The sequence below is a fragment of the Syntrophomonas sp. DTU019 genome (assembly GCA_913757435.1).
Classification (GTDB): Bacteria; Bacillota; Syntrophomonadia; order Syntrophomonadales; family Syntrophomonadaceae; genus DTU019.
Map to the genome: position 1 here is coordinate 519,044 of CAJYDM010000001.1, position 115,343 is coordinate 634,386.

Here is a 115,343-nt window from a genome sequence, read left to right on the forward strand (position 1 = left end):
GACTCAAATGAGCCCCGCCATGTTTGTGTGCAGGGACATAATGCCTTTCTCCTGAACCTGTTCGACCATTTGCACCCGTTTCCCGGCCGGGGTTGCTTCGAGGCGGGGGCACCGGATTGGCTTGTTTGATAGATAATCCGATCTTTTTGCCCGCGATGTTGAGCACCTTGACCTTGACCTTATCGCCTTCCTGGATGAAGTCTTTGACATTCTTAACATAGGTGTTGGCAATTTCAGAGATATGAACCAATCCGACCATGCCTCCGGGTAACTCAATGAAGGCTCCAAAATTGGTTATCCCCTGAACTCTTCCTTCCAAGATGGCTCCGGGCACCATATTCGTTTGTTCTGTCGGCATATGACTAAATGTCCCCCTCGAAAATCTATAAGTTTCACTAGGTTCATTGTATTATGCGCCGGGGATGTAGTCAACCTCATTAGTGCCATTGTGGGCTTCACGGGCTGTCTGTCTGAACTTCCATCAAAACCTTCTCCCCCTTTTTGACCATGCCCAGTTTTTCCCGTGCTATCCTCTCCACTGCTGCGGGGCTGTTCAGCTTGTCCTTCTCTGCGCTAAGCTGTTGATTACTCTGGGTAATCTCTATCTTTTTCATCTCTAAAGCTTGTTTCTGTGCGTTGAGTTTCCAGATGGTGCAGCATCGAGGTACAAGTGTTACCGCAAAGAATCCCAGGAGTAAGGCCAGCATAATGAGCCTAGGTTTCGGCTGTCTAATCAGGGTCATCCTCATTCTCCTCCTCTCCGGCCAGACCTAGTATTTCCCCAGGAATAACTATGACCACTTCATATCCCTTGGAACGGGCACGGTTGTACAAAGTGGCCACCGTACTGGTGCCAATCCGCAATGTCTTGGCTATCTCCGCTGTGGATTTGCCCATCTCTTTTAAAGCAACAACCTGTTTTTCCCTGAAACTAAGCTTTTCAGCGCCTCTAATTTCAATTTTCATGCTATCTTATTATCCACATCTTTTCCACAACCTGTGGACAAATATATTACGATTTTATGCTTTTACTAGTTCTTGCCGACAGACGGTTATTCCTGCCTGAAGGCAATATTTTTATTGTTCCTCATCTTCGGGCTGTCGAGATTGTTTCAGGGCCTCTAACCAGGCCAGGGCTTTTCTTTCCCCCCAGCGCCAGGGTGTACCCACCCGATAGACGATGGCGGCAATGAAATCCACATTGACGCGGGCGGCCTTGCGCATTACAGGCCGGGTTTTGGGAGCGATGGTCTGAAAATAGATGAAAATACCAGTAAACAGTGCCAGAATGATATAAACCCTGATTTCACCCTGATTGATGATCAACAACAGAGTGAATACCAGCAAAAGAATCAAGACCCATACCATGAAATCCAGAATATATAATATCCACCTCCTGATAGAGGATAAGGCCATGCTGTATTGATAAAACTGGAAAACCATGCCTGCCAAGAGACCCACCAGGAAGGTGCAAAAGAACGGTTCAAGCTGAGATAAAAGCCAGGGCAATGCCAGCCCTCCCTCTCTTTGTTAGCCTGCCCGGCTGCAACTATTTGAGCAGCCGCTGAATTATATTCTTGCTGCGGGATTTCAGATCAGCGGATTGGGCTTTATATTCAATGCTGGTTATGTTGCCGTCCACCGAGACCTTGCCATCATCCAGGTTCAAATTGCTGACATGCATATTGTCTCCGGTGATGTATAAATACCCCAACCTGCTTTCGATGATGATTTCTTTCTCATCAAAGGTGTTGACATTGGTGACTCCGCTGATGTCCATGTGCTCGCGGTTGATCAACATAAGACTGTGCTCCGCCATTTTTTCCCTCCTTGCATTATCGGGACAGTGAGGCTTATGTCCCGTCGTTACCTATACCATAACAATATGCGTTAGGGTAGGGCTTTTATGCCAGCCAGGCCTGGGCAGAAAATACCCATCGCTCCGATGCCGGGGCGATGGGCCTTACTCGATTATTCTGTACAAAGTCTTGGCGTCGTTGACTTTGACGTTTTCTTTGATATCCAGTACCTCTAAACGGGTCTGTTTGTTGCCTATCGAAAGGGTGATGATGTCACCTTTTTTCACCTCTGTAGCCGGTTTGGCCACACGGCCATTAACCAGCACCCGTTCGCTTTCAGCACAATCCTTGGCAACGCTGCGCCGTTTTATCAGTCGCGATACCTTAAGATATTTGTCTAAGCGCATCTTATAAAATAGCTTCTTTAAACCCTTTGCCGACTTTAAAAGCCGGCACTTTGGTGGCAGCAATATTGATTTCTTTGCCGGTCTGCGGATTTCTGCCTTTGCGAGCCTGGCGGTCGCGCACTTCAAAGGTGCCGAAGCCGATCAGCTGAACCTTGTCGCCTGCCTTCAAGGCTTCCTGCACACTGCTGATAAAGGCGTTGACCGTTTTTTCCACGTCCTTTTTAGTCATCCCTGTCGCTGCTGCTACATCCCCAATTAAATCGGTTTTGTTCAAAACTATTCCTCCCCATGCAAGTTTTGGTAATTCTTATTACGCATATTCGCTGTATATAGGCGAACTCCTGCAAAAGAAATACAAAATTTTCTAATTAAAGCCTGAATTATAGGCCTTGCTTTTTGGCCTCCTCCCACAGCAGGTCCATTTCCTCCAGGCTCATCTCTTTAAGCACCCGCCCCTGGCGTTTGACCTCGGCTTCGATGTAGTTGAAACGGCGTACAAACTTATCATTGCTGGCCTGCAGGGCCTCTTCAGGCTCGATATTCTTTATTCGCGCCACATTGACCAGGGCAAAAAAAACATCTCCCATCTCCTCCACCAATTCCTCAGTGCTGGCTGCCCGGCCAAGTTCCTCGATCTCTTCTTTAAACTTGTCCACCGCACCATCCACCCCAGGCCAGTCAAATCCTACCCGGGCAGCTTTCTCCTGAACCTTGAAAGCCCTTAAGAGCGCCGGAAGCATCACCGGGATGCCTTCTAAAATGGTCTTTTTCCCCTCGTCTTTTTTAAAACCCTCCCAGATCTCCAGGACTTCACCACTGGTTTGCAGGGACAGGTCCGAAAACACGTGGGGATGGCGATGGATCATCTTTTGCGAGACCGTCTCTGCCACCTGAGAGAGATCGAAATGTCCCTCCCGCCTGGCCAGTGCGGCATGGAAAACCACCTGCAGCAAAACATCTCCAAGTTCTTCACGGAGCTGGCGCATATCCCCAGATTTAATGGCTTCTACTACTTCGTAACACTCTTCGATCAGATAGCGGGACAGCGATTGATGGGTCTGTTCCCGGTCCCAGGGGCAGCCCGCAGGGCTCAATAACTTGTCCATTATCCTGGCTAATTCTTCGGTTTTATCACCAATCTGGCCCACAGCGCTTTTCCTCCTTTATCTACCTGTAATGCGTCTGACCATGTCCCAATCCATTTCTCTGGTGATCAGCAAAAGCACCAGATACACTGCCATCCCGCATAATATGGCCCCGGCTGTAGCCAGATGAGAACTGATGTCATAACCCAACAGCCAGGAATAGAATGAACTGGTACTGAGCGCCATTATAATCGTTATCAGTATAAGTTTTAGCATACGCCCGGCTTCGTATTTAATGCCGGTGGCTTTTTTCAGAGAGAGGATATTCAACAGTGAGCCCACGGTAAATGCGGCTACAGTGCCAATGGCAGCCCCGCGGATATTCAATGCCGGCACACTGGTCAATGAATAATTGAACAATACCTTGAGCATCCCGGTGATGATTAAATGGCGCATGGCGATCTCTGGTCTGCCGATACCTTGCAGACCAGCACTGGATATCTGAAAAGCCGCCAGCACTATGGCCGAAAAGGCCAATGGTTCCAAAGGTATGCCGGCTTCGGCCTGCCCATAGAGCAGGTCGCAGATAGGAAAGGCCAGTATAAACAGTCCGGCCGCAGCCGGAAAGGATATTATCATGCCAGCCCTGAAGGCATAATTGAGGCGTTCATTCAACAACCCCCGGTCCTTCCTGGTCAAAGCCTCAGATACAGCCGGCACCAGGCTAGTGGCTATGGATATGGTGAAAATGGTGGGCAGACTGATCAAAACGGCTGCCATTCCTGCCAGGTGGCCGTATAGTGCGGTAGCCTGTGAGGTGCTGAAGTTTAACGCTAAAAGCCGGCCCGGCACTATGACCGCATCCAGCATCTGCACCAAAGGCAGCACCACAGCTCCAAACGAGACCGGGACGGCCAGACGTATCATCTCCACGGCCAGGTCCCAGGAGGATGTATTAGTGTGTAAGAGACGCAGCCCGGTCTGTCTCTGCTGATGACAGTGCCAATAATAGAACAGGATCAACACTAAAAGGCCGCCCACTCCGCCCACGACCGCGCCAAAGGTAGCGCCGGCAGCGGCGTATTCCAATCCCCGCGGATACAACAAATAGGCCAGGAACAGGACTGCGCTCACCCTGAAGATCTGTTCTACAACCTGTGAAGCCGCAGTGGGCAACATGGTCTGCTGGCCTTGAAAATAGCCACGAAATACCGACATCAGGGCAGCCAGGAAGATGGCTGGTGCTACTGCCATAATGGCATAGTAAGCCCGACCGTCTTTTAAAACGTACCAGGCCAGGGTCTTTGAGGAGGCTATCACCAAGAGGGTCAGCAAAAGCCCCAAAACCGTTAACATGACCAGGGAGGCCCTTAGTATGCGGCGGCTTTCCCCCGGAAAACCCTGGGTCTCTTTGCGAGCGATAAGTATGGAAATAGCGACCGGAACCCCGGCAGTAGCCAGAGCCAGTATAGTGGTGTAAATAGGATAGGCCATCTGATAAAGGCCGATACCTTCGGCACCAATCAGTCTGGCCAAAGGAATCCGATATATTGCCCCCAGAATTTTGCTAATAGCCCCAGCAATGCTTAGAATTACAGCGCCTTTAAGGAAACTCTGGCGATGATTCATAAGTCCCTCCCCAATATCATAGGGTTTATTATATCACAGTTAAGACTTGCTGCAGGCAAAAACACCCATGTTGAATGATGCGGTAAATCGGGTGGTTTTGGAGGCTGTAAACGCAAAGAAGCGATCCTCGCTCGCGCGGAAAAAGATCGCTTCTTGAGAACTGATGCCCTACTGTTCCATTTGTTTGGCCAGAAATCCAGCAGCAGTCTCCGCTAGTTTTACTTCCATATCACCCAGTTTTACGCCCAGTTCTTTGGTGACTATTATAACTGCTCCAATAGGATCACCCTGTGTTATGATCGGTGCAATGACCTGTGATTTCACTGTGTATTCACGATCTTCATTCATGATGACATGAACATTTTCATCATCGCTGATTTCGATCTCATTCATCATCAAGGTAGTTCTCTCTTCCAGAGCCCGTTCTACCGCCTTGCCGATGGATTTGCCCAAAAATTCCCTTTTGTTGGCCCCAGCCAGGGCGATTATTACATCCCGGTCTGCGATCATCGAGATATGACCAATGGTTTCATGCAGGGAATCGGCATACTCCTTGGCAAAATCACCCAGTTCCCCTATGGGAGAATATTTCTTCAGAATAACTTCACCTTCGCGATCAACGAATATTTCCAAAGGATCACCCTCACGAATACGTAAGGTCCGGCGTATTTCCTTGGGTATAACAACCCTTCCCAGGTCGTCTATGCGTCGTACAATTCCTGTTGCTTTCAATTTACATTTATCCCTCCTTTTTAAAAAAACTTGAAAATGTTGTTTTCTTTCTCAGTGATAGTATATAGCTGATAAACGGCTTTTATTCACTTTTCGCCCCGGCGGTGAAAAATTATTGAAGATATTATGCCAGGCACATAATACTATTACAGCTTGATACTGGCCGCATTGGTGCATAAAGGCGCTATTCATGGCTCATACTGAGGATGATTGGAAGGACATGTTATAAAGGTAGGATATCATCTATGCGCTATATTAACCGCAAACCGGTTAGAGACCAGAATAATGCATCCCAGCCTGCAAAGAATGATCCTGTGCAGGCTAAGACCGACCTTCGGCTAGAAGGACTTTCCGAGCAATTGGATGAGAATCTGCAGAAACTGCAGCTGTTGCTGGAGAATTGCTCTGATGCGGTCACCCGGGAACTGAGCTTTGGTTCCGAAGGTTCCAATAAGGCGGCCATTTTATATTTTGACGGTCTGATTGACCGGGTTGAATTGGAGGAGCACCTCTTGCGGCCACTGCTCCACAACAACTATGAACCCGGTGACATCAGCGCAGACAAACAGAATCAGATTGTAACCGCATTAATCCGAGAACTCCTGCCCATGGGGGAAATAAAGACCCTGGACACTCTAGAAGCAGTTTGCGACCACATCACTGCCGGCGACACGGTCTTGCTGGTAGATGGGCAGAAGCAGGGTATAGTAGTAGGGACCCGTTCCTGGCAAAGCCGCTCCATTGATACTCCGCAGAACGAATCTACCATCTGGGGACCCAAAGACGGATTTGTTGAGACCCTGCGCTTTAACACTGCTCAGCTCAGGCGCCGACTGAAATCCACCGATTTGAAGATGGAGGCCATGTCCATCGGTCGGATAAGCAAGAGCAGTGTAGTCATATGTTATATGAAAGACATAGCCCCAGACAAACTTGTATCCGAGGTAAAGAGCCGCCTGGAAGTGATCGATATCGATGCCATCCTTGATACAGCTTACCTGGAGGAATATATCAGCGACGAGAAATATTCAATTTTAGCCCAGGTGGAATATACCGAGAAACCGGACCGTATCTGCGGGCACCTCTTGGAAGGCAGAATAGCTATTCTAGTTGATGGTTCACCTATGGCTATGGTTGTTCCCGCCAGTTTTCCCCAATTCCTAAATGCCGGGGAGGATTATTATCAGAATTTCATTGCTTCTACTTTATTAAGGCTGGGGCGTCTGGCCGCTTTCTTCATTGCCTTATTGCTGCCCTCAGTTTATGTGGCGGTGGTAAGCTACCACCAGGAGATGATTCCCCTGTCCTTATACTTGACCCTGGTCGCGGCCCGTCAAGGAGTGCCATTCCCAGCTGCGATCGAAGCCTTGATACTGGAACTTGCTTTCGAATTGCTACGTGAAGCTGGGCTCAGGTTGCCTCGGGCCATCGGGCCGGCAGTCAGCATCGTAGGTGCCTTGATAATCGGCGATGCTGCCGTTCAGGCGGGCCTGGTCAGCACTCCTATGGTGGTGGTAGTTGCCTTTACCGGGATAGCCTCTTTTGTCACCCCTTCTTACAACGCTGGCCTGATGGTGCGTATCCTGCGCTTTGGAATGCTATTTCTCGCTGCTACTCTAGGCTTCTTCGGCATAATCATGGGCCTGCTCCTGCTAGCGGTACGCATGGCCTCAATGTCCTCGCTGGGACAGCCTTATCTCTCACCAGTGGCGCCTTTTAACCTGTCTCATGTCAGTGATGTTCTGGTGCGGCGTCCATGGAGTGTTGATACCACGCGCCCTTACCGGGAGGGCATGAAAAATCAAACCCGCCAAAAGCTGCCCCCGAAAAGGGAGGAGTCCTAAGATGCGGCGCGGTATACTGCTGGGTATGATTATGCTGCTGGTGTTATCCAGCCTGGGAGGGTGTTACAACCGGGTGGAATTGGATGAGACCGTTGCTGTCACCGGCTTCGGACTTGATGTAGACAAAGGTCAGAAGGTAATCAGTGTTCAAATAGCAAGTCCCTCGGGCAAGCCCGAGGGAGGCAGCAATGCCGAGGTGGAGACTATGGTTTTAACGGAATCAGCTTCTGGTTATGCCCAGGCGGCCCGGCAGATCACCCTGCATTTTCCACGCACCCCCGTCTGGTCGCTGTCCACCAGCATCATACTGAGTGAAGCACTGGCCCGCGATGACTTGCGGTTGATGATGGATTTCGTATCCCGCAACCGCTTTATCCGGCCTAATATGATGATGTTTCTTACCTTGGGAACCAGCCCTGAAGAGGTAATGCAGGTCAAGACCCCGCCTGAAGAATACTCCTCCCTGGCCTTGGTTAAAATGATGCAAGGCCAGGAATCACAATCCGGCATCTATATGCCCGTATCACTCCGGGAGTTCCGTTCCAAGTATGTCACCCCTGGTGTGGAGCCGGTCATTCCCCAGGTGCAGATTGTCGAGATGGATGGCGAAAAGGTCTTACAATTACAGGGGGTAGCAGTTTTCCTCGGTCATAACATGGTGGGATCGCTAACAGAAAAAGAAAGCTACGGCTTGCGTCTATTGGTACCAGAAGAAAACCGAGGCGGATTGATAACGGTCAACCTGTCCGGAGACAGGGAGTCCGGGCCTTTAGGAGAGATGGTGACCATGGAGATCATCCGTTCCCGAGCCCGCTCTACACCACGGCTCAATGCCGATGGCTCAATGGTTATATCCGTTGATATTGAGGCCGATGGCAATCTTTATGAGCAGACCACCTCAGAGAACCTCCAAACTACCGCTAATCTTGTCAGGCTGGAGGATTTGACCTCTCAGGCCATCAAAGAGGATGCTCTGGCCTGCATTCACAAAGCGCAGCTTTTAAAAAGCGATATATTCGGCTGGGGGTCCATGATCAGCCGCCAGCATCCTGACTTGTGGCAGCGATTGGAAGCGGATTGGCCGTCTTTTTTTGCCTCTTTGCAAGTGGAGGTTGAGGCCAAATACAGTATTCGCCGTACTTACCTGATAGAAGAGGCCATGCAGATAAGAAACTAAAAGAAAGGTTGGTTTATATGTTCACCGCCCTATTCTTTTTACTGGTAGCGCTCCTGGTTGCCATAGATGTTCCCGATCTGCGGCGCCAAAAGCTGAATAAAGATTTGGCTGTCTATACTATATTCATGCTTGCCGCTATTTACTTGGCTATGGTGCAGTTTTATCACTGGCCCTTTTTCAACCCGTTGTTGATGGCCGCCATGCGCATGCAGAGCCCATAGCGGAAAGGCCATACCATTGAGAAAGGGTGATATACTTTGGCACGGCTTACCAATATACAACTATTCTGCATTTTGCTTGTTACTCTGGCGGTAACGCCCTACCAGGTCATGGCCAAAATGCTTGCCATGATTCTCGCCCAACACGGCTGGATGGCGATTCTGGGCTCGGTTCTGCCCGGGCTCTTGCTGGTATGGATCTATTATTATCTGCTCACCAACAGCAGCCGCCCTTTCCCGGGCATGCTTGAGGAGCACCTGGGCCCAGTCCTCGGTAAAATCATCGGCTTCGTTTATATTTGGGCTTTCTTTCTGGTGGTGGTGATGAGCCTGGTACTATTTGCAAACTTTTTTTTGAGCAATGTGCTCCCCGGTATGCCCATCAGCATACTGTTGATATTTATTATCTTGCCGGCTTTTTATGCTCTGCGCACCGGTTTGGAGGCCACTGCCCGGGTGGTGGAATTAATCGTACTGACCGCATACCCGCTGGCTATGCTTTTGCTGTTGTTCGGCCTGGGCCCCGAGACTGACTGGTCACGCTTGCTGCCACTGGGCCACTTCGATATGGCTGCTTTGGGCAACGGGGTCTGGTTGGTCAGCAGTTATATCAGCTTAATGGTCGTGGTATTGACCCTGGGGCCATTCTGTCATCAGCCCCGGCTATTATGGAGATGGATGCTGGCTGTTTTTGGGATGTTCCTTTTTAGCACCCTGGCGGCGGTAATAATTCCCATCGTTGCCTATGGTCCAGTTCTGACTTCCATACAGACCTTTCCCATCTTCAACATAGCCCGTGCTACCGATGTGGCCAACTTCATCCACAACATAGAGATAATAATGGTATCAGTGGTCATGCCGGGTGTCTTCTCCATCCTGGCCATCTTCTGGTTTGTTACCTGTTACAGCGCCCAGCAGGTATTCGGCCTGCAGGACTATCGCATTCTGGTCGGACCCACCGCCATCATGGCAGGCGTTTCAGCGGTTCTTCTGGTTCCCAACATTCATTTTTTGTACATAATGCTGCAGCAGATCTTCCCTTGGATTTTCATAATCCTGTTTGCCATTTTGCCGGCCTTTATGGTGCCTGTGATATGGCTAAAACTACGGCGCCGCCAAGACTCTGACTCCAAAAAAAAGGCAGCTCCCCCAAAATAGCGGCTATGCAGATTATTTAGAATGATCTGAGGTATCGATTGTGAAAGCAAATTTATCCCTGAGTATAATAACCATAATATTTTTAATCAGCCTGTCATGCTGCAATGGCTGCTATAATCGGACCGAATTGGAGGACACTATGGCTGCGGTAGCGCATGGTCTGGATCTGAGTGCGGACGGGACTCAGGTGGTTTCCACAGCCCAATTTGCCCTGCCCAAATCGGGCGGCAGCCAAGATGATGCCCCCAAATTCCTGCTGCGCAGTGCTGCAGGGCCTACCTTCTCTGCCGCTGAACAGATCATGAGCACTGCTTTGCCCCGCAAATCATTGTGGGGCATGACAACTACCTTTATCATCGGAGAGAATATTGCCCGCCGTGATATAGGGCTGTTTTTAGACCATCTAGCCCGAACCAGCACGGTCAGAGAAGCCTCCCTGCTCTTCCTGGCTTACGGCTCTACTCCGCACCAGGTCTTGGCAGTCAAAATCCCGCTTGAAGATACTGCTGGGGTCGCCTTGTCCAAAGCAATCCGTACCCAGGAATCTCAAACCGGACTGTACAGCCCGGTCTCCATCAATGAATTCCTCTATAAAGTTGATAGCCTGGGAGTAGAACCGGTACTGCCGCAAGTAAAAATAGAAACGGTTGATGGTCGAGAACGCCTGACCCTGAGTGGTCTGGCAGTTTTTCGCGGCCGCCATATGGTAGGTTCGCTGGATGAACAGGAAAGCCGGGGATACCATCTGATGAAGGCCTCGACCCGAGGCGGGCTTTTTGAAATAACCCTGCCTGACCAAGACGGGTTTGGTGTTGAAAGACAACAATTACTTGAAATAATCACTTCGCAAGCCGAGGTTGAAGCGCGGCTCGATGAGGGCAAGGTCAGCATGAAAATAACCGTCTCTGCTGAGGGGAACCTTTACGAACTGGACATGCCCGAAAACCTGGCCAGTCTAGAAATGCTGGGGCAGTATGAACAACTGGCCAACGAATCTATCCAGAGAGATGTAAGCGCTTGCATCGACCGGGCGCAAGCCTATCAAAGCGACATACTGAGCTGGGGGCAGCTACTGGAACGTCAGCGGCCTGAGATTTGGGAGGCTTTAAAAGCAGACTGGCCGACTCAATTTGCCAGAATACCTTATGAAATAAATGTCGATTTTAAATTGCGCCGCACCTATCTGCAAGGCCAAAGTACCATAGAACAATAATCCCTTGGGTCAGATCATCTGCAGGACTCTGTGCAGGGTCTGCAAAGCATCCCCTTCCGGCCTAACCGCCAGGGTATGGGCATTTAATTTGCGGATTTGAAAGCCCCCCATATTTGTCTGCAGGTTATTTGGCAAAGCTTTTTCCAATTGAATCTCTATCTGCTTGCCTTTGCGGCGCAGCACTTTGATCTCTTTATCCCGGGCCATCAAACGCAAGAGGGTGATCTGCAAAAAGTTCTCCACTGGACGGGGCAGCTTACCGAAACGATCCTCCAGTTCGGCCCTGATCTCTCCAATGTCCTCCTCGCTGTTTGACAGCAATAAACGTCGGTAAATCCGGATTTTAACTCCGGGATCGGGTATATAGGTATCAGGGATGTAATAATCGATATCCACATCTACCATGGGAGCCTTGCGCTGCGCCAGGGGTTGCCCCCGCAGGCGTGAGGTTTCTTGTTCCAGCAGACGACAGTACATATCAAAACCGACTGCCTGAATATAGCCGTGCTGTTCAGGGCCCAGGATGTTGCCGGCCCCCCTGATTTCCAGGTCGCGCAGGGCTATTTTCATTCCCGCCCCCAGTTCATTGAACTCCCGAATGGCATTGAGGCGTTTTTGTGCATTCTCATTGAGAACTTGCTCAGGATGATAAGTCAGGTAGGCAAAAGCAATGCGGTTAGAGCGACCCACCCGGCCGCGCAGTTGGTAAAGTTGCGCCAACCCCATTTTATCAGCATTATCGACTATTATGGTGTTGACATTGGGCATATCCAGTCCCGATTCTATAATGGTGGTGCATAACAATACCTGGTATTGGCCTTTTACAAAAGCATCCATGACCATCGACAATTCCGCCTCGGGCATCTGGCCATGGCCTACCGCGATGCTTATATCGGGGAGCATCTCCTGCAGGTGCTGCTGCACCCGATATATGCTCTCAATACGATTGTGGACGAAAAACACCTGCCCGTCGCGCTCCAGTTCGCTGCGGATAGCCTCGCAAATGATATCGTCGCGGTATTCCATTACATAGGTGGTTATAGGGTAGCGCCCCGACGGCGGGGTCTCAATGATGCTGAGATCGCGAAGCCCGGTCAGGGACATGTGCAGACTGCGGGGTATGGGGGTGGCAGACAAGCTCAAGACATCTACCATCTCCTTGAACAGCTTGATTTTCTCTTTCTGCGCCACTCCGAAGCGGTGTTCTTCATCTACTATCAACAGGCCTAAGTCTTTGTAACTGATGTCTTTGGACAGCAAACGATGGGTTCCAATGACAATATCCACCAGGCCCTTCTTGATATCTGCAATAATCCGCTTCTGTTCAGCCGGGGATTTGAATCGGCTCAATACCTCGATCTCAGCCGGAAAGCTGCTAAAGCGCTCTACAAAAGTGGTGTAGTGCTGCTCAGCCAGAACCGTAGTCGGTACCAGGACCGCCACCTGCTTGCCATCCATTACCGCCTTGAAGGCGGCCCGCATGGCTACCTCAGTTTTACCATAGCCCACATCGCCGCAGATCAGTCGGTCCATCGGCCGGGGGCTTTCCATGTCACGCTTGACGTCCTGTATGGCTCGAAGCTGGTCGGGGGTCTCCTGATAGGCGAAATCATCCTCAAATTGCTGCTGCCAGGGGGAGTCTTTGGAAAATGCGTAGCCTTCTCGGGCCTGGCGGCTTGCGTACAAGGCCAGCAGTTTTTCTGCCATGTCCTGAATGGATTGAGAAATCTTGGCTTTGGTACGCTCCCATTCAGAGCCGCCTAATTTGCTGAGGCGGGGATTTTTATCCTCAGGGGCACTGTATTTGTATAATACATCTAGTTTCTCCACAGGCAGGTACAGACGATCTGTACCTGCATATTGAAGCAGAATATACTCTTTAGTCACGCCGTGTTGCTCTACCTGAGTGATGCCTCTGAATATCCCGATCCCATAGTGTTCGTGAACAATGTAATCCCCCGTGGTCAACTCTTCCAGTAGGATTCTCTCCCGGTTGTCCTGGGCTTTGCGGGAAGTCTTGCGGGCTTTTACCCGGCCCCAAATATCCTTCTCGGTTAACAGCACCATTTTAAAATCTGGAGAGATGAATCCCTTAGCAGAAGGGTTGTCAACGAATTCCGGTGCGGCAAGATTGTTTTCCTGCAACCAGGCCTGTAGTTTTTCCCTGGTGGTGCGCCGCTTGACCGCTATCTGGATCACATAGCCCTTCTGCTGCCACTCCCGCAGACGGGAGAGCAGTTTGGCCTCATCCCCGTAAAAAGGCTCCATATCCTGTTGGGTAAAATGATGCAAGATAGCGGCCTTGACCTGAGGAATGTTACCGGGGAAAAAGGAATGATAGGCCACCGCCCGGGCTGCCAAAAGCCCTTGCAGGGTTTCGACACCTAAGAGTGGCAAGTTGCGAACCGCCTTGGTCGCTTTATGGGCTTCCTTGATGGTCTCGCGGTAAGCTCGCAGAACCTTTTGATAGGCCTTGACAAAGTCCCTGGGTTCGTCGGCAAAGATAACCACCGGTTCAGGCAGGTAGTCAAACAGGGTGGCTTCCAGGGAGCCGCTCAATTCATCAGCCGGGGGTATGAAGATCTGCTTTTCATGACCTGCCGAACGCTGGCTGTCAGTGCTAAAGCGGCGGATCGATTCAACCGTATCCCCGAAGTACTCCAGCCGATAGGGGCTGGCTGCTCCCAATGGGTAAATGTCGACTATGCCCCCTTTGACAGTAAAGTCGCCGGGCTGACCCACTGCTCCTACCCGCCGGTAACCACTATCTATCAGGCCACCCAGCAGATGATCGCGGGAATATTCTCGGCCTTGATCAATTCTCATAGTGCTGGCGGCCATCTGCTGAGGTGACATCATGTAATGCAAGCAGGCTGCCGGGGTGCTGATGATAAAGCCGCTTCGACGCGGGTGATTGAGGCATTCCTGCAAAGTGGCCACCCGACTGCCTTCCACCTGGGAATAGTTTTCCTTCAGGAAGACGAAGTCTCGTCCCAAAAAGAGCTGTATATGCTGATCGTCAGTGGAACGCCGCAGTTGAGCCTGCAGATCATAGGCCTTCTCTTCCCCCGGCACCAGACACAGAAATTTACCCGGAGTGTGTTTAGCCAACTGCTGTAGGAAAAAAGCCTTACCACTGCCGCTCAGTCCGCTTAGTACTGCGTTTTCCCCAGCTTTTAGGTGCTGGCTGACCTCCATTATCAACCTGTCATCCAATCTCCGTTCCCCCATACATAAAGGTGGACGCCCAATATAGCCTCCACTGTAAATTTGCTTACTATACAGATATCTTATTTGTATCTCCCGGTTACAAGAACTTCAGCACCGGAGAAAAATCCGCCGGCTTCAGTTGTAAAAATGCTGACCGCTATTCTGATTCTGGACCCCGCCGATCTCCTCGGCGCACTCCTGACAAATACCCTGCAGTTCGACTACTCCGGCCTGCCCCTCAATTTCAGATGTCTTATAAATACGCCCACAGCATTCACAGGTATGGTAAATCTTCACTGCAGCCGCCCCCCGCAATTGTTCTTAACCTTATTGTCCCCTAGCCAGAGCGAAGATTATACAGGGCTAGTTGAATTGGTTCATCGTTTTGATCAAGCCCTCTTTTACCCATGATTCCACGGCATCCGCGGCCCTAGAAACCGCGCTGTCCAATTCCAGCCTCTCCTCTCCCAGCGGGGCAGACAATACCCAGTCCACCGCACCATGCGGCGGACGGCCGATCCCAATGCGCAGGCGCGCAAAGTCCTGAGTACCCAGCAGCTGTGAAATAGAGGCGATGCCTTTATGTCCCCCGCTGCCGCCAGTGGCCCGAATGCGCAGCTCGGCCACCGGTAAATCCATATCATCGTAAATGACCAGCAAATCCTCCAGAGGCATTTTATAAAAGCGCAGCATGGGCTGCACCGACTTGCCACTCAGGTTCATGTAGGTCAACGGCTTCATCAAAAAGACCTTTTCCGGCCCGATCCGACAATGGCCAATAACAGCGTCAAAACGGCTTTCTTCTCTCTCCACGCGGTGGCGCCTGGCCAGCTCATTAACTACCTTAAAGCCCAGATTGTGTCTGGTCTCACTATATCTTTTGCCCGGATTGCCCAGGCCCACAACCAGCTTCATCGCTTGGATTACCCCACGTTCATTGATCTATTTACTCTATTATAGCTTATTTATAGCAGCAAAAACTCCGGCCTCCGGGCCGGAGTCTTTGCTGCTAACCCTACATTTCAAAAAGTTTGCTTACTGAGAGATCCTCATGAATCCTTAAAATAGCCTCTCCGACCAGGGGCGCAATGGATAACACGGTCATGTTAGGGAGCAGTTTGCCCTGCGCCAAAGGAATGGTGTTGGTGACTACTATCTCTTTGACCGGAGCGGCAGCCAAACGCTCGATAGCCGGTCCTGAAAAGACCGGATGGGTACAGCAGCAGTATACTTCGCGAGCGCCTTTTTCCACCATCGCCCGGGCGGCTTCGCAGATGGTACCGGCGGTATCTATTATATCGTCAACGATGATGACATGTTTGCCGTGGACCTCACCGATGACGTTCATGATTTCCAGCTGATTGGGGGCTGGCCGGCGTTTATCCACAATTGCCAGCGGAGCCCCGAGTTTGGCTGCCAGGTCACGAGCCCGGGTCACCCCTCCCACATCAGGAGAGACGACAACCGCCTGGTCGCCAAATTGCTTACGCTTTAAATATTCAGCTATGGTGGGAACCCCGGGGAGATGGTCCACCGGGATATCAAAGAAGCCCTGAATCTGGTTGGCATGTAGGTCAACCGCTACCACCCGCTGAGCGCCAGCTTCCACGATCAAATTGGAAACCAGTTTGGCAGTAATGGGATCGCGAGCCCGGCTTTTACGGTCCTGCCGGGCATATCCGTAATAGGGAATGACCGCGTTGATACGCGATGCTGATGCCCTGCGGAAGGCGTCGATCATTATCAACAGTTCCATCAGGTTATCATTGACTGGCCAACAAGTAGGCTGGACCACGAAAACATCCACCCCACGAACACTCTCGGAGATTTCGCAGCCGATCTCACCATCGCAAAATCTTGTTACCTTGGCATCCCCTACCGGGATGCCCAGATATTTGGCGATGGCCTGTGCCAGTGCCGTGTTGGCATTGCCAGTGAACAATTTCATTCGCCACCGGGATGCTTTCATTGATCTGTTACCTCCTGATCATGTTTGGTTTTCTTGGGCCACCCAGCAATGTTTCTCTGCCGGGCGCGTTCCACTGCCAGGCTTTCATCGGGGACATCCCGGGTTATAGTCGAACCCGCTCCGGTGACGGAATTTCTGCCGATCCTCACCGGGGCTACCAGGTTGGTATTACTGCCGATAAAAACCCCGTCCTCGAGAAAGGTCGGATATTTATTGTACCCATCATAATTGCAGGTTATGGTTCCGGCGCCGATATTAACACCCCGGCCCACCTGTGCATCACCTACGTAACTCAGATGGGGGATCTTACTACCCTCGCCTACGGTAGAATTCTTTATTTCCACGAAGTCCCCCACCTTGACCCCGTTGCCCAATCTGGTTCCAGGACGAAGGTAGGCAAACGGCCCAATAGTGGATTGGTCGCCGATATGGGCATCAATAATCCTTGATGACTCGATTACCACCTTGCGGCCGATAACCGAGTTGCTGATCCGGGCCGACGGCCCTATATCGCATTCCGGTCCGATCACGGTATGGCCTTCGATGATGGTATGGGGTCGGATGATGGTATCTTCCCCGATAGTCACAGTTTTGTCAATGTAAACGGTTTCCGGTGCGATCATAGTAACCCCCGACTGCATCAGGGACATATTCTTGCGCTGATACAATACCGCCTCACAGTGGGCCATCTGTACCCGATCGTTGATGCCCAGCACATCACTGCTGTTCTCACTGACTGCCACCTCTACGGGCCGACCATCAGCTATCATCATAGCCAGCACATCAGTTAGATAATATTCCCCCTGAGCGTTGGCAGTGGTCAACCCGGCTAAACGGGGAAACACCTCACAGCTCTGGAAACAATATATGCCCGAGTTGATCTCGCTGACTCGCTTTTGATCCTGGCTGGCATCCTTTTCCTCGACTATTCTCTGCAGCGACTGGTCCTGGTTGCGAATGATGCGGCCATAACCAGAGGGATCTTCGACTAGGGCGGAGAGAACCGTGGCAGCGGCATTGTTTTCCTGGTGCCAGCGGAGCAATTTTGCCAGGGTAAGGCCTTGAATCAGCGGGATATCCCCCGACAGAACCAAAATATTATCTGCCCCTTTGGCCCGGGCTTCGGCCTGTCTTAATGCATGCCCCGTACCCAATTGCTGTTCTTGGACAACGAAATCGACGTCCAGTTCGGCCAGGGCCTCTTGCACATATTCCCTGCCATGGCCCACCACCACTACTATGTCCTTGATGCCGGCTTCTTGTACCGCCTGTACCACATGTTGTATCATGGGCAAGCCAGCTACCTTATGAATTACCTTGGGATAGGCAGAGCGCATGCGCACTCCCTTGCCCGCGGCTAATATTACTGCAGTATTCAACAATGTATATCGCTCCCCTATAAAACTGCTTTTGATCGCACCATTTCCTATTGGTACAAGCTAACCAACTTGCAGCAATAGTTATTGGGTTTACCAGAATTAACAAATTCTATACGAACCCAGAAATCTCCTCTATGGGAATAAGATATCAAGGCCCCGAGCAAGCCCTGCACCGCTGCCAGACTGGATTAACCAGTCATTTATATCTGAACCGGATCGATCAGGTAAGCCTGAGCCAGGTGCAGATCACTCGGTTTGTCTACATCCACGCCCACTTCGGCATACCCTGAGATCAGGGCCTTTCCGGTAACACCCGTTACTGCTCCAAACCGTTTTTCCACTGCCGGGATGGAAAGACGCTTGAAAATATAGCGTAAAACCAACCCTAATCCAAAAAGCTGCGCCATAGCCAGGGGGCTTTTGCGCCGCCTGACCAATTCTTGGGCAATATCCATGACCTGATCCACGACCCGGCTGCGGATGATAAACAGGTTGCCCCCGGTGAAGGTGCCCTCTTGCAGGGTCACATAAGTGCGGGATACGCCAGGGAACTTATGCTCATTAACATCTTTGCTGGTAATCGGATAAAAGAAGTCAGCTTGATATTGCTCGGATTGAGCTATGAAATCGTCAATGGCGGCGGTTGTGATAAAAGGGATATCGGTGGGTAATATGAGCAGGCTCTCGCTGATCTGCTCTCCTTTGAGCAATTCAACCGCATTGGCGAAACTTGCCATGGCGTTGTCCCCGCCTTCAACGAACATCAGGTCGGGATCTTTGCCCAGAACCGGGCGCAGTTCGCTCACCGGCCCGCTGACCACTATGCGGCCAACGTTTTGGGAGGCGCGCAAGGCTCTGTATACATAGCTTATCATTGGGCTGCTGCCGATTATGATCAAGGCTTCATTGTCGTAAGGCGCTATCTTTTTCAACTCGGAGGCGCTTTGTCCCCCGGCCAGAATGATAGCATCATATTGCATCACATTTCCTCACTATCTGGGCAATCCATCCCGTTTAATAGATTCCATTATGACATTTTCAGCATTTTCTATATGGTCCTGAGCCACCTGCCTGGCTAGACTGACATCTCGGGATTGCAGCGCCTCTACAATGGTGCGGTGTTCCTTTAAAGACTGATACATGCGACCCGGGACAGACAGAGAGGTAGTGCGCAGGCGCTGGATCTGCTCGCGCAGGTTGTTGACTATGGTAACCAGTCTTTCATTGCGGCTGGCTTTATAAATGGCTTCATGAAATTTTGTATCTATATCCACCAGCTTGTCAAAATCTGAGCTGGCTATGGCCTCAGCCTTGATCACCAAGCAGCGTTCCATAAATTCCAATTCTTCCTCAGTCACCCGTTCTGCTGCCAAAGCTGCAGCCAATCCCTCCAATGAAGCCCTGATCTCGAATACATCGGCGATATCCTTGGTGGATATGTCAGCCACATAAGCCCCTTTACGCGGAACCATTACAATAAAGCCTTCTAATTCCAATTTGCGCAGGGCTTCACGTATGGGGGTGCGCGAAACTCCAAGTTCCTCGGCCATCTGTATCTCCATCAACCGCTCCCGGGGTTTTAGGCTGCCATTGATAATGGCTTCCCTAATTGCCTCTAACACCAATTCCCGGAGCGGTTTATAAGAATCCAAGTTAACCGGCAGTAATCTGCGTTCCTGCACTAAGACCACCTCCACCATAAGATGATACCAGAAATACTTCAGAGAAGTCTCGGGAGAATTTGTCCCGGGCTGTTTCAGCTCTGCTCTGCTCCGCAAAGATGCCGAAAACAGTTGGCCCACTGCCGGACATCAATGCCCGCAGGGCGCCATACTCAACCATTTTCGCCTTTAGTTCGGCTATTTGCGGATGCATCGCCACACTTACCGGTTCTAACACATTAACCAGATTTTTGGCTATATTCATAATATCACAATCTTGCCAGGCTGCAAGAAAAGCCGGGGTATCCGGCCTAACTGTTATATTATCTGGCTTCAGATTATGGTAGACCTCGCGGGTAGAAATCTGAAAATCCGGCTTGACCAGCAGAATCCAAGGCAAAAAGCAACCTGGCAGCGATTCCAGATCCTCTCCGCGCCCTCGGGCCAGAGCCGTAGCTCCTGAACCAGCCACAACAGTACCCGGCTCCCCCATACCAAACTTTCCCAGCAGGCAGAAGGGGACATCCGAACCTAATCGGGAAGCCAGGTCACTTAAATCTGACCACCCCAGCTCATATTTGAACATCAGATTCATGCCCCATAGAGTAGCAGCGGCGTCAGAACTGCCTCCGGCTAGGCCTGCGCCCAGCGGTATGTTTTTTTCTATGCTTATTTCGACCCCCGCCCCCTTGCCATATCTGCTCAAAAGAAGTTGCGCCGCTTGATAGGCCAGGTTGCTGCGGTCATCAGGTAAGGCAGGATTATCAGAGCGTAATCGTATGCTCCCCGGCGGGCCAGGGCGAATGGTAACCCGGTCGGTTAGCCCGATTTGGTGCATCACCGATTCTAATTCATGATAGCCATCCTGGCGCTTATATTTGACATCTAAGGTCAAATTCACTTTGGCTGGGGCTTCAACAACGATGACTGGCATATTATCCCCCATTTTTTCTACATTATATATCCTCCCAAAGGAAAAGGGAACGACCAGGCCGTTCCCTCAATATAGGGGGGTTGAGGAGTATTGATAATAGAATTTATCCTTCGTAGTCCTGGCCTTTGAGGGTAATCTGCAGCCCTTTGGGCAGGAATTTCAGAAATTTTAGGCTCACCTCGGCCTTTTCAGGGCTGTCCAGGCTCAAACCCTGGTCTGAAGATGAAACCATGCACAAGGGTGGAAACAGTACGCACCACCAGTTTTTACCCTGACCCTCCCCGATAATAACCCGTACGGCCTGATACTGACCAGCTGGAAACACTAGATTGCCGTAGCTCTTGGTGGGGAAGTCGTGTCGGCCGATTTCTACATTGACCGTATAATCATATCCCCTGGCCGCGATGGTTTCTTCGGCACACTGTTTTATGGCGGGTATCTCCCGAATAGCTATTTCTTGAGCCTCTGTTGCACTGACCGCATCGACCAGCGCTGCTCTCATCTGAGCCACCACCTGATCCTTGACTTCTAATTTGAGCTGCTGGTCGCTGGGGTTGTCACTGTGGGCGATAACATGTAAACGGAGCACATCCTCACTCAGGGATATACCGCGAATATCTTCATAAATATACCCCAGGGCGAATAGCAGAATGATACCGAATGCAGAGAATAAAGCCTTTCTCATCTTACAAACCTCCCTTCTAAATTGGAGTATCTCCTAAATGGTCACATATAAAACCGCGCCAACTGTGAAAACCGGATTTATTTTTGATCCATTACTTTATTCATGATATAAAATGCCATTTATCCATAGGCTTTATACTGGACAAGTTTAATTTTTGTGGATTAAAAAGCCATACAAAAAAGACAGCTTAAATGCTGTCTTTCATAAATCGCTAACCCTGGCCCGCGGCATGAACTCTTCTTTATTTAGGAGGATCGGTCTTGCCCTTCTTGGTTGCGGGATAGGTATTCGCGTATTATCATGCGAACCAATGCACTCCGAGATATCTGGTTTTTTCTAGCCAATTCCTTGATATCGTTAACCTGACTCCTGGTCAGGAACCAACCGCAAAACTTAATTAAAATTATTCATACATACTCTATCCATAGGTTATCTCGAGGGAGGAATGGTTGTCAATATACCGTCATTTCAAGTTCTCTTTCTTGATGGCGGATGCGATTATTTTAGCAACCTCTTTTAGAATCTTTTTATCCCTCTCTATGTCTGGCTCCGCGTAAACGGATATAACATTAATCTTTTTCATCCCGCTCCCCCTGGTTAGGTGTTTGTTAATCTTATGCGTATCAGCCAAGTCATCACTCCTTAAAACTTTTCCTATATAAACAGGAAAAGCCAGGCTTAGAGCCTGGCTTTGGAGTTTTAACTTCCCTAAATGAGTGTTTGAGTGATGGAAAGTGTTAAAAGATAGCAGCATATCGAAACAGCGACACTAAGAATTATCGTTATCAGCATCTTGCTAACCATATTAATAGAAGTGAATATTTGGCCTCCATCAGATGGAAGGCCAACCTTGGGCTGGTAAGGTATAAGGTTAGTGAAGCCAGCCATGAGTCCAACCAAGCCAAACATCGGCGACCAATATAGTGTAGCCAGCCCAGCAATTAGGTTTGTGAAGGGGCCAGCGGCTATGACTAACTTCTGTTTATAGCTTGGTAATGTTGCCCATTCTTTATCAGCGTGGTTTAATCTCCCTGATATTGGGATAGCAGCGATTTCGACAATCCCTTTCTTAAAAACCACCGGGCCAACCGTACCTATCTTTAGAAGCGTTGGTTTGTTTCTTAATATCCGAGACATCGAATAATGCCCGGCTTCGTGGATTATCGTGTGTAATGCAAGACAGACTAGAAAATATATCAAGCAGCTCTACCTCCCGTCTGGATTTTGATATTGTTTATCCCGAATGCTAAAAAAGATTGTTTAATTCTATGGGTTATTAATATCCCAGCGCGGGCGAGAAGTAGTCCATTTTTGTGAATGTCTTCACCCAAGATGTCTTTGTCGGCGAGAACACAACTTGTATCAATTTTCATTTTTCTCTCCTTTCACCCGGCTACGCCGGGTTTTTATTTCCCGGCATAGCCGAATGTAGGGAGTTTGGGGCTACTAATTACGCATTATCAACACAATATACAGCTCCGCGCCCTTGTGAGGCGCGGAGCTGCTTAACTATAACTATATTTGGATTAGACACGACTAATCTCAAAGATTCTGAGGTTTTCCTCAAAGCCTTCTCTGGCTTTTTCGATTTTCGCCAAGGCATCACCCAGAGCGGCTTTATGTCCACGGATAAGCCCCATAATCCGGGCGGCTTCTTTATTGAAGCGTTCTGCGGCTTTTTTCTTTGTTTCTTCCGGATCAGTAGATTCTTCGATCCTCTCTTGTTCTTTGAGCAGTAACGACTCGAATTCCTGGGTGGCGAAGACGATGGCATCTTCCATCAGTTCCTCTTTTAATTCGATGTCGTCCACTATTGGCAGAAGGTCGATTCTGATGGCTTTGTCGCCAATACTTCTATTGATTTCTAGTGCCATATCTTTGACTCCCCGGCCTACATATTCCTTTTCTTTGGGGATTGTCCAGGCAGCTTTTATGTCTTCAACTGGAATCCCTACTGAGGCTATGATCCGGTTGAAAACCCCTCTAATTTGACCCGGAGAGGCAAGCTTCGCTTCCTCCTCTATCTCGGCAGGAACCTTCTTCAGGAGTTCTCTAAGGAATTCCGGGCAGGGCTTGAGGTCTTTTTGAGCATCAGCCATATCCCATGAAAGGGGTGAATCGCTCAGTATGAATTGGTATTCGTCGGTGGTGCGGTTGTAAAATAACCGGGCGACTTTATCCCCATCGGTGACCCGCTGCTGCCTCCTGTTGACTGCCGCCGCCAAAATCACCCGCTCAATGATGTCACCTCCGTTTGCAGAAGCATCAATCATCACGACTTTGTAAAGAGCGTCTTCGGTTTTGTGATCGCCTTTAAGGCGGGCGGTGACAGTTTCAAAGACTTCGCACATGGTACGCTTGCGGGGGATGAAAGCCTCAAAGCCTTTCTCTCTTAGTAGTTCGCAAAAACTGTCATAGTTGTAAGTGAAGTTTTTCAGTGCGTATGACAGCCTAATTGCGATGTAGTCTGTGGCTAAAAGTGAACCAAACATAATATTGCTCCTTTCTTGTTGGCCCGGACACAGCCGGGCTTTGTCCGACTGCTCCGGGACGGAGCTTATGCCTTGATTTTTTCGAGGGCGGCTTTCCGCGTTTACCAGTTTAACAATAGGCGCAACGTATGGGCGCGACACGATTATACTTTTGCTGTTGTCAAAAGGCCGAACAAGCCGTTTTTGGGGTATCTAAGTGACAATCTTCGGAACCCGTTTTAAACAGCGATTTCCAACCAGTCTATGTTGGCAATATTGGCAGAATTCAATGTTCCGCTTCTTACATAGTGCAGGTTGAACCACCTCTTGTTGGATCTCGTGGCGATCACTTGATTGCCACTATGCCAGGCCAGCCGAGTTTCACCGATTTCCCACAGGCCGCCCTGTCTCAGGTATTGTCCGATAGTTATTTTGGCGCAGCTGTCCGGTATCAGAACCAGTTTGTTCATGGGGACTATTTTTGTCCCAACCTCGTTGGGGGTTGGGTTTAGCTGCCCCCTGATGGTGTTCCCGGTAACAAATTCCACAAGTGCGTGATCCTTTTTAATCAAGAGGATTTTTCCAGAAGAATACCCTCCCCCAGTCCTGGGGACCATTACTGAATCGCTGATTTGCATAATTTTCTCCCTATAGTGACCGTAGTTCGACTTGATGGGTTCCGAAATTATACAGTCCCAGCAAGTCGTGTGCGGGGTCTAAGGTGCAAACCTCGCAGCTTCTTCGGTCGAGCAATACCGCGTCTATGAAACAGTTGTTTCGCCCAGAACAGACTATGATTTCAGCTTCGTAGCCGTCGTCAAAACGGGCCGTGAAAATCTGAAGTATTGTGTCAGTCGGTATGATGCCTTCGTCCCAAGAGTCGATTGTTTCTCCATCAAGAAGCCTTTGCAGTTCTTGTGCGTATTCTTTCTCGACAAAGATGACTGCTTGCCTGGTTGTGTCGATCCAGGCACATTTGCCAACAGGCAGGTCGTGTGCGGTATGGGTGTACCTAGAAGCTAGTTCTGTCGTATCCACCCAACCGATGGTGTTGTTCCAATAGCCTTCTTCACCAACAATGATATACATAGTTCCTCCTTTCCTCCCGGAGTGTTCCAGGGTAAGATGTTTTATTCCCGGTGGATACCGAGTCAAGGGATCATGCGATCCCGTCTGCGCCCTGAATAGGGAGCAGACAGGAGGCATGGTCAGGCAATTTTCTTTGGTAGCTTATTGGCCCGATAGGCAAATAATTTAAAGCTGTCTTCTTCGAGTTTGGCTTTGCCTTGGAACATATAGGCTTGTCCGATATCTATTTGCTTATCGAATACTAAGACTCCTATTTGTCCCGAGTAGTCCTCGACAGTTGCGTAGCACCAGGTCTTGCCATTTTTGCAGCCGTATTTTGTCTGGGTTACAAGCCCGGTTATTTTGACATTGCCTTCATTAATATTGAAGATGTCTTTACTCGCCGGGAGGTTGTAAGCATCCAAAGGGTGGCTGGAGACATAGAAGCCTAATGATTCTTTTTCAAGGGAGAGCAGTGTATCTAATGCAAATTCCCCTGTGTCGAGGATGTCGGGAAGCAGGGTTTCCCCCGCGCCGAAAAGGGTTTGTTCATCCTTTTGGACCATTGAGGTTGCTTTTATAATAATAGGAAGGAATTCTAAAAGACTTTTTCGTTTTCCGAATGCAGATAAGGTACCTGAATTAATAAGGGTTTCTAAAACCCCCTTATTAAGGCGGGTCTTATAGATCAAATCATAAATATCAGAGTAGGGCTGATTATTGATGATTCGCTCCAGGGCTGATTCGCCAAGGTTCTTGACTGCGCCAAGGCCGAACCGTATGCCTCCTGAGTCTATCGAGAACTCAACTGCGGATTTATTGATGTCCGGCGGGAGGATTTTAATACCCATCCTGCGGCATTCGTTCAACATCCCCGCGATTTTGTCCAGATCGCTGGTGTTGGTCAAGAGCGCAGCCATGAATTCAGTGGGGTGGTGCGCCTTGAGGTAAGCGGTTTGGTAAGCAATCAGAGCATACGCGGCTGAATGACTTTTATTAAAACCATAGCCGGAGAAGTAGTCGATAAGATTAAAGACCTCTTTGGCAATATGTTCGGGTATGCCGTTGTTTACTGAGCCGTCAATGAATTCCTTGCGGAGGTTCTCAATAACTTCGGGGATTTTTTTCCCTATGCCTTTACGCAGAGTATCGGCGGCGGGGAGGGAGAGGCCGGCCATGTCGGTTGCTATCTTCATGGTCTGCTCTTGGTATAATATGACCCCGTAGGTTTCCTTCAAGATGGGTTCTAATATAGGATGGAGGTATTTTATCTCTTTTGTGCCGTGTTTGCAGTCGATAAAGTCGTCCACCATGCCTGAGCCTAGCGGTCCGGGCCGATATAAGGCTACCATCGCGATAAGCTCCTCGAACCGGTGGGGCTTTAGCTTTCTTAAGATTCGCTGCATACCTTCGGATTCGACCTGGAATACCCCAATGGTGTGTCCTTGAGATAGGAGGTTGAACACTACCGGGTCGTCAAGGGGAATTTTATTAATATCAATGTCTTTGATTAGTTTAACTGCGTCATCTATGATGGTGAGGGTTTTTAACCCCAATATGTCCATCTTTAGAAGGCCAATCTCTTCACAGGTAGACATTTCGTACTGGGTGGTGGTTTGATTGTCGATTACCTGTGTCGGGATGATGTTATTTAATGGCTCCGAGCCGATTATCACCCCGGCAGCATGGACCCCGGTGTGTCGCGGCATTCCCTCGATTTTTTTAGCAGTGTCGATGATGTGTTGGAGATCGGGGTCTGTTGCGTCATCCAGGGAATCGGTTTTCTTGGCAAGCCGGTCGATTTCATACAACGGCTCCTCCAAGACCCTGCCAACATCTCTGATGGCTGCTCGGGCTGCCATAGTCCCAAAGGTGATGATTTGGGCAACATATTCTTTGCCGTAGCGGTGGGTAATGTAGTTGACGATTTCCTGCCTTCGGCGGTAGCAAACATCCTGGTCTACATCGGGCATCGAAACCCTGCTAGGGTTGAGGAAACGCTCAAATATCAATCCCCAATCCAGAGGATTTAGTTCAGTAATACCTAAAAGATAAGACACCAAGCTGCCTGCTGCTGATCCCCTGCCTGGGCCTACCGGGATACCCTGAGATTTGGCCCAGTTCACGATGTCCTGGACTATCAAAAAGTAGTCTGCGAAGCCCATGTTGGATATTATTTCTAGTTCATAGTTCAGCCTACTGACGACTTGAGGACTGGGGGTTTTGGGGAATCTTTTTGGGAGTCCTAAAAAGGCTTTTTCTCTAAGGGTTTTTACTGTGTCCTCTACAGGGAATTTCGGAAGCAGTATTCTGCCGAATTCTAATTCTAAGTTGCATTTTTCGGCGATTACTGCGGTGTTGGATATTGCTTCGGGGGTTTCTCTGAAAAGACTTTTCATTTCTTCGGGCGACTTAAAATAAAACTGGTCGTTGAAGAATCTGAATCGTTCAGGATTGGACAATACGTTCTTGGTGCCGATGCACAATAATATATCCTGGGTTTCTGCGTCTTCCTGATTAATGTAGTGAGTGTCGTTGGTGGCGACTAGCTGGATATTGTGGTTTTGGGCTAACCTGATTAACTCCGGGTTTACTGCTTTTTCTTCGGGTAAGCCGTGGTCCATAAGCTCCAAATAGTAGTCATCGCCGAACAGCTCTTTGAATTCGGTGAGACGCGCGTCCACTTCTTTTCTATCCTGAATCAGTCTCGGGATTTCGCCTCCGATACAACCTGATAGCGCGATCAGCCCTTCGTGGTGCTGAGTCAAAAGCTCCCAGTCTATTCGAGGCTTATAATAAAATCCTTCCGAGTAGGCGCGGGAAACAAGCTGGATAAGATTCTGGTATCCTGTTTTGTTTTTACATAACAGCACTAGATGGTAGTTGGTTCTGTCTTTGCTGAACCAGTCGGGGACATAGTAGGTTTCACAGCCTATTATGGGGTTCAATCCAGCCTTTTTGCAGGCTTTATAAAAATCAATGGCCCCGTAAAGGTTCCCATGGTCGGTTATAGCAACTGCTGGCATATTAAAAGACCTGGCTTTAGCAACCAAGTCTTTAACGCGGGAGGCCCCGTCTAGGAGGCTGTATTCACTGTGGTTATGCAGATGTATCAAAATATCATCTCCTTTTCACGAAAGCAAAAAAGCTCCGCAACCTGCGAGCTTTCTAGTTCTTCTTAATACAAAAGCCGAAACAGCCAGGTTTTACTAGCTGTTTCGGGGTTTTGCACATTTTTCTACCTCATGGGTAATAAAGATGGTGTGGTGTTATGTTTATTATATAACATATAACTTATAAAGTAAATAATCTGGTGATTTTACTTTATAGGTTACTTACTTTTGCAAAGGATTGCTTATTTGCACAATTTATTGTATAATATGTATAGATTATACAATATATACATGGAGGCACTTCAATGAAAGATATTATGACAAACATAACATTGCCTGCCGATGAGGACCGGGCCTTGAAAATCAAGGCAGCCGAGGCTGGCCTGTCAAAGCGCAGCCTGGCTACCCAGATTACAAGGGATTGGCTTAAAGAGCAGGGCGCAAAATCCCGCATATCCGATATAATCGCCCAAGTAGGAAGAATGCCGGATAACGAGAAGTTTTTTCAAGCAGTTGAGTCTTTGGTTGAAGGCAGCGCAGCACTTGTCCGTTGCCGAGTACAAAAGGGTGTCGCAGATGATTTTGGCAACGAATACAAACTGGCTTCTGAAGAAGCATCGGCGCGGAAACAGATTTTGGATTCTTTGGAAATACTGAGGCAAGTAGTTGACATCCCAGAAATTGACGCGGATGTTTTCAGTGCGCTTTTGGTCGAGGATTATTTTAAGAAGCGGATTCGTTGAGGAGTTTTTTGATACTGTCGTATTCTCTTTGCAGTAAGAATGCGCAATCCCCGATAGATGCGCGATCATCAGGACCTAGATAGAGCACTTTTCCGTGTGCGGCAAATATCCTATTGGTTGCTTTTAGTCTGCTGATAAACGCATCGTGGGCGGTTCTGCGGTTTCTATCCAGACGCATGATTTCCTCCCTTAATTCTTCTTCAGAGCAGCGATAAGGTAGGATTTCCAGTTGCGCGTCCATAGTTGTGACGGCCATCGCGTAGCGCACGGCATTGTTAATCATTTCTCCTACAAGCCTAACTTCGTTAGGATTAAGGCTCGGAAGAATATCCAAAATTCTCTCTCGGTACATATTTCCCTCCTCCCGGTATATCCGGGATTTTGCTCCAAAATTTTGAAATACGTCTTAGCTAGGCTGTGCGGTTAAGGTGACTTCGATATGTTTTGTCGACCGCATACTCGCAATGTGGTCAACTAATGAATGGAGAAAATCGTTTACAAGCCGCCGCCCTTCGGGGTTGTCATTAATATAGACTGTCTTGTTCCATACGGGCGGTTTCTCTAACGATTGACCCGGCGAATAATACTGTACGTTGAAATATATCCGTTTTCCGTCTATCCACGGGAAAGACCTTACTTTGTATGAGTCAATCCATATATCTAACTCCATTTAGTACCCTCCTTTGCATTCGTAGAATTCTGCTCAACATTCTTCTGCACCTATAATTCCAAGGGGTTTTCTTCCTACAGGAAGAAAACCTTAATGAACGACATATACCGGGGATTCCGCGATTTTTAGCCAGTCCATGAAAAAAGCATTGGCTAAAACACTCATATTTTCTAATTGAATCTGAAACCACTGGTAGCTGGTTCTTGTTGCAACGACTTGTTTACTGCCGTGCCAGACGCATCGGCTCTCGCCAATATTCCAAACACCGCCTCGTTTAAGATACTGTGATATTCCCATGATTCTCCTTTCTCCCGGCGTGTGCCGGGCTAAAATTTCTGTACCCGATGAGTACCGGGGCAATGGATCATGCGATCCCGCCTGCGCCCAAATAGGGCGCAGGCAGCAGACACGATCAGACGTTTGTGTAGATAGCGTATTTTTTTCTGCTCTTGGCTTCTAATTGCTTGCCCTTGTTGAATTGCTTGATGGGCCGGAGATACCCTACTACGCGGGAATAGACTTCGGTTTCTTCGCCGCAATCCGGGCAAGTGAACTGTTCGCCTTTTAAATACCCGTGGATTTGACACACTGAGAAACTCGGGGTTATCGAATAGTACGGGATTCTGAAGTGGACCATCTTTTGCAGAAGGCGCTTGATTGCCTCTGCAGAGGGAGATTCACCTAAGAACACATGGAACACCGTACCACCAGTGTAGAGTTCCTGTAAGTCCTGTTGGTGTGACAGGGCTTCAAATAGGTCATCAGTATAATTGACCGGGAGTTGGGTGGAGTTGCTGTAGTAAGGGTGCGGGCTTCCGTGGCGTTCTTTATCCTTCAGTAAAAGGCTGTACGAACAACCTTCGGCTGGAGTGGCTTCAAGATTGTAAAGATTTCCTGTTTTTTGCTGGTAGCACCTGATTCTTTCGCGCATGAAGTTTAAGGTTTCGACTGCGAATTCATGACCAACAGGATCAGCAATATTGACTCCTAAAAGATTCAAGCAGGCTTCGTTCATACCCACTAAACCAATAGTGGAAAAGTGATTGTTCCAATATCGTCCTGTGGCCTGTTTTACGCCTTTAAGATAGTGTTTGGTGTAGGGGTATAACCCCTGGTCGGTGAAGTTTTCTAAGACTTTGCGCTTGATCTCTAAAGACTGAGAAGCAATATCCATTAGTAAGCCTAACCGGGAGAAGAAGTCTTCTTTGTTTTGAGATAAGTGCCCCAACCTGGGTATGTTGATGGTTACTACACCGATACTGCCCGTAAGAGGATTGGATCCAAATAGACCGCCCCCGCGCTTCTGGAGTTCGCGGTTGTCTAACCGTAAGCGGCAGCACATACTCCGCGCGTCTTCGGGAGACATATCAGAACCCACGAAGTTCGAGAAGTAAGGTATGCCGTACTTTGCGGTCATTTCCCAAACGTGATTGAAATTTTCGTCTTCCCAGTTAAAATCCTCAGTGATGTTGTAAGTGGGGATGGGAAAAGTAAAGACTCTACCGTCGGCATCGCCATCGATCATCACCTCAGTAAAGGCGCGGTTGAGCATATCCATTTCTTCTTGGAATTCTCCGTAGGTCAGGTCTAGCATTTCGCCGCCGACTACCACCGGAGAGTAGCTCATATGATTTGGGCAAACAATGTCCATTGTAAGATTGGAAAAAGGGGTTTGGAAACCAACTCGTGTCGGCACGTTAAGGTTGTAGATAAACTCTTGCATCGCTTGTTTTACTTGTTGAAAATCGAGAGCATCATAAAATATAAACGGAGCCAATAGAGTATCAAAGTTTGAAAACGCCTGTGCGCCTGCTGCTTCGCCCTGCAAGGTGTAAAGGTAGTTAACTATCTGTCCCAACGCAGTCCTGAAGTGTTTAGGCGGCTTTGAGGCGATTTTGCCTTTAACTCCCCTGAAGCCCTGCGCCAACAAGTCTTCTAAAGACCACCCCACGCAGTACGGTCCTAAAACGGAGGTGTCATGGATATGAATATCGCCGGATTCGTGGGCCTGGCGGATGGGGTCGGAATATAGCCGGTGGAGCCAATAATCCTCAACCAATCTGCCGGAGATGTGAAAGTTCATCCCCTGTAAGCTGAAGCACATATTGGAATTTTCGTTGATGCGCCAGTCATTTTGACTGACATATTTTTCGATCACATCATTGTTTATTTGCTTGATAGCCTGGGTTTCCCGGTTGTCCTGGTGCTGTTTGCGGTAGATGATATAAGCTTTAGCTGTCTTATAGTGGCCCGACTTGACCAGAGTCTTTTCTACCTGATCCTGGACTTGTTCCACAGATGCTATTTTATCAGGATATTTGTTGATTAGAGCAGTCTCAACCACACGGGTTAAATATACTGCCCGGTTAAAGTCTGCGCCGCCGCTGGCTTTGGCGGCGGCCCAGATTGCGTTAGTGATTTTGATGGGGTCGTATTCCACGACTCTTCCATCGCGTTTGATGATTTGCTTCATGTTTTCCTCCTAAAAGAGTTTTTAATTTTAAAGGAGTCCGATAATTCGGACTCCTTTTCAGATTCATATTGGGCCTTCCCAATAATACATACATCTGGAACATTCGATGAAATAATAATACTGCCCTAGTTCTTCGTCCCATTTCTTGGTGATGATTGCCTTTCCGCAGGCACAGCCTACAATCATTTGAATTCCCCCTTTAAGGATGGATTTTAACAATGATGACTTTTTCCCAGGCGTAGCCGTCAACGATTTTGCGGGCTTCTTCTTCGGTGATTTCGTCAGCTATGTCTTCATCCCATATTTCCTCCATTAGTTCGTCATAATCAAGAGATTTAACGTATATTCTCTCTCTGCAGGGAGCTTCCCAGACTTCTTCTATCTCGGCGGTTCCCCATTGGGCCACCCAAGAATTGAAGTCGTCCGAGGGGACACAATCGGTATCCACCAGCGGGAGTATTCTCAGCTTGGGGTTGGCCTGTATGATGTCGAACAACTGTTTGGTTTCCTCTTGTTGGCTCATAGATAAGTCTCCTTTTAAGTTTTGTAAACTTCTAGTGCTTTTTTGTCGCAGACGATACCCATAGGATTGAAGGGGTATTGGCTCATTAGTTCTTCCGCTTTTTTATCCTTTCCGCGTTAGTAAGAGATACACAAACTATCATTTTTGCAAGAGGGACACTTAGTTATGTTTCCTTCACATCGGTCAGAGATGTAATATCCGCCCAACATTGAAACAATGAACACTGCCTTATAGAATTCCATGGTGTCTACTTCAAAGCTGCAGCGTTCACAATATAACCCCATATCTTCCTGTCCCAATGTCAGTATGTTATTGAATATTTTTAGTTAATCTCCAATGCCTTTTCTCCTTTCTTTTTGTGCATGGCGCAAGTTTTATTAAGTTCGGGCAGGTTATTCTGCCCGAAAGGGTTATTCGCTTGAGGGCTGCCTGAGAGGATTGATCACTACTAATCCGCTCGGCCCTTTAAGGATTAAGGGTGCTGTTCCCTTCCGATAATAAAGGGTGATTTCGCCCTGGAGTATCTCTTTTGCTAACTGCAATTTATCGCTGCCCACGGCTGCTGTTGAGTTATCTAATCGTAGATTAGTTACCCCAGATAATTCTGTCACTTCTACCTGGTCCAGCGGTATGCTTTCATGCCCGGCTGTATCCAGGAAAAACTCATAGTCTGGAAATTTTCCATTGTTTAGACCGGCCTTCCCCATCCTCAAGGGTGACTACTATGCGACCTTTCAATGGCTCCGGGATGGTGTCGCATCTTACTTTGCTCAACATATACGAATCCGAAGATACCATATGACCATCCTGGGTCATTAAAACTCCCATGAAGTATGTCTTGTAGTGAACCTGCGCAGCCACCTTTTTGGCGTTGTCGAAGGCTTTTTTGAAGTCTTCAGATATAGCCACCATGACATACTCTGAAATCGCGTTTTTAATTGCGTTTTCAAGTTCGGTCTTCTCTTTTTTAGCTACTTCTTCTGGCGTCCCAATGGTCATAGTATTCATGCTCATAATGCTCGCAGTCCTCGCAATAAGAAGTGCCATCGTGTTTGCAGTATTCGCAATCCCCGTAATGATCTTTGCTCATGGTTTTATGCCTCCATTCAGTGAAGTCTTTTTCTAAGGGTTTTTAACTCCTATTTAACCAGTTTGCAGTGCCCATAAACCACGAGATACAGAATAAAATTCAGGTTTACTCTGCAATGTCTCGCGGATTTTGGCTTTTGGATCAGAGTGCTTTTTAGTGGTAACGAATCCTCTCAGTTCGGAATACAGTTCCGGCAGTCCGGCTTCGCCGCCAAGTTTTCTTAATGCTTGCCTTACGGCTTGTCTCCAGGAAAGGTTGTATCGCCTAGAATCAAAGACTTTGTGAGATACAGCTATTATTTTGGTTTCATAACAAGAACTGTCTTTTCGCATGATTACGGCATATTCGTGGACTATCGGGATAAACCGCCCTGAATATTGCCTAGAATTACTAAGGCAGTTGTGTTGCGTTTTTATAACGATCTGTTCAAGGGTGCCGAAAAAGGCCATGTCTTTAACCATGCTATATAACTGACCGTTCTTCTTAGCATCGCCGACCAATGTAATCAATCTGCCCCCTTTAGGAAGGGATAGAAAAGAATTGTAGTGCATCCGGTTGATGGCTTTAATAAAATCATGGTAATTACTGAAGTGTGAAGGGTCATCAGGATGAGGGGTTTTGCCCCACTGGTGTCCAGAATATAAAACCATCTTTTGCGGATATGGGGGGTGTAGGATTATTAATGTGGGCATTTTGCTATAGCCCCCCATATTGACAGGGGGTAAATCATCTCTTAGAAGATTAACCCCGCCAAAGGCCGGGTTTAAATCTGTGCCGATGCAAGGGATGTTTTTTTCCCGGCAGACATCCAACGTTGTGCCGGAGCCTACGGTATAGTCCCCTACCGAATCCGGTCTGAAAAAATCAATTATGTCTTCAACAAACTTGGGAGAAAAATTCCCCCGATAGGTATTTTTCCCCCCAGTGCCTCGTTCCGGGTAGGATACCACGCTCTGCATACTATCCCTCCTAAACAACTTTTTTTAGCGTCCTGTTTTCTTTACGCAGGTCTTTCAAATCCTGTTCGAGTTCCTGCTTTTCAGCTTTGAGTTTTTCTATTGTGTCTTGCAGCAGGTATCTCTCTTGATAGAGGTTGGTATTCTCGGCTACGAGATTAAGAAAACCCCCAGCGAATTCACTGAATTGAATCTCGGAGGCTTTTTGAGAAATGACTTCTTGGACATATTCGGTGGGATTAGAGCTTTTTGCTGCGGCCACAAGGTCGTTTACGTCTACTAGCGGGTTGTTTAACAATGAATCAGGGATAGCCCCTACCCGTGTGTAGACAAGCGCATCGTGGATGTCGATTACCATTGTATCGGCGATTTCCAGCACATTGAGAACCTTTTTCATATTTGCTGCTTTCCGGCATTTCGTTAAGAAGGGTTCTTTTTTGTCTCTCCTTCTCAGGGTTCTTCTGGTTTTGATGGGAACACCATGTCTAAGTCTTATGCTTGTTTTGGATTCTACTTTGTCGGGCGGGATGTTTTTTACTAGGTTGATGTTCCATTTGATAGATTCGGGACTTTTCCCAGTTATTCCAGCTAATTCTTCGATAGACATACCCTCGTCATGTTTGAACATTAACCGGCAGCAATAAATATATGCCGCGAAGGTATCTGTGATCGGAAGTGGGAAGGACATAAAAAATTCTCTTGTTTCTTTTACTGAACTGTCTGTGGCAAGGGCTGCCATTTCAATGCCTTCTTGGATAGAAGAACACTTAAAAAACATCTCTTTTAAAACATCTTCTTTTTTAAACAACATAAAACCAGCTCCTTTTCTCCCGGAGTGTTCCGGGGTATGATATTTATTCCCGGCGGATGCCGGGGTAATGGATCATGCGATCCAGCCAATTTGCTATTTTAAGTAAACAGGTGGATAGTATGAGCAGGAACTTGCCCGCGCAGGAGGTCTTTTTTAAAACCTGCTGCGCCGGGAAATCCCGGCTTAATTACTCCAATACTAGCGTTGAAGCCCTTCGTTTTGATTCGAGCTTACTCGCGTTAGCGTAAGGGTTGGTTTTCCCTTCTGCGGGGGTTTTTTCGGACTTCTTGGTGAAGTGAGAATAATAATAGCCGGCCGCTACTCCTAATACAGCTACAAGCAATACCGGGGCATACACAAGCCCTAGTATTACCAAGAGGGCTTTTGCGGGCCAAGACCCCAAAATGGCCTTAATGGGCTTTGGAACTTCTGTGGGATACTTGATTTCAATAGTTTTCATCAAAAACTCCTTTCTGTGGCGCGTGCCAACTTAAAAACTCATTGCAACTCGCGTAATTTGGCGGTCGTTATTTCGGCGTGTTTAGGCCCGGAGTGTTCCAGGGTAATATTTCTGTACCTGGCGAGTACCAAGGCAAGGGATCATGCGATCCCGTCTGCGCCCTGAATAGGGAGCAGACAGGAGACATGAGCTTTATTCCCATGAATTGATAACAGGGAGTCTTTTTCGAGTGAGATTTAAGCTACTATGCCGGGCAGGAAAAACTCTGGCGTAGGTGTCGTTCCTGATTTTAGGAGCGTCAAGCATACGTCATCTATGCCCTTTCCTAAGCTTTTATTCCACCCGGCGATGACCGGTTCAAAACCTTGTTGTTTTAAGTGTGCGGCCAGTTTGTCTCTAGCTTCTATGGTGTGAGGGTTATCCTCCATATCGTAGGCGATTACGATTCTCCCCCCCCGGATGATGTCCAGGGGGATGGTTTTCCAAGTATTTGTACCTGGAATTCCTATGCAGGGTACCTGTAAGAAGTGTTTGACCATATAGGTTTTCAGTATCCCTTCGATGATCCAGGGGGTTCCCTGGCCGGGAATTATGATAGCTGATGCTTTAGTTTGCCCTGGATAAGAGAACCAGGTATATTTCGGTTCGGTCTGGTTACGAACCTGAAGGCCGGAGATTTTCCCGTATGCATCTACTACCGGGATGAGCATTCCTGAAGGTATGCAGTCCCAGTAGGGTTTGCCTTTGCGCGAAGTTCTCTCCCTAAAGCCGGGAACGTCTGCCAGGCCGTATTTTTTATTCAACATACGACAGATGTTCCACCGGACCTTAGCTTCAGGCAATGATTTGAAATAATGGTGTTTCGATTCGGGTAATCCCCGGCGTATCAGGTCTTGACGGTGCTCGGGGTTTAAGGTCAAGTGGGCTAGAAACTCTCTGTAGACTGCGTTTAGTTTCTCTGTGTTCCTAACAAACACTGGTTCGTCTCGGATGATGTTATTACTGAAAGGCACTAAATCAAGCATTTGTTTGTAGGCCGTCTTGGTGTCTACACCACACCGAATAGCCCAAAGGTCGGTTATGCTGCCTTCAAGATGGCAATGATGGCAGCAGAACACGCCTTTGCTGATGTTTACATAAAGTTTTGGATAAGCTTTTCGTTCGGTGGCGCAGAATGGACAAATAAAAATAACCTCTTTGCCTGCGGTGGATATTTGTTGTAAGTCCAGGCTTTGGGCTATTTTTTCTAAGTCGAACATTGCACCACCACCTATATCTTAGAAATACTGAGTCGAGCGGTTTTGCCTATCGTGGCCCCCAGATCTAAAAAGTCTTTTTCTTTCCAGCCGTGTTTGTTAATTAAGTCTTTCTGGGCATCGGACCCGATTTTTAGGATGCTGCCGATGTCGAGTTTTTGTCTCTGCATCTTTTCTACTACAGCCCTGCGGGCTTTTAGGTCAAAGCGGAAGTATTCTGAGGTATTGACTTCAGCCTTAATCTGCGGAGTCTCGACCGAGCCTTGTGTAGTGATGTACTTTTTTAGCCGGTCTTCATGGAGCTTGATTTTTTCCTTGGTGAGCATTATCCCGTGGGCGACTTTTTTCGCATCTTCATGAGTTAGAATGGCTTCTGGGATTTCTGTTTTTGGTGCCAGACAAAAGTTTTTATAGTCGCACCATACGCAGTTGCCGGGGCTTTTGGGAAAGACTTCTGAAGGGTCTTGTCCCATTTCCACCCGTTGTTTGCGGGCCTCGCATTCGTATGCGGTGTCTCTGGCCCATTCCAAGGCTTCGTTTATTTCGGTTTCGGTATATTCGTGTTCGATTACCTGGTTGAACCTCAAGAAGGCCAGTCGGCCAATCACGGGGAGGCCGTGTTTCTTTTTCATCGCGGCGGCGTACAATCCCAACTGGTAAGTATCAGTGGGGTGATAAGTGCTCCGGTTGGTTTTCCAGTCGGTGATTATCATTGCTTTGCCATTCTTCTGATTGAGGTCGATAAAGCCCCTTAAAGAAGGCGCGAAGGGTGAATCGTCCAGAGGAAACTGGAAGTATTCCTCAACTTCTCCTCCGTCTTCTATGGCTGCATGAACAGCATTTGCGCACACACATTTGTTTAGGGTTTCTTTTTCATCGTCAAGGTCGTTGGAACCGGCGGCCACATCGACTAACATGGGGATGATTTCGGCGTCTTTGGCTTTGATGGCGGTTTCTATTACCGAGTGGCAAGCCTTGCCGAATATTAAGGGCAATCCGGGACTGCTGGGAAGTTTGAGAACGTATCTGCAATAGAATTTATGCCAGCACCCGTATTTGTCGGGCAGGGTGGTGGATAAGCCTGAAAATGAGTACATGATGTTCCTCCTTTGATTAAGGGTCCTGTTAATTTAACAGGACCCTTTTAAATACTTCTCCCAACCTGATCGGGAGCATATTGAGGTCGTCTACATACGCCGGGTTTTCATACATATACATGAACTCTGGCAGTTCGCTGCTGCTACCGAAGAAAAGAGAAATCAGATTGATTCCTCTCTTTTTGGCTTCGAGGGCGGCCTGTTTGGTGTCGTTCTCGCCGAGGCTACCCATATAACCGGTTCCTCCGTGGCGGGGCGAACCATCTGATAATACGAACAGGACTTTTTTAGGCTCTGAGCGCATCGAAAGCTCGTTAGTGGCGAAATAGGGATAGGTAAGGCTTTTGAAGTTATCTTCTATTTTCCCCCACACCGTGACTTTCACCTCAGCGTTCCATCGGCATTCAAGTCAATTTCTATGGATTATACTTGGTGATCAATCTTGGGTTCAACTGAATTTTGTTCGATTTGTTGCCTTCGCAATCTGTTTTTCGTCTAGCATAAGGCACTCTATCAATGGTGCAGGTATCGTTGCATGGATTAGTTGATGGACTGTTTATTGATCATCGGGTTTTGATATTTATCGGCTCCACCTACTTTGGCGGATGATGACAGTGAATGTCATCGTAGTCCATGTTCTCCTTGTTATGGCGCACCTGCCTTTTACGAATAAAATACGATTGTCGCATTCTAATGATTGTTCCATTACAGGGTTTAACATCAGATATTGTAGTACTTGGTCTAATTGCAAGATTTTGTGAATTTCCTTTCGCCTTCTGTGTATTGATAGATCGCTTCTTTGCATAGATTTTGGTTTGAACATAGCTTACAACCGCCATTGGATGTCCATCAGGTATCGCATCTGTTTGGATTTCCCGTAAAGGTCTTGTTATTGCGTTGTTCAAATCTTTTATTTCTTTTTGTAACCTACTTCTTAAACGGTTTTGGTGGTTATGGCAACTCTGCCTATTATGCTCAGATTAATGTTAGTGGCTATGCGATAATGTTAATCCTAAGACCATTTGAACTCTTTGCAGTTCTGGTATTCGCTTTATCATCTTTGGGTCTTCGCATTTTTGACTTGTTGCTTTAATTTTAAGGTAGCGTTTTCTTGCTTTATCACTAAGTGCGTGATTTAACTTGTTTGCTGCCTTTGTTTTGAACTTTAATTTTGAAAACCAATTCATATTGTCGTTTCAGATTGACAACTCTAGTTTTTCGGGCGATATTTCCAGCTTCACCTTTTCTAACCATTTCGTGGCTACGTTTTGATTCTTGTTCGACAGAAGTTCTAAAGTCGTCTATCTTACTATATACATTTCTTTCAGATTGGTTTTCTTCATGGCTGTGTATCCATTGGTAATTGATTGTTCCGTTTTACTGGGATGCTATGAGTCTTACTGGATTGGTCCATTATTTTATCATTTATCAGTTCATTTAGAACTTGTTATAGCAATGGCGATAGGATTTGGGGTTCCCTTAGGCCTGATAACGTTATCTGGCATTTGGATGGTGCGAAGAATTTTTCGATTATATATAGCAAGGTTTATCCTTATACCCAATGACCACATTATTCATTTCGATGGTTTACATTGTCGAACTTTGATATCGAATCTATAGCGTAATTAACCCTTGTCGTATATATGATAGTTTGAGCAATAGCCGTTTCACTACTTCTATTGGGTCTGGAACGACCTATCGCTGAATTTTTGTTTCGAGATTGGTTCAAGGACTTTTACATTGCTGTATAACCTGTCCATATACACGGAATTCCTGCGAGTTTTTCTTTCGTTGGGCTTGGGGATATCTTTACGACGGACTGCTCTATGGTAGTTTTTAGTATTCTCGGACTTATCAACCATTCGGACGGCATTTGCCGACTGATTTATGGTTAATTGTCAGTTCCAGGGGTGTTGCTCCTGGTGCTTTTGATATTCCTATATGCCAAAGTATGTTTTCATGGCTGGTGATGACTTCCATAAGGTTGTCAAAATTTTACCTTCACATTTCTTTATATAGGTTGTCAAAAGTATCCTGGAGTCCATACCGTTGTGCCTAAGATTGTTTATTTTCATAGTATTAAGGATCTACCTCTTTCCTTGTTTTAGAGTGATCCTTTGGTCTTACTGTAACCCTTTGTTCATCCATAGTTTTGGTTTGAATGCTAGAGGCTGTTCTTCATCTTCATTACAAGACTTCTTCGGTCGTGCTCCGCTTTCACTCGCCGATCAACTCATTTTTCTTCGTCAGTTTATTGTTTTCAACTCGGCAGCTTCCTCGTTCCGATAACTTATCTATGCATATCCGGGTTCTGCTTTGAGCCTGTTAGCATAGTGCCTGTAACACTATGGTGTTCATAACTCAAATTACCCACCACACTAACACAACAGGGTATCATTTCTACACATTTGGCTTTTAGACCACATTCGCAGATTCGTCATGTTTTACCAATTCTAACATAGATATTTTGTAGACCCCGGCCTATAGGTAAACCATCCACTCCTGACGCTTTCGTATTGATTACTCAATTCAGTTACTTCAGCCGACTTCTCCGGGCTTCATTTGCCGCTGGAGTATTTCAGGTAGCGTTTCAGGGTCCCCGTCATTCCACCTTTGGGTTATCAGTTCTCCATCTTGCTATCATGCCTAAACTTTTCATTAGGAACGAGTCGCACTCGAATAGCCATCGCGGTTTCTCATCGCATCAAAATGGGCTATCGGAGACGAATCTTCGCTGCAATCGATTTGGCTTTTGAGATAGACACTGAGGAGGCGTGGTGCTGCGAAAAACCCGCTGATTTTGTGGGTGATCTTTAACGCCCGGCAGGTTTCTGATAATACGCAGGTGGCGTTTTTTGCTGATTCCATTCTTGTTCCGGCACCCATTGACCCGGATAAATCTACTAATACAAAGACTGCCAGTTCGGGGATGTCCCCTGGGATAGTCCGTTTAGTAAATACTGTGGGGTCAGGTATGGCTAGTTTATAAAGCGATCCGGCGTGTAGTCTGCCCCGGTGAAGTCCTCGGATATCGTAGGATTTCTTGGTTTCATTCTGATTTCAATAAGTTTTGCAATTATTTCGTTGCTTTTTTAATGTGGAGTTATCTGAGGAAAATAATTCGTGTATATTACTTTTGTGTGGATACCCGTGATGTTTTTCTCTTTGGCAGGGTCAACTTCGCGCTCGGATTCTTTAAGTTCTTTTATGTCGCTAGAGATGATGTCTAATTCTTCTCTAGCTTTCGTGAGGTCCTCAAAGTCGTCTTTAGGACTTCTGCAGAAAATATTCATCTTCCTTGTTCATCAGATTCTTTCGCTGGGCATTCAATGTTTTCACCAGGTTCTTTGTCAGATTCTTCTTGGTTCTTCTTCAGATTCTTCGCCAGGTTCTTCTGCGAGAAAGGGTTTCTTCAGGTTCTTCGTTCTTCTGCAGATTCGGTTAAGTTTCGCCTGGATATCTTCGTACCAGATTCACTGCTTGAATCACTAAGTGAATTCCTTGCCTGTCTGATCTTCCGATCTTCTGGAAAAGGCTTTTTCGATTCTTTGATTTTGCTTGGTTGTTCTGGTTCTTCTGAGAAGATTCATCGGATGGAGTTTATCGAAGATGTTTTACTAGAATAAGTCTCGTTTCGTCTGTTGTATGACTTCTCGATGATTTACCGCCACTTTCCCCGATTTTATCGAGTTCTCCGACCGTATCTTCAGATTCTTTGCCGGATTCTCCCACCGGTTTATCGGGTTTCTTGTCGGATTTTCTTTTTGATATGATTGTCAAAGCTTTTTCGGCGCGGGATTTGGTTTTTACTGATGGGGTTGATTTCTCTGGGTTGAGTGTGCCTTTATCTCCTTCTACCGGTTCTGGCGGCATTGACTCCAGAAGCTCTTTGATTTCAGGAATCGTTAGGATTTCCTCTACCACATCAAGAACTTCCTCGGTTGAGGCTGCTGCCTTGCCGATATCGACATAGGGCGCGGCCAGTTTGATCAATCTGGTGATCTTGGGGTCTACCTTGGGGATTTGGCCCACTACTGAGTAAGCGACCAATCCTCCCAAGAATGCCTGGCTTCCAGTCCCGTAGTCTTTACGGTGATTAAAGATGTAGTTATTGTTGAATTTCAACCACCTTCCAGCTCCGGGAAGGACTTCTGATATGGCAGCTTCGATTCTGCCGTCTTCTATGATGTTTGTTAAATGCTGAAAGATGGGTCCTTTCTTGCAAGCTTTTTTCCAGGCTGTAAGGGATGTGTAGCGAATGTGCGAGCCTTCGTGTGCTGTGCAAGCCTTATAAAAAAGATAAAGTTCAGCGAGGCTGGCCTTCACTCCCGGAATAATACTGTCCCGAGGATTTAAGGTCACGGTGTTTTTGATATCAGTGGCGATTCTATCGCCAAAGATAATGTATGCTTTCCTGTTCCCGGAAAGCGCGCGGAGAATGTTCTCCATGCGCGTCCTGAGAATCTCAAAAAAGTGGCGGTCTAGCTTCATGACTACCTCCTATAATCTCATTTCAATCAAATCCTTAACCTGGGTGCGCTCAGATGCGCTCTCTAAAGATTCAGTCAAACATGAGATGATGATTTCTTTTTGAGAGGCAATCCCCATAGAGATTTCCTCCGCTGCTCTAAGAAGTGATCTTAAAGATATACAGTTCTCGGACAGGGTGGCTCCTGTGGGGCTGTATACTGATTCGTATAATGCCTCGTATATATCAGCCAGTTTTCTCGCGGTATCTTCGGCAACTCTTTCTTGCAGCAATTCCATAAGGGTTTCGCGGGAAACACCTTGTACCTGGATGCCACGGAAACGGTCCCTGAAGGCGTTGTTTAAAGGTCTGGTTCCCATGTAGCCTACGTTCATAGCTGCAACCAGTCTAAAGTCTGGGTGGGCTTTTACTTCGCCCAGACCTGATACAGTGATGGTGCGCTGCCAATCTAATAAGGTGTGGAGAATGGAAGTTACTTCGGGAATTAAGACATTGATTTCATCTATGAGTATCAATTCACCGTTAGTAATGGCTTCTAATAGGACACCCGGTTCGTGGGCTACCCTCATGGTGGCGTTTCCGCCAGAGAGTTGCCTTAGTTCTTCGACAGTCAGGGGTTCGCCAACTTTGGCGCAGTTTACCCCGATCTTGGCGATAAGTTTTGCGGGGGCGGTTTCTTCTGGAATCAATGTCTTGCAGCCTAACAAATAATCTGCATTAATATCTATACCGCCGGAGATTCTGCAAATAGGGAGATGTAGAATCTCAGCTAAGGCTTCTACCAGAGTGGATTTTCCCGAGCCTTTGGGTCCCATCAAGAGGGGCGGCGACCAAGTATCGTACAACAAGGCTGATACTGCATAGGTGACTTCCGCGTTTTGAGGGATGTAGTTTACGTTTTGGGGAATGCGGAGCTTTTGTTCACCAGTAAGTCTTTGTTCCTGCCGTTCCCGAAATGCGATGACTTTATCTAAAAGTGTTTTCGGCAACCGGAAGCGGCGCAACGATTTATGTTTTTCGGGGATATCTATTTCTGTCGGGATTGGGTCGGGGCCTTCGATTGAAAGCTCTACGGTTTGAAACTTACCAGGACGGGGCATGAATTCCTGAGTGAGGTCTTTAGTGGCCCAGAACTGGTCTGGTTCCCCAATAAGGTCGATTTGGCAGGGGCCACTATTATAAAGGATGTCTGATATTGCCAAGTGCCAACAGGCGTTGGCGTAATTGCTTTTTGCGGCTTGGCAGTTGTGCCAGGCCAAGATTTTGTCTTCTGTGTGCTGGAATATTATCACTTCGGGCTTGCCGTTTGAACGGGAGAGATATTCCACTAGTATTCTATCTCCGTTAGCACCGATGGTTAGAATCTGGTCCTCGGCCATTTTGTAATTCGCCAGGGTGATGTTGGCTTTGGTTATACTGACTAACAATATTTTCACCTCCGATATTAAGCCGCCCCCCGGAGGAGGCGGCTGCAAAATTAACTAACTTTTCTGGCTTCGCTGACGAATATCATCAGCTTGTCGTCTTTCTCGATTTGATCGGCGATGGTTATGTCGAGGACATCGTGCGGTTTGTGGGCTTTTAAAGCGTTTCCCACAACCAGGGCTTCCCTATCTTTGTATTTGCAGCAAGCCCAAGGGCGGACGACAACTTCGCCGTTATAGGGGATTTTGCCGTCTTTGGGAGCAGAAGTTAACACCACGACATTACCTATTTCGCCGTCGTTGGTATCGCCAGCTTCGGTTTCGCTGGTTTCGTCATCATGGACTTTTACTGAAGTGGCAACTAAGATGTTGTCTTTCAACTTACCTGTGACTTCTAAGGCCATCCCTTCGGTAGTGGTGAGTATTTCACCGATTTTTTGGGAGGCTTTTAAAGTAACAGGGGCATCGCTTTCTGGATAATATAAAACCGCCTGGGCGGTATACTGTTTGCTTTTTAACACGGGTTTTTCAGTTAGAAGTAAGATGAATTTTTCTTCTTTTGCTGGTGGGGATTCTGGAGAGGCATCTGTTGGCGGTTCCGGGGTCTCCACCGGGGGTTCCGGGGGTTCCGCCGGTTTTGGGACCTCTGCTGAAGGATTTTCCACCGGTTTCGGGACTTCTGTTGGCGGCTTCGGAGCTTCTGGTGGGGTTTCTACCGTTTCGATTTCTTCGGCCCCTACCATGCCAGTGATGTTGAATTGGCGTTTAATCGCGCCAATTTCAGCAACTTTCTGTATCATGGCACTGGGATAATCTTTCCATACATAACTGGAGCTGTTAGCCTCCATATATTCGTCAAAATCCGCTATAAACATGATTGGATCACGGTTCTTGGCCTTGGCTACAGCCCATCCTGCTGTGATCTTGCCGCGCTTTGCCCCAAAAGTGTGCTTGAGGGTTCCTTCGGTGGGGTTAATCTCGAATATGTCGCCCTCTTTGACTACTCCGCCGTTAACTCCGTTGTAGCTGGGGTCTTTCATGGCGGCCTTCAAATAGCCATCGCGGGTAGTAATGATAAGGGGCTTTAGACCGGTTTTAGAAGACCTGATTTCAAGGACGATTTCTTTAGTAAGAGGGTCTAAGCCGTATTTTTCGGCGTGATAGAGGAATAGTTTGATGTGCGCCTCAGTTGCGCCTTTAGGGATAACGGTTTTTTTGATAAGTTCGATTGTTGCCGGTGTAAACATGATAATCCTCCTTTAGTCAGAAACACAAAAAGAGGCCGATAAAAACATCTGGCCTCTGTTGTGTAATCTAAAAATGTTTTTTGTTAGGACAAATCTAAACTGAGTTTTATTGCTTGGTTAACTTCTCTCATACGTTCGTTTTCTAGCTTACCTAGCTTTTGAGTCAAGCGGCTTTTGTCAATAGTTAATATCTGCGCCAAGTTTACTGAACTAGATTTAGGTAGACCGCCCTCGCCAGCGTTTAGATTAACCATGAAGGGGAACGACCTATGTGTAGTGGTTATTGTAGCGATAATGGTAGTTGGACTAAATTTATTACCAGTATTGTTTTGAATAACAAGGGCGGGGCTTAAACCCGCCTGCTCGCTACCTCTTGCTGGACTAAAGTCCACAATATAAATCTCCCCGCGATTAATCACGCAGGACCACCTCCGCCTGGGCAGGGAAAGCAAGGTTTGCTTCTTCTTGGTTAAGAAGTGACATTTCCTTGTATCCCTCGACCATTAGCTGTTCCTGAATCTTTTTCTGATGTTTTTCTAAGATTTTTAACACAGCTCCGCTACGGGTTGTATCCCATTGTTTGGCTAATTGATTAAGGTATAAAAGTTGTTCTTCAGGCAAACTTACCGTGATTCTCGGCATCGTTATCGCCTCCCGAACCAATCTTATCATACCCGATGTATGATTATCAATCATACTAAATTCCCCCAAATTAAAACGGTATTTCTTCCAATTCTTCTGTTTTTGGCTTGTTGCCGAACTGTACCTTATCTGCAGCTACATAGGCTTTGCTTCTCCACTTATCGTCCCTGTCTTTCCAGGAATCTACCCGCATGGAGCCGGTAACAGCAACCTCTTGTCCTTTAACAAGGTATCTGCCTACATTCTCGGCCTGGACTCCCCAAACTTCGACTAGGATGAAGTCAGTTTTGTCCTTCTGGCCGATACGGTTTACGGCAACGGTCATAACTGCCTTGGCGGTGTTCTTTTCCCCGACATAGGATACCTCGGGGTCATTGGTCAGACGACCTACTAGATTGATACTGTTGACATTCATGTCTTGATTCCTCCTATTATTGATTTTAATGATTTTACTGTGGACGCGTGTCCCATTGAGACTTAATTAATCTCCTTTCTCCCGGATTGTTCCAGGGTACGAATATTTATTCCCAGTGTGTACTGAGACAATGGATCATGCGATCCAATTTATATACTGCGCCCAATAAATAAACGGGACGCATGATTAGATTCGCCCGCGCAGGAGGTCTTAGTGAAACCTTCTGCGCCGGGGAACCCGGCTTATTCTCGGACGAACGACCAGACTGTGAAATACGGCTTAAAGACATCAAGAAACAAAACTTTTTGCCCCGGCTTTAATTCAGGGAACTTATTCATAGCTGGGACCGCGCCTAAGTCTTCGACTAAGTTTTTTGTTCCAGGATGGATAATATAATGACTACTTCCGGCGATATTAGGGATGGATTTGCTGTAGCCAGTGGTTTTGTACCGGCCTCCCATTATTAGGGAAAGGTCGTCAATTACTGCGGCGTACTTGGTTTGAACTTTCATAAAAAAGCTCCTTTCTAATAACAAAAGCCCGCGTTGCGGACTTTTAAGAATACTCCATTGCGACCAGGGGTGTCCGTAGATGCGAATATGGCCACCTTCCACAAATTGGTTTTGCACATTATTTTAAAGATTTGGAACAAAAAAGAACCTCTGCTGTTACACAAAGGTTCTCTTAAAGCATTATGCACATTATCTTTTGAAAATTTACCGATTAGTTCCGCTCATCGGTTATTTCTAAGTCCGGCGTGTGCCAGAGTAAGTGATTTTGGGGTGCATTTGAGCACTAATATATTCTGCATATAGGATACCACTATTTAAAGGTTATCGCAAGCAAAATATTCTCGATTCCCGCCGGGGAGAATGAAGTGAAAACGGTCTGATAGTAAGTTTTCGTCTAAGGCTATCCTTACCGGTATGGTGATTTTATCAAACTCGGGGTGGTACTGCTCGGATATGATTATCAGCCTTTCATAGTTACAGGCCATGAACGGCAGCAATGACACCGGGTCCCCGTGTCTTAACACGATCACCGGATAGGCGTTGGTATTGATGTATATTACTGAATGGATAATTCCCTCGCCGGGTCTTACCTCTAGAGGGATATTGAACTGTTTGACAAGCTGGGTAACAATAAGCGACTTGAGGATGTCTTTGACGCTGTTATGGTGTTTGGCTGCTGATACGTTGATTTTCTTTTCACCCTGAAGCTGATATTTGAAGCATAAACCGGCCCGGTGCAGCGCGTCTAATTTCTGCCGGTCGCGGCCTATAGGCGCGATCTGGAAGTAGGCGGCGGCCCCCACCTGGGATAAGAAAGCTAAAGTTTTTTTGTCCCATGCGGTGAGGTGACCTGGGGGTCTTATGTTGGTGGGATAGGCTTTAAGTTTGTAGTCTTGCAGTATAGAAAACTGGGACATTACGCACCTTTGCGAACCAGCCTGGTGATGGCTCCAAATATTTTTTGTTCTTCAGGATTAATACTGATGATGGCAATGGCGACTAAATCGCCCTTGTTTACCCGACCAGACTTCATATGGCGGCAGAGCGCGTTCACACCTGGTTCTAAATCAACGAAGATTCCATAATCGACCATGCCAGTGACGGTTCCCACATAGACAGAGTTTTTGATGTATCTATCCGCGCATGAGGGCCAGGGGTTTTCATGGAGTTCTTTTAGGGATAAAAAGACTTTTTGTTTCTCTTGGTCTGTCTCTTGAACATAAGTGTCTATGGTATCGCCGGGTTGAGCGATAGAGCTGATATCTTCCACCCAGCCGTGGGAGAGTTCATTTACGGGTATGAAGGTTTCGATGCCGTCAAGCTCTACGACGATGCCGATTTCAACCAGATTTCCTTTGTTGTTTCTTCTGCGGATGATTCTTCTGACTATTGCTGAACGGGTTTGTCCGGGCTTTAGATTGAGCCAGGTTTTGGCGGCCTGTTTTTCCATTGCAAGGGCGCGGTCGCCTGTGAAAAGATTATTCTCTTTGTCGATCTGAGTGACGATGAAGGTCACCGGCTGACCCACTAAAGCCATGATTCGGCCTTTAATGGTCCGGTCATCGCCAATCAGGTTGATGCCAGATTGCTCTAATGGAATGATGCCTTTGGTGCGGTCCTGGGATACTACCAGGCATAGAGAGTCGTTGTGTTCTTCTACTCCGGTTACAGTCCAAGTCAAGGGGTTTCTGGTTTGCCGAGATGCGTAAACCTCCGGCCAAATTTCAGTTGTTAGCATTTAACTTCTCCTTTTCGTAGATTTTAATGTCTGAAAGCGCGATGATTTTCGCCTGGGGATAGTGCTTAGAAAAAAGTTCTTGTTGTGATTCCAGGCAGATTATAGTCACTGGCTTTTGCTGGCCTAGATAATAGTAAGCATCCAGCGCACTTCTTTTAGCCAGGTCGTTAAGGATAAGGATAGTGTAGTAACTCGCCACGGTTTCGTAATGGGCGTGGGGGTGGGTTGATATTACTGCACCATTAGGGATGAATGATTTTACGTATTCTTGTATCAGCGGGCTAAAGAAGTTTACAAACAGGTTAAGCCCCGTTGGGTATGGCAGCAAAAAGAGTTCTTTCTGATGGAATGTCCCTACACCGAATGCGGCCATAACCTTCGGGTTGGGAGCGAATATTACTGCATGGGGTGCAATGTTTGAAACCGATAGCAGTTTTAACTCGGCTTGGACTTGGCCGTAGTAATTGGCTTTCGCGTCCTCACTCATAATGTAGAGAAAATACTGTTTGCCACCAAAAGGAAATGCGCCCTTGAAAAAGGTTTTTCGATTCAGGTTGTATAGGGTGCGTAGAGTGCGGTTGCTTATGAACTCTAACTGAGCCGCCAGGACTATTTCAGACAGTTCGATACTTGTTTCCCGCATATCGGGATTTCGGAAGCGATATTTGTTCTCACCGATGACCTCGGCTGATTTACTGGTTAGTTCCAAGTATGTGCTTTTTTTCGCAAGGTAGCCGTTAGTACGGAGGCGTTGGACTCGCTTGTAGTGATACCATTTATTGTCAGCGTTGTAGATTTTGCTGGCCTGGGCCACGGTGCAGCAGCCGGTTGTTGCTATGAGTCTAAATAGGTTGATGTCGCTGTCTGTTAGTTCGATTGCGTTCACCTCCTTTATTACTGGCGGGGGCTTGCGGAGCGAGGGGTAATATTACTGACCGGGGGTTACCCTTAATGCGTATAACATCTTTACTGATAGGGCGACCTTGCTGAGCGACTTCTGCCTAAATATCGCTACTGAAATACTTCTTCTCCCCGTCCGTTTTAATGACAAATGTCCCTTGTCCTAATTACTGAGGGGGGAGCCGTAGCTTCGCTTACCGTCTGGGCCAAACCAATAAGGCAGGTTTTTGCCCCGTTAGACTACCCACCACTTTTGGACAGTTAAATTTCTGCCTTTTTTCCTTCTCTAAAAAGCTGTCCAATCTAAGAACTATCTAGGGGTTTGCCCAGCGTTTATTTGTCCAAAACCTACTAATTTCGGACTGTCCTAACCTGCAGAAAATAGAAGTGCGTTTTGGACAGCGATTTGGACAAATTTTTAATGGTTTTTGGACAGCCCTGCAAGATAATTATTGTGGTTTTATACCTCTATTTTTTTCGGTGTTTCTGTTCTTTTTTGGACAGAAAAAACAGAGGTTCTTGGGGATGTTCGAGGATATAGATTTCTGTTCTAGGATTCTCTGTGTCTATTTCCCCGCCGACTACTAGATATGAAATATTGTTATGGGTGTCATTGGGGATGATTTGTTTGTATCGCAGGGAGTCGATGATAAATTTGTATGCCCGGTTATCCGTGTCCCAGTATGACGCTGTACTGATTACTTTAATAACACAGAGAACCTTTTCTGCCTTCCAATCAATGTCTTTCAGCGCATGAAACATTAGGCTCAACCAATGCTCCCTCAAGGTCGTTTTAGGTATATCAGCTTCTCGGGGAAGAATGTCTCTAATAGTGATCTTGATATATTCGGGGTAAACATCGGTTGCAATCAGTTCATCCAGCAATTCATTAGTAACGGATTCGTCTTTATTTATTGGGTGCATTATCATGTCCATCGTCTTCATTCGGGCTATTTCAATTAGCCTGTAGGCTTCCACCATGTCTTTTCTATTAACAGCAAGCAGCATTAGCCCCTCCTCTCTCATTTAAGATTCAAAATATCCATCATAAGTTGGTCTTTCATGCGTTCATGGTCTACGTCTTTATTGGTTGGGGATGGTGTGCCACCTTCCAGGCGGTTCTCGATACGGGCCAGGCTGTCCTCGATCCGTTGTAGGCGTTCTCCCCAGCTGTACCAGTCGGAGATAATGCGGTGAATAGTGGCGGCCCGCTTTTTTTTATCAAGCTGAGAAATAGGGTGATTGTCAGGAAAAGATAGGTTTACTCTAACTTTCATAAAAAGCTCCTTTTTGTGTCGCAGGAGAAGTCTTGATACTCCAGGCTTCAAGGTGTTTTTACTTTTCGCTTTGTGTCGCAGGTTGGCAAAAAACCTGTTGTCATTATTTGTAAGACACAAACTTAGTCGCGAATCGCCTTCTGCCTCCGACTAATCCAGGCTTTCCTTGCGACGCTGTATTACCCTACAATGTTAATATCCAGCCTCTTGCTCAGATCATAAAAGCCTATGGCATTAGCAAACTGGGCATCTTCAAGAAACACTATGCCGGGGAACTGTTTGGTTAGAGTCTTTTTTAGTGCGATACTGCCACCGCCAGCCGCAATGATGTGTGTCCTGCGCTCCTTGCTTGGCCCGTTAAGTTTGTAGGCTTCAGCAATAGAATCTACAGTTTCACGGCTGATGGTTTCGCTGATTTCTTTGTAACCGTTTCCGTTTAAAAATTCTCTCTCCGCGCTTTCTAATGAGACAGCGAACATTTTATTGTCCCCCGCCATCTTGGCAGCCAAAGCTCTGAAGGCAGTCACCATACCAGTGTCGGCAGTGAATGAATGTTCTAGCATGAGTTCGTACTTTTCCCCAGTGTATTCAAATGTAGCCACATCAGTAGTTCGGTAGCCGATATCCATGATGGTAACTAAATCCCCCGCGCTGATATCGCTGCTGGATTTGTAGTTGGGATTGAAAAAAACTCCCGCTGCCTGGGGGAAAACAAATGCCTGCTGGACCCTGATGTGTTTTTCTTCGCCGCCAATCTCAACTCTAGCGGAAAACCCAGTGAGAAACTTTTGAAATTCTTCTTGAGATGTTCTGTAGGAAGATAGGGGAAGCCCCGTCACCAGCATGACTTCGCTTTCTCCGTTTGTGCTTACCGCCAGCGCGGTGGCGAGCATGGCTTGGAAAGCGGGGTTGTTAAACCTTTCTGCATCGTCAAAGGCTCTAATGGCGAAACGGCTCTCTTTTGCGGCCATATGGCCTATGTACCATGTCTTGTCGTTGATAGTTGATACATAATCACCAGCAGCGGATAGAATCTTATCCATGTTGATCTTCTCTCCCGGTTTTGCCAGGGAGGGGAAGCAGATTCTTTTACTGCCGGTGATTATCTTGGTATTGCCATACCCAACATCAAGTCCGATTTTATGCAAGGTGTATTTCTCCTTTCTGATGTGAACATGAATGGCTTTAGTGAATTAAATATGTTCTTGTTATAGATAGCCTTGATAATATAGGGGTCGTATTTGGTTTCAGCGCAGCCTATGATTTCCTTGATCGCATCGTCCACGCTGATCTGTGTTTTATATGCACGGACAGCAGTCATCGCGTCTAATGAGTCGGCAATAGCGATTATCCGCCCGGTGTAGGGGATTTTCTCCCCTTTAAGGCCATAGGGGTAACCAGTTCCGTCGAAATTTTCATGGTGGGACACAATGCCCTTTTTAATTTTAGAATCACCTTCGTACATCTTTGCTCCCCATACGGGGTGCATTTTCATTTCCTCCCATTCGGAATCTGTCAATGGATCGGGGCTATTCAAGACATTTGCGGATATTAGTGTTTTCCCTATATCATGTAAGAATGCTGATATTACTAGATTCCTTAATTCATTGTGTGTTAGGTCGATCTGCTCACCAATTTGTAAACTCAACTCAGCAACTCTACTGGAGTGTAACAATGTTTGCGGGTCATGTTGGTGCAGCATTTGCATATACCGGTAGATAATACTCCCTCCTTGCTTTTGTAGAATAGCACCACCTAAAAAAAAGAGGGCGTATGCCCCTCTTTGGAAAATCTGATTAGTTTTCTCTGCCCCTTAAAACTACCGACCAGTTTTCATACATTGACTCGCCGACCCTTACTATTCCTTCAGCCCATTTTCGGTATCCCTCCCACTGCCACCACTTGGCGGGCATCTCAGATACAGGAGTATCGTTGAGATACATCAGGTTGGGAATCCCGTCACCGGTGAAATATCCGTTTACGATAGTCCCTTCAGGGCATATATCGGGATTCGCTTCAGTATAGAAACTGGCCTCCCACCTGTAGTTACTTCCCTTAGTTTCAATTTTCTTCGGCGGCTCCACAATAGTTGATTGTTCAGCAAGATACGGGAATGTAAACCCTGCTGTGCTCACTCCGACACTGTATGCCCTAACCTTCACCAATCCCCCCGCCTTTGTACCGGGCAAGAGGTCTTTGGTGCAGTCCTTAGGGGTGAATCCAGATGAAGGCGGAGCAATAACTTCCACATAAGGCCGGTCGAAGGCTATCACGCAGAATTGTTTCGTACTCGGGTCTGAAGCAACTCCTGCTTCGTCTTTAGTCACAACTTCTGCAGTGAATACATTTGTCCCGGATTCATAAAGTTTCCCGGTATTGCCGGAATCAACAATATACTCATTGGCAGAGCCGGGGATGTATCCTGAGTCTTCGATTACTACTCCGTTGGCACGGACTATTACCTGGAATCCTCCTTGAGAGTCTCCCGTATCAGTGTCATTGAATGTCCACCGGATTACGGGAGTAGAATCCAGATAACAGCGGTCAGACCCGGTTGTGGGCGGAGCATCAATCGTGGGTGGGTTCGGTTTACTGTTTGTCTGTAAGACAATGGTGGGGTAAATAATTGGGGTGTTGTCCCTTTCGGTTGTTTTGAGGACTGCTTTCCACCTTAGTTTTTTGCCGGGGACAACCTCAGTCCATTTACCCAGCTCGGCCGGCTGCCAGTCGTTCTCCCCGTCCTTGGCGGTAACAAACCAATCTACACTAGTTCCAGCTTGCTGTGTGTGGCCGATAGGATCGTCAATATAAAGTTTGATATGTGATATATCCTGTACGGAAGAATAGATTTTTGATTCGGCTGCCGCACTAGGTATGTAACTGCCTAAGTCCTGCAAGCCTGTTATAGTCTTTGACATTGTAGGATTTAATACTAACCCTGTCCCATCCCACATATAATAATTGACAATATTGCCATCGACCACAAGGCGGTCATAACTGCCCGGACGAAGCGCAACACAAGTTGGCATAGTAAGACCTGTCGTTATGGACAAAAAAGAGTTCTCCATAAGCGTGTCGTTAAGTAGATTGTAGTGTTTGACTTGTTTATCAGTTACTATAGCCAGATTCCCTCCATCGGCTGCCGATATACTGAAAGCATTGGTGAGTCCGGTCATCGAATGAGAAAGGGAGCCGTTCTTGAAGTATTTCACTTCTTCACCGTCTATTACGGCCATGCCGTAATGATCTTTAAACAGTGACATGGCAATAGGGCTGGTTAAGCCTCCTACGCTGAATGCCTCTGCCATTTCGCTGCCAGTAAAAGCCATGTAGCTTGCTGTGTCGGTTAATACTGCATGATCTAATTCGTTTGTGCTCACGCTCAGGATTTCCGTGTAGCCCTGCGAAGAAAGGACGGGGTTAACAACATACCCGCTCCCTGTAAAAGAATAACGGGTTACATTACTGCCATGCGCTATCATAAAATCGGGGCAATTTGAAGTCCCGGCTATGGCTGATACCGGATTGTCTAACACACTCGCCGCAACTACGGTATCCATACTGCCGTCAGTATTGACTCTTTTTACGCCTTCTGGAGTCAAGACGATGTATTCAAGGCTATCGCCTAGAAAATCAACCATGTTGGGCATATATTTCGGCAAGTGGATCTCATGTTTTATAATATCCACTACTGCAGTGGTCTTGCCCTGGTTGATTCCATCCAACGTATCAATATCGTAACGGTATTCCTCTGCTATGGCTATATTTACTCCTACTATCATCGTTGTGATCAAGGCCAAGAGAAACATCAAAATTCGTTTGATACTATCACCCCCTTTCTCTTTTGGGGCTAAAGGGCCTGCATCGACACAATTTTAAATCCGTCAACAGTCTTATAATAATGGGCTAGTACCTTAACCTGCCGCCCATCATATGTGTATGTGTGCTTCGCAATCACTAATTTGCTGTTATAAAGAATCTCTGTGGTCAAGTCTTGTATCTCCGGGGTGGTTTTTAACATCGGCTGGTTTTTGAAAGCAGTTTTGGCCGGTCCAGCCAATAAAGAATCATTGTTTTTAGATAACTGTTTAAAGACTTCTTCGTAAAAGCTTCCCAGCTCGGGGGCGTTCCACGGAATACTGAAGGAATTGGTTCTGGGTAAGGTTTCCCTGAAAGAATAGACTTTCCATCCGTCATCTTTGATTAATTCCGCTTCATAGAAACCAACATCTATGCTTTTGTCGGGCAGTTGTATTTCAGCTTCGATGTATACCCTACCAAAATCCCTGCTATTATCAGTAAGGGTTGTTTTTATCGAAACCGGAGTGGCCTTAGACAGCTCCCTGGTCTTGATACGGAACAGCACATCTCCCGTACAGTAGTTTTCAGGGTTTTCATTGTTTAGGAGTGCAGTAACAAAGTTATTAGTGGTTGCTGTAATACGGGGGTCGGGGACAGTATAATGGGCAACTCCCCCCACGATCAGCAGGGCAAGGATAATTAATGCTATTGCTTTTTTCTGAAACATATAATGCCTCCCATGTAAAAGAAAAACGCGCCTGCGGTGGCGATACCTGAATATGTTACCTGCTGGATGGTCAGTGTGCTGAACTGAATCGCCAGGTTAAAAGCTGCCTGGATTATTAATACTGCTGCTGCCGCATATATGATTGGCTTGTTTAAATGTTCTTTCAGAATCCCAACTTTTGTGTCGGGGTGTTTCTGTCCGATGACTTTTACCAGGGAGTCTATAGACAGGCTCCCTGGTAGTTGCGGGTCGATTACGATTTCTTTGGGGTTGTTTTTTTCAAGGTAGTATAGCAGTTCTCCTTGCGAATGGCATCTGGGATTCGGACGATCAGTCAATATTAAACTTTCCTATAGAATTAAATCTCTGGGTTAGTTGCTGCCATTCGATATTTTGGTTAGCCAACTCTTTTGAAAGGCTGACCTCCTCGGCTTGGGTTTCAGCCAGTCTCATAGATAGGCTCTGGATTTCATCTGCTAACTCACCTTGCCTGGCCTTCTTTTCTTTAATGTTGTGCAGTGATTCCTGCATCTTCCGAAGAATTTCTTCCGCAGCGACAAACTGGTCTTTTTCTTGATAGTCATTGCTTTCGTTCATTTGTTTTCCTCCTAATTTTTTCGTTCCCCGCTTTTGGGGTCCATAAAATAAGCCCTGGTTTTTAGGCCAGGGCTTTTGAATGTATTTCCTGAGTTTTTGGGCTGTTCTTATAAACTGAATATTGTCATGCTTTTACTCGACACCTTTCCCGCTGCGTTTCTGGCTTCGACTGTAATTGTTCGAACCCCACTGCTTAAACCGCCCATGCTCATCATGCTGCTCGGTGACCACTCTGTCCATGAGCCTGAATCGCTCTTTGCTCTGTACTCAATCGCCCCATAAGCCTCAATGTACACCAGGAAACTGCCTGAGGTAGTTGCGGTGGCTCCATTTACTCCCTTCACTGAAATAATTGTGGGTGTTATTGATTCCTTAATTATCTGTACGTCTGATTTAATAGTTTGCATATCTATGCCCGTTTCGTTTGTGGCGTACTCTAATAACGTTCCTGTTAGAAGTGGATTTGCTGTATCAACCCCAGTAACAGATGAAATGGTGTTAAGGTTATTGCCATCCAACTCTTGCTCAGCATTAGGTTCATAATAGGTATCCACATGTTGTATCCAAACATAAACATTCCCATTTGGCAGCTCTCCAAAGGCTCTTATACGCTCGACCTTATCACCATAAGATTTTTCTGCTAATAAGGTGCCTTCGCTATTATATAATCTTACATATGTGTTGGAATAGTTGTATGCATTGAGCCTTCTGCCATCTGACATTGTTAAATTTTTACTTACCTTATATGGTACTCCACTAAAATCTATGTTACATACTCCGCCCAGCGCATTTCCTGTTTGTGATAACAATACTGCCACAGCTATCAAAATGACTAGCAAGAACTTATGTGTTTTATGCTTGTAATTATTTATTACCATCTTATTCGCCCTCCTAATATTGCCTTAGACGATTTACAAGTAGAGTTTCTAGTTAAACTGTATATTTCCTCACTCCTTTACTAATGTAGCCGTCACCATGAGGCCGATAAACTTTTCACCGTTATGTCCTGTTATAATTCTCTATTCTGCAGTACCACTAGCCATTCGCTATACATAGAATCCGATATTACCGGGATACTGTCATAAACTGCAGTTATCGCAATATTTTTGCTGCAGACCACCGTGCCCCTTCTATCTGGTTTTTGCCCAACACAGGAACCATTGTGGTTGAGGTTGTTGCAACGCAGCCAGGTTTGTCTAAAACTATCTTCGTCCCGCTGGCTACACCCATGTCTGAAAGGTTGATTGTGAAAGGAAGTTTACAGGAGAAGTTTTCATGTCCGGCAGGTGAGTATTTTACCCCTTCGGGTAGTCCATAGTCATTTTCCCCGTTGTATATTATCAAAACATATTCAATATCAGTTATCGGTGAATTTGCCCTTGGGGTCATATCCTCGTTGAGTTTCAGATTACTACCCAATATGTCTTTAAAGGCATCGTGGGCGTTGCCTGGATTAATCATCGGATTATTATGGGCTTGCGATAGCGGGTTGACCATTAATGCTGCGGATCGGCAAGAATCGTTTAATGCCTGCTGCATATCTAAGTCTGTTCCAAATACTGCCCTAGCATGATCGAGTGAAGATATCAAATAGATTGTTAATACTGGCAGCATAAATAAGAACAGTATGGTAGCGGTGTTGCCTTTTTGAGATTTTAATATCTTACGGGCCGGCATATTCGCTTACCACCTTTCCGTAAAACTCAGGTCGGAGTGTATTTTTTTCCCCTAAGAAGAAATCCATCATAAATGGGCTTTTTTTGAATTCGGTCTTGATATTGAGTTCGACCACCGGGTAATCAGTCAGGCTTCTCGTCAATCTTGTTTCAGGAGCAGTTATCTCAGTAACTTCTAATCCAATATTGTCCATTTTGAGTTCCATTTCCTCGCGGTCGGAATCGGACAAATACCCTTCTATCCGGCTACGGTCAAGGTAGTAATTCTTGATGTGTTCTCCCTGCTGAATTCTCACCATAGCCATCCAGTAATCTGCCGCGCCGAATAGAATAACGAATAATAATACTGATATCATAAGAAAATCTATAGTTGCTTGGCCTTTTTGGTTTTGGATAAAACCACCCCCTTTAAAGAATGTAGGCAGGGTTTCCCCTGCCTACATCCCACTTCCCGTTACATTAGTTATACCGTCTATTACCTTGTCGTGTATATTCTCAACAGGGGTTCTCATAGCATGACTTACTGCCACTGCGATAATAGCCACGCCTACCATGCCTACAAGCAACTCAACTGACGACTGGCCTTTCTGGGAGCGTAAAATCGCAATGATGTTCCGCATTTACTCTAATTCGATTCCATCTGCCAGGGCATCCAATTTCCCGGTCATTTTTCCGGTGATTCCAGTTTCACCGGTTATCCCGCTTTTCAACCCTGCCGAAACAGCTACCGCTACCACGGCGATACCAACCATAATAACCATGTACTCCCATGTGCCTTGTCCCTTTTGATTTTTTAAAATTTCCATCATATTGTTTGTTAACCTCCTAAAAATTGATTCATTTCGTTGAATATCCTGGTGACTAACATTCCACCAAACATACCTACCAACACAACAATGGGCAATAATCGGTATATCAATAAGAAAAGGGGTTTTTGGGCTATCCTTGCCTTGGCTAATGCCTGGCGTTTTTCTTCCATCTGTTTAGCTTCGGCTTGAATTATGTTTGCCAAGTTTCTTGTCCCAGCCTGGTTGATCTGAATTAACAGAGAAACAAGCTGGTTGCCTTCAGGAAGATTAATTAAGTCTTTAAAAAGTTCTAACGCCTGCACATCGCCATGCGGCCATGCGGCTAAAGTTTTATTGATATCAGCAGCTAAAATCGGAGTAAATTCTCTAGCATTGGCAAGAGCCTGGGGTATTGAATACCCCGCCTGGGTGAAAATCTCAACTGCGCTAAAAAGTAAAAGACATTCTTGTCTGCGCCTTTCCTCCTTTCCCTTGTTTAATACGCGGTATGTGGCTTCCGCAACGCCGGCTCCCATGACAGACAGGATGGGAATGGCGGTTGACATATAACTTGTGCCGTTTGTCAGCAGGATAGCCCCGATAAGGCCGATCCCCCCGCCGACAACCAGCCGGGTATCATTGTTGGGCTTTGAGACTGAGAATTGCTTACTGACCAACTGGGCCTGAGCTTTGCTGATGATTACCTCTGTTGAGATGTAAAAACAGACAAAAACCACAACAGCTAGGCCAGCAGCACCTATCACAATGAACATGGCGTTTCCTCCCTTTAAGAATCCAGAATCAGTCTGTCCATGAACATCCACAGAATGATAGCCAGGAGCCAAAGGGTAAAGATAACTCTGCCTGCCGTGGAAGCGGCGAAAATAGCCATCTCTTGGAATTTGCTGGACAGCAGGAAATAAGCCGGGGCTGGTAGGGCTAAAAGTATTATGTTAGTTATGCGGGTGGCAGATAGTTCAGTGGTCTGAAAGTTCTGCTGGTCACGGGCAGAGCTTATCTTGTAGCTCAAATCCCGGAATAGGGGTGTAATAGCATCCCCTTGGGTTTCTGCTGAAACTAATAATTTAGCGAAGATGTACCCATAGGGTATATCTAACCTTTGGGCTATGCTTTCCGAAACCTGTTCAAGGGGGGTATTGAATGTCAATTCTGCATATGCTTTGCGGAAAATCCCTCCTACCGGATCGGGAATTCTCAATCCAACAGTTTCCAGCGACCGGGGAATACTCTTAGTAATGGTGATTGTATTGGTGAACAGCGACACAGCAGATGACAACTGTTCTAACACCCTGGAGCGGTGGCTCTTGTTTTTGTAGTAGGCGATTTGGTGCGGCAGGTAGATTACTATGATCGCTGCGATTAGAGCGGGAGCAAGGTTTCTTAGCCAGACAAAGACCGCGCCCATCACAACAACCGCTAAGAGATTGATATTCTTGAATTGAGTTGGAAGGGCAGGTTTTTTTATCATCCCTGTTAGGATGTAAACTAAAATCCCCAGGGCTGTGCCTATTCCAACACCAAGCAGGATTTCGTACAATTAAATCCCCTCCCAGGCTTCATGAATTTCCTGCAAGGAGACCCCGTATACTTTCATGTTGTTTATACAGCGTTCACTAAGGGGGTTTAATACCTTCCATTCCCCATCCCCGGTATAGTTGTCGCTATAAGCTTCCCAGGTAACCAAGGGATTGTATCTTGTTTTCCCGTTTTCGATCACCACTTCAGTAATTGAGGTAATCTTCTTAATTCCAGTCCTAGCATCGTTGAAGGTTTGAATGATAATCTGGAAAGCCTGGGCAACGCGCTCTATCACCAAATCCAGGGGAAGGTGCGCCTTTTCCTTTAGGGCCAGCATAGCAGTGTTTCTAACTGCTTCTTCTGGAGAAGAAAACGATGAAAAGTGCGCTGTCGCCATAGAACCGTCATGGCCTCGGGTGCAGGCTTCTATAGTTGTCCATACCTCTCCTTTACCTCTAAACTCCGGCACTATGATAACATCAGGAGTGATTCTTAAAATTTTTGTGAACAGCATCTCCATGTCGGCCCCTACTTCGGGATGAGCCTCTAACTCCCATATCTCCCTGTCAGGGTGTATTCTCGCCAGTTTTAATTCGTTGTCGGTGTCTAATACCCTTATTGACAACTGGGGATCTAATTGACTCGCTAGTAATCTTAAAAGGGTCGTCTTGCCGCTGTTTACCCCACCGCATACTAATATGTTTCTTCTGCCCTTAGTGAAGATAGCAAGCATTCGAGCAACCCTCTCGTCAAAGGTTTTAAGTTTTATAAAGTCTTTTACATTCAGGTTCCCAGGTTTGCGAAGCGCGAAGCAGTACCGTTCTGTAACCGGGCGGCATATGGCGGTTAACCGGGAGCCGTCAGGTCTTACCAACTCCATAGTCGGGTTGGATTCATCCAGGGATACCCCCATGTCGCTTGCTGGCTTCAAGCGATTTATCATATTCCCTACTTCAGCGTTGCTAAACTTTATATCAGTTGTCTCCAGTCTTCCTTTAAGGACCACATATACCGTCCCCTGCGGGGTAACTCTTATCTCGTCAATCTCGGGGTCTTGATAAAAGGAAGTTAATGCTCCTAGGCCGTAACAGTCGTGAAATATATTCACTGCGGCAACAGAATTGTCGTAATCATGGATAGTAATAAGCTGTTCGGACAACACCTGCTGGATGATTTTTAAACATTCCTCATAAGCCCCAGACACTCCTGACTTGGCAGCTTCAAACATTGCCACCCAGTCGGTGTTTGAAGATTCAACAAGATGCTGAACAACTCTTTCTTCGGCCTCTTTTAAAGACAAGACAACAGGCGTTATTTCTAATGGTTCTTTATTACGAAAAAACAATTTAACGCCCTCCTTTGACTTCTACCACTGGATCAATGGTTTCTTTGGTCTTTTTGGACAGCGATAAATAGCTTTGTTCTGCCGAACCCTGAATTACATAAGGAACTTCCTGGGGACTCACAAGCAGGTATACTATGCGCGGCGGCTTGGTCAGATTCGCGCTTGCAGCAGCACTCTGAACTACTGAAACTCCCCTTGTAGAAACGCCTTTATCGTCTGTTACTCTCAATACCCGGCAATTCTGCGCGATCTTGGGTGCAGCCTCGCCCTGGCTGGTGGGAGAAATCCTGTAGATATCTACCAAATCGCCTTCGTTTACACCAGCGCATCTAGCCGGGTCAATATATACCCCTACTACTTGCTTTTCTTCAAGGTCTTCTGCTTTGCTGATGACTGTTCTTATGTCGATGGGCTTTCCAGCATATAAAGGTGCAACGGCGATCCTGTCTTCTATCTGTTCGGGCGAAAGGGCAGTATTTTCATCGGTTATATTCGGGGGTACTGCTATAGTGGTCAAATTATCACTTGTCACTACTGAATAGGCTTCGATTGTATCCTTTGGAACCAGAACTCGAACCGTGGTAGTAGATGCTTCTATGTGCTGTTGGATTTTGGCATAAGAAAACCCAAAGGCCGCCAAGCTAATAATCAGAGCAAAAATCAATGAAACTCTCTTGTTCAATTTGAATCCCCTTTCTACGAGAAATACCCGAATAGCCTGCGTTTTTCGGGGTATAGTGGCTGCAGTATTTTACTTACCTGCTTCTGGTACTTTCCGGGGTTGATGCCGTGCAGTTCAGTAATATGTCCAGCGACTTTTGCTCTGGTGAATTCTTTTAATACTGAATTATACCGAGTGTTCTGTCCCATCCATATGAACTGCGTTTTTTCCTCATATTTTTTATACTGGGTCAGTAACAGTCTGGCGAAATAAACCCCGGCTAGATTATCTGCGATTGGCAGATAGACGATATCGGACAGACCACATACCATGTCTAATAATTCCAACGGCGTGTTTATGATTACGGTAGGAAAGGAATTTAAAACTCCTGATATCAGAGAGAGTTTTCTCTCGCGTGGCGGCATGAAATAGATACACATATCCCGGTAGGGTTTTTTGTCGGAGAATTCTTCCCAAAGGACGTTGGTGTATTGCGGAATCTCGTCTATACTCATGCCAAAGTAAAGCGGCAAAACCGAAAACTTTTCTAAGTCTATTGCTGCAACAGGATTGTGGCCGGACACATACATGGTAATCTCTGCGGCCAGGGCGGGATTTTGCAAAATAGAGATCACCCGCCCCCGGTTAACAATTTGTTTCTCGACAACCTTTATAGCCATCAAAGGGTCATATCCGGCTAAATCATTTTCGTTAACAGTGCCTTCAAGGACGCTATTAACCAAATCTAGCGGGATAGATAAGGTTTCGGCAATGTCATCGACTTCTACATGGTGAGATAAGCTGCGGATTTTATCGGCAAGATTCAACACATCGCCCCCTTCTGTATAAAAAATACGATCCACGCCGCGATAACCAGAAACGTCCCAAACGGGACAGAATCTTCAGATAGATCATGCTGGGGAATCGCGTCCGCTTTATACAAGACCTTTAAAAGAACCCCTCTGAAGAATATAACCATACGCTTCGCGAAGCTTCTTTTTTTAATAAGGCCAATCGCTCCCCAAATAAAACCCAATAAAGCCCCCAGACCCATGACGTAAATTATGGCCGGACAGCCGAACCATATCGCCAGGGCAGCGGTAAACTTCACATCGCCGCCTGCTATTCCACCCTTTAGGGCCATAAAAAATAAAAAAGCGAATATGACTGCTGCGGTGAGGATGTTAGCTAACGCGCCCGTGTAGATCGAGTATCCCATTCCCAGAAGAAAAACAGGAATGGTTACATAATCATACAAATCCCTCTTGGTAGCGTCTGTGTAAGCTGAGTAAGTAAACGGCAACAAGCATCCATAAATAATAATTAAAATCACCCCCTTTATGAAAAGAGAAAACCCGGACTTTTTGGTCCGGGCTGAGTGGGGTTGTATTGGGGGTTTAAGTGATTCTGCACATTATTTAATCCGGGTTTAACCGCCGTGTTCCCTGCGGTTTGTTCTTGTTATTATTATAACACTTTTCTCATGGTTTTTAATCATTTTTCTGCCTAAAGGTTATGAAATTACTGCAATTTTGGATTAGTGCGCTACTGACCTTGTGAAAAGGGGCTTTAGCTTTTGCATCGGATTAGCGAACTTACTAAAGAAGCCCTTGGGTTCGGTTTTTTGTATTAAACCAAGCTTGGCATATACCTCAGAGCATACATCCTCCCAGACTTCTTTGTTTAATATAGTGGCGCGATAACCAGCCTTTACTTGTTCTTCCCATGCTTCGGGGATATGAGCAACTACTTTAGGCAGTGTCCGGGATTCTTTTTTAAACCCCGAACAGAAGGCATCCAGTATTTTTCTCGGACTGGCATGACGAGAGTTGTAGCGGTTGATGATTATTCGCATTTTCTCCGGCGGAACTCCCATTGCGACCAAGGTAATCCCGAATCTTTTAGTTTCGCTCACAGAAAACAAAGACTGGTCTACTACAGAATAAACTAGATCACTGCGCTCAAACAAACTATGCAGGTACGGTAAATCCCATGGCGCAGGCGGAGTGTCGCCTACTATAACCTGAAAGTTCATCGAGTCTATTATCTCAGTGATTTGTTCTCCCTTGATAGAACCCCTCGGGATGTTCTCTTTTGGGGCGGGGAGAACATACAGGTTGTTTTTGACCTTGATGGGCTTGACCGGGCCTTCAAAATAATTATTCGTTTCTACTGAATAGAAGGCTCCAATGTTTGGCCCGGCGTAATCGAAGTCACACAATAAGGTTTTTACATTCTCCGATAATACTTCGGCGAGTGATATAGCGGTGGTGGTTTTACCCACCCCACCTTTGTTAGCATAGCTTAACAATAATAGTTTGTCTTTGGGTTCAAATATTTCCTCGGGTTCCTCCGAGGTTTTTATTAAGCCGACCGCTTCTTCTATGGTGTTTACAAACTTTGCATCAGGGCGTGACTGTTTGGCCGCCCAGTCGGATACTGTCCCAGATAGAATGATTATCGCTTCATTATCCTTTGGGATAGCTTGCGTGTTTATTGCGTCTGCTATTGTATAGTGCGCATCAAAGGGGTCAAGGGTAATTGAATGGCCTTTTCTTATTACTGCCTCTGTATAGTCGGGGTTACCTAAAATCATTACTTTCAAAACAAATACCCCCTTCAAGAGCTAATTACTGTGCCTGGTGCTTTCCAGTGAGTCCCCCGCAGTAGTGTATCGAACTTCGCGCCCCCCTGAACGTAGGTGGTTTCATCTTTTGTGTTGGTAATTCTAAGCGAGCCATCACTATCTGCCCATAATATATAATCTGGTTTTTCTTCTTCTGAGCAGTCCCAGCTTTGTCCAGACACCAACCTTACTTTATGCGGTGTGATATATCCAGGAATGAATGTTTTCAACGAATTCTCCTTTCTATAAACTGGCAACAAATTCCTCAATGGAAAGTGCCTTGGGGACTCCGGCCTTATATGCAGATAGTGTGCTATTAGAGTCGGGTATGACCGCATCCAGTTTAAAGCCACTGGCGGCCCAGTCTTTTACTGCCTGCATCCCGAGTTCGACATTAGCGCAGCAAACATGGATTATCTTTGAAGCCTGAGTATAAACCGCTTCCATAGCGTTGGTTATCTGCGCATCAACTTCGACTATAAGTCTGTCGGGGGTAAAGTTAGCATTGTAGTTTACGATGTTCCCGTCAGAATAAGCGTTTTCGGTTGTGCTTTTCATAAGCTGCGATCCGACTTTTAAATACCCGGCGTTTGATCTTTGCGCGATCTCCTGCGCGACTGCTTCGCTGTTAGCGTTGGGAGTGGATTTGAATACCGCGATGATTTCTTTATTATTGATAAAGCTATTAAAATCAATCTGCGCAGGCGAATATTCCTGCTGGGGCTGTACCGGTTCAGGCATGGGTCTTATATTTTGCTGGGGCTGTTGCTGCACAGGTTCCCTTATGGGTTGAATATTCGGTTTCACGGGTTTCTTTCGGGGTTGCCAAACATAAATATTGGGACAGATTTGGTTCTCGTTTATGAATTGGCATATCTCATTGAGGGTCTGTATCGTAAGTCCTTCAGAAATAGAAAAGACTCTTTCGTCAGAGTGCATTTTGCCATTGGAATAATAAATCACTGCGGCAGGAGAGAGGTATTTAAGGGCCTCTTGATGACACTGAGAGTCTTTCTCGGTGATTACTGCCATAGGTATCTGCATCTTGATAGCCTTATAAATATCCTGGGTATTGTCCAGAACCACTGCCACATCTCCAGCAGCGGGGCGATCAAATTTGCTGAATGACATAACAGGAATACTGCTTAACGGAGCATATGCCTTGATTTCTTCCGGTGATTGATTAATGAAAGTACGGATAAGACCACTTCCTTTCTTATTACCAAGAAAAATTTTTTCGCTTACTTCGGCTAGTCTCAGTTGAATATCATACATTCTTTGTTGAAAATATACTGAATTCAAAAGTGCGACTGCTGCTATGAATCCAGCAAAACTTACGCCCCAGAACAAACCCCAAGATATCCGGGGCGGCTGGGGCGGTGACAAAAATCATAGTATTCTTGATTTGCTGAATATGTTTCCCGGTATTTGCTAAGTTCTTCGTGGGCGATTTTGACGCGCAGAAATTATTTAGGGTCGTGCCCTAAGTCAGGGTGGTGTTGTTTTATAAGCTGCCTCCAGCGAGTTTTTAGTTCTTCTTCGGTGAAAAATGGACTGATCCCAAAGATCAAAAGAGCTTCGCTTCGGTTCACGCTAGGCCCCCTTTAATTCAGGATGTTCTCGGCCATTTTAGCTCCTACTTTGTTACCAATAACTATAAGCCCGACAATGATTACTGAAACGATAATCCCCCCGGTGGTGTGGAACAAAGGCGCGATAAAATCAGGAGCAAAAAAGCGCATAAATATAATCAGGGCAAACGGAAGAACCGACAAAACAACCATTGTAGCACGAACAACCATTGTCATTGCTGAGACTTGCTTCCTATCTCCCCTGCGGTCATAGGCGGCCTGTAAAAGATGGTTGCAAGCTTGAATTAGGTTGCTGCCAGTGCGGTCATATAACCGAAAAGCCATCTCTAGCTGTTTCAGGGTGGGCCAGTTGTATTCTTTGGCGGCGATCCCTAATGCTTCGTGGTAATTTGTCCCGGTGCGGTTTTTGCGCAGGATTTCCAAAAAAATATCCTTGGCGGGATTTTTAATACTCATAGCGGTTTCTTCCAGGGCTTGGTAGGGGTTAGCCCCGCCTTGCAGAGACGAAACGATAGAGGTTAGTACCTGGATGTATTGTTCTTCTAATATCTCTCGCTGTTTGTTCTGTTTACTGTTTATCTGCCAGTTAGATATGAAATATGCGCTTAAAACTCCGATTATCAGTGTTATAAGGGGCTGTCCAGTAACCAAGTACCCGGCGATGGTCCCAACTATAAGCCCGAATGCCAGCGATTTATAGCGGGCAGTTAACTGAGGCTCAGAAGATACGAGTTTTTCATTCTTTATTGCTACGCCGTGGTTGAAATAACTAACCCCAAACATAGCAAAGGCTACGAATAACAATATACAAGCTATTAGTATCGTGGCCTCCACCCCCCCTCCCTCAATTTGTTTTCGAGCCGCCATTCATTGGCGCACCATTCCCAAGCGTTGTCCCGATATTCCCACAATCGGCGGCTCTCAATTTCGATCGTGCGACCATCGGCAGCTCTAACAGGGCCCACCACTTCAGCAATATGATCTAATCTTCGGTGGTCGTCCTTTTGAACGACATAGATAACCAAATCTACAATGTCTGCTATTTGTTCCAAGATTGCATCATTGGAAAGCCCCATATTTGCCATACGGATCATGTTTGGTAGACGCTTATTTAACAGATGTTCTGCATTGTTGGCGTGGCCTGTTCCAAGCGAGCCTGTATGCCCGGTCCCCATAGCCTGCAGGAGGTCAAAAGCTTCTTCCCGTCTGACTTCCCCTACTATGATTATGTCTGGGGCCATGCGGAGCGCGCTCTTGATCGCGTCTGACAATGTGAATATTCCTTTGCCTTCAATGTTGGCATCTCTTGCTTCTAGCCTTCTTACATCCGGGTGCTGAAGTTTAAGTTCTGCCGGGTCCTCGATAGTAAGGATAGAAAGAGAAGAGTCTATAAAACCTGCCAGCACATTAAGCCAGGTAGTCTTGCCAGATGATGTCCCCCCGGCGATGAATATATTTAACCTCCGTTTGATAGCGGCTTCCAAAAATAACATCACTTCAGAGGATACTGCCCCGTTTGCAATCAATGCTGAACAATCTATGTCTTGTCTGAAGCGGCGGATGGAAATGAGTAAGCCATCAACCGCATATGGCGAGATGTGCGCCATCATACGGGAGCCGTCATGCAACCGTGCGCTAACCATTGGCTCGGCCTGGTCAATGCGTTTCCCGGTCTTGGCAATCATCCTTCTAACAAGGTCCACTCCCTGTTCGATACTGTCAAACTTTTCGGCGACTTCTATTTCTGCGCCATGTTTTTCAACTCTTATTGTTAAGCCGTTTACCTTAATCTCTGTCACATCGGGATCATTGAAGTATTTCTCTAATGGTCCGTAACCAAGAATGTCAGAGAACAATTGTTCGGTTACGCTGTTGGTGTCTATATCAAGACGAAGGTTTTTGATTTGATATTCCACGATATTGTAGAACTTGTTTTTAACCGATGGGTTACGGGCCTGTTGAGGGTCGGTTTCCGCAAGGGTCATCTGTTTTCTAGTCGCAGACTGCACCGCATCCCTTAACTGGAGGTATAATTCGCGTGCGACTTCCTCTTTTTGGGTTTCTACTTTAGGTATTTCGATAACTTCTTCGATTAGGCGGTGTCTTACCGCAAGTGAGCTTACAAGATTAATGTCAAGCATCGTCAACCTCCTTGAAAAGAGTTAGCATAGGGTTTTTAATAGTTCGGTCGGGAACTAAATCCCGCTTGTTTGCTGATTCTGCAATGTTTTTACTGTAGGGAATTTCTGCATCCGGCATAAAATATTTGCCTGCATCTTTGGCATTAATACTGCCCTGGTAGTTTTGCTGATTTAATATCACCCTTACTCGGTCCTCACAGCCCAATCGGTTTAGGATGTCTGCTGTTTCAACGAATGCGTCCATGTTGGGGCGGTCCGGGCGAACAACCACGCAGATTAAATCTGATAATTGTGCTACAATCCAGCTTGGCCCGTATAGCGGGCCGAGGTTAGCCACAGTGAGAGGGCTTGTCTGTTTTAAAAAAGTAGTCGCTTTCAAGAGTAGTTTTGCATCTATCATAGAAGCATCCAATATTCTATGCGGTACTCCCGGAAATACTTTTATTCCTGAAGCGTGGACTTCGCTGGCAGTATAAATCATGTCCGGGGAGAATATGCTTTGTATGTCTAATATCGAAGCCGGGGTTTCCCTTCCAGTGGGGTATCCCATATAAGAGCGAACTTTGCTTTCAGAATTGAAGTCAATTAAGGATACGTCTTTTTTAATCCCAGCTAAAGTATGGGCGGCAAGGCAGGCTAAAGTGCTTGCCCCCGCGCCCTGCTTTACAGAAAGAAAAGAGATTAAAACTCCCTTGCCGGCTTCTTGTGGCGTGGTAGGAAACGGCAGCATTTTACCCCTCCTGTTCTTCGGGTGTTTCAATATGGGTTTCGATGTTGGTTTCCGATGGCAAGGATATCGTAATTGGCTTCCCTCTTACCATCACTTCAGCAATAACTGCCGAATAGTTGTCCGGCACCGCGATAATATACTGAGCGTAATCCCCTTCGGGTACGCTTAACACGACCGCTCCTTTGACGATCTCAGCGACACCTGCAGGGGTTTCTCCAAATATATTTACAGAATCTCCTTTGCGGACCCCCAATAGGCCGTACCCAACCCCTTCGGGTAATTCTAGTGCTGTCCATCCTTCGGGGGCATAGCTTTTAAGAGAGGCCATTAAAGAGCCTTCCAGCGACAAATGTTCGCTGCGCATCATATCTCCCCGGACTATGGGGCCGTTGATGAGCGTTTTGCCGACCACATCAGAAGCAGAAGTAAAAGCGGTTAACGGAACGACCTTGGGCGGCAGTGATATAGTTGCCAGGTGTTCTTTAGAGATAACGGTACCTACTTTTATGTTTTGATTGGCTACGATTACTGAAGCCGTGGGCGACATTGATTTAATGCTGAAAAATACAATCGCTGCTGCTAGGGCGGCGATCACAACTGGAACTGCAAACATCATCTTTTTATTCATGCTGACTCCTTTCTAATTTTGCCGGGGTAATTTCCTTGCCCCGGTATAATTGGTCTTTAAGCTGCAAAACGGGTACAAATTTTGTTGGAGATGTAGGTGCTGAGATAACCTCTCCGGTATAACCTTTTTCTCTTAGAATCATTTCCCCCCTTGCAAGCGAAGTGTGCGGAGTTACAACCGGCTGCCATAGCAAACCTTGCGGATCAGCTTCTATAAATTGCTGAAGTGCGTCATTACAGGAATGGCAGTCGGGAGAAAAGTACAACCGAGGCTTTTCGTTGATGGCCTGGGCTACTACTGTTTGTTGCGCTATAATCGGCGATTGGCTGAAGTCTGGCATAAGGTTAATGAGCAGTGCGACACTAACAAGGGATAATCCCAGCAGAGGGGCGATGAATGGTGTTTTGGGTTCGATGATAAACCCCATCAATCCCCCCAGCATAAACAGCGTGGCCGCCAGGGTGCAATACGGGCAAAACACCGTAAGCGTCTGGGCCAAGAAACTGCCTGCCGCAGCAATCAGTGCTATGATAGCCGTCATATGATAGCGTTTTTTGTAAATACAATAGACACACGCTAGGGCCATTATTATGCCTGGGATAGTCAAAAGGCCGAAAGTGTTTATAAGTAAAACGATCAAAGTTCCAATAAAAAAGAGGGTATTAATAATACCCTCTTTTGTGACCGGCATTATAGGCCGCCTCCGCCGCCACTAGCGGGCTTGGCACTCTCAATTTCTTTTTGTACGTCAAAGAATTTTTCAGAGATGGTCGGCCCAAGAACAAGTAAAGCTCCTATGGCTATGACAGCAATCAGTGCGATAATAAGCCCGTACTCGACCAGCCCTTGACCGTTCTGGTTCATTAAGATGTTTTTTGTTTTTTGCAGCATTTAGTTTCCTCCTTTACAGTGCGCTTAACAGCGAAACAATTGACGGATATCCAATCGTCATCAACAACGGAATAAGCATAAAAAATGTCACCACAAAAATTAGCTTGATTGATAGCTTTCCTGCCGCCTCCATCAGTTCGTACCGTTTTGTCATGCGAATTTGGTCGGCGTATTCCTTCATTTTCTCTGCCGCCGGTGCGCCTTTAACATAAATTTGGTTTATCGCACTCACCAGAGTTCCTATTTCGGCTACATCTATGCGGTAGGCCCAATCATAAAGAGCATCGGAGAGGTTTTTCCCGGAAGCGTTTTCTTTGATTACTTTTTCTATCTCAGCTTGGTAGACCCCGCCCGTGGCGTTTCCTGCTTCATATAAAGCAGAACCGATGTCTGGCATGGAATTTAAAGCTGTAGACAGATAAGTTGCAAAGTCGTCCAGCTTGCTTTTAACTTCGGACTGTCTGGCACTAATTGTTTTGTCGAGCCTTATGTTTGGGTAAATCCATCCGATGGCAGCTCCGGGAAGCAAGAGAATGAAAGCAATGAGCGGTAAAGAGAACAGAATACTGATGACTGCCAATACTGCTAAGTATCCTGCCGCTAGAACAACTTTCATCCCATAGTGATATTCTGGCGAAATATCTAGCCCGGCGCGTGTGATTTTTAGCTGAATAAGGGATTTTTCTTCTTCGTTGATTATCCTTAACCCGGTTCTACACAATACCTCCTCTGTGTCAATTTTAGGTTTGAATTTTAGGTATAATGGCATACCTACTGCGGTTCCTACTAGTAAACTAGCGATTACTGCTGAGTCCAATGTCGCACCTTCTTTCTATTCTGACTTGGCGGGGGAGGTTAGCGACCAAATTAAAGACCCAAACCAGCCAAGAACTGTCCAGCCCGCAAGGATGTTCAGCACAATGATGGCAACCTTATTGTGGTGGTTCCTAAATCCTGCGATGATGGCCGGAATCAGATACAAGGCTAGGCCAAACAGTATTGCCAGGATGAAAATAAAGCCTGCTAAAAAGTCCATTGTATTCTCCTTTCTTAATGAATTGCTACTAACCGGTCGTTCAATTTCAGGTCCATGACCTGGATCGTGCCTTCCGGGACTTCCAATACATGAGCAGCATCTCGGACAAGAGGACTGCACTTGAAAGGCTTCATGCTTTGGACCAGGTGGGCGACACGGTATTCTTCCGTCAGAAACACAACATCAAATAAAAACTCCATGAACAGCGAATGAACCTGTTTACAAGGAGTGATTAAAAGTCCTGTATTTGCAGGCAGTTCTTTGTATCTAAGAAGCCCCACAAAGCGTTTGAAAAACGTATCGGCCTTCTGGATATCGGCGATTACTGCTCCGTTTCTTTGGTTAACTAATTGCAATCCGCGTACCTCCTAATCTTGCCAGCAGGCTTCAGCAGGGACTTTGCTCCACTTGCCATCGGACAACGGGCCATAAAGTCTGCCCTTTCCTGTGGCCTGGTCTTTTGCGTCCCGGTAAGATGAAATCCCCTGGGCGCATACGTTGGTGGTGAAGTAAAAATCATCTCCGGGCTGGTAGTCTTTTTTGAACCATTGCGGGAAAAGGCTCTTAATATGAGATGTGGCATAAACGACTACTGAAGGGTAATAGGGGCTGTCTTTTTTGTCGTAGCCGTATACTTCTAACTTGGTGATACCTGAAGCTTCAGCATTCCCCGGCAGGTTGACATTAAAATACTGCCCTGCTGCACCGGTGTACTGAGCATCTATTCCTGGGGTTTTTTTAAGGTTAGTGTTATACTGACGCATATTTGTTAAGGTTTCGATAAAATCCCCCGCAATAGACTTGTTTTTTATACTGTTGTAAGCATCTATGCCTTTTGCCTGCCATTGCCGACATTCCCATCCGATAGACGGATCAAAATTTGATTTAGGGCATTCATAATAGTAGCCGCCCACCCGCATCCAACTAGACAGCCAATAGTTTGAGTTGTTCAACAGGCGGTCTATGCTCTGCAAGGACAGCCCTTCCATCATGCGGCTTATCGAGTTTCGGTTATCATATGAAAAATACGGGATTATCTGTCTGGTCGTAGAAGTCAATTGTTTCTCGATATCATTGATGTTTTCTGCTTCAGTGCCCCAACTCATAGAGTGGGTATCATACGTCAATTCTCGATTAACTAACTGATACCAACAGTCGCCACGGGAGCCTTCACACCCCCCACACCTGGGTGCGCAGTATTGCTTCCAGCCCCCATTATCAAGCAAATCGACTTCATTGCCGACTACTCTTATAGGCGGTACCATCCCGCAATCTTCACACCAGCAATAGGATTTACCGTCTTCGTCTTCTTCACATATTCTTTCGGGGCCGAGGTCTGTTATGACATTAATTGTCACATACCTATGCGTCCCACTTCCGGCCGCTGCAAGCGCGGCGGCATCGGTTGCGGTTTGCAGTTGTTCCCGGACAATCATAATGCGCCCGAATTCCACCATCCCAGCGAAAAGAATACAGATAAATAAGATAAGGAATACTCCTATTATCAGAATATTTCCGTCCTGGTTATTAAGGATTTTCCTCCCCCCAGGGATAAATTGCTCTGGCATTTAAGTCCACCCCCCCGTAACCTGTTTTGTTTAAGAAAGAAAAATGCTTGTGAGAATAAAAGACTTCAAAGACTATGTTGTTGTTATTAGGATAAGGATGTACTGTTGGCTTGTTTGTAGCAAAATACTGCTGTATGCAGTCCTCGGCCATATTCCTCCCGGCATCAAGGTTGTTTGTAATGGCAGCCTCCCTCGCGCCTTCGCGGGCAACCTTGTGAATGTAAATATCAGCCCGAACTATGTTGATAACCTCTACCGCGCACAACATCAGAACTACCAATATTAAACAAGTGAAGACCAACTCGATCATTATGGAGCCTTTCTCGGATTTAAAAAGTTTTTGCATGACCCCCTCCTTACTTTTTGCCGATGTATTTTTCCGGGTAGCGGATATAATATTCCATCGTGGCCTGCGAATACTTCGATATTGCAGGCATCTTAAAAACAAACAAATCCTCAATCCTGGGAATGGCTGTGACTACTGCTGTTGCTTTGTCGCCTTCTCTGGAAATGCTTATCTGCGTGTCTTTGATGAAAATATATCCCCATCTATCCATATAGGTTTTCCCGAAAGTTTCGGCTCTTTCTTTGTTTTCTGTGACTGCGTATTTCCTGGCTGTCTCATGGGCTATTTCCTGTGTCAGGAAACTTGCCGTTCCCCAGTAAGTAGAACCTATAAGACCGAAGCAGAACAAAAATAAGATAATGATTGATATGCTAAATTCTATGATTGCCTGGCCTTTCTGGTTTTTGAGTATCATATAATCCCACCTTTATAAAAATGGTCATTAAAAAACCCCGCCGAAGCGGGGCTTTGACTAATATTTTCCTGGGTGCTATCATTTATTTTCTGAGCGTGATGACTCCCCACGGCTTGGGCGGGGAATAGGGTTTATTAGTTTGCGAAGAACACCCGTGACTTCAGTCGTGAGTAGTTCACAGAGACTTAGGAAGGTTTTTATTCCGGTGGGTGAAGCCGCAGAATTGCCTTTTTATAAACTTGCATATTATCCCTCGGACCGATTGCTATAATATCCATCTGGATTATCCCGGTTGTTAACTTAACCGGTTTATATATAATCCGCAGATTAAGGTTTTTACTTTTTATTTTGGCGTAATCATGTAGCTGGCCTTCGCACCGATTGGCATTACCATCTGGTTTGAATAATGCTCCTTTTTCGGCTTGCTTAATAATTAACTTCAGAATATCCTGTCTTTTGCCAGACGTAAATGACTTGTAATCCTGAACGGCACTTGGGGAGAACATAACCTGGGTTCGGTATTGATCCAGCAGAAACTTGTTAAGCTGTTCAATTTTATCTGCCATTATTAATCCTCGTCTAGTTTGGTGTTGGGCAGAGATTTCACCAAATCATCAAAGTCAAAATCGCTATTATCAAGCACCTTGCTCAGTGGTATATCTGCTTTTTCGTTGATTCTTTCTATGGCAATTTCGTACATAATTTCGTCAGTTGATCGCTCTACGGCTTCTTGGATTTTTAGAAGACGCTCATAATGTTCTAAATCAACAAGAACCCCAATAGCGTTACGATTTTTATGGTTTTGAATCACATAGATTTCCGGGGTTTCTTCCCCTGCATACTGGTTTAATATTTCAGATAGTTTATTTGTTCTGGTTAATTCTGTAACGCTTAAAACATTCTCTTTCAAGAATCTAAAGGTGCTGGATGTAGGCTTTTTGTTCACTCTAATCGCGCTCACTTTCTAACCTTCCCTTCAGTTATTATATGATAATGTGCGCTGTTTTATGTGTCAATTATAACACATATGGTGCCTACAAAAAAATACCTATTTGCCAACTATCAGTGAAGGAGACTAAAATTCCCCGGCTTGGGGCGGGGATTTTAGTCTCGTAGGTCTACTCTTGTTTCTCTGTCGGGGTTTAGTTTCTCTGCGGGATAGTCTTTCTCTTGGTATATCGTAACAGTGGTTTCGCCGTAGTTATTAGACGGGTTTATATCTATCCCGTTAAGTAGATTTACTTGTCCGGTGAATTTATATGTCCCAGGGCCTAGACTGTATTTACTGTCGTAAAACTGGAAGCTCTTTTCGCCTTGTTCGTTTCTATATAGGGTAGTATGTTCGGTTTTGCTGCCACCTGGATAAGTGAGGACGGTTTCAACTTCTGCCAACGGGGAAAAGTCATGTTTTTGCACCGTGGCGGTGATGGTGAAGTTAGTTTTCTGCCCCGGTTTGACTGTCTTGCTGAAATCGAGGGGCATTCTTATACCTACATCTATCCCGTCTGGAATAATGCCTATCGCCATGAGGTTGTTGTCCTGGTTTATCTCTGTGGCAGGGGTAAGTCCGTCTATATTGGCCTTGAAGAATAATCTCCTGGGGTGTTCGGGTACGGTTACGGTTACATCAAATGTCTTTGATTCGCCTTTGGCTAGTTCGATCGGTTCAGTCTGCCAAGGGGAATTAGTTCCCTTCCAGCCTGTAACAGGGTCTTGCCCATCGCGTTCCCAAACTGCTTTAAAGTCGGTTATTGCTTTTGCGCCGCAGTTATATAAAGTAACCGGGAATGTAATCGGTTCGCCTTCCTTGCCTTCGTAAATCTTAGCAAGGTTTTTGTATTCTTCTTTGTATTCGTTAGAGCCTTCAGGGGTGGGGTAGAAATCGGGGGCTTCCCCTCCTACTTCAACCACCGCTTCGGTAAAATACCAAAAAACACCTTTAGGGAAGTTTTTATTGTTGTAGCTGATACTCCTCACGTTGCCGTTGGTTGACCAGTTTGTAGCACCTTCTATGCAGGGCGCGTTATCAGCTACGCAGAGGAATATCTCGTATGTGCCTTCTTTTTCAAGGTTCAGATTTTCGATAATGTTCTTTACTTTCCCAAAGTCTCCTACGATGGCAGATTTGATCTCGTGCTTATGCCTGTCTTCTCCCTGAGGTGTAAAACGGTACTGAATGTCGTAATAAATTAAACTACTGCCGCTGCCTGGGCTGCTCAGGTCGCTGATAAGTATTTTATCCCCGATCGATGCATTGATCACCGGGGAATCTTGTTCGGGGACAATGCGGCTCTGATCGTTGCCTATCTCGGCTGAGTCAAGAACAGTTGGTAGCAGGGTTTCCCCTGATTTAATCTGCAACGAAAAACCTGCTGATGGGTGTACCAGGTTGGGGTCAGTGCTAATTTGGGCCTTGCGATAGTCAACCACCCCAGGATAATTACTAACTTCATCATTGCCGATACCATCAGCATAAGCGGGTACGGCAGAAAAAAGAAACACTAGCATTAAAGCTAGTGAAAGTATTTTTTTCATGGCTACCTCCTATGGTAAGGTCTTGGTGACGGTCACTAAGAGAGTTTCCTGGCCGCTCACTTTACCGTAAACATCGAAAGTCACTACGTCTCCGGATTTGGGTTCGGGGGTATATCCCTCATGGAATAACATATAACTCTTGGTCCAAACGTCTACGGGTTGTACCATGTGAGTTCCATCCCACATTAACCTATTGTTTTTATTCCATTCGGGGTGGCTGGTGCAGACTACACGGATTTCTTTTTGGGGAAAGCTCGCATCACTCATACCAAACCACATAGTAGGGTCATCGTAGTTATTGCTTATCCGAAGATCATAATCGCCAACCTTAATAAAATCCCTTCTTGCCGGGTCATTAGATTTCTCTAAAACAACAGTTTTTGCTGCGCCATTGGTTGCACCAGTAGTCGAGATCAACACTGTATAAGTATTCGGATCCCAGTCTACTCTTGCGCCAATGGCTTCTGCCGCAAACCGGATGGGGATGCAAGTTCTGTCTCCGGTGATGATCGCCTGGGTGTCCATAGTCTTGTTTACGCCGTTTACAGTGTAGGTTTTACTGCCGATAGTGAATACTGCAATGGTTCCGTCTTTCTCGAAGATAGCCTGTCTGGTGTTATCGTTCCAGTCTACGGTTGCTCCCATGGCTTCCATAGGTGCGCGCATGGGTACTAAGGTACGGTTGTTGCTGTCGATGTAGGCTCCCTGGTCGGGGAATGATAATACAGCCCCATCAATCTTCACAGTTACATCGGGAGCTGCCCCTGCGGGCAATACCATCGCCATCAATAAAATTGCCATCAGTGCTATTAGTTTTATTTTCTTCATGAAAAATTCCTCCTTGTAGTATTAAAAGAAAAACCCTCCAGCGAGGGGGGTTAAAGTTTGCTCCCACAAGACTTCCTGTGGCTTTTATTTAACCTTGCGTTTATTGCTTTTGGTTCGATCTAATACTTCGATTTGTATGTCGTGGGATTCGATCTTTTCTTCGATTCGCTCCAGGCGTTTAGTATGACCGTCAATCTTGTTGGCAACCGTATTCATGGTGCTGGCTAGAAATTTTATGCTTTCATCGGTAGAAGCCTGCCGGTTAGTTAGCTCTATTACGTTTTCTGACAAAATGCGAATTGGAGCAAAAGCTTCGTTTTCTAATCTAAGCTCTAGGTTTTTTTGCCCATCTTTTACTGAAATGATATCTGATTGTGCCGATATCATGTCAGTACGCATCGCACCTATGTCTGATTGTACCGAGGTTATATCAGAACGCATCGCACCTATGTCTGATTGTACCGATATCATGTCAGAACGCATCGTGCCTATGTCTGATTGTACCGATATCATGTCAGAACGCATCGTGCCTATGTCTGATTGTACCGAAGTTATGTCAGTACGCATCGTGCCTATGTCTGATTGTATTGAAGTTATGTCAGTACGCATCGTGCCTAGGTCTGATTGTATTCCGGTTATGTTGGATTGCATCATTTCAAGCATCTGCAATATTTTGGTTTCGTTGTCCATGTTAATACCTCCTGATAAAGGCTGTGTGAGATAATTTTACCATATTCTTTAACTAACGGGCTTAGCTTCTCTCTGCGCCGTGATGGCTAACTCTCCCCAAGTTAAATTAGGATTGTTCCGCAGGGATTCCTGGAAATACTGTTCCCGTTCGAGGGTTCCCAACAAATCAGTCTTTCCTACATAGGTGGTCATGTAGGCATGAAATACCCGAAGCGCGTTCCCATGATCTGCTACTCTATCCGTCCCCGGAGGCCACTGGCGTTGAGGCTGGCTTACTTCCGGTGATTCAACGGCGACTATTCTAATGGGCAGCTTGGTATACAGATAACCTATGCCTAAGCATATCGCGACAATAATTAACTGAATGTTTACATCCACGATTGTTCCTCCTTTCTTGTTTCTAACCGAACCTCTGCGATGCTTCGCTGGTTCGGCCAATAATGTATCCGTTGTTTGCTTTTTTTAATGCTGGACCCTCCGAAGGGTTTACTACTGCCACATTGGGGCCGCCGTAGGTCTTTAACCACTGTTGGGTGAGTTGGTCGGAAGCATCCCCTTCGCGGGCTAAGACTAATATGCCTTCATCTCTGGCTACCCGAGAACACATATCTAAACTCGAGGCACAGTCGATGATAACCAATGAAAAACGACTCTTGATTTGATCTGCAAGGTTTTTGGCATCAGATAATGTGTTGACATACTTATAGGGGTCAATAGGCCACACCATAACCCCGTTGTGTTCTATGGGAGCCTGACCTCCTGGAAATCTCCAATCTGAAACCACTAACTTTTCAGGAGGGATTCCTAACGATACTGCCGCCATGCTCTCCGGAGAGGCGCATACCAGCGCGGTGTTGTCTTCACATAATGCTGCGGCTATCTCTCCTGCAAGGGCAGGCCGCGACGGAGAAACGACATACAAAGCTCCGTGAATCGGTATGGTCATGCCGTGGTCGTTGCCTCTCGCGCCGGGAAGAACAGCGAGCTTGGGCTTTACAATCAGATTAACCGCTTCAGTAATATTCTCACAGAATACTGCATCGGGTCTGATTTTCTTTGCCACCCAGTCATCTGCCGCCCCGGACGGGATCACATACAAAGGAAGGCCGGGGGCGAATTTGACATTATTAGGGGAACTTATCGCCGCGATTGCCTCATTGGGATCGCTCGTTGCCTGCATCCTGTTGTCGTTTAACATAAAGTCGCCCAAAAGTAGAACTTTCGGCCCGGTGCTGGCGCATACCCTATTCCGGCCTTCGCTCTTAGCTTCGTAAAGCCTTTTATCGGCTTCAGCTAGCACGTTCCGGCTCTGGGGCCATTCGGCTATGCCAGCGGAATAGGTACAGGAAATTATACTGCCGTCTTCTAGTGTGATTTTTCTTGAACTCCAGTTTTTGCGGAGGCGGTCGATGACGATATAGCCCTCTTGAATCGTAGTGTCCGGCAGGCAAATAACAAATTCTTCACCGCCATACCTACACGCAATATCGCCAAAACGGAGGTTTTGCTTTAAAAAGCCCCCTAGTAAAGACAAGACCATATCTCCCGCCTGGTGTCCGTAGGTGTCGTTTACGGCCTTAAATTTATCAATGTCCAATATTACTGCCGAGTAGGGGTTTTCCCTCTCCCTCATCCATGCGGTTAAAAAATCTCTAGTGTATAACCCGGTCAGGGGGTCGGTTTCAACTTTAGACCAGAGGTGTTTCATTCTTTCTGAAAGACTAACAGCTTCGGATATTACCTGGGAGTTTATTTTTTTCACACACCGGTCGGCTCCAGCCTTCAGGTGTTCAGTTCTCCCTCCCAGTACAAACATCGGAACAAGAGGATACTCTCTCCGGAAGTCCTTTATAAATTTTGTCCCCCAGGAAGCTGAGATAATAATGCCGTCGGCATCCGCCGCGCCATCTTTGATCCTGTCTTTTGAAAGTTTGATGAATTCCCCATCGCGCATCTGCCCGGACTTCCCAAAGAGGTTCTTCCCGCCTGCGCCAAACAATGCTTTTCTCCCTTTTTTAAGCTGGGGGAGCTGCGGCAATTTGACTTGAAGTTTAATTTTATCTTCTATTTTGATCCCATCAAACATTAAACTAAGGATTTCTGCCATGTATGAACTATCAGGAGTCTTTGGGATTTTCTTTTCCGCGTCAGGGAAGTATGGCAAAGTAAAAACGTTTTTTGTTTGCTCCGATAATTCCCGTGCAATCTGGGACTCGGTGTAGTAGCTCTTCTTTTCGCGTGAGTTTACAACCAAAGTCCAGTCTTTGTTAGTTGGCCGGGAGTTCAGGAATTCTCTCAGCCTTACCAAGGCTTTCTCATCGCAATCGGATACTAATAAAGTAAGGTCGGCTTGGTTGATGATGGTTTCCCAGTGTTGTTGCTTATGATCAGTCCCTAAGTCAGCCACAACTAAATCGAAATCTGTTGCTGAAGAAAGTAAATCGGCTGCGTCTATGGTTTCGTGCAGCATATTAGGTTTGGGCAGTATGTATGTTCCTGCGGCGGACTTGACACAATCTTGCCATTGAAAGTCTTTATATGTTCCCAATGTGGGGTAGATATGCTGCGGGGAAACCCCGAAGACTCTTAGAGAATCTCCTACGGGGTTGTCAAAGTCAACAAAAAGAGTTTTTAGATTCTGCTGGGTGGCGGCTTCTGCAATTCCTACGGCTATGAATGTCTTGCCTGCGTCAGTCGCAGGTGATGTTATCGCTATGAGTTTCAAAATCTCCCCTCCTATGTGGGTGGACGCGCGTCCGGTATTTTGGCTTGATGATTTTTGCTTTTTTCTCGTATTTGCACAACCAACAGTTACATGACAGGTTGTATTTTGAGAGTTGCCCGACAGGAAGGGGCGGAGCGGTTTTCCAAATCTCCGTGATAATCCGACCGCGCCTCTTAATATAGCGTTGTCTTTGGTGTCTGTTTTCTGTAAGGGTTTTGTGATGTCTGCGCTGTTCGCAGATCGGGCAGGTATTATTCCAAGTCTCGGAAAAACACAAAATACACTGCATACAATTCCTCCTTTAAAGACTTTAAGGCCCAGACTTTCGTCTGGGCCTAGAATGTTGCTATATTGGGCTTTTGGGGGTTTTGCACATCTTTTTATTGGGGCTTAACCGCTGTATTCCTCGGCGATTTCTTAATATTAATATACCACCTTTAAATAGAAATGCAAGTGTTTTCCGTCTTTTTAGTAGTTTATATTCCCCGGCATCCCTGGGGCTTTTAACCATGTCGCGGGGTTGCAGAGTTGGCCGTTGACCTCGACCTCAAAATGTAAATGAGGCCCGGTGCTATTGCCTGTATTGCCTGAAAGACCTATTACTTGCCCCTGGCTGATATATTCCCCGGCTCGAACACCCAAGGTAGACAGATGAGCATATCTCACTATGGTTCCGTATCCATCGGCTAATACTATTAATCCTCCGTATTCGCCTGCTGGACCAGCGAAGATTACCTTTCCGTCAAATACTGCATACAGGGGGCTGTCTTCAGGACAGGCGATGTCTAATCCAGTGTGTCCGTTTTTCCATAACGGGCCTGTGCGCCCAAACTCAGCAGTAATAGGCCACTGGGGGTCACAGGGCCATGATCCGTCTGATGACGGCATTTGAAATTCGCACATAGCATCGGCTCGGGCTGCGACAGCCATTACATAATTTCTATCTCCGTTGCAATAAATGCTTAAAGCGTTATCATAATGTCCATCTTTAAGATTGGCCTGTAGCATTTTGGCTGCCGAGAAAATAGCATCAACAGGATTAAACGGGTCCGCGTATCCATCACCATCGCCATCGGTTCCATAACCGCCATATTCAGCAATATTTTCAGGATCGGTGTCATAAGGCAAATCCACATAAGGGGGCGGCAGGTTGTCTTTGTTATAAGGCGACATATCGGCAATAATACCACTTGAGTTTTTAAAGCCTTTGGGGTTTTCCCAGCCCGACCATGTGCCGGGCATAAACTGCATAAACCCTACCGCGCCCGCAGGAGAGACTATCCCTGACGGGTAAGTGCCGTTGGTTGATTCCTTCTCCGCTATAGCGGCCAAGATAGCCCAGGAGACATTATATCGCTCTTGGGCCTGCATATATATAGGAAAATACTCTCCGGTTATCTGCATCCCGTAGCTTGTGGGTGTGCCTGCTAATTTATCAAAATCGCTGGTGAATGTGCTTGCTAAACCGACAATACCTAAAAATCCGGTAAATACCACCAAGAGAGGGAATAGAATTATTGCTCCAATTAATGTAGAAATAAGAAGTTTAGTTTCCGGGCTAGAATCTAATGCTTTATCGAGGAGTTTTCTTTTAATAAATTCTTTTGCCAATACTGTTGTCGCGGCCATCAGATTACCTCCTTTCCTAACAAAAACCACCCTATTAAAAGGGTGGTCAATGCTTAACTCTCAGGTGAATTTTTAGTTGGTGGCGGCGGTTCTTTTGTTGGTGGCTTCTTTTGTTCCGGCGTTTGGTGGGGCGGTGATGATTTTGGGATAGGAGGATTTGTCCTGAATGAACCATCTGCTGCCCCAGGTGGTTCGTTAAAACCCCGCTTTGGAGGTTCCTGGGTCCAGAATGAATCATCTGCTGTCACAATTCCAGGGGGTTCATTGACATCTCTCTTTGGAGGTTCCTGTGTCCAGAATGAATCATCGGTTGTCACAATCCCAGGAGGTTCGTTGAAATCTCTCTTTGGGGGTTCCTGGTTTTCGCTTCTCCAAAACGAATCATCGGCTGTCACAATCCCAGGCGGTTCATTGAAATCTCTCTTTGGAGGTCCCTGAGTCCTGGATGAATCATCTGTTGTTTTGGGCGGCTTGTTGAAATTCCGCTTTGGAGGGGGTGGATTGTTTGATAGCTGAGGGCCTTGAGAGCTTTTTGCGGAGCCTTCTTGTTTATCTTGCTGGCGATAGGTCGGGCTGGGATTGGAAGATGTTTGTGTGCTATTAATCCTATTATTCTTTCTAGCTTTTTGGATTATCCTGCCGGCCACGAATCCTTTTATAAGGCCCTTCGCATCAACCCCGTAATTATGGGGAGGTTCAAAAGATAATAGCCCAATTACTCCCTCAAAAAACCTTTTTCTGAATATTAGCGCAAGTCCCAATATAACGCTGATGAGAAAACCGCTCAACATGAAGTTGTTTTGAACAAAAGACACCTGGGTTAAAGATACTGTAGATAATAAAACAAAGCTCATGTAAAACCCGTAGATGATTTTAGAGGCCGCAGCCCCTAACAGGTGTTTTAAATACAGTATGGTGGTCTGTATGCCTTTTTCTCCCGCCACGCCCATCAATAAAGCAAAAGGCAAGAGAATTAATAAGAACAGTAAAATAAACTGCGCCACTAGAATCGGCAGGCCGACAAAGACTGAAAACAGCAAGAATAAAAACGCCGGGATTAAGGTTAATATCGCTGTTCCCATGTGGAGCGTTGATGATGTCATTCCTTGGCCTACAGTATATAATACTGCGGTGTTATCAGACTCATATCGTTCCTGCGTCCCGGTTATAGCCTGTAGCATGGATTGTCTCACATCGTTACTACTAGCCAGCCAAACAGAGTCCATATAAGATTCTTCTGGGATTCCTTTGTTTTTGAATAAAGCCTCCCAGTCCATATCAACATTTATAAGTCCGTCTGAGCCTAGCAGTTTAATGGAGAATGTCTTATTAATATCTTTATTGATTGCTGCAACCTCGCTCGGCAAGAGTTTTAGGTTATTCGGGTCCCCGCTGCCGAACATCCCGTTGGCCCAAGGCGCACCAACTGTAATGTGCCACATGGCGTTAGTAGTTTCTATTAAGCCTTGTTGTAATAAGGTAGTCTCCCCTACTAATGAGTCGATCTCAACCGCTTCGTCTTCAGGAATGTCTTTCATATAGGACGTAGCCATCAATGCCATCCCAGTAGCTTGGTTGGTAAAGTTCATTATTGCTGGGACTATTTTATCTACATTAAGAGAATAAGCGGTGATGCAGGCAATACATAATGCCGCAACTAATACCGATGAAAAAGCTCGCATTAGCTGCGCCCTTACAAGGTGGAGAATAATAGCAATGCCTAATATTATCATCATTAGCAGCAACATAAGGGAGAATAATCCGCCGTTTTCATAAGAGGTTAACGCGCCCACTATTGTCCCTATAGATTTGAACATTCCGTCAGTAAGAAAATTGTCGAACACTAACAAGATTATGTTGTTTGCCAGCATAGCAGCGACTTTACTAAAAGAAAAGAAGATATTCGCCATTGAGTCTTGAATTGCTGTGCTTGCATCTTCCATCTTGTTTGAAAAGAAGTTCTGATCCACCGTAGGTGCGGTGCGGAACTGATAATTGTTGGCCGGGTATCTTAACCAGATAAATTCATCGGAATCGAAGCTCTCCAGTATTATAGGCAGAGTGGAAACCTGCACGGTTAGCGCATCTTCGATTTTGCCCTGGCGACCTACTATATAGTCGTCAGGCGGTTCATCACCGATATATTTACGCTCTGCTAATGCGAACGAAGGCAAAGAGAGCAATATGGTAAATGCAAGAATGATCGAAATTAGTTTTTTCGGCATTCTACACTCCTTTCTGAATTAGTGCGTTGGGTTTAGAGTTGAATATTTCATCAACCAGGTATTGCGGCCTCACCACTACCTGTAGCCACCCGATTCGGTTCTCGTTGTCCCTGAACAAACAAACCCCTGGCGGGAGCTTGGCGAAAGTCTCAGGAGGAACCGCTTCTTCATCAGCTCCCAACACCCGAAGTCCTGCTCTGGTTTCATCGGCTGATAAAGCCCTGAAGCAGAACACCTGGCTGCTGTTGTTGACGAAGACGGGCTTTTCTAGATCAGTTATGTTTTGGGATATTAAAACCGGGATTAGGTTGTAGGACCTCCCCACGCGGATGATTTCATCCAGCAGGCGTTCGCCTTCAGATATAGAGGCCATTACCCAGGCTTCATCAAAAATCAGCATTTTTACTGCGCTCCTGGGGAGTCCGAAGGCGGTTTCTCGTGCGATGGCTGAGATTAAGAATATCAGGGCCAATCCCTGGCGTTCGGTTTCGGTGTATCTCGATGGGTCGGTGTTTATGGAAGGCCGGGGGATTTCTTTGATGTTGATCACCACCATGCGTTCATTGTCGCCAAAGAACCTCATGTTTTCTTTCCCAAATACCATCCTGCCGATGTCGGTTCGTTGCATTGACTCCAACAAGAATGCGCTTTGCTGGGCTTCTTCTTTAATGGCCGCATTGGGATTATCTCTGGAGACTTCTTCTAAACATCGTATAAACCTGTTCATGTTTCTTTCCTGCCGGGGGAGTAAGTACAATCTTTCTAATGCCTGGGAAATTGCTAAAAGCCTGGCTTCTTTTCCGGTTGCGTTGAGAGCGATTACTAAGAAGTTTTGGGCTATCGACTGTGCGGTTATTTCCACATCAGAAAATATAAAAGGATTTAACGCTATCCCCCCGCGTGGGCTTAAATCTACGACATTAACATGGTCTTTGTATAAAAGCTTAAACGGCCAGTATTCTTCTTTAGGGTCTATCGCTAAAACATATCCCCCGTTCATAAGGGTGAAGTTCGCTAATGACTTGGACAATACAGATTTCCCGCCGCCCAGGGAACCGGAGATAAGCATTGCATTGGTTTTGTTTAATTCCCTGGCAGCGCGGCCTGGCTCCCAATAGATAGGGGTGTGTCCCGACCATCCCAAAAAGAACCCCTTCGGGTCACCGGTTTCAAAAGCGAATGTCGGCCCCAGCGCGGCTATGAATCCCGGATCGCATTCAACCGTGGGAGCTGAAGGGCTTGAACCGGGGAGAAAAGATATGAGCGATTCAAGCTGCTTTGAGGACGGCCTCACCACCCGGAAGTGCTTGGCGGTAAAACTGGACTGTAATTGTGCTATCCGGGCGTTTAGTTCTCTTAAATCAATGTGGGATACTGCCATGCAGATAGAAATGCTGGCTAATGATTTGCCGCTTTCAAGTTTTTCTGCCAGTGTGCGGCTTACACTGAGTCCTTTTTCATCGGAAATACCGATGTCGTCCCCACCTTGCAGTGCTTCCTGGGCCTGACCCAATAATAATCTTCTTTTGGCCTCGGTCTTCTGCAAGGCCGTATGCGGGGGCAAAATGTTAAAATGTATCACAGTATCAAATGGAAATGAAAAGTCGCTCTGGAACAAGTTAAGCCCGTATTCACTGATATTCTCCGGGTAGTCTACAAAGTGGACAAAACTTTGCAGGTGCGAGTTGTTAATGTTATCAGATACTGTCAAATAGTTAACTGATTCGTTGATGACATTCCCATCAGTAAATGCTACGATTGCCGCCGGGGTGAAAATTGTTTCTCTTTTGTCGGGCAGGGGCGGCGGCAGCGGGCCTAATCTTTGCGATGTCTTGCGTATAATAAAATCTAAATCTTGAAAGGCGGCCCTCGTAATAGAGTATTTTCTCAGCCTGCCGAACAGTTCTTTCTCTGCCGATATGGCGTGTTCTTTTATAGAGTCTGGCAACAAAGGGCGCATGGTCATCATGGTTTTTAAGATGATGTCCCTGGAATACTGAAGGAATTCAGCCACCGTTGACACCGAAGCATTGAGGGGTAGTTCCATTAAGATGTACCTTTTCAGGACCCTGGCTCCGCTGATAATGGCTTCGTTCACCGCCTTGGTGTGATTGATCATCTCTGTTCCAAAAATGCCTTCGCTCACGCTGTTGCTGTGGAGATAACTGTTTTCGTTCATTTCAAGTTCGTTCCATAACAATAAAATCTGCCCCTGGCCGTGGAATGTGCCTAAGATTTCTTCCATCGTGGAAACGGCTACTTTCTTGCGCTCCAGTGAGAAAAAATTATACGGCATAGGGTCGAGCTTATATAAAGCGAATGCTTTTCCAGTGGTAAAAATAATATTTTGGTAAAAGGCTGTAATTGGGAAATTTATGATACTCTCCTCCTTTTCAGAATTTCAGAAAAATAGGCATTAAAAAACCCCGCGTAAAGCGGGGTTTCTTTCCTAGCGTATATCGCCAGATTTTTGCGGCCCGTAATTCGAGCCTGGGTACACTATAACATTTTTTACTAAATTGTTCAATAATATAGACCAAATTAGTCTGAAAGGCTCATTGTGTCCCAGAATAATTTGAGTTTCCGGCGTTTTGGGGCAGCCCTGAATGTAAAGTCCCTATGCTGCGGGCCGATCAGGTACCTAAAAAAGTCAAACAAGAAAACTATAAATGGCCTTCCTTGCGGATCAAATTTATTGAACAGGTACGAAAGCGCGGCTGTGAATAATAGAGCAACGCCCCAAAAGGGTTGATTTAGTATTGGCGCGGTTGGTTTGGCTAGTAATGCCCCCAATGGGAGCAGCACAACAAACATAACAATCATGTCTAACGGAATCGGTCTAGGTAGCGGTTTATCACCTATGGAGTAGATTTTCCACTGGATTTTAAATAAAGATTTGTAGCTTGAGTACATCAGTATGCCCCCAGTCGAATTAATTGCCACTTATTGGTTTTTTGGGCTTCTAAAAAGATATATTGTTCCATGTCTTTTACTGCTGGATGTTCGCCGGCTTGTGTAATTGTTATTTTAAAAAGTGATTTACCATCTTCGTATCCGGTTAGTTCACAGCTTTTAAGAACATATCCCCCCAAAGAGGGGATTTCTTCTTCAGTGTAGTTAGATAGGTCTTCTCCTCTGAAGTACAGGTCAATCATCTGTTTACCAAAGGTAGCGAAGCCTTCGGGCGGGGTGTTGTTGCCTAGTACGGTTTCAGCCATGTTTGGATTCGTATTAGGGACCAACACCGGGTAACCGATAATAGCCTGGTCTTTAATAGTCACCTCTACGGTTTCTTGAGTATTTTTCCATACTGTAGCCAGTGGGGATTCCCTTTTGATAACGAGTTCTCTAGGCATCAGGTGTGCTTGGTCATCAGGGATAGTAGTGACTCTTGAGATGTTGGCTTTTAGTTTCACCCGGTATAAATCTTCTTCTTGGGATACCTCTAATACCTCTACTGAGTTGCATTTCTGATTACTGCCTAATGTGTAACTGTCGCCCTTGCCGAAAGGTTTGAGGCGGTTTTGGTAGTCCTGCTGGTCCCCGTTATAAGTAGCCCAATTGAACACGAAGCCGCGCGCGGTTTCCGCTACAAATCTTTCGGTTTGAATTTGCACAGGCGATACTGCGCCGTCTTTTATTAATTTAAGATTAGTGGACATAAGGCCATTGGCGCGGATCATGGTAAAAAAGCATAGAATAAGCATCCCCCAAAGGAGGGATGCTACCACTCCCCGAATGATATTAGAACGCAACTAAATTCCCCCTTTGAAAATTAACTCACGGATCAAGTTTAGTAAGTGGTTGTATTGATGTTTAGTGATGATGTGGTCTGGGCTGATGTAGTGACCGACCAGGGTTACTGTGGTGGTGCTGTCCCCATGCGTAAACATGCCTTCTTCCATATTTCCGCGCCGGACATGGCTTATGCTGGTGGAGCATTCTGTTTCGCCGTCTTCGTTGGTAGTGCAGGTGGTGATTTCGTATACTAATACTCTGGTTCCGGTCATCCAGACGTTTTGCCCTTCATATTGGGAATACTGCTGCGGGGTGAAACCGGGATAGAGAGTCCCCTGCCCCTGCCAACCAATGGGCCAGGATTCAAATATTGCATGAGTGGTTTCGATGGCTTTTACCAAAGATTCAGGCTTGTCCTCAGAAAAATAAGGCCCGGTGAAATACGGGGTGATGTATTCTTCACCTTCAAGTAGCGGCTGTGGCCTGGGGGTGGTTGCTAAATAGGTTTCGTTGTTGGGTGTGCCGGATATCCTGCCGTAGAATACTGCTGGTGTGGCCCAGTCGGTGAATTCTACCGGAGACTGAGTTTCGACCAGAGTCATAAATTTATCCATGTCGGGCCTGATCGCTGGGACACCTTCCAATAGGTTGTTTGCTTTCCCAGATAAACCGGTGATGTAAACAAAACCTCCGTGGGCGCGATTCATTTGGGCGTAGGCTTTTTGGCTCTGTTCGATCTGGTAGCCTTGCTTGAAGTTCGCCTGCCAGAAGTTACGAATTGGGGCTAAGTAAGCCGGGTTATCTGGAGTAAAGGCGGTTTTAATACCTGTCAGGGCTGATACAGCTTCGCTTAGTTCAAATTTTTTCTTGGTAGCGGGGTCGCAGAAGTAAGTTTCATTATTAACAGTGCAGATAGTTCTGGGTAAGATGTCGGCAAAGTCTGCTAAAGTGTTAATGACATCGGTTGATTTGTTTAACTTTGTGGTGTTTGCCCGGTATTGATCTTGAGCTACTCCAAAACCTATCCATTTATGAGGTCCGGCTTCTCCGTAGGCGGGTTCCATCACCCCGTAATCGTCCTGGGGGTTATATTCGGTTATGGTGTTTGAATAAAGGATTTCTGAAGATCCTTTCAGTAATTCAAGCGTACCGAAGGCTTTGACCCCTTGGCCTATCCTCTGTTGCAGGTAAAACTTACTGTCGCTGTCGGTTGGTTGGACGTAAAAAAACTTGCCAGTCTGATACACTTTGTACCCGTCTGATGTCGCCATGCTCAGTCTGCCGTAGATAATATACTGTTCAGTGATATCCGACTGGCAGATGACTTTGCCAACCACCGCGCCCTGGCTGGATTGAAACCCACTGGACGCATAGATTGGTTGTACTAAAATCACCGTCATCAACAGGGTTAGAATAAAGACTTTAAGATTTTGCATTATAACACCTCCAATAAAAAAACCCGGCATGTGCCGGGTCTTTTATAGACAGGGTGCGAAAGTCAACGAAAAGCTGACCGGCAGGTGTTTGATGCCCCGAGTCTATTTATATAGCGACGAGTGTGTAAAATAAATTGTGCTTCTGCTCTTTCCGAATATAAAATGAAACGGAAAGGCAGGAATACATATGGAGAAGATGCTCAGCAAATCCAATAGCTCGGCCAGCCATTGCGGGTATTGGTCCGAATCAATATCCAAACGGTATTCCTCACTGTTGCCCGCTTCCCCGAGTATATCCACCGCAAATACGTGGAATTTATCTGCCAGAGTCGGTATATCACCGAGCCATGCGGCACTGTTACTGCACGAGCCGTGTAGCAGTATCACAGCAGGGTTTTCAACCTTTCCGGCTTCCAGCACGAACCAGTCTCGAAATATTTAAATAAATTACATCTAAGACTTTAATATTGAGTACACCTTCAAGTCCTTATGTTGCCCTTTGACATACATTACTTTTCTACTTATACCTTCAAAAGACATACCTAACTTTTCCATTACACGCTCTGAGCCCTTGTTTTCCAAAAAACATCTTGCCTGAATACGAACCAAGTTCATTCTTTCAAAACCAAAAGAAATGATTGCCATTGCTGCTTCGCTAACTAATCCTTTGCCCCAGTATTCTTTAGATATATACAGAATTTATCGACTGATAATAATTCTATCATTTTAAAGTGACGCCCTGCACCGGGCCGTTAGGAAACAAAGATTAAAAATAGTCGAAGCTCATGGTATAATATGTAAATAACCCAACTTAAGTATTGAGGAGACTGCATAATGAATATACAGTTGCAATTCCTGGGAAGTGGCGATGCGTTTGGCAGTGGTACTCGATTACAAAGCTGCATTTATGTGAAAACAGATAGCTGCCAAATATTGATTGACTGCGGAGCCACTGCGATGGTAGGGCTGAGTCAGTATCAAGTTCGGCCAAATGACATCGGGCTTATTCTTGTCTCTAACCTGCATGGAGATCATTTTGGAGGAGTCCCATATTTCATTGTTGACGCCCAATTAAACCAGAAGCGGAAACGCCCTCTGATAATAGCCGGGCCGTCAGGAACTACAGAAAAACTCCATAGTCTTATGGATGCGACTTTCCCCGGCTCGTCAACGCTGAAAACGAGTTTTAGCCTTGAAATAATGGAATTGGAGATTGGCACCCGCTATCATTTTGGAGATGTAAAGGTACTTCCCTGGTCGGTTGTTCATGCTCCAGAAGATCCGCACCATGCCCTGCGCTTAGAATGTGGAGACAAAATTATTGCCTATACCGGGGATACCGGCTGGACTGAAAACCTGCTACCTTTAGCCGCCCATGCGGATTTGCTTATTATCGAATCCTACTTCTACCTAAAAACAGTCAAATACCACCTGGATTACAAAACCATCGCGGCCAATGCTGCTAACCTGCAGTCAAAAAGAGTCGTTTTGACCCATATGAGTGAAGATATGTTGAGAAATCTAGATAACAGCGCATTTGAATATGCGGAGGATGGCAGCATATTTGAAATGTAGCGGCATTACAGGGGGAGAGACACATTAGCAGTGCTGCCAAGTATCCTGAATTTATACGAATTGCACCTGCCTACGAAACACAATCGCATTTGACAGCGGTTACTATGGCATATACATCTGAAATCGGCCTATTGGGTACCACGGGTTTAAAATACAGCTCATATAGCTTCTGCGGCGGAAAATCTTCCACCTGGTCAAACCCCAGGGAGCACAAAAAGCTTTGCGCCTGGCCGTATTCGATACCAAATAATACCGGTTCATTGAAGATAAACTTCAAGGAATTCATGTGGCGGGTAATCCTGCTTTGCAGGCGTCCATCGAGGGCGGCGGCGAAAATATAGTCCAGAATTACGCAGGAAGCAGGCCCTGAATTTATCTGGATTAAGCTCAAAGTTTCCCTGAGGGCTTCTTCAGGCAAGTACATGCTAACCCCTTCCATGGTGAACATGGTAGGAAGGCAGAGGTCAAAACCGGCTTTTTCCAGACATTCCACCAGATTATCTATGGTAAAGTCAACCGGAACATAATTAACGTTTCCGGGCAGCTCTCCGAAGTAACGACTTAATCTCTGCTTTTTTACCTCCTGGGATAGAGGATGATCAACCTCAAATATTTTTATATCGTTTAATTGTTGGGCAAACCGATATGGTCGAGAGTCCAAACCGGCACCAAGAATAACAAATTGTTTCATTCCCGCCGACGCTTTTTCCAGTACAAAATCATCAAAAACTCTGGTACGCACAGCTAAGAATCCTGAAACCCCTCGGCCCTTCTTCTCAAAAGCCCGGTCCATAAATGATGATGGCAAAGGGGCACATATCCTAGCTACAAGTTTAACCCACCAGGCCGTTAGATGATAAGCCAGATAATCATTACAAATCCTCTGTTTGGTGGGCCGCAATGATTCATAGTAGCGCATATAGGCAGTTCCCTCAGCAGTTCCGCTGGCTAGATTTTTCATAGCAATGCCTCCTTAATTAGAATTATGTCATTTCTAATCACTCTAATATAGGAAAACCTAGACAACGGTATCTGGTGTGTCCTTCTGCCTTTGTCGTCAACATGCTTAGTTAAACTGTTGAAGTGGTGCCACCGTTCACCCTCAATATAATAGCCATTCTCTCAGGTACATATACCGGTGCGGAAAATTCGCGGGGGGAATTGAACCTCCGAGAAGATATCCAAAGTTACAGAGCTTTTAACATAGCTGATTCATCATTTGAATCTTATTCTATCCTTATCAGAGGGAACTCCGTTATATACTGTTTTCCATGCACCATCTTGAAATAATTCATACTGCTCAAAAGCACAAGGGATACCCTTTGCTGAGAGCAAATTACTGCTATCCATAAGCTGGAAATGCAAATGCGGAGCTGTTGAATTCCCTGAATGCCCTACTTTCCCTAATACTTCGCCTCTTATTACAGCCTGACCTGCGGATACCTTAACGGACCCTTTTTGCAAATGTGCGAATGCGGCGTAAACATGATCGGAGCATTTCATAATTACGTAGTTGCCGGCAACAGATCTAATGTCATCTTTTTCTGGGTTAAAAGCAGCAGCATGCTTGAGAGCGACAAACAAATCAGAAGCCAAATGAACTCTCAATCTTTCTTTATAACCGTCTTCGGCTTTGATAATTTCCCCGTCACAAGGCGCATAGACTTTCTGACCCCAACAATAACACTTGTTTAAGGGAACGCCAAATAAGAGATACTCCGGCAGATTGGTCCGATAAAAAGGCTTGCTTTTTCTTTCCCAATCAACCTGTAAAAAGTCAAAGGCATAGCGCTCTCCCAATTGATCTGTTCCATGACTGGGAATTCTTTTCGCCGGAGTGGTGGGCGCCAGCCACTCTCCTCTTAATGGGAATTCTATAATTACAGGATCATTGAATCCTTTCACTTCATCACTCCCAGTTCCTGACTGCAAAACATTACCCGCCATATCTGTCAGTAGAATAAAAAATACCGTGAGCATCAATCCTGCGGTCAAATATTTTTGCATGTTCATACCCTATAAGCAGTTGAGCATCCCCAGATAAAGGTAACCTGCCGGCACGCTGACGCGGTTCACCCAATCCTGATTATAAAACGCGTTGATCTCCCTTATGTAATGATCGTTACCTCTCACTGCTGCCGGGTCAAATCCGGCTTGCACCTCCCAGAATTTAACATTCTTCTTACTATAATGTTATGGCCATTACATATGCATAGTCAACGCCTATTTGGCTACTATCTGGTGACATCAATGTGGTAAAAGGCGCCGGTTGCAGCGGGAAAGTTCAGCTATGGGATGCGTAGGTTTGGATGCAGCTTTACAGCAAAGCGCTGTAATCTTGGATTTTAAAGGTATCACCATAATAGGGCAACCATTCGCAGACGAGGTATTTCGGGTTTTTCAGAACGCACATCCTAATACGCTGAATATTTCAGTGGTGCGGAGCCGCCGGATTAGTTTAATCAGAGCCAGTGAGTTAACATTTCAGAACCACCATATTAATAGGGAGAGCCACCCGGCAGAGTGCCGGATGGCCAAGAAAGATTAGGAAGAGAAATCCTTTTTCTTAACGCCCTTTCTTGCGCATTGAATCCTTAACTTCAATCAAGATCTCGTATGAATCGTGTACGATTCGGTCAAGAATAGCATCTGCAATAGTGCTCTCATTAAGGTTGGCATACCACCCGGATGGTGCAAATTGGGAAATAAAAATCGTTGAAGCAAGTTGATAGCGTGCTTCGATGATTTCCAACAGGTCTCTTGATTCGGTCATGTTGAGTGGGACCAGAAGCCATTCATCCAAAATGAGCAGACTGGCTTTTTTGTAGGTAGCCACAGCCTGCTTGTAGGTCCCGTTTCCACGCGCAATAGCCAGTTCTGTGAGAAGTTCTGGGAGCCTTACACGGTGTTTCGGGAGCATTGTAGACTGGATGCAATACTTCGCTGGCTGAACCCAAGACTATGCAGTCTTAGGATCTCCCGGTACTTGGTCAAATTGATGACCTCCTCAAAAATGTATTTACACCATCAGGTGCATTGATACATTTTATCGGCTAAAACAATTTAAACGGTTTCCACCTGCGGTACAGCGGTTTCCATTAGAACGGATTGATGGTTTCCAACTTTCCGGAACTGCGGCTCCGCCGCACCGGAATATGCATTTGTACTAACATTCTGCCTTATATATGGCGTTCGTTTTATTCGGGATAAGTGCCATTTACAAGGTTTTATACAATCTCATGGCAGTCATTTTTGGATTGAGACTAAGTATTCCTCCAGCCCATAGTAGAAACGAGTTTGCTGGCAAAATGAATCAGGATATTGTACGCCATACATAACCCCGTAACGGTCATTCATACCCCCACAGCGGTCGTTCATGACTCATTTGCAGCAGTTTGTGCCTTTATGCAGGTTTATGCAAAAATATGTTGAAATGGTTACTTCTGGAAGTAAAATTTTGCTGTTTGAGGGGGATATGATGATAAATTTCTGCTATTTGCACAAACAAAAGTGCCTGATTGCCGCGTTGCTTGTCGTAATACAGTGCTTTTGCATTGTCATCCCGGCTGAGGCAATTTCTTATACTTACGATGCTGCCAACCGCATCAGCTCGATTACCTTTGACCAGGGCGAAACAGAATTATTTCAATTCGATAATAACGGCAATATGACCGGCAAAGGGTGCGACAAACCTCTGACTTCACCCAGGGCAATATTGCTGCAGGTTATCAGCACACGGTAGTTTTGAACGATGACGGGTTTGGGGAACAACTATTCTGGTCAGCTGGGTGACGGGACTACAGTAAATAAGAAAAATCCCATAGATTGAAAAGTATCATTAAAAAAACCTCTCCCTAAAAATCAAAGGAAGGTAGAGATATCCATGAAAAATATTAAAAAAGCAATTTCATTCATATTGATCTTGTCTTTATTTACAGGCTTCGTCCCCTTATCTACGCTGGCAGACGAAGGGGAGCAGTCAGCACCGCCATCACCGATCACAACAGTATTGGAGGAAGCCGCTGATATTGATAGTGATATTGATATTGACGCTGCAGGTGAGATGTATACGAGGGCTGAACAAGAATTTAAACAAGAATTTGAACGGGAATTAGAACAGGAAGAGAAAATATCACTGAAAAAACCTGAAAAGAGCGTTACCATTACCCAGAATTTTAATTTGGAGGATTATCTGTACGGACATTCAACCTACTATAATGAACTGAAAAAAGCAGGCAGATTAGATTTAATCCAGAACCGCATTGAGGATACAGCAGCGGAAATTGAAGTGGTAGAACCCGAAAAAATCCCCGAAATAGAAGAACCGTTATTAGAAAAACCAACGCTTGAAGAACCAGTGGTTGAAGAACCAGTAGAAAAACCGGTAGCAGAAGAACCAGCAGCAGAAGAACCAGCAGTAGAAGAACCAGTAGTAGAAGAACCAATGGTAGAAGAGCCGATGGTTGAAGACCCAGTGATAGAAGAACCGGTGGTTGAAGAGCCGATGGTTGAAGACCCAGTGATAGAAGAACCGGTGGTTGAAGAGCCGATGGTTGAAGAACCAGTGATAGAAGAACCGGTGGTTGAAGAGCCGGTGGTAGAAGAACCAGTGATAGAAGAACCGGTGGTTGAAGAGCCGGTGGTTGAAGAACCGATGCTTGAAGAACCTGGGATAGAGGAGCCATTCATAGACGAAGCAGCCCTGGATAAACAAGTAATAGACGAACAATTCCTAAGAGATACCCTGGGAGAAGAGTTTATAGAAGCAGCCCTCAGCAGCGCTTCCACCCGGGAGTATTACAACACCCTGGTGGGTCCCTCGGCTATGAACAATTTGAGCAATACCCAGTATTCGGCCTGGCAGAACATGGAGGAAATCATTTCCCCGGAAACCGGGGACCTGACTTTAAAATTGACCGATATAAGCCTGCCCGGCCGAAACGGGCTGGACTTAGACATCGCCCGCATCTACCAAAGCAATCAAAGTCATTTTGGCGACAAGAAGATCTCTGGAGATTTGACCTATAGTTATGAAGATTACTCAACCTATTCTGTAAACCGCTATAATCTGGGCATGGGGTGGATGTTCAACTTCCCCTCCGTGCAGATCGAACAAGAGGGAAGTACCAAAGAACTGTATTATCATCTGGGAGACGGAACCGTCTATCATGTCAATTTCACTTCCAGCACCTCGGACAGCAACCTGGAGAAATATTTTAAAAAAGACGCTGTGTTTAATAATGACAGCAGCTACAGCAACGGTCAGGTTGACTCAGCCTATGTGTTTACAACCGCCGACCAGACCAAACGCTATTTCGCAGCCGACGGCCGCCTGCTGGGAATAGTGGACCGTTTTGGCAACGAAATCAAATTCGAGCATATTGAAAAACCGGTGAGCAACCGTTCTCCCAACAACGATTTTGAAAACCCTGAAAATGAAGAGGTATGGACCACCAATAGCTACTACTCCTATGATACCGGTTTTGGTAAAGACGATAGTACATCCTACAAGTTTTATCGTGCCTCCGCCACCACCCAGAGCGGGCTGTCCAAATATATAGAAGCCCTGCCTAATACCAAATACTACCTAGGCGGCTATATCAACGATCAGTTGACCGCCGGCACCGCCTCCCTCACCTGGCGGGAATATGACCAAAATTACAGCCTGATCCGTCAAGGCGCTTTAAACAGCGCCACCATCAAAGATGACTGGCAGCATGTGGAGCAATATTTTACCACCCATAGCAATACCCGCTATATCAGGATTGAATTCAAAAATACCAGCGCCCAGGGGAATTCCTGGGTAGACAAAGTAGTATTTGACCGGGCCTGGCCTTTGATATCCAAAATAACGGACAGCATAGGTCGGGAAATAGATTTCTCCTACACCGATACCCTCTATGAGGAGTATCCTGATGAGAAAGTGACTATTACTGTTAACGACCCTGTCGATTCAGACAACCTGATATTAACCTATGAAAAAATCTATTGGAATTTCAATTTTACCTGGAGATTCACCGATGAAGACAACTGGACGGAGCAAAGAAAGTGCCCAGGACTGTGGTTATTTTCCAATGGAGTTGAAAGCCAGTATTATTGTTCGGATAGCTATCCTTCCGGTGCAGGCGACTATGAATACTATTCATTCTGGGAGAAAACCCAAAGCTCATACAGTGGCTGGACATGTGCTCCTTTGTTGCATCAACTGGATATGCGAAATTCCACCATTTTTTATGATTACGCACCAAAAACCAATCATTTGGGAACGGACGGCTTCATCCAGACCCATAGAATCGTGGAACGCTATGAAAGATTCTGCACTTCCGGCGGATGGTCCACCGAGCAGCAAAACCGGCAGCAATATAGCTACAGCGGAGTCAGCGGCAGTAAAACCTTTGACAACGAGAGCGGTTATCCCCATACCAGTATATCTCCTACCAGTACATCATTCTATTTTACCTGTACCATGGTACAGGACAACGGGCTGCAAACCGAGCAGAAATTTCGAGGCAGCAGCATTGGCTTGCGCAAGTACAGCGACCGCTCCATTCTGGCTTCAGGGGAAGAAAAAGCCGTCTACTATGACAGCTATGACAGCAGCTATCCCAATCAGCCCACCGTCATACGAACGGCGGATATAACCCCAGGGGCCGGTACCCAGATCCTTTATCAGGGTTACACCTACAATACCTGGGGCGGGCTGGCTACGGAAATCCGCCCCCTGACCCAGGCCCAGTGGAACAACGCCGCTACCAAGCAAAAAAACACCATTTCCTATACCTATGACGCAACTTATAAATTCCTGGATTCCAAAAGCTATTATCAGGATGAAAACACCCAGTTAAGCATGAGCCATGATTACGATTCCATGGGCCGGCTGATATCAAGCACCAACGAGAAAGGCGAGACCACAGAATTCTTCTACGAAGACAGCAGCCATCCCGGTAACTTGACTGAAACCAGTATTGATCTGCCCGGGGGCGAAAGCAGCATCGTTGCCTATGACTACAGCGACTCCTCCAACACCTATGCCTATCCCACCGCAGTGACCCAATATTATAACCGGAATGGCAGCCCTGCAAGCAGTACCACAGTCAACCAGTATGAATACCTCTTCGGCAATGTCATCAGCAAAGAGGATGGGGAAGGAAACCAAACCGCTTATGAATATGATGCCATTGGCAGACTGGTGAAGGTTACCCATCCCCCTTCAAGCGGGGCAACCGGGCCGTACACTCTTGAGGACCGTTATGTCTACAGACAAAGCCTGTACCCTGCGGAATTAAACGGACGAAGAGCTTTTTACGTATACTACTATCGCAGCAAGATTGTCGGCGGCAACCCCTCCACCATTGAAAGACAATATACATATTATGATGACCATGGCAATTTGCTGTTGAGCAAACGCTGGTATTTCGAAACCTATTCCTATATGGTCGATCAATATACGCTCAATGATTATGGCCAATACACATCCCATCAGGATGCCCGGGGCAACACCACCAGCTGGGAAACCGATCCCTGGAACAGGCTGTTGAGCATTACCGACCCCCAGGGCAGCCGGCAGCTCTATGAATACAATAATTATTACCGCACCGTCAGCTCTCATTTTGTTCCTCAGGATACCGGCATCCCTGAAAACCATCACCAGGAAGCCTTTGACCAGTGGGGCCGCGTCATATCTCAAAAAGGCTTTCCCTCCGGCATAAGCCAGGCTGCCATAGAACAGACCTACCAATATGACCTGGTAGGGAATCTGACCGAAACAACCGACGGCCGGGGCAATACCACCATTTACCGCTACGACTCCTTAAACCGCCTGGTGGGCGTCACCGACGCCCTGGAGCAGGATACCGACTATGAATACAACCGCCTGGGTCAGCTGGCGCAGGTCTCCCAGTATGAAGACCAGCAAGAATTCATTACCGCCAAAGAATACGATGAAAGAGGATTGGTCACTCAGCACACCGCACCAAGAGGAGAGAAGACCAGATATACCTATAACGCTAACGGCCTGCCCGTAGAGATCATAAATCCATCCGGCAAAACAACTACCCTGGATTACGATGCTAATAACCGCCTCAGCCACATAGCCGTGGAAGACCAGCAGATCGACTATTACTATCATCACCTGGGAGGCGTGGAGAAATATGACGTTTCCGGGGCTGGGGAAGACCTCTGGTACAATTATTACTCCACCGGACTGACCAGCCAGAGAAAAGTGGGCAGCTTCGAAACAGACTTCTCTTACGATTTCCTGGGCAACCGCACCCAGATAAGCGACCCTTTCGGCCTGGCAGTCAGCTATCAATACGACAGCCTGAACCGGATTTCAAACATTCAGGTGGACGGCAAGACCTTCGGCTACGAATACTGCGCCGACGGCATGATCAAAGCGGTCAATTATCCCAACGGCTTAAGGACCGAATATGCTTATGACAACATGAACCGCTTAACGTCCCTGGTCAACAAACGCGGCGGTGCGACCCTGTCCCAATTCGGCTATGCATATGACGGCAACAGCAATATCGTATCCGTAAACGCAAATGGGCAGACCACCACCTATCAGTATGACGCCTTAAACCGGCTGACAGGAATCAGCAGACCGGGCGGCGAAACCATAACCTATCAATACGACAGCCGAGGCAACCGCACCGAGCTGACCGGCATTGACGCCGGCAGGGATAACTTCACCCCCGGCCGCTTTACTTACAACAGCTGGGATGAGATGAGCAGCTTCAGCCCCACAGAAGGCGGGGCCACTACCTACCAATACGACCCGGAAGGCGTCAGGACCCAAAAAACTACCCTGCAAGCAAGCATTCGCTACCATTGCGACGACAACGGCCTGGTGATCGCCGAATCAAATGGAACCAGCCAGGTCACCGCCCAGAACATCTGGGGGCACAAACCTCTGGCCCGGAAAGTGGGCGGCAGCTATTACTACTACCTCTACAACGGCCACGGGGACGTCATAGCCCTGACCGATGAAAGCGGCAACATCGTCAACGCCTATGAATATGACGAGTGGGGCAACATCCTTAGTGAAACCGAGCAAATAGATAACCCCATCCGCTATGCCGGAGAATACTACGACGAAGAAAGCGGGCTGTATTATCTCAGAGCCCGGTATTACGACCCGGTACTGGGGCGGTTTATATCCAATGATCCGTATGAGGGAGATATTACCGATCCCTTAAGCAGGAACGCATATATCTATTGCGCCAATAATCCGCTTATCTACGTTGACCCGGAAGGGAAATTCCTGGTTGCTTTAGGATATTTTGCGGCAGCAGTGGCAGGTGCAGTGGCGGTGACCGGGGCAACCGCCAAAGTAGCGGATACAATCAGCGGTACGAATTCATCCGGTAAAGTCTACAGTGATACCAAGACCTATTTGAGTTCAAGCGAAGCCCAGAAAGCTTATATTGCTACCGGCGCGGCAGTGGCGACTACCGGAATGGCCAGATTTTCCTTTAGCGGCGGGGTTGCTTACCTGGAACAAATGGTGCAAAGGTTTCAGAACCTTCCAGTAATAAAAACTATACAGAAAGAAGTTATTAGCATAGGTTATAAAAACTTAGATAAAATAATTGTCGCCCAGCAAACAGTGGATGATCTTATTAAACCTGGTGTTCCTCAATCAATATTGGGAAAAGGCAAAGTGGTTTATGATGCCATTAAGCCAGCAGTAAATTATGCGAAAGAAAACACCCCCAAAGTAATCAACCGGGCCAAACAATCTTACGTACAGGTAAAAACGACGGTGGAAAAGCAACTGAATAATGCGCAAGTCTTTATCCAGCAAAAAAGTGAACAGATCAAGGCCAGTGTGAATAACGCGGCCGAGTCGGTCAAGCAGGGATTTCAAAACGCCCGGCAGTCCGCCTCAAACTGGATTAAGAGCCTGTGGTAACAGGGAGGGAGCTAATGGAAAACGAATTCCTTTTCGAAGTAGTGGAAGAGTATTTTAAAGTACATAACACTGGCCCCCGGAAATGGAATTTTCATGATTTCTGGTATTGGAAGAATGTTCCCCCCAAGCGTCTTAAACAGGCCAGAAAATATTTTGCTCCTTATAATGAAAGGTTGGAACGACCTTTATTATTAATGACCGAAAATCCTCTAGGGAAACTTCATAGTGGAATTCTGATTACTAATATAAAGCTATACTATCATTTAAATCTTGATGACTCTGCCTTCTGGGGAGTCAAAAGAAAAAAGGGGATAATGACCCTTTCTAATATACGCTGTATTGATATTGAACCTAAAAAATATGGTGCATGGTTTATTGTAGATAACAATAAGGAGGCCTATTTCGCAAGCTACTCAGAAGGTATGGTCGACGAAGATTGTGCCACTCCCTTCAAAAACGCAGTGAACCATGTATTGCAAGCCCTTCACGAAAGGAAGCCGAAGGAGATAATCTTGGAAAACGGGTTCCTTTTAGATGTGGTAAAAGAGTATTTTAGAGTGCATAATACTGGCCACGGCAAGTGGCCTTTCCGCACATTCTGGTACTGGGAAAACATCACACCCGAGCGTCTTAAGCAGTTCAGGGAACACTTTGCGCCTTATGATGAAGAACTGGAGCGGCCATTAATAGCTATGAGCGATAATTGGCTTTGGAAAATATCCCGGGGAATCTTAATTACCAATGTAAAGCTTTATTATTGTTTACATCTTGATGACTCTGTTGGGGGAAGAAAGGAGAACAAGGGAATAGTGACTCTTTCCAGTATAAGCTGTATTGATATTAAACCAGAAGATGATGGTGCATGGTTAATAATTAATGATAATAAAGTGGCCTATTTCTCGCGTTATAGAGCAGGTAAAGTAAACGAGAGGGAGGCCACTCCATTCAAAAATGCAGTGAACCATGTATTGCAAGCTCTTCACGCAAGAAGGGCGGAACAGTAAGACTTTGGAGGTTCCCCCGCTGCTGAAAGAGGCAATCAACAGTTTCCAGCAGCAACCAGACTAATTATCATTACGATGAAATGAACCCCATTAAACAGATGAAAGACGCTTTAGGCAACCGGCACGACTTAAATTAAACAGACAAAATAGGCGGGATATACCACTAATGAAAAGGAGAGAAATACATGAAATCAGTTTCTAAAAGTAAGTTGTTTATGGCTTTATTGATTCTATTTCAATGTATAGCTTTTACAAGCTATGCTCAGGCAACAACTTACACCTATGATGCCTCCAACCGGATTACTTCGATTGATTTCGGTGAGGGGGATATTACATATTTCCGCTTTGACAAGAACGGCAATATGATCAAAAGGGGATGGAATGATATTTCTTCTATAGCTGCAGGCGCAAATCACACAATGGTAATGAAGCAGGATGGAACCGTATGGGCTTGGGGAAATAATGTTTATGGCCAGCTAGGTGTCGGTTCTACTACTAATAAAACTACTCCGGTACAGGTGAGTGACATAAGTGGGGTTAAAGCCGTTGCTGCAGGTGACAGTCATTCAATAGCTGTAAAAAACGATGGAACGGTATGGACTTGGGGAAGAAACAATTATGGTCAGCTAGGTATCGGAAACACGATTAGTAAAACTAAGCCAGTACAGGTGAGTGGTTTAACTGGAGTTAAAGCTGTTGCTGCAGGCGGTTATCATGCGATTGCCTTAAAGGAAGACGGAACGGTCTGGACTTGGGGATATAATTATTATGGCCAGCTCGGTGACGGAACCACGATTAATAGGATTACACCTGTACAGGTAAGTGGCATAAGTGGAGTTCAAACCATTGCCGCAGGTAAATATCACACAGTAGTAATCAATTATGACGGAACCGTATGGGCATGGGGATTCAATAATTGTGGTCAGCTAGGTGACGGCTCCACTACTACCAAGACTACTCCAATACAGGTAAGTGGTTTAACCGGAGTCAGAAAAATTTCCGCTGGTCGGTACCATACAGCAGCAGTGAAGAATGATGGAACGGCATGGACCTGGGGAAGTAATGATTTTGGCCAGCTAGGAGACGGTTCATTTATTAAAAAGACTACTCCAGTACAGGTAAGTGGTTTAACTGGAATTGAAAAAATCACTGCCGGTTGCAACCATACATTAGCTGTAAAAAATGATGGAACGGCATGTGCCTGGGGAAGAAATAATTATGGCCAGCTAGGTGACGGTTCCACTACTAATAAAACTACTCCAGTACAGGTGGTTAACTTAAATGGAATTGAAAGTATTTCTGCAGGAGAGAGCCATACAGCAGTAGTGATAGAAGATGGAGTTACATGGACTTGGGGGGCAAATCAACTTGGCCAGCTAGGCAATGGCTTTGTAACGCCCGGAGTAAATCCCGTACAGGTAAGCGGGCTAACTAATGTTCAAAGTATAGCTGCTGGTGATTGGCATACAGCAGCCCTGAAAGAAGGTGGAACCGTATGGACCTGGGGGGATAATGAAGATGGGCAGTTAGGAGATGGAACCTTCTATAATAGTTGTACTCCGGTACAGGTAAACGGGTTAACTAACGTTCAAACCATAGCTGCAGGTTATTATAATACCGTAGCTCTAAAAGTAGACGGAACCGTATGGGCCTGGGGACGATACATTGTGGGCCGACAATACCATTATGTTTCTAATGTTCCAGTACAGATAGGCGGTTTGACAGATATTATTGACATTGCAGCAGGTGGCTATCATACATTAGCCTTAAAAGCAGATGGCACCGTATGGGCTTGGGGATATAATAATTATGGCCAGCTAGGTGACGGGAGCAAAACGGACAGGATTAATCCGGTGCAAGTAAGCGGATTGACAGGTGTTATAGACATTGCTGCAGGTGCCCAGCACTCATTAGCATTAAAAGAAGATGGTTCTATATGGGCCTGGGGATATAATGGTTATGGTCAGTTAGGGGACGGGTCCGCTATAGATAGAACTACTCCAGTACAGGTAAGTGGTTTGACTGGAGTTGGAAAAATTACTGCGGGTTGTTTTCATACAATAGCGGTAAATAGCGATGGAACGGTATGGGTTTGGGGGAGAAATAATTATGGTCAGCTAGGTATCGGAAACAGAGTTGACAAAACTTATCCAGTACAGGTGAGTGGTTTATCTGGAGTTCAAGCTGTTGCTGCAGGTGGCAATCATACATTAGCCTTAAAAGGAAATGGAACTGTGTATTCCTGGGGGTATAATTATTATGGCCAACTAGGTATCGGAAACAGAGTTGACAAAACTTATCCAGTACAGGTGAATAGCATAAGCGGAGTTGAAACAATTACTGCTGGTTGGTGTCATACAGCAGTAGTGAAGAATGATGGCACGGCATGGGCCTGGGGAGATAATAATGATGGCCAGTTGGGTGACGGGTCATTATGGAGTGCTGTCCCAATTCAGATTCCGCTTAATCGCTTTGAAATGCAAGGAGCAGAAAGCCTTGTAGGGGTTAATAGTCAAGAGATTGAAGACAACGATGCTCTAGATAACAACCAAGATCCTCGAGCTAGAGATATGCTAGGGGAGAAAGCTGCTGAAATAGATCAGATTTTATTTAATGATCCGACTTTAGGAAACAAGGAGTTAGATCCGCACGTTGTCAAACTTATAAGAAAAGGAATATATAAGGAAAATATGGAGTATATACTCCAGCACTATCCTGAGCTCAAGCCTGTAATACAGTTGTTATGGGAAGAAGATATAGAACAGTAAAACGCACACCTAAAAAAACGGAGGGATGTGTTAAACGGCTCCGTTGGAGATGGAACCACTATAGACCGCTTAACCCCGTTTAGATCCCCGGATTTATGATTTAACACTTTCTACAAAGCTTGACTTATATAGATAAACACATTGAAAAGGTTAATGTCCTGTCTAATTATTGTGAGCTTTTTAATTGAGACTTTTGCATATCATCTAAGCCCGAAAATAATGGGGGTTTAATAGAGTGTGTAAAATAAATTGTGCTTCTGCTCTTTCCGAATATAAAATGAAACGGAAAGGCAGGAATACATATGGAGAAGAAGAAACTGGTCTCCCGAGCCGAGATCAAGCAATTCATCAAAGAGAACGACCTAAAAAGCGTTGAAGACATCCAGAATGTTCTTAAAGACCTCTTTGCCGAGACCCTACAAGAGATGCTTGAGGCCGAATTGGATACTACCCTGGGTTATGAAAAGAATGATGCTCACAATAAAAGGACTAGCAACCGGCGTAATGGGCATAGTGCTAAAACTGTACGCAGCGAGTTCGGAGAAATTGATATACAGATACCCCGGGACCGCGAAGGCGAACATGATCCTCTAATCGTCAAAAAGCATCAAAAGAATGTGACCGGTATCGAAGACCAAGTACTGGCTCTCTACGCCAAAGGGGTCAGCACTCGCGATATCCAGGATCATCTGGACGCCTTTACGGGATTGAGGTTTCGCCTACTCTAATATCTAATATCACCAACAGAATCATGCCTATGGTCAAGGAGTGGCAGAACCGGCCGCTGCAGAAGATCTATGCAGCCGTCTTCCTGGATGCGATCCATTTTAAAGTCAAGCAGGACGGCCAGATTGTAAACAAGGCAGCCTATATGGTAATAGGCATCTGGATTGGAGAAAACGAATCAGCCAAGTTCTGGCTCAGTGTACTTAACGAACTTAGAAACCGTGGGATTCAGGACATCCTTATCGTCAGTGTGGACAACCTGACCGGGTTCAGTGAAGCCATATCGGCCTGTTACCCTGATGCTGAGATCCAGAAGTGTATAGTACACCAGGTTAGAAATTCCATACGCTATGTCTCATACAAAGATGTCAAGAAGATAACCGCCGCATTAAAGACCATTTACACGGCATCTTCTGAGCCGGCTGCTTGCGAAGAGCTAAACCAATTTGAAGCCGCCTGGGGAGACAAATACCCGCTAATTGTAAGGTCCTGGCGCAATAACTGGGCGGAGATTTCGACGTTCTTTAAGTATCCGCCTGAGATTAGAAAGATCATTTATACTACCAATATGATTGAGAGTTATCACCGGCAGCTTCGTAAAGTAACCAAAGGAAAAAGCACATTTCCAACGGATGAAGCGCTCTTAAAGATGCTATATATGGCCACTCAGGATGTATTAAGGAAATGGACTGGCCGGGTTCAAAATTGGGGTCAGATTCTACTGCAGCTGTCTATTTTCTTTCCTGATAAGGTTAAGGCGCACCTACGATGAACAGACGGAAGAAGGGCAAAGCACAAATTTATTGACAGACCCCTTTATGCAGCTATATCGGCAGAAGATTTGTCTTTGTTTATGGCAACAACCGATGCAATCATGGTAATAACACTCAGGTATGCATGGGTTTTGACCTTTTTAATGCCTCGTACATTAAGTCCGGTTTCAAGTCCCAGATGCTCCTTTAAGCGCCCAAAACACCGCTCTACGCTGGTTCTCTTGTTGTATAGCAGCTTCCAGTTTGAAGTGCCTCGATGAGGCACTGTGAATAATCTGGAATCTTGCCTAGCTCTGGTTTTAACAACCATCCCATAATTGCTATCTGAGCACCAGGAGGAACCAAAAGGACAGTCACATTTGCCCATAACATGAGGGCATCGGAATTTGTTAACTCCATTACTGCCGCCCCAATAAGTCATACGGTATCCCGCTGAACATATGGGGGTTGCATCCCAATCCAAGCCTTCCGGGGGTTCCTTTGCTCCCCGGTGGTTTAGTGGTATGATTGCCTGTGCCTTGTAGTCCTTACGAATTAGTTCGTATATTGACTTTTGATCATAACCGGCATCCATGAGATAATACTGCGGTTTACTGTTCAAGTTATTACTGCATTCTTCAAGGATGTTTTCGGCCATTATACCATCGTTGGTACTGGCTGGGGTTATGCTCAATGCCACTGGTAGTTCAGATTTAACGTCAGTTGCGATATGCAGCTTGTAACCAAACCAGGTTATCTGGTTACCGTTAGTATCTAGCTTGCTGCCCCAGTTAGCTGACTGGCTATCGTCTTTAATATTTTTACGTGGAACTGACTTCTCTTTGGCATTTACTTTGGAAGCATCTATGGCAATGGAACTGGTATCCAGAAGCCCCATTGATTCTGCTGTTTTTACCTGTTTCTTAAACAATTCACCAAGTGCTTCTGATTGAGTTATCTGTTCATAGAAACGGCTAAAGGTTGAAATGCTGGGAATTTTGCCAAAAACGTCAAAGCCGCAGTTGTATCTGAGCACCGGATCATGGGTAATGCGTTCCACTAATTCAGTAAATGTAGCCATATTGTAAACTCGCATAGCAATTAATGCTTTGAGTTTGTTCTCAACCAAGTACCCAGTCGGCCCTCGATGTTCTTCATCTTTTTTAGAAAGAGCAGTAATAACGTCATTAAAATCGAGGGTGGACAATATTATCTCTAAACGTGACCGGGGCTGCAAATTTATTGCGTCCTCAAAGGAAAATACGTATCCTTGCCGAATATTCATAAGTGACTTCTCCTCCTTCGGATTGTTTGTTTTGTCACTTATTAATTCGGCAAAAAGGGGGGTGAAGTCCTTTTTCTGCCCTCTAAAAGTTTGGATTTTTCTAGGCTAATTAATATGCAAAAGTCTCAGTTGAAAGAGTTAACAGTTGAAGCTGATATTTTTGGCAAAAAGTAACTAAGGAATTCAGTAAATCCGTATTGGCCATACAGTCGCCACCCTTATGGATTATTCTTTAATCTAAAGTAGGTCATTCCTTTAATTGGGATTCCATCCTTCTCATATCTGCCAAATCCCCAGACGGCATCTTTTCTCTCCATTAAGTGATTAAATAAAACTAATCCGAAGAATAATCCGGATGCTTCTTTGTTGTTTCCACAAGCAAGATATAGCGGTTCATATACAGTCCCTGTCCAATCGTTTCCCGGCATCCAGCTTGAGGTATTAATATCGGTTACATCAATTTTCTGATCTAGAGCATCAATGATTTTCTGATAATCTGACGTAGAGATGTTCTTCATCCAACTATCAAATTCCCTTTTATGTGGCAGTTTCTTTACATATTTTCCTGTCTCAACTGAATACAACATTATTGTCCACCTCCTACAACATACCATTGAACATTGGCGCTATCCTTCTGAGTTGGGCTAACTCCTTCAACTTTGCCAGCTAATACATAATTATAAAATGCGCGCCCCATTGCAAGACGGACCCCACGATCAATGTTTGCCCAATCGGTTGACAGCACCATTTTAATATTAAATGGGGTTCCTGGCTTAATTCGTGAAACCCGTTCAAGTAGTTCACGAAACCATTTTTTGAATTCAGTATCCTCCAATACTTTGTTCTTGATATAAAGTGCGATTGTCATTCCTTCGGCATCAGCTTTAGCTTCTAAATGAGCATACTCTGTTTCACTAAAACAAATCTGGATTACCTTGCTTGCCATAAAATGCGCCCCCTTTATTTATAATACTAACCTTCTGGTTATTATTATAAACCATCATGTGTTCTATGGTCAACATGTTTTTATTATAAACCACTTAATTTATATTATATTCCTGGGCAAGTGAGTCTTTATATAAGCAGTAAAAAGGCACCTTAATAGAGGTGCCTTTAAAGCAAATGTGTTATTACCTTTTTACCTGGCTTTGCAAGCCATGTCTTTTGCGAGTCCCTTTTGGGAACTCTAGATTGGCAAAGGGAAAAGGATGTTCTGGGTCAAATAATTTTTGTTTACTCACATTTTTAATAAAATTCTCTATAAATTTGTCTTCAACATCCTTTGCTTTTTCCCCCGCGGACGTGGTCCAGAATATATTCAAATCGTTTAGATTCTCTAAGGTCTTTATCCAATGTCCACCTGAATAAGTGCCTCTCCATATGCGCAATGCGCTATATACAGCCTAGTCAGAGATCCAGCATTTCATAAACCATTAATAATATTTTTCAAATATTATTCAATTACCCACGCAGAGCTATTCTCATTATTTTTAACATTATTAATATATTGCATAACATTTCTTATATGTTATGCAATATATTAATAATGTTATTGACGCGTTTGCTTTTTCATGATATTCTTTTTTTGTCAAATAAAGGAGGAGGCTACATTATTTATGAGTGAAGCTAAAAGGGAAAGCAAACGGGACAAATTCATTCGCTTAGCTGAGGCCAGAACGAATAAAATAATTGATATGCTCCAACTTCTAGGAAACTGCTCAAACACATCAGCTTATGAGTATACCCAGAAGGATATTGACCAGATTTTTGCTGCCATCGAAGCGGAGACGCGTGAGGCAAAGAAAAAATTTTCCAAAACAGAAAGTGTAAAAGGTACAAAATTTACATTGAATTAAGGGGAGATTGATTTGTTTAGTTTTACGCACAAATGGAATTTTCCATCTAATAACTATGGACAAATTTTTGGTATAGCTGATTCTGGCGTTGAGACATTTAAAGGTACACCAATTAAGTCTCTTGCGCGAGAGATTTGCCAGAATTCACTCGATAACCATATACATAATGGTCAACCCACACGGATTGAATTTGAGTTGTTTGAGATACCACCTAATAAAATTCCAGATTTCAAGGGTCTGGAATATGCTCTGAAGCGAGGATTGGAGTTCTGGTCTCTGCAGAAATCTGATAAAGCTAAGATTTTCTTTAGGACGGCTTTGGCTACGTCAAAGAAGTCTAATATTACCTGTCTGAGAATTAGTGACTTCAACACAACGGGCCTTACCGGCTCCAGAGAAGAATATAATTCACCTTGGTGTAATTTAACTAAATCTACGGGAGCTTCTGATAAGACTGGTAGTAACGGTGGCTCTTTTGGAATAGGCAAATTTGCTCCATATGCTTGTTCTGTTTTCAGAACGGTATTTTATAGTACAGCCGATAATGAAGGTATCTGTGCTTATCAGGGAGTATCCCGTCTCACCTCTTTTAAAGATAAAAAAGGTGAAACTACACAAGGAATAGGTTTTTATGGCAATGATAAAAACTCCCCAGTTTATGAGCAGTTCTCACTAAATCCAGATTATGCGCGCCACGAATCCAATCATGGCACAGATATTTTTATTGTTGGATTTACCGGCGATGAAGATTGGAAACACCTTATGGTCGCATCTATTCTGGATGGATTCCTTTGTGCCGTTTATAGTAACGATTTGATTGTCGATGTGGACGGTATCTTAATTAGCAAGGATACCCTTCCAGAGCTCATGGTTTCACATAAGGCCTATTTTGAGGAACACGCAGATGAGTATTATGAGACGCTCGTCCATGAAGCCGCTCGTACCTTCGAGAAAGAACAGACTGGTGATGCAGAGACAACCGGCAAACTGACCTTACACATGCTGATAATGCCCAAATTCCACCGTCAAGTGGCAATGGTACGCCAGACTGGCATGAAAATTAAAGATAAGAATCGTATCAACGCCTTAATCCCATTCGCAGGACTTTTGTACATTGAGGGAGATGCACTGAACACCTATCTTCGGAGTCTTGAAAATCCAAAACACGTCGAATGGGAAATTGAGCGTGCTGATAACAAGTCTAAGGCTCGTCAGCTCCTAAATAGTTTTACCAAATTCATTAAGGAATGCCTTGATGAAATGAAGAACGATGATAGTGAAGAGGCTCTCGATCCATCTGTTGGTGAATACCTTGCTGCTACCCAAGACGATGAGCAGGAAAACCTTGAAAATGCCGAAAGCATTCAGGATACTATCAACAACTTTAAAATTCGTGTCGCCAATGTCAACCCAAAGCCCACCGGTACTCAGAGTGGCAATGAGGGCAACACCGAAGTTGATAATGAAAAGGGTGAAATTATCGTTACTGATTTGCCCGGAGAAGGTGGTAGTGGTGGAGAGCACGAAGGCCAAGGTGGCGGAGGTGGTGGAGGCCACAATCCTGGAAGCGGTAATGGCAGTGCGCCAATTGAACACCGAAAAACCCTCTCTGCTATTGCTCCGGCTAATGTACGCAATTTGGTTCGTAATAAGAATACGGGTGAATATACGATAATCTTCACACCAAGTGCATCTGCAAGTGATGGTTATATCGAAGTGTATATGTCTGCTGAATCTCAGAACTATGACGCGCCGCTTATCGGAGCCAGTTGCACAGAATGCCCCGGTTTAACCTTCGCAAACAATCGTATTTCAAGTCTGTCGTTCACCGAGAAGCAACCGCTGAAAGTCAATATCCAGTTGGACTACCGTGATTACTGCCCATTGGAGGTGAAAGCATATGGAAATAAGATATAAGCTTTACCCATATCCAGTATTGTCTCACTATTCGGACGACTATAAGACTGGTGAATTCGATGTCTCAATAGATATCGTCCGGGATGGCTATAATCTCAGAGTGGATTTCCTTTCAACCCTCACCAGCTCAGGCTTGAAGGAGCTGATTAAAGTTGGAAGAGCGCAGTATGTTTATCACTTAGAATGTGCACAGACCGGATTCCGCACGGTGGTTAGAACCATTGAAACCAGTGCCAGTTTCATGATCTCCAACAAGTCTGTAAATGGTAAGCTGCAGATTTGTCCTTTTGTAGTGGCTAAAGAAGATATTGCAGGCTTCTCCATTACCGATTTTCATGACGATTACAGCGAAATGTCTTTTGATATTGAAGCCGGCTGCGTAATGGCAGTAGGTAAAATGGCTATAATAGACATATCCAAGGATATTGACGATTTAGCCAATACCCCATCTATTTTCAGTATTATACGTAATGCGGATACTAACTGCAAGCAGATGCTGGTGGATATGTCTGGCAGAAAGATTGTGATCAAGCTTCCACTTAACGATTATTACAGCTATAAGCAATTAAGTAAAACTCCGCAGGCACAGGCCATCCTTAATTCGCTGACTATCATCCCAGCGCTAACATACGTGTTGGCAGAACTCAAATGTATGCCTGTAAATGACCGTATTGAAAATGCGGACACTCTTTGGTATAAGACCCTTTCCAAAACCTTACTTACACAATTCGATTGCAATATCGAAAGCACTGAATTTAATTCCTGCAATTGTATCGAATTGTCGCAAAAACTGATAAATGATCCAATAACTGACGCATTCCAGATGCTGACCAGCAGTTTTGGTATTTCGGGAGGTGACGATGAATGAAACTACAGTTCATAAGTTATGATACTCTGGATGCGATTAAGAGCAATCTCTCTCATTGGACCGCCAATTTCAAATTGGATTCTTCGGCTTGGCTGGATGCCGAGCTAGGTAATACCCTCTTTATGGATACCAAATTCCCTGATGTAAAAGATTTCACCCTTGAAACTTCTGAGGACGAGCCTTTAATGACCGAAGCTGAGAACGTGAAGCGGGTATACAGCAATCTCAACTTTCTTTCTGACTCTCAAGCCTCTGATGAGCGTTTGTGGGCCGGGCTATGTTTGGGACCGTTCTGGAAATATGTGAAGTACCGCTGGAAAATCGATAAGAAATGCACAATGAGCAATATCCAACAACACTTTCTTTTTGGCTTCGGCCCACGCCGTTCCCTCACCAGAAATGCTCTGTCTCGCCTCTGGTGGATTGGCCGCCTAACCTACGATGAAAAACGCACAGACAATTGGGAGCTAACCAAGTTTGTTTGCGAACATTCTGACTACATAATGCACATTTTGGAACGTAACACTTCCAATAATCCCACTATCATCCGTGCTTTTCTAAGTGCCATTATCGATGCTAGAAACAATGGATTGAAGATCAATACAAACATTGTTGGCGATTTGTCTAAGTACCTCAATTTGCTGGGTGGTATATACATTCTTGATTGTTTACCGGAGGACATAATTTACGATAAGATTTACCATAAAACCGTTGAGATTAACGATGCTTTGAAAAAGAAAACCGAAATATCATAATAAAATTAGGCTACTACCAATTTTGGTAAGTAGCCTGATTTTTACTCGCTGTCTCTGTCTGAGTCTAACACTGATATGATACTCTTTGCGATAGCCTTTGCCAGAAACGGCGGCACCGCGTTACCAATTTGTTGATATTGCGAATCCTTTGTACCCTCGAAGATGAAGGAGTCCGGGAAGGTCTGCAGTCTGGCAGCCTCCCTAATTGAAACGGCTCTATCCAACACCGGATGAATCCACATAGATTTTCTCACGTTCACAACAGTACCGCAAGGTTCGTCGTATTTCAGCCGCATATAAATAGTATTCTGAGTACGGTCTGCGTCGCTGTATGTAGTTTTGAGCTCAGGATCAAGGTCGTGGAAGTTCTGACCTTCTTTTAAGGCTTTGAAACGGGAAAGAGCAGTGTCTGTAGTTGCGGTAGTAATGTGGTTATAGAGAAGCTTACCCCGGAGTTCCTTTTCAAGACCAGTAGCGTTGGGATGAGACTCCAGTTCCACATATTTTGTGTCCATTGTAGTACTTGCCTCAATGTTCTGTATGTCTCCGATAGCATTACGCACTGTACGATAATTTGCTTTTGTGTATTCAACTTTTGGAGGGTCATATTTCTTGTTAAGCGATTTGGATATCCCGACTATGATGAAACGCTCACGCTTTTGTGGAGCGCCATAGTCAATAGCGTTCAGGGTGTTTTCAGTGAGAACATAATTATATGGTTCATTCTCCAGAATGCATTTTATATAATCCCTAACAGCATAGGACTTCACGCAGGCAACGATTGAGCCTCTGGATTCCTTATACTCGTAAATATGTATGTTATTATCGGTAAGTTCCTTTATCTTGAGCAATGCCCGCTGCATATAGAGCGGAGTTTCAATAGCCTCAACTACGTCCTTAAAATCTGGTTCGACAGCTTCAATATATTTGAGAATCGCCTGTGCCAGCTCCATGTCTCCACTTTGAATCAAAGTTGGTTGCTCCTGCTCTGCACAAAGTTTAATGATTTCTTTCAGCTTTGGAACAAGTTTCTTTTGGTATTTCTCTAGTGATTTATCGAACTTTGTCTGATTAATTCTAAGGCGATAAAGCTGGTTTATTACTTTATAAAAGCTGTTTGCCCAGGCATATGCGTCGATATTATCGATATTTCTTACGAAATCCAAAGCTCCGTCAAAGACGGATTTGGTGGGAAGAATCTCCACTTCATTATCTTGAATATCCTTCAGCCCCATTACTCGATGGTCTTCAAGGTCTGCTTCGTCTATCATGAAGCGGTGAATAGTAGAGCGTAGCATAGCAACATTTTCCATAACAAAAGCCTTAGGCCGCAGTTTGCAGATTGCTTTCACATACTCCTTTACCAGCCGGTTATTCATACTAATAACCGAGGTGTGCTGGCGATTGGCATTAGAAAATCCCTGACAGGGCGGCCCTCCGATAACAATATCAATAGGACCTGCGACATCATTTAACTCGGAATAATCGATGTTGCGGACATCCGTATACACACGTCCAACCTTCAAATTCCGTTTATAAGTTTTTCTGGCATTAGGATTATTCTCCGCTGCAGCAACAATCTTGATTCGAGCCGTCTGCATGAATCCTAGACTCAACCCGCCTGCGCCAGAAAACAAGTCCACGGTATTATAGATTTTAATATTGCATCACCTACTTTCATATAAGTGCACAGAATTGTTTTGGCGCTCACGGATTAATCAGTCTGGATTTCGCCGTTTTGCTTTTCATAGTCTGCGACATAGTTTTTAAGAATGTTCTCAATCTGCGCACGATAAGTACGATCGTTATCCTTGGCAAGTTGCTTGATCTTCTTGTGCAAGATTTCTTCAAGACGAAGCGGATAGGCGTTCTGTTGCTTCACAATAGATGTACCTCTCTATCTATTTTACATCTACAACACATTTGAAATTGTAGCAGCACATACAGGAAATAGCAATAGAAGCATCGAGAATATATGTATAATCCTCTTACTCGAGTTTGACAGTGACAAATCATAGAACCTCACAACAACGGGCATTAAGGGGTATGCGAAATACGTGTGCCACTACATTTCTGTAGTGACATGATTATGTGCGTAGCACTCTGGAAGGGACTTGCATGTGAACCGCTTTAAATGCAAGATGAGCGGTTCCTTCTAGTTCTGTGCGGATGATAGACGAGGCTGTGCCTCGTTTAATGAATATTGCCTTGAGATATGACAGATCCCTTTTTACCTGACTGTAAGAAGCCTCCGGTGCTATCTGATTTAGCTGTTGCCGAAAGCTCATCTCAAGATAAAAGGCCAGAAAACACATCATGATATGCCCCCGGATGCGCTTCTCTGTCCAGTGATACATGGGCCGCAGTTCCAAATTGGTTTTGATATCACGGAAAGCCCGTTCTACCATCCATAGCTGTTTGTAGGCCAGAGCCACTTCTTCGGCAGACAGATCAGTGTTGGTTCTCAAAATGTACTTGCCGTCATAACGGGCTTCGGCATCTGCTTTGGATAGGTCTATCTCTATACTATCCT

The 115,343-nt window shown here is 45.8% G+C and carries 122 protein-coding genes and 1 pseudogene (2 of these 123 running past the window's edge); 18 read left to right on the forward strand and 105 right to left on the reverse strand.

From position 1 onward, the window contains the following. From AC15IQ_RS02515 to spoVT, 10 genes are all read right to left on the reverse strand, one after another. Positions 1-358 carry the 5' portion of a S1 RNA-binding domain-containing protein gene (locus tag AC15IQ_RS02515; RefSeq protein ID WP_483177093.1) on the reverse strand. Its footprint begins 95 nt before the window's first position, so only the first 358 of its 453 coding nucleotides appear in the window; it begins with the start codon at positions 356-358; its stop codon lies off the left edge, out of view. Between the two features lie 97 nt (positions 359-455). Next, positions 456-743: an FtsB family cell division protein gene (locus AC15IQ_RS02520; protein ID WP_483177095.1), complete on the reverse strand. Its 288-nt coding sequence runs from the start codon at positions 741-743 to the stop codon at positions 456-458. Beyond that, positions 730-966 (reverse strand): helix-turn-helix transcriptional regulator, encoded by a 237-nt coding sequence (locus tag AC15IQ_RS02525; protein WP_483177097.1) that lies wholly within the window; start codon positions 964-966, stop codon positions 730-732. Before AC15IQ_RS02525 ends, AC15IQ_RS02520 begins: the two co-directional genes overlap by 14 nt. 111 nt (positions 967-1,077) lie before the next feature. Then, positions 1,078-1,509: a spore cortex biosynthesis protein YabQ gene (gene yabQ, locus AC15IQ_RS02530; protein ID WP_483177099.1), complete on the reverse strand. Its 432-nt coding sequence runs from the start codon at positions 1,507-1,509 to the stop codon at positions 1,078-1,080. 40 nt (positions 1,510-1,549) lie between these two features. Continuing rightward, complete coding sequence (gene yabP / locus AC15IQ_RS02535) at positions 1,550-1,819, reverse strand: sporulation protein YabP (protein ID WP_483177100.1); 270 nt, start codon at positions 1,817-1,819, stop codon at positions 1,550-1,552. Positions 1,820-1,963: 144 nt separating this feature from the next. Further along, positions 1,964-2,206: an RNA-binding S4 domain-containing protein gene (locus tag AC15IQ_RS02540; RefSeq protein ID WP_483177101.1), complete on the reverse strand. Its 243-nt coding sequence runs from the start codon at positions 2,204-2,206 to the stop codon at positions 1,964-1,966. Position 2,207: 1 nt separating this feature from the next. Then, positions 2,208-2,480, reverse strand: a complete 273-nt coding sequence (locus AC15IQ_RS02545) for an HU family DNA-binding protein (protein ID WP_483177102.1) — start codon at positions 2,478-2,480, stop codon at positions 2,208-2,210. Positions 2,481-2,586: 106 nt separating this feature from the next. Continuing rightward, positions 2,587-3,354 (reverse strand): nucleoside triphosphate pyrophosphohydrolase, encoded by a 768-nt coding sequence (gene mazG / locus AC15IQ_RS02550; protein ID WP_483177103.1) that lies wholly within the window; start codon positions 3,352-3,354, stop codon positions 2,587-2,589. Between the two features lie 15 nt (positions 3,355-3,369). Then, a complete protein-coding gene (locus tag AC15IQ_RS02555; RefSeq protein WP_483177104.1) occupies positions 3,370-4,920 on the reverse strand; it encodes a putative polysaccharide biosynthesis protein in 1,551 nt (516 codons plus the stop codon). Between the two features lie 168 nt (positions 4,921-5,088). Then, positions 5,089-5,652: a stage V sporulation protein T gene (gene spoVT / locus AC15IQ_RS02560; protein WP_483177106.1), complete on the reverse strand. Its 564-nt coding sequence runs from the start codon at positions 5,650-5,652 to the stop codon at positions 5,089-5,091. A 245-nt stretch (positions 5,653-5,897) separates the two neighbouring features. Here spoVT and AC15IQ_RS02565 point away from each other — a divergent pair, with 245 nt between their 5' ends. From AC15IQ_RS02565 to AC15IQ_RS02585, 5 genes are read left to right on the forward strand one after another with little or no spacing between them, the layout of a single operon-like run. Next, positions 5,898-7,496 carry a spore germination protein gene (locus AC15IQ_RS02565; RefSeq protein WP_483177108.1) on the forward strand — a complete coding sequence of 533 codons (1,599 nt, stop codon included), beginning with the start codon at positions 5,898-5,900 and terminating at the stop codon, positions 7,494-7,496. A 1-nt stretch (position 7,497) separates the two neighbouring features. Continuing rightward, a complete protein-coding gene (locus AC15IQ_RS02570; RefSeq protein WP_483177109.1) occupies positions 7,498-8,673 on the forward strand; it encodes a Ger(x)C family spore germination protein in 1,176 nt (391 codons plus the stop codon). A 17-nt stretch (positions 8,674-8,690) separates the two neighbouring features. After that, the gene (locus AC15IQ_RS02575) at positions 8,691-8,894 is read left to right on the forward strand and encodes a hypothetical protein (protein WP_483177110.1); all 204 of its coding nucleotides are present in this window, start codon (positions 8,691-8,693) and stop codon (positions 8,892-8,894) included. 36 nt (positions 8,895-8,930) lie between these two features. Further along, the gene (locus AC15IQ_RS02580; RefSeq protein ID WP_483177111.1) at positions 8,931-10,049 is read left to right on the forward strand and encodes a GerAB/ArcD/ProY family transporter; all 1,119 of its coding nucleotides are present in this window, start codon (positions 8,931-8,933) and stop codon (positions 10,047-10,049) included. Positions 10,050-10,089: 40 nt separating this feature from the next. Continuing rightward, positions 10,090-11,262, forward strand: a complete 1,173-nt coding sequence (locus AC15IQ_RS02585) for a Ger(x)C family spore germination protein (protein WP_483177112.1) — start codon at positions 10,090-10,092, stop codon at positions 11,260-11,262. 9 nt (positions 11,263-11,271) lie between these two features. Here the strand turns inward: AC15IQ_RS02585 and mfd are convergent, their stop codons facing one another. The 15 genes from mfd to dnaE all read right to left on the reverse strand — a co-directional run bounded on the left by mfd (position 11,272) and on the right by dnaE (position 27,755). After that, complete coding sequence (gene mfd, locus AC15IQ_RS02590) at positions 11,272-14,478, reverse strand: transcription-repair coupling factor (protein ID WP_483177113.1); 3,207 nt, start codon at positions 14,476-14,478, stop codon at positions 11,272-11,274. 129 nt (positions 14,479-14,607) lie between these two features. Then, entirely contained in the window at positions 14,608-14,769 is a 162-nt protein-coding gene (locus AC15IQ_RS02595; RefSeq protein ID WP_483177114.1) for a hypothetical protein, read from the reverse strand. Between the two features lie 66 nt (positions 14,770-14,835). Further along, entirely contained in the window at positions 14,836-15,387 is a 552-nt protein-coding gene (pth, locus tag AC15IQ_RS02600; protein ID WP_483177115.1) for an aminoacyl-tRNA hydrolase, read from the reverse strand. Positions 15,388-15,487: 100 nt separating this feature from the next. Further along, positions 15,488-16,441 carry a ribose-phosphate diphosphokinase gene (locus AC15IQ_RS02605; RefSeq protein WP_483177117.1) on the reverse strand — a complete coding sequence of 318 codons (954 nt, stop codon included), beginning with the start codon at positions 16,439-16,441 and terminating at the stop codon, positions 15,488-15,490. Then, positions 16,438-17,823, reverse strand: a complete 1,386-nt coding sequence (gene glmU / locus AC15IQ_RS02610; RefSeq protein WP_483177118.1) for a bifunctional UDP-N-acetylglucosamine diphosphorylase/glucosamine-1-phosphate N-acetyltransferase GlmU — start codon at positions 17,821-17,823, stop codon at positions 16,438-16,440. The genes AC15IQ_RS02605 and glmU overlap by 4 nt, the downstream gene beginning before the upstream one ends. 197 nt (positions 17,824-18,020) lie before the next feature. Next, positions 18,021-18,800: a nucleotidyltransferase family protein gene (locus tag AC15IQ_RS02615; protein ID WP_483177119.1), complete on the reverse strand. Its 780-nt coding sequence runs from the start codon at positions 18,798-18,800 to the stop codon at positions 18,021-18,023. Between the two features lie 12 nt (positions 18,801-18,812). Beyond that, entirely contained in the window at positions 18,813-19,502 is a 690-nt protein-coding gene (locus AC15IQ_RS02620) for a GntR family transcriptional regulator (protein WP_483177121.1), read from the reverse strand. Continuing rightward, positions 19,474-20,415 carry a 4-(cytidine 5'-diphospho)-2-C-methyl-D-erythritol kinase gene (gene ispE, locus AC15IQ_RS02625; protein ID WP_483177122.1) on the reverse strand — a complete coding sequence of 314 codons (942 nt, stop codon included), beginning with the start codon at positions 20,413-20,415 and terminating at the stop codon, positions 19,474-19,476. The genes AC15IQ_RS02620 and ispE overlap by 29 nt, the downstream gene beginning before the upstream one ends. Before the next feature lie 103 nt (positions 20,416-20,518). Next, the gene (spoIIR, locus tag AC15IQ_RS02630) at positions 20,519-21,100 is read right to left on the reverse strand and encodes a stage II sporulation protein R (protein WP_483177123.1); all 582 of its coding nucleotides are present in this window, start codon (positions 21,098-21,100) and stop codon (positions 20,519-20,521) included. A gap of 245 nt (positions 21,101-21,345) precedes the next feature. After that, positions 21,346-21,507 (reverse strand): ribbon-helix-helix domain-containing protein, encoded by a 162-nt coding sequence (locus AC15IQ_RS02635; protein WP_483177738.1) that lies wholly within the window; start codon positions 21,505-21,507, stop codon positions 21,346-21,348. A 301-nt stretch (positions 21,508-21,808) separates the two neighbouring features. Continuing rightward, entirely contained in the window at positions 21,809-22,300 is a 492-nt protein-coding gene (locus tag AC15IQ_RS02640; RefSeq protein ID WP_483177125.1) for a site-2 protease family protein, read from the reverse strand. Positions 22,301-22,626: 326 nt separating this feature from the next. Continuing rightward, positions 22,627-23,592, reverse strand: coding sequence for a DUF6744 family protein (locus tag AC15IQ_RS02645; protein WP_483177126.1), 966 nt, complete (start codon positions 23,590-23,592; stop codon positions 22,627-22,629). A gap of 218 nt (positions 23,593-23,810) precedes the next feature. Further along, entirely contained in the window at positions 23,811-24,209 is a 399-nt protein-coding gene (locus AC15IQ_RS02650; protein WP_483177127.1) for a hypothetical protein, read from the reverse strand. A gap of 10 nt (positions 24,210-24,219) precedes the next feature. After that, positions 24,220-24,660, reverse strand: coding sequence for a hypothetical protein (locus tag AC15IQ_RS02655; RefSeq protein ID WP_483177128.1), 441 nt, complete (start codon positions 24,658-24,660; stop codon positions 24,220-24,222). A 119-nt stretch (positions 24,661-24,779) separates the two neighbouring features. Then, a complete protein-coding gene (dnaE, locus tag AC15IQ_RS02660; RefSeq protein ID WP_483177130.1) occupies positions 24,780-27,755 on the reverse strand; it encodes a DNA polymerase III subunit alpha in 2,976 nt (991 codons plus the stop codon). A gap of 302 nt (positions 27,756-28,057) precedes the next feature. Here dnaE and AC15IQ_RS02665 point away from each other — a divergent pair, with 302 nt between their 5' ends. Beyond that, positions 28,058-28,495, forward strand: a complete 438-nt coding sequence (locus AC15IQ_RS02665; protein ID WP_483177132.1) for a hypothetical protein — start codon at positions 28,058-28,060, stop codon at positions 28,493-28,495. On the opposite strand, the gene AC15IQ_RS02670 is transcribed toward AC15IQ_RS02665, so the two are convergent. The 70 genes from AC15IQ_RS02670 to AC15IQ_RS03015 form a co-directional block, all read right to left on the reverse strand. Continuing rightward, positions 28,476-28,847 (reverse strand): DUF3232 domain-containing protein, encoded by a 372-nt coding sequence (locus AC15IQ_RS02670; RefSeq protein WP_483177133.1) that lies wholly within the window; start codon positions 28,845-28,847, stop codon positions 28,476-28,478. The two genes, AC15IQ_RS02665 and AC15IQ_RS02670, sit on opposite strands and share 20 nt — an antisense overlap. 408 nt (positions 28,848-29,255) lie before the next feature. Continuing rightward, positions 29,256-29,462 (reverse strand): hypothetical protein, encoded by a 207-nt coding sequence (locus AC15IQ_RS02675; protein WP_483177134.1) that lies wholly within the window; start codon positions 29,460-29,462, stop codon positions 29,256-29,258. A 115-nt stretch (positions 29,463-29,577) separates the two neighbouring features. Then, positions 29,578-31,638 (reverse strand): ribonucleoside triphosphate reductase, encoded by a 2,061-nt coding sequence (locus AC15IQ_RS02680; protein WP_483177135.1) that lies wholly within the window; start codon positions 31,636-31,638, stop codon positions 29,578-29,580. Between the two features lie 199 nt (positions 31,639-31,837). Then, complete coding sequence (locus AC15IQ_RS02685) at positions 31,838-32,161, reverse strand: hypothetical protein (protein ID WP_483177137.1); 324 nt, start codon at positions 32,159-32,161, stop codon at positions 31,838-31,840. Positions 32,162-32,824: 663 nt separating this feature from the next. Next, the gene (locus tag AC15IQ_RS02690; RefSeq protein WP_483177138.1) at positions 32,825-33,169 is read right to left on the reverse strand and encodes a hypothetical protein; all 345 of its coding nucleotides are present in this window, start codon (positions 33,167-33,169) and stop codon (positions 32,825-32,827) included. Beyond that, entirely contained in the window at positions 33,129-33,251 is a 123-nt protein-coding gene (locus AC15IQ_RS02695) for a hypothetical protein (protein WP_483177139.1), read from the reverse strand. The genes AC15IQ_RS02690 and AC15IQ_RS02695 overlap by 41 nt, the downstream gene beginning before the upstream one ends. Positions 33,252-33,304: 53 nt before the next feature. Further along, the gene (locus tag AC15IQ_RS02700; RefSeq protein WP_483177140.1) at positions 33,305-34,063 is read right to left on the reverse strand and encodes a hypothetical protein; all 759 of its coding nucleotides are present in this window, start codon (positions 34,061-34,063) and stop codon (positions 33,305-33,307) included. Positions 34,064-34,220: 157 nt separating this feature from the next. After that, complete coding sequence (locus AC15IQ_RS02705) at positions 34,221-35,018, reverse strand: hypothetical protein (RefSeq protein ID WP_483177142.1); 798 nt, start codon at positions 35,016-35,018, stop codon at positions 34,221-34,223. Positions 35,019-35,205: 187 nt separating this feature from the next. Continuing rightward, positions 35,206-35,478 (reverse strand): hypothetical protein, encoded by a 273-nt coding sequence (locus AC15IQ_RS02710; protein ID WP_483177143.1) that lies wholly within the window; start codon positions 35,476-35,478, stop codon positions 35,206-35,208. Between the two features lie 236 nt (positions 35,479-35,714). Continuing rightward, on the reverse strand, positions 35,715-36,737 hold the full coding sequence (locus AC15IQ_RS02715) for a DUF3854 domain-containing protein (RefSeq protein ID WP_483177144.1): 1,023 nt from the start codon (positions 36,735-36,737) through the stop codon (positions 35,715-35,717). Between the two features lie 11 nt (positions 36,738-36,748). After that, entirely contained in the window at positions 36,749-37,831 is a 1,083-nt protein-coding gene (locus tag AC15IQ_RS02720) for a RecB family exonuclease (RefSeq protein WP_483177145.1), read from the reverse strand. Between the two features lie 28 nt (positions 37,832-37,859). Beyond that, the gene (locus tag AC15IQ_RS02725) at positions 37,860-38,204 is read right to left on the reverse strand and encodes a hypothetical protein (RefSeq protein WP_483177146.1); all 345 of its coding nucleotides are present in this window, start codon (positions 38,202-38,204) and stop codon (positions 37,860-37,862) included. A 3,227-nt stretch (positions 38,205-41,431) separates the two neighbouring features. Beyond that, positions 41,432-42,322 carry a hypothetical protein gene (locus AC15IQ_RS02730; RefSeq protein WP_483177148.1) on the reverse strand — a complete coding sequence of 297 codons (891 nt, stop codon included), beginning with the start codon at positions 42,320-42,322 and terminating at the stop codon, positions 41,432-41,434. 9 nt (positions 42,323-42,331) lie between these two features. After that, positions 42,332-43,747: an AAA family ATPase gene (locus AC15IQ_RS02735; RefSeq protein WP_483177149.1), complete on the reverse strand. Its 1,416-nt coding sequence runs from the start codon at positions 43,745-43,747 to the stop codon at positions 42,332-42,334. Positions 43,748-43,797: 50 nt separating this feature from the next. Further along, positions 43,798-44,991, reverse strand: coding sequence for a RecT family recombinase (locus tag AC15IQ_RS02740; protein ID WP_483177150.1), 1,194 nt, complete (start codon positions 44,989-44,991; stop codon positions 43,798-43,800). Between the two features lie 83 nt (positions 44,992-45,074). After that, positions 45,075-45,410 carry a type II toxin-antitoxin system PemK/MazF family toxin gene (locus tag AC15IQ_RS02745; RefSeq protein WP_483177151.1) on the reverse strand — a complete coding sequence of 112 codons (336 nt, stop codon included), beginning with the start codon at positions 45,408-45,410 and terminating at the stop codon, positions 45,075-45,077. Further along, positions 45,403-45,633: a hypothetical protein gene (locus AC15IQ_RS02750; RefSeq protein WP_483177152.1), complete on the reverse strand. Its 231-nt coding sequence runs from the start codon at positions 45,631-45,633 to the stop codon at positions 45,403-45,405. Before AC15IQ_RS02750 ends, AC15IQ_RS02745 begins: the two co-directional genes overlap by 8 nt. A gap of 70 nt (positions 45,634-45,703) precedes the next feature. Then, positions 45,704-46,048: a single-stranded DNA-binding protein gene (locus tag AC15IQ_RS02755; protein WP_483177153.1), complete on the reverse strand. Its 345-nt coding sequence runs from the start codon at positions 46,046-46,048 to the stop codon at positions 45,704-45,706. Between the two features lie 242 nt (positions 46,049-46,290). Beyond that, the gene (locus AC15IQ_RS02760) at positions 46,291-46,560 is read right to left on the reverse strand and encodes a hypothetical protein (protein WP_483177154.1); all 270 of its coding nucleotides are present in this window, start codon (positions 46,558-46,560) and stop codon (positions 46,291-46,293) included. 314 nt (positions 46,561-46,874) lie between these two features. Next, a complete protein-coding gene (locus tag AC15IQ_RS02765) occupies positions 46,875-47,477 on the reverse strand; it encodes a hypothetical protein (RefSeq protein ID WP_483177155.1) in 603 nt (200 codons plus the stop codon). Further along, on the reverse strand, positions 47,477-48,298 hold the full coding sequence (locus AC15IQ_RS02770; RefSeq protein ID WP_483177156.1) for a S1 RNA-binding domain-containing protein: 822 nt from the start codon (positions 48,296-48,298) through the stop codon (positions 47,477-47,479). The genes AC15IQ_RS02765 and AC15IQ_RS02770 overlap by 1 nt, the downstream gene beginning before the upstream one ends. After that, a complete protein-coding gene (locus AC15IQ_RS02775) occupies positions 48,285-49,184 on the reverse strand; it encodes a hypothetical protein (protein ID WP_483177157.1) in 900 nt (299 codons plus the stop codon). Before AC15IQ_RS02775 ends, AC15IQ_RS02770 begins: the two co-directional genes overlap by 14 nt. A gap of 482 nt (positions 49,185-49,666) precedes the next feature. Next, complete coding sequence (locus AC15IQ_RS02780; protein WP_483177158.1) at positions 49,667-50,206, reverse strand: hypothetical protein; 540 nt, start codon at positions 50,204-50,206, stop codon at positions 49,667-49,669. Between the two features lie 14 nt (positions 50,207-50,220). Continuing rightward, complete coding sequence (locus AC15IQ_RS02785) at positions 50,221-50,475, reverse strand: hypothetical protein (RefSeq protein WP_483177160.1); 255 nt, start codon at positions 50,473-50,475, stop codon at positions 50,221-50,223. A 179-nt stretch (positions 50,476-50,654) separates the two neighbouring features. Next, positions 50,655-51,623, reverse strand: coding sequence for a ParM/StbA family protein (locus tag AC15IQ_RS02790; protein ID WP_483177162.1), 969 nt, complete (start codon positions 51,621-51,623; stop codon positions 50,655-50,657). Continuing rightward, the gene (locus tag AC15IQ_RS02795) at positions 51,578-52,183 is read right to left on the reverse strand and encodes an HD-GYP domain-containing protein (RefSeq protein WP_483177164.1); all 606 of its coding nucleotides are present in this window, start codon (positions 52,181-52,183) and stop codon (positions 51,578-51,580) included. The genes AC15IQ_RS02790 and AC15IQ_RS02795 overlap by 46 nt, the downstream gene beginning before the upstream one ends. 88 nt (positions 52,184-52,271) lie before the next feature. Then, a complete protein-coding gene (locus AC15IQ_RS02800; protein ID WP_483177165.1) occupies positions 52,272-54,287 on the reverse strand; it encodes a hypothetical protein in 2,016 nt (671 codons plus the stop codon). A gap of 38 nt (positions 54,288-54,325) precedes the next feature. Then, entirely contained in the window at positions 54,326-55,003 is a 678-nt protein-coding gene (locus AC15IQ_RS02805; RefSeq protein ID WP_483177166.1) for a hypothetical protein, read from the reverse strand. Continuing rightward, positions 54,982-55,341, reverse strand: a complete 360-nt coding sequence (locus AC15IQ_RS02810; protein WP_483177168.1) for a hypothetical protein — start codon at positions 55,339-55,341, stop codon at positions 54,982-54,984. The genes AC15IQ_RS02805 and AC15IQ_RS02810 overlap by 22 nt, the downstream gene beginning before the upstream one ends. Beyond that, on the reverse strand, positions 55,334-55,600 hold the full coding sequence (locus tag AC15IQ_RS02815) for a hypothetical protein (protein ID WP_483177170.1): 267 nt from the start codon (positions 55,598-55,600) through the stop codon (positions 55,334-55,336). Before AC15IQ_RS02815 ends, AC15IQ_RS02810 begins: the two co-directional genes overlap by 8 nt. A gap of 107 nt (positions 55,601-55,707) precedes the next feature. Continuing rightward, the gene (locus tag AC15IQ_RS02820) at positions 55,708-56,478 is read right to left on the reverse strand and encodes a hypothetical protein (RefSeq protein ID WP_483177171.1); all 771 of its coding nucleotides are present in this window, start codon (positions 56,476-56,478) and stop codon (positions 55,708-55,710) included. A 214-nt stretch (positions 56,479-56,692) separates the two neighbouring features. Next, positions 56,693-57,277: a hypothetical protein gene (locus AC15IQ_RS02825; RefSeq protein WP_483177172.1), complete on the reverse strand. Its 585-nt coding sequence runs from the start codon at positions 57,275-57,277 to the stop codon at positions 56,693-56,695. Continuing rightward, complete coding sequence (locus AC15IQ_RS02830) at positions 57,264-57,632, reverse strand: hypothetical protein (protein ID WP_483177173.1); 369 nt, start codon at positions 57,630-57,632, stop codon at positions 57,264-57,266. The genes AC15IQ_RS02825 and AC15IQ_RS02830 overlap by 14 nt, the downstream gene beginning before the upstream one ends. 81 nt (positions 57,633-57,713) lie before the next feature. Beyond that, the gene (locus AC15IQ_RS02835; RefSeq protein ID WP_483177175.1) at positions 57,714-57,896 is read right to left on the reverse strand and encodes a hypothetical protein; all 183 of its coding nucleotides are present in this window, start codon (positions 57,894-57,896) and stop codon (positions 57,714-57,716) included. Beyond that, entirely contained in the window at positions 57,897-58,085 is a 189-nt protein-coding gene (locus AC15IQ_RS02840; protein ID WP_483177176.1) for a hypothetical protein, read from the reverse strand. It lies immediately after the preceding gene. An 8-nt stretch (positions 58,086-58,093) separates the two neighbouring features. Then, complete coding sequence (locus AC15IQ_RS02845; RefSeq protein ID WP_483177178.1) at positions 58,094-58,837, reverse strand: type II secretion system F family protein; 744 nt, start codon at positions 58,835-58,837, stop codon at positions 58,094-58,096. Positions 58,838-58,851: 14 nt separating this feature from the next. Then, entirely contained in the window at positions 58,852-59,622 is a 771-nt protein-coding gene (locus AC15IQ_RS02850) for a type II secretion system F family protein (RefSeq protein ID WP_483177180.1), read from the reverse strand. Beyond that, entirely contained in the window at positions 59,623-60,948 is a 1,326-nt protein-coding gene (locus tag AC15IQ_RS02855) for an ATPase, T2SS/T4P/T4SS family (protein WP_483177181.1), read from the reverse strand. Position 60,949: 1 nt separating this feature from the next. Further along, entirely contained in the window at positions 60,950-61,630 is a 681-nt protein-coding gene (locus AC15IQ_RS02860) for an SAF domain-containing protein (protein WP_483177183.1), read from the reverse strand. A gap of 14 nt (positions 61,631-61,644) precedes the next feature. Beyond that, entirely contained in the window at positions 61,645-62,436 is a 792-nt protein-coding gene (locus tag AC15IQ_RS02865; RefSeq protein ID WP_483177184.1) for a hypothetical protein, read from the reverse strand. Further along, a complete protein-coding gene (locus AC15IQ_RS02870) occupies positions 62,433-62,912 on the reverse strand; it encodes a prepilin peptidase (protein ID WP_483177185.1) in 480 nt (159 codons plus the stop codon). Before AC15IQ_RS02870 ends, AC15IQ_RS02865 begins: the two co-directional genes overlap by 4 nt. A 234-nt stretch (positions 62,913-63,146) precedes the next feature. After that, positions 63,147-64,205: a CpaE/TadZ family protein gene (locus AC15IQ_RS02875; RefSeq protein WP_483177739.1), complete on the reverse strand. Its 1,059-nt coding sequence runs from the start codon at positions 64,203-64,205 to the stop codon at positions 63,147-63,149. Between the two features lie 23 nt (positions 64,206-64,228). Beyond that, positions 64,229-64,465, reverse strand: a complete 237-nt coding sequence (locus AC15IQ_RS02880) for a hypothetical protein (protein ID WP_483177186.1) — start codon at positions 64,463-64,465, stop codon at positions 64,229-64,231. 13 nt (positions 64,466-64,478) lie between these two features. Beyond that, a complete protein-coding gene (locus tag AC15IQ_RS02885; protein WP_483177188.1) occupies positions 64,479-65,537 on the reverse strand; it encodes a hypothetical protein in 1,059 nt (352 codons plus the stop codon). Positions 65,538-65,701: 164 nt separating this feature from the next. Then, positions 65,702-65,827 carry a J domain-containing protein gene (locus tag AC15IQ_RS02890; protein WP_483177190.1) on the reverse strand — a complete coding sequence of 42 codons (126 nt, stop codon included), beginning with the start codon at positions 65,825-65,827 and terminating at the stop codon, positions 65,702-65,704. 12 nt (positions 65,828-65,839) lie between these two features. Beyond that, positions 65,840-66,694, reverse strand: coding sequence for a type II secretion system F family protein (locus AC15IQ_RS02895; RefSeq protein ID WP_483177191.1), 855 nt, complete (start codon positions 66,692-66,694; stop codon positions 65,840-65,842). Continuing rightward, positions 66,643-67,968 (reverse strand): TadA family conjugal transfer-associated ATPase, encoded by a 1,326-nt coding sequence (locus AC15IQ_RS02900; RefSeq protein ID WP_483177192.1) that lies wholly within the window; start codon positions 67,966-67,968, stop codon positions 66,643-66,645. Before AC15IQ_RS02900 ends, AC15IQ_RS02895 begins: the two co-directional genes overlap by 52 nt. Continuing rightward, positions 67,961-68,698 (reverse strand): CpaE/TadZ family protein, encoded by a 738-nt coding sequence (locus tag AC15IQ_RS02905; RefSeq protein ID WP_483177193.1) that lies wholly within the window; start codon positions 68,696-68,698, stop codon positions 67,961-67,963. The genes AC15IQ_RS02900 and AC15IQ_RS02905 overlap by 8 nt, the downstream gene beginning before the upstream one ends. A 1-nt stretch (position 68,699) precedes the next feature. Then, positions 68,700-69,326 (reverse strand): SAF domain-containing protein, encoded by a 627-nt coding sequence (locus AC15IQ_RS02910; RefSeq protein WP_483177195.1) that lies wholly within the window; start codon positions 69,324-69,326, stop codon positions 68,700-68,702. Then, complete coding sequence (locus tag AC15IQ_RS02915) at positions 69,319-70,017, reverse strand: hypothetical protein (RefSeq protein WP_483177196.1); 699 nt, start codon at positions 70,015-70,017, stop codon at positions 69,319-69,321. The genes AC15IQ_RS02910 and AC15IQ_RS02915 overlap by 8 nt, the downstream gene beginning before the upstream one ends. Continuing rightward, on the reverse strand, positions 70,017-70,217 hold the full coding sequence (locus AC15IQ_RS02920) for a Flp family type IVb pilin (RefSeq protein ID WP_483177197.1): 201 nt from the start codon (positions 70,215-70,217) through the stop codon (positions 70,017-70,019). The genes AC15IQ_RS02915 and AC15IQ_RS02920 overlap by 1 nt, the downstream gene beginning before the upstream one ends. Before the next feature lie 13 nt (positions 70,218-70,230). Beyond that, positions 70,231-71,034, reverse strand: coding sequence for a type II secretion system F family protein (locus tag AC15IQ_RS02925; protein ID WP_483177198.1), 804 nt, complete (start codon positions 71,032-71,034; stop codon positions 70,231-70,233). Positions 71,035-71,049: 15 nt separating this feature from the next. Continuing rightward, positions 71,050-71,253: a superinfection immunity protein gene (locus AC15IQ_RS02930; RefSeq protein ID WP_483177200.1), complete on the reverse strand. Its 204-nt coding sequence runs from the start codon at positions 71,251-71,253 to the stop codon at positions 71,050-71,052. 14 nt (positions 71,254-71,267) lie between these two features. Further along, positions 71,268-71,609, reverse strand: coding sequence for a DUF192 domain-containing protein (locus AC15IQ_RS02935; protein ID WP_483177201.1), 342 nt, complete (start codon positions 71,607-71,609; stop codon positions 71,268-71,270). 12 nt (positions 71,610-71,621) lie between these two features. Further along, a complete protein-coding gene (locus tag AC15IQ_RS02940) occupies positions 71,622-72,821 on the reverse strand; it encodes a TadE/TadG family type IV pilus assembly protein (RefSeq protein WP_483177203.1) in 1,200 nt (399 codons plus the stop codon). Next, positions 72,781-73,167, reverse strand: coding sequence for a TadE/TadG family type IV pilus assembly protein (locus AC15IQ_RS02945; protein WP_483177204.1), 387 nt, complete (start codon positions 73,165-73,167; stop codon positions 72,781-72,783). The genes AC15IQ_RS02940 and AC15IQ_RS02945 overlap by 41 nt, the downstream gene beginning before the upstream one ends. A gap of 10 nt (positions 73,168-73,177) precedes the next feature. Continuing rightward, on the reverse strand, positions 73,178-73,582 hold the full coding sequence (locus AC15IQ_RS02950; RefSeq protein ID WP_483177205.1) for a hypothetical protein: 405 nt from the start codon (positions 73,580-73,582) through the stop codon (positions 73,178-73,180). Positions 73,583-73,779: 197 nt separating this feature from the next. Continuing rightward, a complete protein-coding gene (locus AC15IQ_RS02955) occupies positions 73,780-74,148 on the reverse strand; it encodes a hypothetical protein (RefSeq protein ID WP_483177206.1) in 369 nt (122 codons plus the stop codon). Between the two features lie 2 nt (positions 74,149-74,150). After that, complete coding sequence (locus AC15IQ_RS02960; RefSeq protein WP_483177208.1) at positions 74,151-74,543, reverse strand: hypothetical protein; 393 nt, start codon at positions 74,541-74,543, stop codon at positions 74,151-74,153. A 143-nt stretch (positions 74,544-74,686) separates the two neighbouring features. Continuing rightward, positions 74,687-76,117: a hypothetical protein gene (locus AC15IQ_RS02965; RefSeq protein WP_483177209.1), complete on the reverse strand. Its 1,431-nt coding sequence runs from the start codon at positions 76,115-76,117 to the stop codon at positions 74,687-74,689. Positions 76,118-76,126: 9 nt separating this feature from the next. Continuing rightward, the gene (locus tag AC15IQ_RS02970) at positions 76,127-76,945 is read right to left on the reverse strand and encodes a copper amine oxidase N-terminal domain-containing protein (protein WP_483177210.1); all 819 of its coding nucleotides are present in this window, start codon (positions 76,943-76,945) and stop codon (positions 76,127-76,129) included. 84 nt (positions 76,946-77,029) lie between these two features. Then, complete coding sequence (locus AC15IQ_RS02975) at positions 77,030-77,635, reverse strand: hypothetical protein (protein WP_483177211.1); 606 nt, start codon at positions 77,633-77,635, stop codon at positions 77,030-77,032. Between the two features lie 48 nt (positions 77,636-77,683). Further along, complete coding sequence (locus tag AC15IQ_RS02980) at positions 77,684-78,013, reverse strand: hypothetical protein (protein ID WP_483177212.1); 330 nt, start codon at positions 78,011-78,013, stop codon at positions 77,684-77,686. 22 nt (positions 78,014-78,035) lie between these two features. Further along, positions 78,036-80,360 (reverse strand): diguanylate cyclase, encoded by a 2,325-nt coding sequence (locus AC15IQ_RS02985; RefSeq protein WP_483177213.1) that lies wholly within the window; start codon positions 80,358-80,360, stop codon positions 78,036-78,038. 468 nt (positions 80,361-80,828) lie between these two features. Continuing rightward, positions 80,829-81,989 carry a peptidoglycan DD-metalloendopeptidase family protein gene (locus AC15IQ_RS02990; RefSeq protein ID WP_483177214.1) on the reverse strand — a complete coding sequence of 387 codons (1,161 nt, stop codon included), beginning with the start codon at positions 81,987-81,989 and terminating at the stop codon, positions 80,829-80,831. A 53-nt stretch (positions 81,990-82,042) separates the two neighbouring features. Beyond that, positions 82,043-84,214: a hypothetical protein gene (locus AC15IQ_RS02995; protein WP_483177216.1), complete on the reverse strand. Its 2,172-nt coding sequence runs from the start codon at positions 84,212-84,214 to the stop codon at positions 82,043-82,045. 1 nt (position 84,215) lies between these two features. Beyond that, positions 84,216-86,510 (reverse strand): ATP-binding protein, encoded by a 2,295-nt coding sequence (locus AC15IQ_RS03000; RefSeq protein ID WP_483177217.1) that lies wholly within the window; start codon positions 86,508-86,510, stop codon positions 84,216-84,218. Positions 86,511-86,755: 245 nt separating this feature from the next. Next, a complete protein-coding gene (locus AC15IQ_RS03005) occupies positions 86,756-87,127 on the reverse strand; it encodes a TcpE family conjugal transfer membrane protein (RefSeq protein WP_483177219.1) in 372 nt (123 codons plus the stop codon). Next, the gene (locus tag AC15IQ_RS03010) at positions 87,127-87,969 is read right to left on the reverse strand and encodes a hypothetical protein (RefSeq protein WP_483177220.1); all 843 of its coding nucleotides are present in this window, start codon (positions 87,967-87,969) and stop codon (positions 87,127-87,129) included. Before AC15IQ_RS03010 ends, AC15IQ_RS03005 begins: the two co-directional genes overlap by 1 nt. Further along, positions 87,970-89,388, reverse strand: coding sequence for a hypothetical protein (locus tag AC15IQ_RS03015; RefSeq protein ID WP_483177222.1), 1,419 nt, complete (start codon positions 89,386-89,388; stop codon positions 87,970-87,972). It lies immediately after the preceding gene. A 228-nt stretch (positions 89,389-89,616) separates the two neighbouring features. On the opposite strand from AC15IQ_RS03015, the gene AC15IQ_RS03020 reads away from it, so the two are divergent. After that, positions 89,617-89,766, forward strand: coding sequence for a hypothetical protein (locus tag AC15IQ_RS03020; RefSeq protein ID WP_483177224.1), 150 nt, complete (start codon positions 89,617-89,619; stop codon positions 89,764-89,766). A gap of 75 nt (positions 89,767-89,841) precedes the next feature. Here the strand turns inward: AC15IQ_RS03020 and AC15IQ_RS03025 are convergent, their stop codons facing one another. Continuing rightward, on the reverse strand, positions 89,842-90,087 hold the full coding sequence (locus AC15IQ_RS03025; protein WP_483177741.1) for a GNAT family N-acetyltransferase: 246 nt from the start codon (positions 90,085-90,087) through the stop codon (positions 89,842-89,844). Between the two features lie 135 nt (positions 90,088-90,222). Here AC15IQ_RS03025 and AC15IQ_RS03030 point away from each other — a divergent pair, with 135 nt between their 5' ends. Continuing rightward, positions 90,223-90,963 carry an MBL fold metallo-hydrolase gene (locus tag AC15IQ_RS03030; RefSeq protein WP_483177226.1) on the forward strand — a complete coding sequence of 247 codons (741 nt, stop codon included), beginning with the start codon at positions 90,223-90,225 and terminating at the stop codon, positions 90,961-90,963. Positions 90,964-91,033: 70 nt separating this feature from the next. On the opposite strand, the gene AC15IQ_RS03035 is transcribed toward AC15IQ_RS03030, so the two are convergent. Both AC15IQ_RS03035 and AC15IQ_RS03040 read right to left on the reverse strand, forming a co-directional pair. Then, positions 91,034-91,924, reverse strand: a complete 891-nt coding sequence (locus tag AC15IQ_RS03035) for an SAM-dependent methyltransferase (protein WP_483177227.1) — start codon at positions 91,922-91,924, stop codon at positions 91,034-91,036. A 254-nt stretch (positions 91,925-92,178) separates the two neighbouring features. Next, positions 92,179-92,976, reverse strand: coding sequence for a M23 family metallopeptidase (locus AC15IQ_RS03040; protein WP_483177228.1), 798 nt, complete (start codon positions 92,974-92,976; stop codon positions 92,179-92,181). A 277-nt stretch (positions 92,977-93,253) separates the two neighbouring features. Here AC15IQ_RS03040 and AC15IQ_RS03045 point away from each other — a divergent pair, with 277 nt between their 5' ends. Continuing rightward, positions 93,254-93,511, forward strand: a complete 258-nt coding sequence (locus AC15IQ_RS03045; protein ID WP_483177229.1) for an STAS-like domain-containing protein — start codon at positions 93,254-93,256, stop codon at positions 93,509-93,511. A gap of 18 nt (positions 93,512-93,529) precedes the next feature. Here the strand turns inward: AC15IQ_RS03045 and AC15IQ_RS03050 are convergent, their stop codons facing one another. Continuing rightward, a complete protein-coding gene (locus AC15IQ_RS03050) occupies positions 93,530-93,883 on the reverse strand; it encodes an ATP-binding protein (protein ID WP_483177231.1) in 354 nt (117 codons plus the stop codon). A 555-nt stretch (positions 93,884-94,438) separates the two neighbouring features. Between AC15IQ_RS03050 and AC15IQ_RS03055 the strand changes: the two genes are divergently transcribed. The 5 genes and pseudogenes from AC15IQ_RS03055 (at position 94,439) to AC15IQ_RS03075 (ending at position 106,149) form a co-directional block, all read left to right on the forward strand. Beyond that, a complete protein-coding gene (locus tag AC15IQ_RS03055; protein ID WP_483177233.1) occupies positions 94,439-94,705 on the forward strand; it encodes a hypothetical protein in 267 nt (88 codons plus the stop codon). A gap of 141 nt (positions 94,706-94,846) precedes the next feature. Further along, positions 94,847-100,879 (forward strand): RHS repeat domain-containing protein, encoded by a 6,033-nt coding sequence (locus AC15IQ_RS03060; protein ID WP_483177235.1) that lies wholly within the window; start codon positions 94,847-94,849, stop codon positions 100,877-100,879. A gap of 14 nt (positions 100,880-100,893) precedes the next feature. Beyond that, on the forward strand, positions 100,894-101,883 hold the full coding sequence (locus tag AC15IQ_RS03065; RefSeq protein ID WP_483177237.1) for a hypothetical protein: 990 nt from the start codon (positions 100,894-100,896) through the stop codon (positions 101,881-101,883). A 185-nt stretch (positions 101,884-102,068) separates the two neighbouring features. Next, the gene (locus AC15IQ_RS03070) at positions 102,069-104,651 is read left to right on the forward strand and encodes an RCC1 domain-containing protein (RefSeq protein ID WP_483177238.1); all 2,583 of its coding nucleotides are present in this window, start codon (positions 102,069-102,071) and stop codon (positions 104,649-104,651) included. A 302-nt stretch (positions 104,652-104,953) separates the two neighbouring features. Continuing rightward, positions 104,954-106,149: pseudogene (locus AC15IQ_RS03075) on the forward strand (IS256 family transposase). A 44-nt stretch (positions 106,150-106,193) separates the two neighbouring features. Here AC15IQ_RS03075 and AC15IQ_RS03080 read toward each other — a convergent pair. The 3 genes from AC15IQ_RS03080 to AC15IQ_RS03090 all read right to left on the reverse strand — a co-directional run bounded on the left by AC15IQ_RS03080 (position 106,194) and on the right by AC15IQ_RS03090 (position 108,360). Beyond that, entirely contained in the window at positions 106,194-107,414 is a 1,221-nt protein-coding gene (locus tag AC15IQ_RS03080) for a transposase (protein ID WP_483177240.1), read from the reverse strand. 218 nt (positions 107,415-107,632) lie between these two features. Next, a complete protein-coding gene (locus AC15IQ_RS03085; RefSeq protein WP_479958429.1) occupies positions 107,633-108,001 on the reverse strand; it encodes a hypothetical protein in 369 nt (122 codons plus the stop codon). After that, on the reverse strand, positions 108,001-108,360 hold the full coding sequence (locus tag AC15IQ_RS03090) for a DUF1413 domain-containing protein (protein ID WP_479958428.1): 360 nt from the start codon (positions 108,358-108,360) through the stop codon (positions 108,001-108,003). The genes AC15IQ_RS03085 and AC15IQ_RS03090 overlap by 1 nt, the downstream gene beginning before the upstream one ends. Before the next feature lie 670 nt (positions 108,361-109,030). On the opposite strand from AC15IQ_RS03090, the gene AC15IQ_RS03095 reads away from it, so the two are divergent. Genes AC15IQ_RS03095 through AC15IQ_RS03110 form a run of 4 tightly spaced genes read left to right on the forward strand, consistent with a single transcriptional unit; the run spans position 109,031 to position 112,810 of the window. Next, a complete protein-coding gene (locus tag AC15IQ_RS03095) occupies positions 109,031-109,270 on the forward strand; it encodes a hypothetical protein (protein WP_483177243.1) in 240 nt (79 codons plus the stop codon). Between the two features lie 12 nt (positions 109,271-109,282). Then, the gene (locus AC15IQ_RS03100) at positions 109,283-111,187 is read left to right on the forward strand and encodes a hypothetical protein (protein WP_483177245.1); all 1,905 of its coding nucleotides are present in this window, start codon (positions 109,283-109,285) and stop codon (positions 111,185-111,187) included. Then, positions 111,171-112,055, forward strand: a complete 885-nt coding sequence (locus tag AC15IQ_RS03105) for a hypothetical protein (RefSeq protein ID WP_483177246.1) — start codon at positions 111,171-111,173, stop codon at positions 112,053-112,055. Before AC15IQ_RS03100 ends, AC15IQ_RS03105 begins: the two co-directional genes overlap by 17 nt. Beyond that, positions 112,052-112,810, forward strand: coding sequence for a DUF6339 family protein (locus AC15IQ_RS03110; protein WP_483177248.1), 759 nt, complete (start codon positions 112,052-112,054; stop codon positions 112,808-112,810). The genes AC15IQ_RS03105 and AC15IQ_RS03110 overlap by 4 nt, the downstream gene beginning before the upstream one ends. A gap of 41 nt (positions 112,811-112,851) precedes the next feature. Here the strand turns inward: AC15IQ_RS03110 and AC15IQ_RS03115 are convergent, their stop codons facing one another. The 3 genes from AC15IQ_RS03115 to AC15IQ_RS03125 all read right to left on the reverse strand — a co-directional run. Continuing rightward, entirely contained in the window at positions 112,852-114,453 is a 1,602-nt protein-coding gene (locus tag AC15IQ_RS03115; protein ID WP_483177249.1) for a DNA cytosine methyltransferase, read from the reverse strand. A gap of 71 nt (positions 114,454-114,524) precedes the next feature. Continuing rightward, a complete protein-coding gene (locus AC15IQ_RS03120) occupies positions 114,525-114,692 on the reverse strand; it encodes a hypothetical protein (RefSeq protein WP_483177250.1) in 168 nt (55 codons plus the stop codon). 205 nt (positions 114,693-114,897) lie between these two features. Next, positions 114,898-115,343 carry the 3' portion of an IS1634 family transposase gene (locus tag AC15IQ_RS03125; RefSeq protein WP_483177251.1) on the reverse strand. The gene runs 196 nt beyond the window's last position, so the window shows 446 of its 642 coding nt (coding positions 197-642); its start codon lies beyond the right edge, outside the window; it ends in the stop codon at positions 114,898-114,900.

Coding starts and splice junctions, on each gene's coding strand:
- AC15IQ_RS03060 (WP_483177235.1), top strand. CDS start 94,847: ATGAAAAATATTAAAAAAGCAATTTCATTCATATTGATCTTGTCTTTA.
- AC15IQ_RS03050 (WP_483177231.1), bottom strand. CDS start 93,883: ATGCTCCCGAAACACCGTGTAAGGCTCCCAGAACTTCTCACAGAACTG.
- AC15IQ_RS03035 (WP_483177227.1), bottom strand. CDS start 91,924: ATGAAAAATCTAGCCAGCGGAACTGCTGAGGGAACTGCCTATATGCGC.
- AC15IQ_RS03110 (WP_483177248.1), top strand. CDS start 112,052: ATGAAACTACAGTTCATAAGTTATGATACTCTGGATGCGATTAAGAGC.
- AC15IQ_RS03085 (WP_479958429.1), bottom strand. CDS start 108,001: ATGTTGTATTCAGTTGAGACAGGAAAATATGTAAAGAAACTGCCACAT.
- AC15IQ_RS03000 (WP_483177217.1), bottom strand. CDS start 86,510: ATGCCGTATAATTTTTTCTCACTGGAGCGCAAGAAAGTAGCCGTTTCC.
- AC15IQ_RS02520 (WP_483177095.1), bottom strand. CDS start 743: ATGACCCTGATTAGACAGCCGAAACCTAGGCTCATTATGCTGGCCTTA.
- AC15IQ_RS02950 (WP_483177205.1), bottom strand. CDS start 73,582: ATGATACTCAAAAACCAGAAAGGCCAGGCAATCATAGAATTTAGCATA.
- AC15IQ_RS02575 (WP_483177110.1), top strand. CDS start 8,691: ATGTTCACCGCCCTATTCTTTTTACTGGTAGCGCTCCTGGTTGCCATA.
- pth (WP_483177115.1), bottom strand. CDS start 15,387: ATGAAGCTGGTTGTGGGCCTGGGCAATCCGGGCAAAAGATATAGTGAG.
- AC15IQ_RS02780 (WP_483177158.1), bottom strand. CDS start 50,206: ATGCTGCTTGCTGTTAATAGAAAAGACATGGTGGAAGCCTACAGGCTA.
- AC15IQ_RS02875 (WP_483177739.1), bottom strand. CDS start 64,205: ATGATTTTAGGTAACCCCGACTATACAGAGGCAGTAATAAGAAAAGGC.
- AC15IQ_RS02650 (WP_483177127.1), bottom strand. CDS start 24,209: ATGCAAATCAGCGATTCAGTAATGGTCCCCAGGACTGGGGGAGGGTAT.
- AC15IQ_RS03070 (WP_483177238.1), top strand. CDS start 102,069: ATGAAATCAGTTTCTAAAAGTAAGTTGTTTATGGCTTTATTGATTCTA.
- AC15IQ_RS02965 (WP_483177209.1), bottom strand. CDS start 76,117: ATGAAAAAAATACTTTCACTAGCTTTAATGCTAGTGTTTCTTTTTTCT.
- AC15IQ_RS03095 (WP_483177243.1), top strand. CDS start 109,031: ATGAGTGAAGCTAAAAGGGAAAGCAAACGGGACAAATTCATTCGCTTA.
- AC15IQ_RS02525 (WP_483177097.1), bottom strand. CDS start 966: ATGAAAATTGAAATTAGAGGCGCTGAAAAGCTTAGTTTCAGGGAAAAA.
- AC15IQ_RS02615 (WP_483177119.1), bottom strand. CDS start 18,800: ATGCAATATGATGCTATCATTCTGGCCGGGGGACAAAGCGCCTCCGAG.
- AC15IQ_RS02705 (WP_483177142.1), bottom strand. CDS start 35,018: ATGTTGTTTAAAAAAGAAGATGTTTTAAAAGAGATGTTTTTTAAGTGT.
- yabP (WP_483177100.1), bottom strand. CDS start 1,819: ATGGCGGAGCACAGTCTTATGTTGATCAACCGCGAGCACATGGACATC.
- AC15IQ_RS02750 (WP_483177152.1), bottom strand. CDS start 45,633: ATGCCGAGAATCACGGTAAGTTTGCCTGAAGAACAACTTTTATACCTT.
- AC15IQ_RS02565 (WP_483177108.1), top strand. CDS start 5,898: ATGCGCTATATTAACCGCAAACCGGTTAGAGACCAGAATAATGCATCC.
- AC15IQ_RS02695 (WP_483177139.1), bottom strand. CDS start 33,251: ATGAGCAAAGATCATTACGGGGATTGCGAATACTGCAAACACGATGGC.
- AC15IQ_RS02975 (WP_483177211.1), bottom strand. CDS start 77,635: ATGGACAACGAAACCAAAATATTGCAGATGCTTGAAATGATGCAATCC.
- AC15IQ_RS02840 (WP_483177176.1), bottom strand. CDS start 58,085: ATGATGGAAATTTTAAAAAATCAAAAGGGACAAGGCACATGGGAGTAC.
- AC15IQ_RS03090 (WP_479958428.1), bottom strand. CDS start 108,360: ATGGCAAGCAAGGTAATCCAGATTTGTTTTAGTGAAACAGAGTATGCT.
- AC15IQ_RS02755 (WP_483177153.1), bottom strand. CDS start 46,048: ATGAATGTCAACAGTATCAATCTAGTAGGTCGTCTGACCAATGACCCC.
- AC15IQ_RS03015 (WP_483177222.1), bottom strand. CDS start 89,388: ATGCAAAATCTTAAAGTCTTTATTCTAACCCTGTTGATGACGGTGATT.
- AC15IQ_RS02920 (WP_483177197.1), bottom strand. CDS start 70,217: ATGCTGCAAAAAACAAAAAACATCTTAATGAACCAGAACGGTCAAGGG.
- AC15IQ_RS02795 (WP_483177164.1), bottom strand. CDS start 52,183: ATGCAAATGCTGCACCAACATGACCCGCAAACATTGTTACACTCCAGT.
- AC15IQ_RS02785 (WP_483177160.1), bottom strand. CDS start 50,475: ATGAAAGTTAGAGTAAACCTATCTTTTCCTGACAATCACCCTATTTCT.
- AC15IQ_RS02645 (WP_483177126.1), bottom strand. CDS start 23,592: ATGTTTGGTTCACTTTTAGCCACAGACTACATCGCAATTAGGCTGTCA.
- AC15IQ_RS02665 (WP_483177132.1), top strand. CDS start 28,058: ATGAAAGATATTATGACAAACATAACATTGCCTGCCGATGAGGACCGG.
- AC15IQ_RS02730 (WP_483177148.1), bottom strand. CDS start 42,322: ATGAAGCTAGACCGCCACTTTTTTGAGATTCTCAGGACGCGCATGGAG.
- AC15IQ_RS03045 (WP_483177229.1), top strand. CDS start 93,254: ATGGGATGCGTAGGTTTGGATGCAGCTTTACAGCAAAGCGCTGTAATC.
- AC15IQ_RS02995 (WP_483177216.1), bottom strand. CDS start 84,214: ATGCCGAAAAAACTAATTTCGATCATTCTTGCATTTACCATATTGCTC.
- AC15IQ_RS02830 (WP_483177173.1), bottom strand. CDS start 57,632: ATGATATCAGTATTATTATTCGTTATTCTATTCGGCGCGGCAGATTAC.
- AC15IQ_RS02905 (WP_483177193.1), bottom strand. CDS start 68,698: ATGCTGCCGTTTCCTACCACGCCACAAGAAGCCGGCAAGGGAGTTTTA.
- AC15IQ_RS02820 (WP_483177171.1), bottom strand. CDS start 56,478: ATGGTAATAAATAATTACAAGCATAAAACACATAAGTTCTTGCTAGTC.
- AC15IQ_RS02945 (WP_483177204.1), bottom strand. CDS start 73,167: ATGCAAAAACTTTTTAAATCCGAGAAAGGCTCCATAATGATCGAGTTG.
- AC15IQ_RS02720 (WP_483177145.1), bottom strand. CDS start 37,831: ATGTACTCATTTTCAGGCTTATCCACCACCCTGCCCGACAAATACGGG.
- AC15IQ_RS02740 (WP_483177150.1), bottom strand. CDS start 44,991: ATGTTTACACCGGCAACAATCGAACTTATCAAAAAAACCGTTATCCCT.
- ispE (WP_483177122.1), bottom strand. CDS start 20,415: ATGCCAGTCATCGTTGTTGAAGCCCCAGCCAAAGTGAATTTGACCTTA.
- AC15IQ_RS02675 (WP_483177134.1), bottom strand. CDS start 29,462: ATGGGAATATCACAGTATCTTAAACGAGGCGGTGTTTGGAATATTGGC.
- AC15IQ_RS02770 (WP_483177156.1), bottom strand. CDS start 48,298: ATGCTAACAACTGAAATTTGGCCGGAGGTTTACGCATCTCGGCAAACC.
- AC15IQ_RS02895 (WP_483177191.1), bottom strand. CDS start 66,694: ATGGCGGCTCGAAAACAAATTGAGGGAGGGGGGGTGGAGGCCACGATA.
- AC15IQ_RS02715 (WP_483177144.1), bottom strand. CDS start 36,737: ATGTTCGACTTAGAAAAAATAGCCCAAAGCCTGGACTTACAACAAATA.
- AC15IQ_RS02760 (WP_483177154.1), bottom strand. CDS start 46,560: ATGAAAGTTCAAACCAAGTACGCCGCAGTAATTGACGACCTTTCCCTA.
- AC15IQ_RS02990 (WP_483177214.1), bottom strand. CDS start 81,989: ATGGCCGCGACAACAGTATTGGCAAAAGAATTTATTAAAAGAAAACTC.
- AC15IQ_RS02685 (WP_483177137.1), bottom strand. CDS start 32,161: ATGAGCCAACAAGAGGAAACCAAACAGTTGTTCGACATCATACAGGCC.
- AC15IQ_RS02655 (WP_483177128.1), bottom strand. CDS start 24,660: ATGTATATCATTGTTGGTGAAGAAGGCTATTGGAACAACACCATCGGT.
- AC15IQ_RS02670 (WP_483177133.1), bottom strand. CDS start 28,847: ATGTACCGAGAGAGAATTTTGGATATTCTTCCGAGCCTTAATCCTAAC.
- AC15IQ_RS02955 (WP_483177206.1), bottom strand. CDS start 74,148: ATGGCAGATAAAATTGAACAGCTTAACAAGTTTCTGCTGGATCAATAC.
- AC15IQ_RS03105 (WP_483177246.1), top strand. CDS start 111,171: ATGGAAATAAGATATAAGCTTTACCCATATCCAGTATTGTCTCACTAT.
- AC15IQ_RS03065 (WP_483177237.1), top strand. CDS start 100,894: ATGGAAAACGAATTCCTTTTCGAAGTAGTGGAAGAGTATTTTAAAGTA.
- AC15IQ_RS02940 (WP_483177203.1), bottom strand. CDS start 72,821: ATGCCAGAGCAATTTATCCCTGGGGGGAGGAAAATCCTTAATAACCAG.
- AC15IQ_RS02970 (WP_483177210.1), bottom strand. CDS start 76,945: ATGAAGAAAATAAAACTAATAGCACTGATGGCAATTTTATTGATGGCG.
- AC15IQ_RS02815 (WP_483177170.1), bottom strand. CDS start 55,600: ATGAACGAAAGCAATGACTATCAAGAAAAAGACCAGTTTGTCGCTGCG.
- AC15IQ_RS02690 (WP_483177138.1), bottom strand. CDS start 33,169: ATGAATACTATGACCATTGGGACGCCAGAAGAAGTAGCTAAAAAAGAG.
- AC15IQ_RS02680 (WP_483177135.1), bottom strand. CDS start 31,638: ATGAAGCAAATCATCAAACGCGATGGAAGAGTCGTGGAATACGACCCC.
- AC15IQ_RS02765 (WP_483177155.1), bottom strand. CDS start 47,477: ATGTCCCAGTTTTCTATACTGCAAGACTACAAACTTAAAGCCTATCCC.
- AC15IQ_RS03005 (WP_483177219.1), bottom strand. CDS start 87,127: ATGTACTCAAGCTACAAATCTTTATTTAAAATCCAGTGGAAAATCTAC.
- AC15IQ_RS03055 (WP_483177233.1), top strand. CDS start 94,439: ATGATGATAAATTTCTGCTATTTGCACAAACAAAAGTGCCTGATTGCC.
- AC15IQ_RS02915 (WP_483177196.1), bottom strand. CDS start 70,017: ATGCCGGTCACAAAAGAGGGTATTATTAATACCCTCTTTTTTATTGGA.
- AC15IQ_RS02555 (WP_483177104.1), bottom strand. CDS start 4,920: ATGAATCATCGCCAGAGTTTCCTTAAAGGCGCTGTAATTCTAAGCATT.
- AC15IQ_RS02805 (WP_483177166.1), bottom strand. CDS start 55,003: ATGTTTCAGAAAAAAGCAATAGCATTAATTATCCTTGCCCTGCTGATC.
- AC15IQ_RS02845 (WP_483177178.1), bottom strand. CDS start 58,837: ATGTTCATTGTGATAGGTGCTGCTGGCCTAGCTGTTGTGGTTTTTGTC.
- AC15IQ_RS03030 (WP_483177226.1), top strand. CDS start 90,223: ATGAATATACAGTTGCAATTCCTGGGAAGTGGCGATGCGTTTGGCAGT.
- AC15IQ_RS02835 (WP_483177175.1), bottom strand. CDS start 57,896: ATGCGGAACATCATTGCGATTTTACGCTCCCAGAAAGGCCAGTCGTCA.
- AC15IQ_RS02930 (WP_483177200.1), bottom strand. CDS start 71,253: ATGGACTTTTTAGCAGGCTTTATTTTCATCCTGGCAATACTGTTTGGC.
- AC15IQ_RS02910 (WP_483177195.1), bottom strand. CDS start 69,326: ATGAATAAAAAGATGATGTTTGCAGTTCCAGTTGTGATCGCCGCCCTA.
- AC15IQ_RS03040 (WP_483177228.1), bottom strand. CDS start 92,976: ATGAACATGCAAAAATATTTGACCGCAGGATTGATGCTCACGGTATTT.
- AC15IQ_RS02605 (WP_483177117.1), bottom strand. CDS start 16,441: ATGAAAGCATCCCGGTGGCGAATGAAATTGTTCACTGGCAATGCCAAC.
- AC15IQ_RS02825 (WP_483177172.1), bottom strand. CDS start 57,277: ATGCCGGCCCGTAAGATATTAAAATCTCAAAAAGGCAACACCGCTACC.
- AC15IQ_RS02710 (WP_483177143.1), bottom strand. CDS start 35,478: ATGAAAACTATTGAAATCAAGTATCCCACAGAAGTTCCAAAGCCCATT.
- AC15IQ_RS02540 (WP_483177101.1), bottom strand. CDS start 2,206: ATGCGCTTAGACAAATATCTTAAGGTATCGCGACTGATAAAACGGCGC.
- AC15IQ_RS02570 (WP_483177109.1), top strand. CDS start 7,498: ATGCGGCGCGGTATACTGCTGGGTATGATTATGCTGCTGGTGTTATCC.
- spoIIR (WP_483177123.1), bottom strand. CDS start 21,100: ATGAGAAAGGCTTTATTCTCTGCATTCGGTATCATTCTGCTATTCGCC.
- AC15IQ_RS02900 (WP_483177192.1), bottom strand. CDS start 67,968: ATGCTTGACATTAATCTTGTAAGCTCACTTGCGGTAAGACACCGCCTA.
- AC15IQ_RS03080 (WP_483177240.1), bottom strand. CDS start 107,414: ATGAATATTCGGCAAGGATACGTATTTTCCTTTGAGGACGCAATAAAT.